Source organism: Amycolatopsis sp. NPDC114478, assembly GCF_055633805.1.
In genome coordinates, this window is the sequence record NZ_JBVKDO010000017.1 from 57,672 (window position 1) to 169,504 (window position 111,833).

General features: G+C 71.1%; 102 protein-coding genes, 2 tRNA genes and 1 pseudogene (2 of these 105 cut by a window edge). 62 read left to right on the plus strand and 43 right to left on the minus strand.

All coding sequences use genetic code 11. The features are described from left to right. Nucleotides 1-190: the start of an SET domain-containing protein-lysine N-methyltransferase gene (locus ACZ7OH_RS36680; RefSeq protein WP_470285061.1), read on the minus strand. Its footprint begins 317 nt before the window's first position; the window shows 190 of its 507 coding nt (coding positions 1-190); the start codon lies at nucleotides 188-190; the stop codon falls past the left edge of the window. Between the two features lie 175 nt (nucleotides 191-365). Then, complete coding sequence (locus ACZ7OH_RS36685) at nucleotides 366-1,151, minus strand: SDR family NAD(P)-dependent oxidoreductase (protein ID WP_470285062.1); 786 nt, start codon at nucleotides 1,149-1,151, stop codon at nucleotides 366-368. Nucleotides 1,152-1,311: 160 nt separating this feature from the next. Here ACZ7OH_RS36685 and ACZ7OH_RS36690 point away from each other — a divergent pair, with 160 nt between their 5' ends. The 3 genes from ACZ7OH_RS36690 to ACZ7OH_RS36700 all read left to right on the plus strand — a co-directional run bounded on the left by ACZ7OH_RS36690 (nucleotide 1,312) and on the right by ACZ7OH_RS36700 (nucleotide 3,818). Next, the gene (locus ACZ7OH_RS36690; protein ID WP_470285063.1) at nucleotides 1,312-2,517 is read left to right on the plus strand and encodes a PucR family transcriptional regulator; all 1,206 of its coding nucleotides are present in this window, start codon (nucleotides 1,312-1,314) and stop codon (nucleotides 2,515-2,517) included. A 146-nt stretch (nucleotides 2,518-2,663) separates the two neighbouring features. After that, nucleotides 2,664-3,494 (plus strand): alpha/beta fold hydrolase, encoded by an 831-nt coding sequence (locus ACZ7OH_RS36695; protein WP_470285064.1) that lies wholly within the window; start codon nucleotides 2,664-2,666, stop codon nucleotides 3,492-3,494. 24 nt (nucleotides 3,495-3,518) lie between these two features. Beyond that, entirely contained in the window at nucleotides 3,519-3,818 is a 300-nt protein-coding gene (locus ACZ7OH_RS36700; RefSeq protein WP_470285065.1) for a hypothetical protein, read from the plus strand. Between the two features lie 168 nt (nucleotides 3,819-3,986). On the opposite strand, the gene ACZ7OH_RS36705 is transcribed toward ACZ7OH_RS36700, so the two are convergent. Beyond that, a complete protein-coding gene (locus tag ACZ7OH_RS36705; protein ID WP_470285066.1) occupies nucleotides 3,987-4,739 on the minus strand; it encodes a TetR/AcrR family transcriptional regulator in 753 nt (250 codons plus the stop codon). A 119-nt stretch (nucleotides 4,740-4,858) separates the two neighbouring features. Here ACZ7OH_RS36705 and ACZ7OH_RS36710 point away from each other — a divergent pair, with 119 nt between their 5' ends. Together ACZ7OH_RS36710 and ACZ7OH_RS36715 are read left to right on the plus strand one after the other, a co-directional pair. Then, nucleotides 4,859-6,070 (plus strand): DUF418 domain-containing protein, encoded by a 1,212-nt coding sequence (locus ACZ7OH_RS36710; RefSeq protein WP_470285067.1) that lies wholly within the window; start codon nucleotides 4,859-4,861, stop codon nucleotides 6,068-6,070. A 115-nt stretch (nucleotides 6,071-6,185) separates the two neighbouring features. Beyond that, nucleotides 6,186-7,388: a L,D-transpeptidase gene (locus ACZ7OH_RS36715; RefSeq protein WP_470285217.1), complete on the plus strand. Its 1,203-nt coding sequence runs from the start codon at nucleotides 6,186-6,188 to the stop codon at nucleotides 7,386-7,388. 63 nt (nucleotides 7,389-7,451) lie between these two features. Here ACZ7OH_RS36715 and ACZ7OH_RS36720 read toward each other — a convergent pair whose 3' ends face one another. Then, a complete protein-coding gene (locus tag ACZ7OH_RS36720) occupies nucleotides 7,452-8,342 on the minus strand; it encodes an aldo/keto reductase family oxidoreductase (protein WP_470285068.1) in 891 nt (296 codons plus the stop codon). A gap of 94 nt (nucleotides 8,343-8,436) precedes the next feature. Between ACZ7OH_RS36720 and ACZ7OH_RS36725 the strand changes: the two genes are divergently transcribed. After that, nucleotides 8,437-9,291 carry a LysR family transcriptional regulator gene (locus tag ACZ7OH_RS36725; protein WP_470285069.1) on the plus strand — a complete coding sequence of 285 codons (855 nt, stop codon included), beginning with the start codon at nucleotides 8,437-8,439 and terminating at the stop codon, nucleotides 9,289-9,291. A 521-nt stretch (nucleotides 9,292-9,812) separates the two neighbouring features. Here ACZ7OH_RS36725 and ACZ7OH_RS36730 read toward each other — a convergent pair. Further along, a tRNA-Pro gene (locus ACZ7OH_RS36730) sits at nucleotides 9,813-9,886 on the minus strand. 78 nt (nucleotides 9,887-9,964) lie between these two features. On the opposite strand from ACZ7OH_RS36730, the gene ACZ7OH_RS36735 reads away from it, so the two are divergent. After that, nucleotides 9,965-10,038, plus strand: a tRNA-Gly gene (locus ACZ7OH_RS36735). Here ACZ7OH_RS36735 and ACZ7OH_RS36740 read toward each other — a convergent pair. Continuing rightward, nucleotides 9,990-14,654 carry a HAMP domain-containing protein gene (locus tag ACZ7OH_RS36740; RefSeq protein WP_470285218.1) on the minus strand — a complete coding sequence of 1,555 codons (4,665 nt, stop codon included), beginning with the start codon at nucleotides 14,652-14,654 and terminating at the stop codon, nucleotides 9,990-9,992. The genes ACZ7OH_RS36735 and ACZ7OH_RS36740 overlap by 49 nt on opposite strands. 139 nt (nucleotides 14,655-14,793) lie before the next feature. Between ACZ7OH_RS36740 and ACZ7OH_RS36745 the strand changes: the two genes are divergently transcribed. From ACZ7OH_RS36745 to ACZ7OH_RS36755, 3 genes are all read left to right on the plus strand, one after another. Next, complete coding sequence (locus ACZ7OH_RS36745; protein ID WP_470285070.1) at nucleotides 14,794-16,410, plus strand: SpoIIE family protein phosphatase; 1,617 nt, start codon at nucleotides 14,794-14,796, stop codon at nucleotides 16,408-16,410. Between the two features lie 75 nt (nucleotides 16,411-16,485). After that, nucleotides 16,486-17,028: a type 1 glutamine amidotransferase domain-containing protein gene (locus ACZ7OH_RS36750; RefSeq protein ID WP_470285071.1), complete on the plus strand. Its 543-nt coding sequence runs from the start codon at nucleotides 16,486-16,488 to the stop codon at nucleotides 17,026-17,028. A gap of 123 nt (nucleotides 17,029-17,151) precedes the next feature. After that, on the plus strand, nucleotides 17,152-17,316 hold the full coding sequence (locus ACZ7OH_RS36755; RefSeq protein WP_470285072.1) for a hypothetical protein: 165 nt from the start codon (nucleotides 17,152-17,154) through the stop codon (nucleotides 17,314-17,316). A 59-nt stretch (nucleotides 17,317-17,375) separates the two neighbouring features. On the opposite strand, the gene ACZ7OH_RS36760 is transcribed toward ACZ7OH_RS36755, so the two are convergent. Continuing rightward, a complete protein-coding gene (locus tag ACZ7OH_RS36760) occupies nucleotides 17,376-17,792 on the minus strand; it encodes a hypothetical protein (RefSeq protein WP_470285073.1) in 417 nt (138 codons plus the stop codon). A gap of 159 nt (nucleotides 17,793-17,951) precedes the next feature. Between ACZ7OH_RS36760 and ACZ7OH_RS36765 the strand changes: the two genes are divergently transcribed. From ACZ7OH_RS36765 to ACZ7OH_RS36775, 3 genes are all read left to right on the plus strand, one after another. Continuing rightward, nucleotides 17,952-18,374, plus strand: a complete 423-nt coding sequence (locus ACZ7OH_RS36765; protein ID WP_470285074.1) for a helix-turn-helix domain-containing protein — start codon at nucleotides 17,952-17,954, stop codon at nucleotides 18,372-18,374. A gap of 63 nt (nucleotides 18,375-18,437) precedes the next feature. After that, nucleotides 18,438-19,532, plus strand: coding sequence for a beta propeller repeat protein (locus tag ACZ7OH_RS36770; RefSeq protein WP_470285219.1), 1,095 nt, complete (start codon nucleotides 18,438-18,440; stop codon nucleotides 19,530-19,532). Nucleotides 19,533-19,670: 138 nt separating this feature from the next. Further along, complete coding sequence (locus ACZ7OH_RS36775; protein WP_400904299.1) at nucleotides 19,671-20,510, plus strand: SAM-dependent methyltransferase; 840 nt, start codon at nucleotides 19,671-19,673, stop codon at nucleotides 20,508-20,510. 54 nt (nucleotides 20,511-20,564) lie between these two features. On the opposite strand, the gene ACZ7OH_RS36780 is transcribed toward ACZ7OH_RS36775, so the two are convergent. Together ACZ7OH_RS36780 and ACZ7OH_RS36785 are read right to left on the minus strand one after the other, a co-directional pair. Beyond that, entirely contained in the window at nucleotides 20,565-21,398 is an 834-nt protein-coding gene (locus ACZ7OH_RS36780) for an aldo/keto reductase (protein WP_470285075.1), read from the minus strand. Between the two features lie 23 nt (nucleotides 21,399-21,421). Continuing rightward, nucleotides 21,422-22,606 carry an MFS transporter gene (locus ACZ7OH_RS36785; protein WP_470285076.1) on the minus strand — a complete coding sequence of 395 codons (1,185 nt, stop codon included), beginning with the start codon at nucleotides 22,604-22,606 and terminating at the stop codon, nucleotides 21,422-21,424. A 136-nt stretch (nucleotides 22,607-22,742) separates the two neighbouring features. Here ACZ7OH_RS36785 and ACZ7OH_RS36790 point away from each other — a divergent pair, with 136 nt between their 5' ends. The 11 genes from ACZ7OH_RS36790 (at nucleotide 22,743) to ACZ7OH_RS36840 (ending at nucleotide 36,579) form a co-directional block, all read left to right on the plus strand. After that, nucleotides 22,743-23,204: a MarR family winged helix-turn-helix transcriptional regulator gene (locus ACZ7OH_RS36790; RefSeq protein ID WP_470285077.1), complete on the plus strand. Its 462-nt coding sequence runs from the start codon at nucleotides 22,743-22,745 to the stop codon at nucleotides 23,202-23,204. A 244-nt stretch (nucleotides 23,205-23,448) separates the two neighbouring features. Beyond that, nucleotides 23,449-24,720 (plus strand): ROK family transcriptional regulator, encoded by a 1,272-nt coding sequence (locus ACZ7OH_RS36795; protein WP_470285078.1) that lies wholly within the window; start codon nucleotides 23,449-23,451, stop codon nucleotides 24,718-24,720. 219 nt (nucleotides 24,721-24,939) lie between these two features. Next, nucleotides 24,940-26,061: an inositol-3-phosphate synthase gene (locus ACZ7OH_RS36800; protein ID WP_470285079.1), complete on the plus strand. Its 1,122-nt coding sequence runs from the start codon at nucleotides 24,940-24,942 to the stop codon at nucleotides 26,059-26,061. Then, nucleotides 26,058-26,885 (plus strand): SCO3242 family prenyltransferase, encoded by an 828-nt coding sequence (locus ACZ7OH_RS36805; protein WP_470285220.1) that lies wholly within the window; start codon nucleotides 26,058-26,060, stop codon nucleotides 26,883-26,885. The genes ACZ7OH_RS36800 and ACZ7OH_RS36805 overlap by 4 nt, the downstream gene beginning before the upstream one ends. Beyond that, the gene (locus ACZ7OH_RS36810) at nucleotides 26,882-27,703 is read left to right on the plus strand and encodes a sugar phosphate isomerase/epimerase family protein (protein ID WP_470285080.1); all 822 of its coding nucleotides are present in this window, start codon (nucleotides 26,882-26,884) and stop codon (nucleotides 27,701-27,703) included. The genes ACZ7OH_RS36805 and ACZ7OH_RS36810 overlap by 4 nt, the downstream gene beginning before the upstream one ends. Further along, nucleotides 27,700-28,245, plus strand: a complete 546-nt coding sequence (locus ACZ7OH_RS36815) for an EboA domain-containing protein (RefSeq protein ID WP_470285081.1) — start codon at nucleotides 27,700-27,702, stop codon at nucleotides 28,243-28,245. Before ACZ7OH_RS36810 ends, ACZ7OH_RS36815 begins: the two co-directional genes overlap by 4 nt. Then, nucleotides 28,245-29,096, plus strand: a complete 852-nt coding sequence (locus tag ACZ7OH_RS36820; RefSeq protein ID WP_470285082.1) for a TatD family hydrolase — start codon at nucleotides 28,245-28,247, stop codon at nucleotides 29,094-29,096. The genes ACZ7OH_RS36815 and ACZ7OH_RS36820 overlap by 1 nt, the downstream gene beginning before the upstream one ends. After that, entirely contained in the window at nucleotides 29,093-30,220 is a 1,128-nt protein-coding gene (gene eboE / locus ACZ7OH_RS36825) for a metabolite traffic protein EboE (RefSeq protein WP_470285083.1), read from the plus strand. The genes ACZ7OH_RS36820 and eboE overlap by 4 nt, the downstream gene beginning before the upstream one ends. Next, the gene (locus ACZ7OH_RS36830; protein ID WP_470285084.1) at nucleotides 30,217-31,584 is read left to right on the plus strand and encodes a nucleotide pyrophosphatase/phosphodiesterase family protein; all 1,368 of its coding nucleotides are present in this window, start codon (nucleotides 30,217-30,219) and stop codon (nucleotides 31,582-31,584) included. The genes eboE and ACZ7OH_RS36830 overlap by 4 nt, the downstream gene beginning before the upstream one ends. Nucleotides 31,585-31,604: 20 nt before the next feature. Further along, nucleotides 31,605-32,606 carry a sugar phosphate isomerase/epimerase family protein gene (locus tag ACZ7OH_RS36835; protein ID WP_470285085.1) on the plus strand — a complete coding sequence of 334 codons (1,002 nt, stop codon included), beginning with the start codon at nucleotides 31,605-31,607 and terminating at the stop codon, nucleotides 32,604-32,606. A 103-nt stretch (nucleotides 32,607-32,709) separates the two neighbouring features. After that, a complete protein-coding gene (locus ACZ7OH_RS36840; RefSeq protein WP_470285086.1) occupies nucleotides 32,710-36,579 on the plus strand; it encodes a carbohydrate-binding protein in 3,870 nt (1,289 codons plus the stop codon). Between the two features lie 41 nt (nucleotides 36,580-36,620). Here ACZ7OH_RS36840 and ACZ7OH_RS36845 read toward each other — a convergent pair whose 3' ends face one another. After that, nucleotides 36,621-37,010, minus strand: a complete 390-nt coding sequence (locus tag ACZ7OH_RS36845; protein ID WP_470285087.1) for a VOC family protein — start codon at nucleotides 37,008-37,010, stop codon at nucleotides 36,621-36,623. Between the two features lie 16 nt (nucleotides 37,011-37,026). Then, nucleotides 37,027-38,175 (minus strand): xylose isomerase, encoded by a 1,149-nt coding sequence (gene xylA / locus ACZ7OH_RS36850; RefSeq protein WP_400904326.1) that lies wholly within the window; start codon nucleotides 38,173-38,175, stop codon nucleotides 37,027-37,029. 97 nt (nucleotides 38,176-38,272) lie between these two features. Between xylA and ACZ7OH_RS36855 the strand changes: the two genes are divergently transcribed. Continuing rightward, nucleotides 38,273-39,442 (plus strand): ROK family protein, encoded by a 1,170-nt coding sequence (locus ACZ7OH_RS36855; protein ID WP_470285088.1) that lies wholly within the window; start codon nucleotides 38,273-38,275, stop codon nucleotides 39,440-39,442. Here the strand turns inward: ACZ7OH_RS36855 and ACZ7OH_RS36860 are convergent. The 3 genes from ACZ7OH_RS36860 to ACZ7OH_RS36870 form a co-directional block, all read right to left on the minus strand. Next, nucleotides 39,430-39,567: a hypothetical protein gene (locus ACZ7OH_RS36860; RefSeq protein WP_470285089.1), complete on the minus strand. Its 138-nt coding sequence runs from the start codon at nucleotides 39,565-39,567 to the stop codon at nucleotides 39,430-39,432. The genes ACZ7OH_RS36855 and ACZ7OH_RS36860 overlap by 13 nt on opposite strands. A gap of 54 nt (nucleotides 39,568-39,621) precedes the next feature. Continuing rightward, nucleotides 39,622-40,428 (minus strand): discoidin domain-containing protein, encoded by an 807-nt coding sequence (locus ACZ7OH_RS36865; protein ID WP_470285090.1) that lies wholly within the window; start codon nucleotides 40,426-40,428, stop codon nucleotides 39,622-39,624. Between the two features lie 172 nt (nucleotides 40,429-40,600). Next, entirely contained in the window at nucleotides 40,601-43,834 is a 3,234-nt protein-coding gene (locus ACZ7OH_RS36870; protein WP_470285091.1) for a S8 family serine peptidase, read from the minus strand. Nucleotides 43,835-44,070: 236 nt separating this feature from the next. Here ACZ7OH_RS36870 and ACZ7OH_RS36875 point away from each other — a divergent pair, with 236 nt between their 5' ends. From ACZ7OH_RS36875 to ACZ7OH_RS36895, 5 genes are all read left to right on the plus strand, one after another. Further along, on the plus strand, nucleotides 44,071-44,685 hold the full coding sequence (locus ACZ7OH_RS36875; RefSeq protein WP_470285092.1) for a TetR/AcrR family transcriptional regulator: 615 nt from the start codon (nucleotides 44,071-44,073) through the stop codon (nucleotides 44,683-44,685). 2 nt (nucleotides 44,686-44,687) lie between these two features. Next, a complete protein-coding gene (locus tag ACZ7OH_RS36880) occupies nucleotides 44,688-45,596 on the plus strand; it encodes an ABC transporter ATP-binding protein (protein WP_470285093.1) in 909 nt (302 codons plus the stop codon). Further along, nucleotides 45,593-47,146, plus strand: coding sequence for an ABC transporter permease (locus ACZ7OH_RS36885; RefSeq protein WP_470285094.1), 1,554 nt, complete (start codon nucleotides 45,593-45,595; stop codon nucleotides 47,144-47,146). The genes ACZ7OH_RS36880 and ACZ7OH_RS36885 overlap by 4 nt, the downstream gene beginning before the upstream one ends. A 222-nt stretch (nucleotides 47,147-47,368) precedes the next feature. Further along, entirely contained in the window at nucleotides 47,369-48,817 is a 1,449-nt protein-coding gene (locus tag ACZ7OH_RS36890; protein ID WP_470285095.1) for an amidohydrolase, read from the plus strand. Between the two features lie 97 nt (nucleotides 48,818-48,914). Then, complete coding sequence (locus tag ACZ7OH_RS36895) at nucleotides 48,915-51,248, plus strand: GH92 family glycosyl hydrolase (RefSeq protein ID WP_470285096.1); 2,334 nt, start codon at nucleotides 48,915-48,917, stop codon at nucleotides 51,246-51,248. A 63-nt stretch (nucleotides 51,249-51,311) separates the two neighbouring features. Here ACZ7OH_RS36895 and ACZ7OH_RS36900 read toward each other — a convergent pair whose 3' ends face one another. Together ACZ7OH_RS36900 and ACZ7OH_RS36905 are read right to left on the minus strand one after the other, a co-directional pair. Continuing rightward, on the minus strand, nucleotides 51,312-51,470 hold the full coding sequence (locus ACZ7OH_RS36900) for a DUF397 domain-containing protein (protein WP_470285097.1): 159 nt from the start codon (nucleotides 51,468-51,470) through the stop codon (nucleotides 51,312-51,314). A gap of 11 nt (nucleotides 51,471-51,481) precedes the next feature. Then, nucleotides 51,482-52,315, minus strand: coding sequence for a helix-turn-helix domain-containing protein (locus ACZ7OH_RS36905; protein WP_470285098.1), 834 nt, complete (start codon nucleotides 52,313-52,315; stop codon nucleotides 51,482-51,484). Between the two features lie 81 nt (nucleotides 52,316-52,396). On the opposite strand from ACZ7OH_RS36905, the gene ACZ7OH_RS36910 reads away from it, so the two are divergent. Genes ACZ7OH_RS36910 through ACZ7OH_RS36920 form a run of 3 tightly spaced genes read left to right on the plus strand, consistent with a single transcriptional unit; the run spans nucleotide 52,397 to nucleotide 53,507 of the window. After that, nucleotides 52,397-52,591, plus strand: a complete 195-nt coding sequence (locus ACZ7OH_RS36910; protein ID WP_470285099.1) for an HC3 family zinc finger protein — start codon at nucleotides 52,397-52,399, stop codon at nucleotides 52,589-52,591. Then, entirely contained in the window at nucleotides 52,585-53,001 is a 417-nt protein-coding gene (locus tag ACZ7OH_RS36915) for a hypothetical protein (RefSeq protein ID WP_470285100.1), read from the plus strand. The genes ACZ7OH_RS36910 and ACZ7OH_RS36915 overlap by 7 nt, the downstream gene beginning before the upstream one ends. A 26-nt stretch (nucleotides 53,002-53,027) precedes the next feature. Continuing rightward, nucleotides 53,028-53,507: a DUF2127 domain-containing protein gene (locus tag ACZ7OH_RS36920; RefSeq protein WP_470285101.1), complete on the plus strand. Its 480-nt coding sequence runs from the start codon at nucleotides 53,028-53,030 to the stop codon at nucleotides 53,505-53,507. Here the strand turns inward: ACZ7OH_RS36920 and ACZ7OH_RS36925 are convergent. After that, complete coding sequence (locus tag ACZ7OH_RS36925; RefSeq protein ID WP_470285102.1) at nucleotides 53,504-54,214, minus strand: PP2C family protein-serine/threonine phosphatase; 711 nt, start codon at nucleotides 54,212-54,214, stop codon at nucleotides 53,504-53,506. The genes ACZ7OH_RS36920 and ACZ7OH_RS36925 overlap by 4 nt on opposite strands. Nucleotides 54,215-54,328: 114 nt before the next feature. Between ACZ7OH_RS36925 and ACZ7OH_RS36930 the strand changes: the two genes are divergently transcribed. Continuing rightward, nucleotides 54,329-55,054: an AfsR/SARP family transcriptional regulator gene (locus ACZ7OH_RS36930; protein WP_470285103.1), complete on the plus strand. Its 726-nt coding sequence runs from the start codon at nucleotides 54,329-54,331 to the stop codon at nucleotides 55,052-55,054. Here ACZ7OH_RS36930 and ACZ7OH_RS36935 read toward each other — a convergent pair. Further along, nucleotides 55,033-55,797 (minus strand): hypothetical protein, encoded by a 765-nt coding sequence (locus ACZ7OH_RS36935; protein WP_470285104.1) that lies wholly within the window; start codon nucleotides 55,795-55,797, stop codon nucleotides 55,033-55,035. The genes ACZ7OH_RS36930 and ACZ7OH_RS36935 overlap by 22 nt on opposite strands. A 458-nt stretch (nucleotides 55,798-56,255) precedes the next feature. Between ACZ7OH_RS36935 and ACZ7OH_RS36940 the strand changes: the two genes are divergently transcribed. Further along, nucleotides 56,256-56,813, plus strand: coding sequence for a hypothetical protein (locus ACZ7OH_RS36940; protein WP_470285105.1), 558 nt, complete (start codon nucleotides 56,256-56,258; stop codon nucleotides 56,811-56,813). Nucleotides 56,814-56,849: 36 nt separating this feature from the next. On the opposite strand, the gene ACZ7OH_RS36945 is transcribed toward ACZ7OH_RS36940, so the two are convergent. From ACZ7OH_RS36945 to ACZ7OH_RS36955, 3 genes are all read right to left on the minus strand, one after another. Continuing rightward, nucleotides 56,850-58,688, minus strand: coding sequence for an ArnT family glycosyltransferase (locus ACZ7OH_RS36945; RefSeq protein WP_470285106.1), 1,839 nt, complete (start codon nucleotides 58,686-58,688; stop codon nucleotides 56,850-56,852). Next, on the minus strand, nucleotides 58,688-59,944 hold the full coding sequence (locus ACZ7OH_RS36950; RefSeq protein WP_470285107.1) for a bifunctional glycosyltransferase family 2/GtrA family protein: 1,257 nt from the start codon (nucleotides 59,942-59,944) through the stop codon (nucleotides 58,688-58,690). The genes ACZ7OH_RS36945 and ACZ7OH_RS36950 overlap by 1 nt, the downstream gene beginning before the upstream one ends. A 102-nt stretch (nucleotides 59,945-60,046) precedes the next feature. Further along, nucleotides 60,047-60,613 (minus strand): hypothetical protein, encoded by a 567-nt coding sequence (locus ACZ7OH_RS36955; RefSeq protein ID WP_470285108.1) that lies wholly within the window; start codon nucleotides 60,611-60,613, stop codon nucleotides 60,047-60,049. A gap of 600 nt (nucleotides 60,614-61,213) precedes the next feature. On the opposite strand from ACZ7OH_RS36955, the gene ACZ7OH_RS36960 reads away from it, so the two are divergent. Genes ACZ7OH_RS36960 through ACZ7OH_RS36975 form a run of 4 tightly spaced genes read left to right on the plus strand, consistent with a single transcriptional unit; the run spans nucleotide 61,214 to nucleotide 64,863 of the window. Further along, on the plus strand, nucleotides 61,214-62,491 hold the full coding sequence (locus ACZ7OH_RS36960) for a helix-turn-helix transcriptional regulator (RefSeq protein WP_470285109.1): 1,278 nt from the start codon (nucleotides 61,214-61,216) through the stop codon (nucleotides 62,489-62,491). Between the two features lie 11 nt (nucleotides 62,492-62,502). After that, nucleotides 62,503-63,252, plus strand: a complete 750-nt coding sequence (locus ACZ7OH_RS36965; RefSeq protein WP_470285110.1) for a hypothetical protein — start codon at nucleotides 62,503-62,505, stop codon at nucleotides 63,250-63,252. Further along, nucleotides 63,249-63,842: a dCTP deaminase gene (dcd, locus tag ACZ7OH_RS36970; protein ID WP_470285111.1), complete on the plus strand. Its 594-nt coding sequence runs from the start codon at nucleotides 63,249-63,251 to the stop codon at nucleotides 63,840-63,842. The genes ACZ7OH_RS36965 and dcd overlap by 4 nt, the downstream gene beginning before the upstream one ends. Further along, on the plus strand, nucleotides 63,826-64,863 hold the full coding sequence (locus ACZ7OH_RS36975) for a thiamine-phosphate kinase (protein ID WP_470285112.1): 1,038 nt from the start codon (nucleotides 63,826-63,828) through the stop codon (nucleotides 64,861-64,863). Before dcd ends, ACZ7OH_RS36975 begins: the two co-directional genes overlap by 17 nt. On the opposite strand, the gene ACZ7OH_RS36980 is transcribed toward ACZ7OH_RS36975, so the two are convergent. From ACZ7OH_RS36980 to ACZ7OH_RS36995, 4 genes are all read right to left on the minus strand, one after another. Further along, entirely contained in the window at nucleotides 64,860-65,477 is a 618-nt protein-coding gene (locus tag ACZ7OH_RS36980) for a hypothetical protein (RefSeq protein WP_470285113.1), read from the minus strand. The genes ACZ7OH_RS36975 and ACZ7OH_RS36980 overlap by 4 nt on opposite strands. Then, entirely contained in the window at nucleotides 65,474-65,746 is a 273-nt protein-coding gene (locus tag ACZ7OH_RS36985) for a hypothetical protein (RefSeq protein WP_470285114.1), read from the minus strand. Before ACZ7OH_RS36985 ends, ACZ7OH_RS36980 begins: the two co-directional genes overlap by 4 nt. An 82-nt stretch (nucleotides 65,747-65,828) precedes the next feature. Then, nucleotides 65,829-66,491: a Crp/Fnr family transcriptional regulator gene (locus tag ACZ7OH_RS36990; protein WP_470285115.1), complete on the minus strand. Its 663-nt coding sequence runs from the start codon at nucleotides 66,489-66,491 to the stop codon at nucleotides 65,829-65,831. Between the two features lie 20 nt (nucleotides 66,492-66,511). Beyond that, nucleotides 66,512-67,123 (minus strand): nucleotidyl cyclase domain-containing protein, encoded by a 612-nt coding sequence (locus ACZ7OH_RS36995; protein ID WP_470285116.1) that lies wholly within the window; start codon nucleotides 67,121-67,123, stop codon nucleotides 66,512-66,514. 236 nt (nucleotides 67,124-67,359) lie between these two features. Between ACZ7OH_RS36995 and ACZ7OH_RS37000 the strand changes: the two genes are divergently transcribed. Then, complete coding sequence (locus ACZ7OH_RS37000) at nucleotides 67,360-68,403, plus strand: helix-turn-helix domain-containing protein (RefSeq protein WP_470285117.1); 1,044 nt, start codon at nucleotides 67,360-67,362, stop codon at nucleotides 68,401-68,403. Next, a complete protein-coding gene (locus ACZ7OH_RS37005) occupies nucleotides 68,400-69,521 on the plus strand; it encodes a hypothetical protein (RefSeq protein WP_470285118.1) in 1,122 nt (373 codons plus the stop codon). Before ACZ7OH_RS37000 ends, ACZ7OH_RS37005 begins: the two co-directional genes overlap by 4 nt. Here ACZ7OH_RS37005 and ACZ7OH_RS37010 read toward each other — a convergent pair. From ACZ7OH_RS37010 to ACZ7OH_RS37020, 3 genes are all read right to left on the minus strand, one after another. Continuing rightward, nucleotides 69,507-70,061, minus strand: a complete 555-nt coding sequence (locus tag ACZ7OH_RS37010) for a GNAT family N-acetyltransferase (protein WP_470285119.1) — start codon at nucleotides 70,059-70,061, stop codon at nucleotides 69,507-69,509. The two genes, ACZ7OH_RS37005 and ACZ7OH_RS37010, sit on opposite strands and share 15 nt — an antisense overlap. Nucleotides 70,062-70,160: 99 nt before the next feature. Further along, nucleotides 70,161-72,038, minus strand: coding sequence for an ArnT family glycosyltransferase (locus ACZ7OH_RS37015; protein WP_470285120.1), 1,878 nt, complete (start codon nucleotides 72,036-72,038; stop codon nucleotides 70,161-70,163). Between the two features lie 4 nt (nucleotides 72,039-72,042). Next, nucleotides 72,043-73,578 (minus strand): sensor histidine kinase, encoded by a 1,536-nt coding sequence (locus tag ACZ7OH_RS37020; protein WP_470285121.1) that lies wholly within the window; start codon nucleotides 73,576-73,578, stop codon nucleotides 72,043-72,045. Between the two features lie 181 nt (nucleotides 73,579-73,759). On the opposite strand from ACZ7OH_RS37020, the gene ACZ7OH_RS37025 reads away from it, so the two are divergent. Beyond that, nucleotides 73,760-74,308, plus strand: a complete 549-nt coding sequence (locus tag ACZ7OH_RS37025; RefSeq protein WP_470285122.1) for a hypothetical protein — start codon at nucleotides 73,760-73,762, stop codon at nucleotides 74,306-74,308. Between the two features lie 21 nt (nucleotides 74,309-74,329). Here ACZ7OH_RS37025 and ACZ7OH_RS37030 read toward each other — a convergent pair whose 3' ends face one another. Then, entirely contained in the window at nucleotides 74,330-76,420 is a 2,091-nt protein-coding gene (locus ACZ7OH_RS37030; protein WP_470285123.1) for a fatty acid desaturase, read from the minus strand. A 138-nt stretch (nucleotides 76,421-76,558) separates the two neighbouring features. On the opposite strand from ACZ7OH_RS37030, the gene ACZ7OH_RS37035 reads away from it, so the two are divergent. The 7 genes from ACZ7OH_RS37035 to ACZ7OH_RS37065 all read left to right on the plus strand — a co-directional run bounded on the left by ACZ7OH_RS37035 (nucleotide 76,559) and on the right by ACZ7OH_RS37065 (nucleotide 83,229). Then, the gene (locus ACZ7OH_RS37035; RefSeq protein WP_470285124.1) at nucleotides 76,559-77,149 is read left to right on the plus strand and encodes a TetR/AcrR family transcriptional regulator; all 591 of its coding nucleotides are present in this window, start codon (nucleotides 76,559-76,561) and stop codon (nucleotides 77,147-77,149) included. A 309-nt stretch (nucleotides 77,150-77,458) separates the two neighbouring features. After that, nucleotides 77,459-78,850 (plus strand): trigger factor, encoded by a 1,392-nt coding sequence (gene tig / locus ACZ7OH_RS37040; protein WP_470285125.1) that lies wholly within the window; start codon nucleotides 77,459-77,461, stop codon nucleotides 78,848-78,850. 138 nt (nucleotides 78,851-78,988) lie between these two features. Then, a complete protein-coding gene (locus ACZ7OH_RS37045; RefSeq protein WP_400904400.1) occupies nucleotides 78,989-79,594 on the plus strand; it encodes a ClpP family protease in 606 nt (201 codons plus the stop codon). A gap of 26 nt (nucleotides 79,595-79,620) precedes the next feature. Beyond that, nucleotides 79,621-80,274, plus strand: coding sequence for an ATP-dependent Clp protease proteolytic subunit (locus tag ACZ7OH_RS37050; protein WP_400904401.1), 654 nt, complete (start codon nucleotides 79,621-79,623; stop codon nucleotides 80,272-80,274). A gap of 228 nt (nucleotides 80,275-80,502) precedes the next feature. Beyond that, complete coding sequence (gene clpX, locus ACZ7OH_RS37055) at nucleotides 80,503-81,798, plus strand: ATP-dependent Clp protease ATP-binding subunit ClpX (RefSeq protein WP_125314793.1); 1,296 nt, start codon at nucleotides 80,503-80,505, stop codon at nucleotides 81,796-81,798. Between the two features lie 50 nt (nucleotides 81,799-81,848). Then, nucleotides 81,849-82,256 (plus strand): hypothetical protein, encoded by a 408-nt coding sequence (locus ACZ7OH_RS37060; protein ID WP_470285126.1) that lies wholly within the window; start codon nucleotides 81,849-81,851, stop codon nucleotides 82,254-82,256. A gap of 52 nt (nucleotides 82,257-82,308) precedes the next feature. After that, nucleotides 82,309-83,229: an anti-sigma factor RsbA family regulatory protein gene (locus tag ACZ7OH_RS37065; protein ID WP_470285127.1), complete on the plus strand. Its 921-nt coding sequence runs from the start codon at nucleotides 82,309-82,311 to the stop codon at nucleotides 83,227-83,229. 6 nt (nucleotides 83,230-83,235) lie between these two features. On the opposite strand, the gene ACZ7OH_RS37070 is transcribed toward ACZ7OH_RS37065, so the two are convergent. Together ACZ7OH_RS37070 and ACZ7OH_RS37075 are read right to left on the minus strand one after the other, a co-directional pair. Further along, a complete protein-coding gene (locus tag ACZ7OH_RS37070) occupies nucleotides 83,236-84,168 on the minus strand; it encodes an alpha/beta hydrolase (RefSeq protein WP_470285221.1) in 933 nt (310 codons plus the stop codon). A 136-nt stretch (nucleotides 84,169-84,304) separates the two neighbouring features. Then, a complete protein-coding gene (locus ACZ7OH_RS37075; protein WP_470285128.1) occupies nucleotides 84,305-85,012 on the minus strand; it encodes a TetR/AcrR family transcriptional regulator in 708 nt (235 codons plus the stop codon). A gap of 72 nt (nucleotides 85,013-85,084) precedes the next feature. On the opposite strand from ACZ7OH_RS37075, the gene ACZ7OH_RS37080 reads away from it, so the two are divergent. Further along, nucleotides 85,085-86,524, plus strand: coding sequence for a carotenoid oxygenase family protein (locus ACZ7OH_RS37080; protein ID WP_470285129.1), 1,440 nt, complete (start codon nucleotides 85,085-85,087; stop codon nucleotides 86,522-86,524). A gap of 18 nt (nucleotides 86,525-86,542) precedes the next feature. On the opposite strand, the gene ACZ7OH_RS37085 is transcribed toward ACZ7OH_RS37080, so the two are convergent. Further along, the gene (locus tag ACZ7OH_RS37085) at nucleotides 86,543-86,719 is read right to left on the minus strand and encodes a hypothetical protein (protein WP_470285130.1); all 177 of its coding nucleotides are present in this window, start codon (nucleotides 86,717-86,719) and stop codon (nucleotides 86,543-86,545) included. A gap of 44 nt (nucleotides 86,720-86,763) precedes the next feature. Further along, entirely contained in the window at nucleotides 86,764-87,588 is an 825-nt protein-coding gene (gene fdhD, locus ACZ7OH_RS37090; RefSeq protein WP_470285131.1) for a formate dehydrogenase accessory sulfurtransferase FdhD, read from the minus strand. 102 nt (nucleotides 87,589-87,690) lie between these two features. Between fdhD and ACZ7OH_RS37095 the strand changes: the two genes are divergently transcribed. From ACZ7OH_RS37095 to ACZ7OH_RS37115, 5 genes and pseudogenes are all read left to right on the plus strand, one after another. After that, nucleotides 87,691-89,046: an L-lactate MFS transporter gene (locus ACZ7OH_RS37095; RefSeq protein ID WP_470285132.1), complete on the plus strand. Its 1,356-nt coding sequence runs from the start codon at nucleotides 87,691-87,693 to the stop codon at nucleotides 89,044-89,046. Then, nucleotides 89,046-89,171, plus strand: coding sequence for an MFS transporter small subunit (locus ACZ7OH_RS37100; RefSeq protein ID WP_284742082.1), 126 nt, complete (start codon nucleotides 89,046-89,048; stop codon nucleotides 89,169-89,171). The genes ACZ7OH_RS37095 and ACZ7OH_RS37100 overlap by 1 nt, the downstream gene beginning before the upstream one ends. 57 nt (nucleotides 89,172-89,228) lie before the next feature. After that, entirely contained in the window at nucleotides 89,229-90,632 is a 1,404-nt protein-coding gene (locus ACZ7OH_RS37105; RefSeq protein ID WP_470285133.1) for an LCP family protein, read from the plus strand. A 281-nt stretch (nucleotides 90,633-90,913) separates the two neighbouring features. Further along, nucleotides 90,914-91,489, plus strand: a complete 576-nt coding sequence (locus tag ACZ7OH_RS37110) for a hypothetical protein (protein ID WP_470285134.1) — start codon at nucleotides 90,914-90,916, stop codon at nucleotides 91,487-91,489. 246 nt (nucleotides 91,490-91,735) lie between these two features. Further along, nucleotides 91,736-92,446, plus strand: a pseudogene (locus tag ACZ7OH_RS37115) (MFS transporter); the annotation flags it as partial. A 346-nt stretch (nucleotides 92,447-92,792) separates the two neighbouring features. On the opposite strand, the gene ACZ7OH_RS37120 reads toward ACZ7OH_RS37115, so the two are convergent. From ACZ7OH_RS37120 to ACZ7OH_RS37140, 5 genes are all read right to left on the minus strand, one after another. Beyond that, complete coding sequence (locus tag ACZ7OH_RS37120) at nucleotides 92,793-95,099, minus strand: FdhF/YdeP family oxidoreductase (protein WP_470285135.1); 2,307 nt, start codon at nucleotides 95,097-95,099, stop codon at nucleotides 92,793-92,795. 42 nt (nucleotides 95,100-95,141) lie between these two features. Beyond that, nucleotides 95,142-96,443 (minus strand): MFS transporter, encoded by a 1,302-nt coding sequence (locus ACZ7OH_RS37125; protein ID WP_470285136.1) that lies wholly within the window; start codon nucleotides 96,441-96,443, stop codon nucleotides 95,142-95,144. Between the two features lie 64 nt (nucleotides 96,444-96,507). After that, a complete protein-coding gene (locus ACZ7OH_RS37130; RefSeq protein WP_470285137.1) occupies nucleotides 96,508-96,945 on the minus strand; it encodes a MarR family winged helix-turn-helix transcriptional regulator in 438 nt (145 codons plus the stop codon). 70 nt (nucleotides 96,946-97,015) lie between these two features. Then, the gene (locus ACZ7OH_RS37135; protein ID WP_470285138.1) at nucleotides 97,016-98,008 is read right to left on the minus strand and encodes a hypothetical protein; all 993 of its coding nucleotides are present in this window, start codon (nucleotides 98,006-98,008) and stop codon (nucleotides 97,016-97,018) included. Between the two features lie 51 nt (nucleotides 98,009-98,059). Then, nucleotides 98,060-98,362 carry a hypothetical protein gene (locus ACZ7OH_RS37140; protein ID WP_470285139.1) on the minus strand — a complete coding sequence of 101 codons (303 nt, stop codon included), beginning with the start codon at nucleotides 98,360-98,362 and terminating at the stop codon, nucleotides 98,060-98,062. 57 nt (nucleotides 98,363-98,419) lie between these two features. On the opposite strand from ACZ7OH_RS37140, the gene ACZ7OH_RS37145 reads away from it, so the two are divergent. Beyond that, the gene (locus tag ACZ7OH_RS37145; protein WP_470285140.1) at nucleotides 98,420-101,041 is read left to right on the plus strand and encodes a valine--tRNA ligase; all 2,622 of its coding nucleotides are present in this window, start codon (nucleotides 98,420-98,422) and stop codon (nucleotides 101,039-101,041) included. Between the two features lie 81 nt (nucleotides 101,042-101,122). On the opposite strand, the gene ACZ7OH_RS37150 is transcribed toward ACZ7OH_RS37145, so the two are convergent. Next, nucleotides 101,123-102,025, minus strand: coding sequence for a LysR family transcriptional regulator (locus tag ACZ7OH_RS37150; protein WP_470285141.1), 903 nt, complete (start codon nucleotides 102,023-102,025; stop codon nucleotides 101,123-101,125). Nucleotides 102,026-102,095: 70 nt separating this feature from the next. Here ACZ7OH_RS37150 and ACZ7OH_RS37155 point away from each other — a divergent pair, with 70 nt between their 5' ends. Further along, a complete protein-coding gene (locus ACZ7OH_RS37155; protein ID WP_470285142.1) occupies nucleotides 102,096-102,857 on the plus strand; it encodes an alpha/beta fold hydrolase in 762 nt (253 codons plus the stop codon). A 3-nt stretch (nucleotides 102,858-102,860) separates the two neighbouring features. Further along, nucleotides 102,861-103,637 (plus strand): alpha/beta fold hydrolase, encoded by a 777-nt coding sequence (locus ACZ7OH_RS37160; protein WP_470285143.1) that lies wholly within the window; start codon nucleotides 102,861-102,863, stop codon nucleotides 103,635-103,637. Here ACZ7OH_RS37160 and ACZ7OH_RS37165 read toward each other — a convergent pair. Beyond that, entirely contained in the window at nucleotides 103,621-104,481 is an 861-nt protein-coding gene (locus ACZ7OH_RS37165; RefSeq protein WP_470285144.1) for an SGNH/GDSL hydrolase family protein, read from the minus strand. The genes ACZ7OH_RS37160 and ACZ7OH_RS37165 overlap by 17 nt on opposite strands. Nucleotides 104,482-104,558: 77 nt before the next feature. Further along, a complete protein-coding gene (locus ACZ7OH_RS37170; RefSeq protein WP_470285145.1) occupies nucleotides 104,559-105,194 on the minus strand; it encodes a class I SAM-dependent methyltransferase in 636 nt (211 codons plus the stop codon). Between the two features lie 73 nt (nucleotides 105,195-105,267). Between ACZ7OH_RS37170 and folC the strand changes: the two genes are divergently transcribed. Both folC and ACZ7OH_RS37180 read left to right on the plus strand, forming a co-directional pair. Beyond that, nucleotides 105,268-106,923, plus strand: a complete 1,656-nt coding sequence (gene folC, locus ACZ7OH_RS37175; protein ID WP_470285146.1) for a bifunctional tetrahydrofolate synthase/dihydrofolate synthase — start codon at nucleotides 105,268-105,270, stop codon at nucleotides 106,921-106,923. Nucleotides 106,924-106,961: 38 nt separating this feature from the next. Next, the gene (locus ACZ7OH_RS37180; protein WP_400905867.1) at nucleotides 106,962-107,321 is read left to right on the plus strand and encodes a DUF4233 domain-containing protein; all 360 of its coding nucleotides are present in this window, start codon (nucleotides 106,962-106,964) and stop codon (nucleotides 107,319-107,321) included. Nucleotides 107,322-107,325: 4 nt separating this feature from the next. On the opposite strand, the gene ACZ7OH_RS37185 is transcribed toward ACZ7OH_RS37180, so the two are convergent. Next, nucleotides 107,326-108,222: an SDR family oxidoreductase gene (locus ACZ7OH_RS37185; protein WP_470285147.1), complete on the minus strand. Its 897-nt coding sequence runs from the start codon at nucleotides 108,220-108,222 to the stop codon at nucleotides 107,326-107,328. Between the two features lie 86 nt (nucleotides 108,223-108,308). Between ACZ7OH_RS37185 and ACZ7OH_RS37190 the strand changes: the two genes are divergently transcribed. After that, complete coding sequence (locus tag ACZ7OH_RS37190) at nucleotides 108,309-108,878, plus strand: TetR family transcriptional regulator (RefSeq protein ID WP_470285148.1); 570 nt, start codon at nucleotides 108,309-108,311, stop codon at nucleotides 108,876-108,878. Between the two features lie 22 nt (nucleotides 108,879-108,900). Here ACZ7OH_RS37190 and ACZ7OH_RS37195 read toward each other — a convergent pair whose 3' ends face one another. Beyond that, nucleotides 108,901-111,258, minus strand: coding sequence for a penicillin acylase family protein (locus tag ACZ7OH_RS37195; RefSeq protein ID WP_470285149.1), 2,358 nt, complete (start codon nucleotides 111,256-111,258; stop codon nucleotides 108,901-108,903). Between the two features lie 123 nt (nucleotides 111,259-111,381). Here ACZ7OH_RS37195 and ACZ7OH_RS37200 point away from each other — a divergent pair, with 123 nt between their 5' ends. Next, nucleotides 111,382-111,833: the 5' portion of an alkaline phosphatase D family protein gene (locus ACZ7OH_RS37200; RefSeq protein ID WP_470285150.1), read on the plus strand. It continues 286 nt past the right edge of the window; 452 of the gene's 738 nt are visible here — the first part of the coding sequence; its start codon is at nucleotides 111,382-111,384; its stop codon lies beyond the right edge, outside the window.

Below are 111,833 nucleotides of genomic sequence, written 5' to 3' on the forward strand. Positions count from 1 at the left end.
GCGACCCCGCGGGCATGTCGATGTGGCGGTCGGCGTCCAGCTGGACGGTGTAGCGGGTCGGCGTCGCCGTCAGCTCCCCCTCCAGGGTGAACAGCAGCGTGCCGGCCGGGACCGCCTCGTTCGTCACGAGCCGGTACTCGCCGTCGCTGCGGACGACGGCCGCGCGCCGGACCTCGATCGTTTCGGTCATGCGTGACCTCCTGGGGTTGATCGTCTACCCGGGGTCACGTGAACCGGCCGCCGAGAGTTCACGCCCCCGGGTCGCCGCACTCTCAGGAAGATCTCAACGACCTTCTGCTATCGACCGGGTCGTTGCCGACCAGCGCGTCACCTGCCGCCGCGCGAGCAGCATGGTGACAAGCGGGTCAGCTGCAGCGGCTCGACAGTCCGCCGTCGACCGGCAGGCAGACGCCGTTGATGTAGGCGGCGCGGTCGGAGGCGAGGAACACGGCGGCGTTGGCGACGTCTCGCGGGGTTCCCATGCGGCCGGTGGGGCTCAGCTCATGGCGCGCGGCGAGTTCGGCGGGGTCCGAGGTGAGCTGCCGGGAGACCATGGGTGTTTCGATGACGCCGGGCAGGACGGCGTTGGCTCGGATGCCGTTGCGGGCGTAGGTGAGGGCGAGGGACACGGTGAGCTGGTTGAGGCCGGCTTTCGCGGCGCTGTAGACGGGGTAGACGTAGCCGGTGTCGCGGATCGCCGACAGGGAGGACACGTTGACGATCGCTCCTCGGCCGGCCTGCTTCATCAAGGGGATCGTGTGCCGGCACGTCAGGTAGGCGCTGGTGAGGTTGAGGGCCACGCCGCGGTTCCAGGCGTCGAGGTCGAGCTCGGTGATTTCTCCGACGATCGAGGCGCCGACGTTGTTGTGCAGCACGTGCGGAACGCCGAGAGCGGCGACTACCTGGGCGATGGCGTTGCGGACGTCGGCCTCGGCCGTGACGTCGGCGGTCACCGGCAGGGCTGTTCCTCCGGCGGTGATGATTTCCTTCGCGACCCGATCGGCTTCGGTCGGGTCGCGGTCGACGGCAGCGACCGTGGCGCCGGCTTCGGCGTAGGCGAGTGCGGCTGCTTCGCCGTTGCTGATGCCGGTTCCGGAGGATCCCGCGCCGAACACGACGACGATCCGCCCGGCCAGCTCTCGTTCGTTCACCGGCTGACCTCCGTGACGAGAAAAGTTCGGCCGTGACCGCGACGTCGGGCGTGGCGCCGTCCCGGGTGTCTCACCACTGTGCCGCTCCGAGGTGACTGCGCCTACCGTCCGTAGACGAGAGATCCGGGGAGTGCATTGCTCCGTTTGTAGAATCCCCGGCATGACCTCCGGTGTGGTGTCCACGGTCATCGACCAGCTGGCGGAAGAGCTCACCCGGTCGGTGGTCATCAACGACCCGGCGATGCAGATGCTGTACGCCAGCGCGCACTACGGCGACGAAGACCCCGTCCGGGTGAAAGCACTGCTCAACCACGGCGCCGAACCCCGAGCCCGCGGGCACGTCCTGGCCCAGGGCGTCTCGACGTGGACCCGCGCCGGGCTCATCCCGCCCAACGACGAGCTCGGCATGCACCCGCGGGTCTGCGTCCCGGTGCGGTTCGAGGGCGAGCTGCTCGCGCTGCTGATGGTGATGGACGCCGACGGCAGCATCACGACCGCCGAACTCGGACGCGTCAACGAGGTCGCCACCGAGCTTGCTTTCGCGCTGCACAACGACCTCCGGCGGACCGGCCGCGGCGAGGACGACGACCAGGCCGTTCTCGACCTCGTGAGCGCCGACCCGGCCACGCGGCGCAACGCCGTCGCCGCCTTGCGGGCCGGTGGCCGCGCCGACCGGTTCCCGACCGTCACCGCGGTCGAGATCGCGATCGCCGGTAGGGCATCCACCACCCGGCCGCACATCGAGATCGCGCTCCGCAACGCCCTGTCCGGCAGACCCAGAGCCGATAGAACGGACGTGCTTCACGCAGTCACGGGCGAGTCCGCGGTCGTCCTGATCGGCACCCGGCCGGCGATGCCCGATCCGGTCGAGCGTCGCGCCCAGGAGATCCTCGACCGCGCCCACGAGCTGGCGGTGGGCCGCTTCCGGTGCGTCGCCGGGATCGGCAGCATCGGTGACGGGCTCGACCACGCCGCAGAGTCGCTCGCCCAGGCCCGGCTCGCCCGGCGCGCGGCCGCACTGGGACTGCGCGGTCCGGTCGCGTCGTGGGATTCGCTCGGCGTCTACGGGCCGGTGCTGTCGATCCCGCCGCGAGAGCTGACCGAAGCGGCCCTGCCGCACGAGCTGCGGCAGCTGCGCGCGGTCGACCCGGACGGACAGCTCACCGCGACCCTGCGCGCGTACCTCGACGCGGCCGGAAACGGCCCGGCCGCGGCGCAGGAGCTGCACATCCACCGCACGTCGCTCTACTACCGCCTCGGCCGCATCCGTGAACTGACCGGGATCGACATCACGAACGGCCAGGTCCGGCTCGCCGCGCACGTCGGGTTCGCCATGCTCGACGTCATCACGGCGCAATCGGAGTAGCCCGGACCACGCGCGTTCGACAATCGGAGCAACGGACGCGGCCAACTTCCGTCAGGTGAAGGTAGTGACCTGGGCAACACCCGGCTGAAACTGTTCGGCAACGACGGCGTGTGACGGCTCAGCCGCGACCAACGAGGAGTGCTCTCATGCCCACCTTCACCACCAACGACGGGGTGACCCTCACCTACGAGGACACCGGTGGCCACGGCACGCCACTGGTGCTGGTGCACGGCTGGGGCCAGACGCAGGCGATGTTCCGCAACCAGCTCACCGGCCTCGGTGAGCACCGCCGTGTCATCACCTACGACCAGCGCGGGCACGGGGTGTCCGAAAAGCCGCACCACGGCTACCGCATCGCGCGCCTGGCGCAGGACTTCGAGCAGCTGCTCGACCACCTCGGCCTCGACCAGGTCGACGGTCTCGGCTGGTCGATGGGCGCCTCGGTCCTGTGGAGCTACCTCGACAACCACGGCACCGGCCGCTTGCGCAGGCTCGTCGTCGTCGACCAGCCCGCCGCGGTCGCCGCCGTGCCGTGGATGTCCGAAGCCGAGCAGACCGACTCCGGCGCCATCTTCGACGTCGCCGGCCTGCTCGATCTCGGTGCCGCGATGAACGGCCCGGACGGGTTCGCCGCCGTGGAAGCATTCGAGAAGTCGATGTTCTCCGGCGACACCGACCCCGCCGTGTGGGACTTCGTCGTCAACGAGATCAAGTCCACCCCGGCCCACGCCGGCGTGCCCCTCCTGTTCGACCACTGCGCCCAAGACTGGCGCGACGTGCTCCCGCGCATCGACATCCCCACCCTCGTGCTCGGCTGCGACGGCAGCCACGTCAGCCCGGCCTCGCAGAGCTACATCGCCGAACGCGTCCCGGACGCGCAACTGCACATCTTCCCGACCATCGAGGCCAGTTCGCACTTCGTGTTCCTCGAGAACCCGGTGGCCTTCGACGCGGTCGTCGACAAGTTCCTGGGCTAGGTCGCCGGCTTCCGGAGGCTCGGAATGCCCGAAAAGTTCCGCTTCCCTTCGCGTGGCGAGCCCCACCAGGTCGACGTGGAGGCTGCCGGCGTGCGGATCGGGTTCAGCTCGGCCCGCGTGGGCAGCGAGTTCTTCGGCATCGCCACGAGCCCCGGGGAGAACGCGGGTGAGCTGCACGTCCGCGGCCGCGCCCGCTGGTCAACGGGGCGGTTCGGTGGCGAGGAACTCGTCGAACGTGCGTGGTCGCCGGCCCGTGAGGCGGGTCGTCCCGGTGCGGTCAGCAGCTCGGCAGCGCAGGCGGCGGTGTCTCGGGTGTCCACGTAGGACACGCGTCCGGTGCCGTAAGCGCCGATGGGGTTGCCGTCGACGGTGAAGGAACCCGCGCCGGTGCGGAAGTTCTGCATGAATCCGCGGGTTGCAGCGCCGCCCAGTCGAGGCCGGATTCCGCTTCGCCACCGCTCGCACCCCGGCGGCGTCGGTGCTGCGATGGGGCTACTCGGCCGGGCGCGCGATGATCGCGGCAACGCCGTCGAGGATGAGTTCCAGGCCGAAGGCGAATTCGTGGTCCGACGGCTCGGTCCCGTCCTCGCGCGTGTCGAAGGTGGGTGAGGCGAAGAGTTTCGCCGCGTCGGGGAAGCGGGTGGGATCGACGAGGCTCGCCAAGGTCCGGCCGTAGTTCCGTTCGATCTGCGCTTGGTCGATGCCGGCGTCGCGTCGGCCGTCCGTGAGTTGCTGGGTCAGCAAGGTGGCCTGGCGCACGTACCCGCCGAGCAGGTTGAGCAGGCTCACTTTGGTGGTCCAGTCGAGTCCGCTGTCGCGTAGCACGCGCAGTAGCGCGTCCATCCAGGCGATCGCGTTCGGGCCGCCGGGAGGTCCGGACACCGGCAGGTGCACCATCCATGGGCGCCGCAGGAAGATCTCCCGGTGGGCGTAAGCCCACGCTCGCAGGCCGTCGCGCCAGCCGGTGCCGGGCTCGATTCCGGGAGCGGGCCCGGCGGCGAGGTCGCCCATCAGCACGAACAGTTCGCTCTTCGAGCCGACGTGGCGGTAGAGCGACATCTTCGTCACGTCGAGTTCTTGCGCGACCTTGGAGAGAGTCACGCCGTCCAGGCCGTCGCGGTCGGCGAGCTGGACCGCGGCGTGCACCACCTGGTCGACGTCGAGCCCGGCCGGCCGGCCCAGCCGTGACCCACTCGGCAGCCGCCACAGCCTGGCGAGTTCGGCAGGCACTTTCTCCTCGGTCATGACATGCAGTTTCCTCCTGGTCGTGGTGTCTCGAGGGTCCGCCCCGGTGGACTTAGTGTCCCATGGATAGTATCTATAGGACACTAACTCTTCGGACAGAGGACAACAGGGGGCCGGGCATGACCACGGAAATCGGACCGCATCCAGCACGAGGGCCCGTACGAGCGGGTGAACGAGCGCTCGCACCCGACCTGGCCCGCGGGGCCATGCTGCTGATCATCGCGCTGGCCAACAGCGCGAACGTTTTCTTCGCCACCGCGCCGGGGATCGACAAGACCCCGCACGGGTTTGAACGCGGCTACAACGTGTTCCTGTTCTTGTTCGTCCACGCCCGCGGGATCCCGCTGTTCGCGATCATGTTCGGCTACGGCCTGGTCCAACTCGCCCGGCGGCAGCAGACAGCGGGTGCCTCACCGGCCGCGGTGCGCCGGGTGCTGGTGCGGCGCAACGGATGGCTTTTCGCATTCGGGTCGGTCCACGGCATCCTGCTTTTCGCGGGAGACATTCTCGGCGCCTACGGCCTGGTCGGGATCGTGTTCACCCTGGTTCTGCTGCAGCGTGGCGAGCGCCTGTACCGTGTTCCGCTCGGATATCTGGGCTTCGCGGCGCTGGCCGTCGTGGCCCTCGCCGTCGTGGTGGTGGCCGGGCTCGTGTCCGGCCCAGCCGGCCCTTCGGTCATCCCGACCGGCGACTCCGCGTCCATGGCGGCAGGCAGTTTCACCGCCGCGGTGGCGGCCAGGCTGACCGAGTGGCCGATGACCGTGCTCACGATGCTGCCGTTCATCCTGTTCGTGTGGGTGGGCGCGTGGGCGGCGCGGCGGCGTGTGCTCGAAGAACCGCGGAACCACCGGCGGCTGCTGCGATGGGGCGCGGCGACAGGGCTCGGCGTCGCCGTCGCCGGTGGCCTGCCGATGGGTCTGCTCGCCGGCGGGTTCCTCGAGGTCGACGCCGAGACCGGCCCGGCCGTCAAGCTGCTCTACGAAGCGTCGGGTTTCTTCGGCGGAATCGGCTACCTCTGCCTGTTCGGCCTGCTCGCGCTCGCCCTCACGAGATCCTCCCGCACCAACGCCGTCGTCGGAGCCCTCGCCGCCCTCGGGCAGCGCTCGCTGAGCGGGTACCTGTTCCAGACCCTCGCTTGGACGGTCCTGGCCTCGCCGTTCCTGCTCTCGCTCGGTACTGGAAGCGCAAGCCCCACGTTCACGGCGGCGATCGCCGCGGTGGCCGTCTGGCTGATCACGGTCCTCGCCGCGTATGCAATGCAACGGCACGCCTACCGAGGACCGGCCGAGAAACTGCTACGTCGCCTCACCTACGGCCGAGGCGACCGATGACCCCGCCGGCACGAGCGTGGACGAGACCGAGGAGGCGTGCGTCGGCGAGCGGTGCATCGAAGTTCGGATGGTCATGCAACGCCCGGGGCGGTGAGACGTCCTGGTGATCGTGAGAGTGATCCGTATCGCCGGGCTCGGCTTGGGTGTCCTGGTCCTGGCTGCGTGCAGCGGGCAGACCATCGGAACTTCGTATCCGGCCGGAGCTGCCGGAGCAACCGCGACGACGACATCGCCCGGAGCACCGGCCGCGACGGTGGCGTTCGCTCCCGCGGACCAGCTGAACCCGAAGGACCCGATCGTCGTCAAAGCCTCGGGCGGCACACTGCAGGCGGTCACGGTCACGAACCCGCAGACCGGCAACGCCGTCCAGGGTGGTCTCTCACCGGACAAGACGACCTGGACCAGCACGGACCACCTCCGGTACGCGGCCACCTACCAGGTGGTCGCCACCGCGGTGAACCAGGCGGGTGCGGCGACCGAGCAGCGCGGGGAAGTGCACACGCTCAAGCCGGCCGGGGTCGCCACGCCGGCGCTCTTCCAACCGGCGTCGGGTGATGTCGGCGTCGGCCTGATCATCGGCCTGAAGTTCGACCACGACATCACCGACAAGGCTGCAGCCGAGAAGTCGTTCAAGGTGACCTCCTCACCCGCCCAGGAGGGCGGCTGGTACTGGGTGAGCAAGCGCGAGGTGCACTTCCGGCCCCAGGACTACTGGAAGGCCGGCTCGACGGTGAAGCTCGAGACCACGACCTTCGGTACGCCGATCGGCGGCGGGGTGTACGGCGGCCAGGACGTCACGGCCACCTACAAAGTGCATGACTCCTGGGTCGCCAAGGCGGACGGCAATACGCACCAGATCAAGGCGTTCCACAACGGGCAGCTGGTGAAGACCGCGCCGATCAGCATGGGCAAGACCGTCGACACCCCGCCGCGGGGCCCGACGCCGACCTTCAACGGCACGCACACGGTGCTGGCGAAGGTCGACCACACGATCATGGACTCCTGCACCTACGGCGTGTGCGAGGGCGACCCCGGCTACTACAAGGCACCGGAGAACTGGGACGTCCGGATCTCCAACGACGGCGAGTTCCTGCACGAGAACCTGAAGACGGTCGGCGTGCAGGGCAGCGACAACGTCTCCAACGGCTGCCTCAACATGAACACCGAGAACGCCAAGTGGTTCTTCGACAACTTCAACGTCGGGGACGTCGTCGAGATCACCAATTCGGGCGGCCCGCAGCTGTCCATCGACAACGGTCACGGCGACTGGGCGATCAGCTGGGCCGCATGGCAGGCCGGCAGCGCCTTGCACGGCTGAGTTCGGCCGGTAGCGCGTTTTCCCGGTCTGTCGAACGCAGTACTCAGAGCTGTGCGCGCCGGATCACCCGGCAGTCCCTTGCGTTGCGCCGATCTTGCCCAGCTCGGCCACGTCGTCCTCCGAGAGGCGGACTCCGGCGCCCGCGATGTTCTGGGTCAGGTGCGCCACCGACGAGGTGCCGGGGATGAGCAGGATGTTCGGCGATCGCCGCAGCAGCCAGGCCAGTGCGACCGACATCGGTGTCGTGCCCAGCCGGGTGGCTACGGCCGACAGCGCCGAAGACTGCAGCGGGCTGAACCCGCCGAGGGGGAAGAAGGGTACGTAGGCGATGCCCTGGCCGGCGAGTTCGTCGATCAGCCGGTCGTCGTGCCGGTGGGCGAGGTTGTACATGTTCTGCACGCACACGATCGGCGCGATCGCCTGGGCTTCGGCGACCTGTTCGGTGGTGGCGTTGGAGACGCCGAGGTGCCGGATCAGGCCCTGCTGCTGGAGCTCGACCAGGGTGCCGAACGCCTCGGCGAGGGAGCCGGGCTGCGGTCCCGTAGCGTCGCCGAGGCGGAGGTTGACCAGGTCGAGCCGTTCGAGGCGGAGGGTTTCCAGGTTGTCGTGGACCGCCCGGCGCAGGTCCGCGGGCCGCCGGGCCGGGGGCCAGCCTCCGTGCTCGTCGCGGTGCGCGCCGACCTTGGTCACGATGTGCAGCGATGCGGGGTAGGGGTGCAGTGCCTCGCGGATCAGTTCGTTGGTGACGCGCGGGCCGTAGGCGTCCGCGGTGTCGATGTGGGTGATGCCGAGGTCGACGGCCTTGCGCAGGACGGCGAGCGCGCCGTCGCGGTCGGCGGGCGGCCCCATGACCCCGGGGCCGGCCAGCTGCATGGCGCCGTAGCCGAACCGGGTGACGGTCAGCTCGCCCAGCGACCACGTGCCGCCGGGCAGGAAAACGGTGTTCGTGCTCATGCCGTCGATCTTCGTGCGCGGCCGGGGGCGGCGGCCAACACCGATCCGGTGGACTGTGATACCGGGGAGGTATCACAACAAGGTAGGCTGTGGTGTGGACACCTTGGAAACCCGGGAGCTGCGGTACTTCATCGCCGTCGCCGAAGAACTGCATTTCGGCAGGGCCGCCGAGCGGCTCGGCATGGCCCAGCCGCCGTTGTCCCGGGCCATCCAGCAGCTCGAGCGCCGACTCGGCGTCACCCTGCTGGAGCGCAACCGCCGCGGCGTGTCCCTGACCGGAGCCGGGGAAATCCTGCTGCGGGAAGGCCGCGCGGCTCTCGACGCGACCACCGCCGCCGTCCGCCGCACCCGCCGGGGCGGCGGACCGGGTGGCTCCCACGATCGGCTGGTGCTGGCGGTGAAGGCCGGCGCGTTCCACGAGCTGCTGAACAAGCTGCTCGACGCCTACGCGGCCGAGCCCGGCGCCGCCGGGATCGAGGTCCTGCCGAGCGGCATGTGCGAGCAGGAAGGGATGCTGCGCGACGGCCGCGCCGACGTGGCGCTGATGCACACGCCGTTCAACTCCCTGGCCGGGTTCGACAGCGTCGAACTGAAGACGGAGACACAGGTGGCGATCCTGCCTGCGAGGCACCCACTGGCCGCGCGCAAGACGTTGTCCCTGGCCGAGATCTCCGACGTTCCCGACCTGCCGCTCGCCCGCTGGCCACGCCACGACACCTACCCGCCCGGCCCGGGGCCCGAGGTCCACGACCAGACGCAGCTGGCCCAGCTGATCGCCCTCGGCCGCACCATGACGGTCTTCCCCGAGTCCGCCCGCACGTGGCTGTGGGAAGAGCATGCCGCCGTCCCTCTCAGCGACGCACCACCGGTCACCACGCACATCGTGTGGCCCGCGCACAGCCGCTCACGCGCCCTGGCCGGGCTGGTCCGGACGGCCTCGCGGCTCTGACCCGCCACGGTGATACCGCTCTGGTGTCACGCTGTATCCCGGCGGTCTGGGGCGAGATAGCCTGTTTCGGCGCACTTTCGGCCCGGTTTCTGCCGGTGGAGGCCCGGTCGGCTGGCTCACAAAACGCTAGCCCGCATGACCTGTGGTCCGGTGTGAGGTTTGTGGGGGTGACTACAGAAGTTCGCCGACGCGAATACGGTGCGCGGCTTCGTGCGCCCTGTCTGTTGCAGCACTCTTCCCGTATCGGCGAGCCATCTGCGGAGTGGTCCAGTCGTTCAGCAGCATGAGGTCTCCTTCGCTGCCGCCGGCTTTCAGAAAGTGATGCGATTGGAAGTGGCGACCAAGGTGTGCGTGCAGATCACGGCCGAGTCTTCGAGCGCGCCAGCGCCCTCGGCGCCGAAGCATGATCTTGATGCCGTTGTCCGACAACGGCGTGCGACGTCGATGCTCGCCATCGGCGTAGCACCGGATCGTCTTGGGGCTCTTGTTCTCGGACTGAACCGCAAGTCCAGCCCCTTGTGTCGGGATGACAGGATTTGAACCTGCGACCCTTCGCTCCCAAAGCGAATGCGCTACCAAGCTGCGCCACATCCCGTGACACCCCCAGGGGGGTGTGTGGTCAGCCTAGCGGGTCACGCTAAGCTGACCTCGCACCCGGGTACCTTGGGGGCACGCGGGTGTAGCTCAATGGTAGAGCCCTAGTCTTCCAAACTAGCTACGCGGGTTCGATTCCCGTCACCCGCTCCACCGTAGGACGCGGCGTCCGCCTCCAGGGACGCCGCGATCACGTCCAGTAGCTTGTCCGTGTCCACCGGCTTCGTGATGTAGTCGTCCGCGCCGCTGGCCAGGGTTCGGGCTCGGTCCTCCTGGGTGGCCTTGGCTGTGACCGCGATCACCGGCAGGTCCGCGTTGGTCGCTTCCGCCCTGATGGCCGCGATCGTCGCGTTGCCGTCCAGTTCGGGCATCATCACGTCCATCAGGACCAGCGCTGTGTCTTCGTGGCGCTCCAAGGCCCGGATTCCGTCCACGCCCGTCTCCGCGTAGACGACTTCCAAGCCCGCCTGCTCCAGGACCGCGGCCAGCGCGAACACGTTGCGCAGGTCGTCGTCGACGATCAGGACCTTCTCGCCGTGGAAGCGCTTCGGTGTGACGTCGGGTGCGGCCACCAGGACCGTGCTCGGGACCGCCGGCAGCCGCGGGGATGACAGGGCCGTCACCGCCGGGTCCACCAGGTTGGCCGCCGCCACCGGGAGGTACAGCGTGAACGTCGAGCCCACGCCCGGTTCGCTGACCACGCGAAGCTCGCCCCCGAGCAGCTCCGTCAGCTGCTGGCTGATGTTCAACCCCAGGCCCGTGCCGCCGTACTTGCGGCTCGTCGTGCCGTCCGCCTGGCGGAACGCCTCGAAGATGACCGCCAGCTTCTCCTCCGGGATCCCGATCCCGGTGTCCTCGACCGCGAACGCGATGATGCCCGGCGCGTTCCGCAGCGCCTCCTGCTCGACCTCCGCCGGGTCCGCCGAGCGGATGTGGAGGCGGACGCCGCCCTCGTCGGTGAACTTCGCCGCGTTCGACAGCAGGTTGCGCAGGATCTGCTGGAGGCGGTGCTCGTCCGTGTGGACGCTCCCCGGCACCGGCGGGTCGATGTGGACCGCGAACTCGAGCCCCTTGTCCGCGGTCAGCGGCCGGCACAGGGACTCGACGTAGTCCACCAGCTCCGGCAGCGTGATGTCGGACATCTGCATGTCCAGCCGGCCCGCCTCGACCTTGGCCAGGTCCAGTATGTCGTTGATCAGCTGCTGCAGGTCCGACCCGGCCGCGTAGATCGTCTTCGCGAACTGGATCTGCTTCTCCGTCAGGTTCCCTTCCGGGTTCTCCGACAGCAGCTTCGCCAGGATCAACGCGCTGTTCAACGGCGTCCGCAGCTCGTGCGACATGTTCGCCATGAACTCGGTCTTGTACTGCGACGCCACCGTCAGCTGCCCGGCGCGCTCCTCCAGCTCCTGGCGCGCCTGCTCGATCTCGCTGTTCTTGACCTCGATGTCGCGGTTCTGCTGGGCCAGCAGCGCGGCCTTCTCGGCCAGCTCGGTGTTGGACCGCCGCAGCTCGCCCTGCTGGGCCTGCAGCTGCTCCGACCGCGCCCGCAGCTCCTGCGCCAGCCGCTGCGACTCCGTCAGCAGCGCTTCCGTCCGCGAGTTCGACAGGATCGTGTTCACGTTGACGCCGATGGTGTGCCGCAGCTGCTCCAGCAGGTCCTGGTGGACCGTGCTGAACTCGTTGACCGAGGCCAGCTCCAGCACGCCGAGCACCTCGCCCTGGAACAGGACCGGCAGCACGATCAGGTTGACCGGCGACGCCGAGCCGAGCCCGGACGACACCAGCGCGTACTCCGGCGGCGCGTCCTGGACGAGGATCGTGCGGTGGTCGACGGCGGCCTGCCCGATCAGCGACTCGCCGATCGCGAACCGCAGGCCGGCGCGGGACTGGGCGAGGCCGTAGGCGGCGATGCACTCGAGCACCGTGCCGTCGCGGTCGTCGTCGCGGGCCAGGAAGAACGCGCCCTGCTGCGCCCGGACCAGCGGCGCCAGCTCGGACAGGATCAGCGCCGCGACCGACGCCAGGTCGCGGTGGCCCTGCATCCGGCCCGACAGCTGCGCGAGGTTCGTCTTCAGCCAGTCCTGCTCGCGGTTGGTCCTCGTCGTCTCCTTGAGGTTCGCGATCATCTGGTTGATGTTGTCCTTGAGGTCGGCGACCTCGCCGGACGCGTCGACCGTGATGTGCCGGGTCAGGTCGCCCGCCGTCACCGCCGTCGCGACCTGCGCGATCGCGCGGACCTGCGTGGTCAGGTTCCCGGCCAGCTGGTTCACGCTCTCGGTGAGCCGCTGCCAGGTGCCGGACACGCCGTCGACCTCGGCCTGGCCGCCCAGCTTGCCCTCGGTGCCGACCTCGCGCGCCACGCGCGTGACCTCCGAGGCGAACGCCGAGAGCTGGTCGACCATCGTGTTCATCGTGGTCTTGAGCTCGAGGATCTCGCCCCGGGCGTCGACGTCGATCTTCTTCGTCAGGTCGCCCTTCGCGACCGCGGTGGTCACCTGCGAGATGTTGCGCACCTGGCTGGTCAGGTTGTGCGCCATGAAGTTGACGTTCTCGGTCAGGTCCTTCCAGGTCCCGGCGACACCGGGGACGCGGGCCTGGCCGCCGAGGATGCCTTCGGTGCCGACTTCGCGGGCGACCCGGGTGACCTCGTCGGCGAACGCGCGCAGCGTCTCGACCATGCCGTTCAGCGTCTCGGCCAGGGCCGCGACCTCGCCTTGGGCCTCGATCCGGATCTTCTTCGACAGGTCGCCGTTGGCCACGGCGCTCGCCACGGTGGCGATGTTGCGCACCTGGTCGGTCAGGTTGTCGGCCATGACGTTGACGTTGTCGGTGAGGTCCTTCCACGTGCCCGCGACGCCGCGGACGCGGGCCTGGCCGCCGAGGATGCCTTCGGTGCCGACTTCGCGGGCGACTCGGGTCACTTCGTCCGCGAACGCGGACAGCTGGTCCACCATCGTGTTCAGCGTGGTCTTGAGCTCGAGGATCTCGCCGCGCGCGTCGACGGTGATCTTCTGCGTCAGGTCGCCCTGCGCGACCGCCGCCGTCACCTGGGCGATGTTCCGGACCTGGTCGGTCAGGTTGTTCGCCATCGAGTTGACGTTGTCGGTCAGGTCCTTCCAGGTCCCGGCGACGCCGGGCACGGTGGCCTGGCCGCCGAGCTTCCCTTCGGTACCGACTTCGCGCGCCACTCGGGTGACCTCGTCCGCGAACGCGGACAGCTGGTCCACCATCGTGTTGAGGGTGTCCTTCAGCTCCAGGATCTCGCCGCGCGCGTCGACGGCGATCTTCTGCGTCAGGTCGCCGCGCGCGACGGCGGTGGCGACCTGGGCGATGTTGCGGACCTGGGTGGTCAGGTTGTTCGCCATGAAGTTCACGGACCCGGTGAGGTCACGCCAGGTGCCGGCGACGCCGGGGACCTGCGCCTGGCCGCCCAGCTGGCCCTCGGTGCCGACCTCGCGCGCCACTCGGGTGACTTCGTCCGCGAACGCGGACAGCTGATCCACCATCGTGTTCATCGTCGTCTTGAGCTCGAGGATCTCGCCGCGCGCGTCGACGGTGATCTTCTGCGTCAGGTCGCCCTTCGCCACGGCCGTGGTCACGTGCGAGATGTTGCGGACCTGGTCGGTGAGGTTGTCGGCCATCTGGTTGACCGAGTCGGTGAGGCTGCGCCACGTCCCGGCCGCGCCGGCCACCTCGGCCTGGCCGCCCAGCTTGCCCTCGCTGCCGACCTCGCGCGCCACGCGGGTGACCTCGCCGGCGAACGCCGAGAGCTGGTCGACCATCGTGTTCAGCGTGTTCTTCAGCTGCAGGATCTCGCCGCGGGCGTCGACGTCGATCTTCTTCGTCAGGTCGCCGTTGGCCACCGCGGTCGCCACCAGCGAGATGCCGCGGACCTGGTCGGTGAGGTTGTCGGCCATCTGGTTGACCGAGTCGGTGAGGTCGCGCCACGTCCCCGCGACACCGGCCACCTGCGCTTGGCCGCCGAGCTTGCCGTCCGAGCCGACCTCGCGCGAGACGCGGGTGACCTCGTCGGCGAACGACGACAGCTGGTCCACCATGGTGTTGATGGTGTTCTTGAGCTCGAGGATCTCGCCGCGGGCGTCGACGTTGATCTTCTGCGTCAGGTCGCCGCGGGCGACGGCGGTGGTGACCTGGGCGATGTTGCGGACCTGCTCGGTCAGGTTGTCAGCCATGAAGTTGACCGAGTCGGTGAGGTCGCGCCAGGTCCCGGACACGCCCGGAACGACCGCCTGGCCGCCGAGACGTCCCTCACCCGCGATCTCGCGGGAGAGCCTCGTCACTTCGGCGGCGAAGCGCGACAGCTGCGCGATGAGACCGTTGACCGTCTTGGCGAGCGTGGCGTACGCGCCCTGCAGCGGACGGCCGTCCAGCGTCATGGTCATCGGCTGGGAGAGGTCGCCGTCGGCCACCGCGCCGAGCACCCGGTCGAGCTCGATCGTGGGCCGCGTGAGGTCTTCGACCAGGCCGTTGACGCTTTCGACGGCCGTGGTCCAGCCGCCCGGGCCGACCTCGGCCTCGAGCCGCTCGCTGAGCCGGCCGTCCTGGCCGACCGCCGCGCGCACCCGCAGCAGCTCGCTGACCAGCCGCTGGTTGCGTTCGGCGATGTCGTTGAACGCGACCGCGAGCTGCGCCGAGATGCCGTCGCCGTGCGGGACGAGCCGCCGGCGGAAGTTGCCGTCCCCGAGATCCCGCACCGCCACGAGCAGCCGCTCCAGCGCCGCCGCCTCGCTCTGGGATTCCGTTGTCATGTGTGCCGACCCTCTCCACCACGCATGCGCCAGCCATGGTCCACGACCCAGCGTGTCATGATTCGCCCTACACTTCGAGCCAGTCCGCCCGCTCACGCGGTAGCCGTGCGATAGCAGTCCGGAGGCAGGAGGTCCGTGCATGGTGTCACGTCCGGCCCCGGCGTCGGCGGCCCTGCCACCGATGACCGGTGAGGACGCGCCGCCGGGCTTCGACGCCTTCGGGCGGGCCGTCCTCGAGGACGTGCGCGACGCGGTGTTCCTCCAGGACGCCGAGGGCGTGCTGCGCTGGGCGAACCCGGCCGCGCGGACGCTGACCGGCGGCGGCGAGCCGCTGCTGAACCCCCTCGCGGAAACTGCGACATCCGGGGCTTCGCCCCAAGCCGGGGGCTCCGCCACCCGGACCCCCGGAAAGACTGTGGTGGGCCACGTCGAAGTCGCGGGTAATCGTCGTCCCGCCCGGATCCGCGCCCTGCCCGGCGGCTGGCACGCCTGGACCGTGCCCGCGGAGGACGTCCCGCAGCGGCACGTCGGGGACTTCCTCGCCGAGACCGGGCCGAGGCTCGCCGCCGCTCGCGGGCGTCACGGGACCGCGCGGGTGATCGCCGAGCTGGCCGCGTCCGCGCTGGCCGAAACCGTCTTCGTGCTGCTGCCGACCACCCGCGGCCGGTGGGAGTGGTGGAGCTGCGAGCGCCCGTCGGCGCACGGCCACGGCCGGATCCGGCGCGTCCCGGCGCAGGTCGCCCCGGTGCTGGCGGCGACGTTCGCGGCCACCGGGAAGCCGGAGCCCGCCCCGGTCCCCGCGCCCGAGATGGCGACCCTGCCCCCGGTCGTCGCCGACCGGTTCGCCGGGCACGCCGAGGTCGCGGTGGTGTCGCTGGGCCCGAGCGCCGGCGCCGGCGTCACCGGCGCGCTGCTGCTGGGCCGCCGCGCCGACCCGGAGTTCGGCGCCGAGCAGGCCCGCGCGGTGGTGGAGTTCGCCAAGGCGGCCGGGACGGCGCTGGCCAACGCGCAGCGCTACGCCCGCCAGGAGGAGGCCACGCGCGGCCTGGAGACCACGCTGCGCCCGGTCGACCCACCGGAGCTGGACGGCGCCCGGTTCGAGACCTGGTACGAGCCGGCCGGCGGGGTGCTCGCGGTCGGCGGCGACTTCTTCGACGTCCTCGCGCACGACGACGGCAGCGCGTTCCTCGTGCTCGGCGACATCTGCGGCAAGGGCGCCGAAGCCGCGGCGCTGACCGGGCGCGTCCGGCACGCGCTGACCGCGCTCGCGATGGTCGAGCGCGACGGCCGGACGCTGCTGCGGCTGCTCAACGAACTGCTCATCGCCGGCGGCAGCAGTCGGTTCGCGACGCTGGTGCTGGGCTCGGCCCGGCCGTCCGATGGCGGCGTCGAGCTGACGCTGGCCTCCGGCGGCCACCCGGCGCCGCTGATCGTCCGCCGGGGCGGCGTCGTCGAAGAGGTCACGGTCCCGGGGACGCTGGTCGGCATTTCGCCGCAGGCCCGGTTCGCCGAGGCGCGGGCGCGGCTCGAACGCGGCGACGTCTGCCTCCTCTACACCGACGGCATCACCGAGGCCCGCAACCGCCACGACCCGACGGAGCTGTTCGGCGACGACCGGCTGCGCGCGGTGCTGGCGACCGCGGCGGGGCAGCCGGCCCGCGAGGTGGTGCGGCGGCTGCGCCAGGCCGTGCGGGACTGGCTGGGGAGCTCGGCCCACGACGACATCGCCGTCCTGGCCGTGGAGTGCTCCGACTGAGTCCACTGTGGACCGGGTTTGGCCGGTTTTCGAGCGGGTAGTTCTTCCGTGCATTGATCCTGACGGAGGAGTCTGATGGCGAACTCACTGCAAGGTCGCCGCGTCGCGATCCTGGCCGCGGACGGCGTCGAACAGGTCGAACTGGAGAAGCCGCGCCAGGCCGTCCTCGACGAGGGCGCCACGGTGGAGCTGGTGTCCCTCGACACCGGCGAGATCCAGGCGATGAACGGCGACATCGACAAAGGCGACCGGTTCCCGGTCGACCGGAAGGTGGCCGACGTCGAGGTCGGCGACTTCGACGCGCTGCTGCTGCCGGGCGGCACGATGAACCCCGACAACCTGCGCACGGACGGTTCGGCGGTCAAGTTCGTCGGCGACTTCGTCCGCGCGGGCAAGCCGGTCGGGGTGATCTGCCACGGTCCGTGGACGCTCGTCGAAGCGGATGTCGTGCGCGGCCGCACGCTGACGTCGTACCCCAGCGTCCGGACCGACCTGCGTAACGCCGGCGCCACCGTCGTCGACGAAGAGGTAGTGGTCGACAACGGCTTGGTCTCGAGCCGGAACCCCGACGACCTGCCGGCGTTCTGCCGGACGGTCGTGCGGGAGTTCGCGGGCTGAAGTCCTTTGTAGACATTCACTCGACCGTGTGTTAAGTCCCGCTTAAATCTGTTGGCTTTCGGCGCCTCGGCGGAGGACGCTGAGGGTGTGACCAGGACCGCCCGTGGAGAGGAGGTGGACGCGATGACAGTGCAGGCCCGCCGCTACGGCCGCTGGTGCCGGGAGCACTTCGACGTGGTCGCCGCCGCCCGGGGCGTTCCCGCACCCCGCGGTACTGACGCCGTCGAGGCGCAGCCGGAGCCCGAGTCGCAGCCCGAGCAACCGGTCGTGGAACAGCCGCAGGGCTAGTTTCCCGAGCGTGAAGAAGGCCTCCCCGGGATTTCCGGGGAGGCCTTCTTCGCGTCCGGTCAGTGGTAGCGGTAGCCGCGGCGGTACCAGACCCGCCGGGGCCCCGGCACGCCGATCCGCGCGATCACGTCGGTCAGGATCGCGCCGATGACCAGCCAGATCACCGCCGCGAGGCCGTCGTTCAAGAACGTCGCCAGCTTCTCCGAATCCGGCGTGAACAGGTTGCGCAAGCCGAGGGAGACGCCCGCGGACCACTCGTTGATCATGTGCGCGAAGCCGTTCGCCATGTTCGCCTCGCCCAGCACCAGCACGATGTGGACGGCGAGCACCAGCGCGAACACCGCGCACACGAGGTGGATCAGGGCGTTGACCGTCCGCACGATCCGGATGCGCGGATGGGTGCGCTCCACGACTTCTTCGGTTTCGGCGGCTTCGTACCGCGGTTCGTACGGCTCCTGGGGCGGGGGATACGGCATCGTCGGCGCCGTCCTTTCGACTGTCCGATGTGGACGTATCTGGGCGAGCGGAAGCAACACCGGTGAATACCCCTCACTCGCGTGAGCAAACCGTGGGTTCCGTAAACTTCCCTGACAAGCAGCGTGATACGGTAGTTTGCGTGACGCGCTAGGAGGGTCATGGAGGTCTTCTCCGTCGAACAGGTCGCCGCGAAGCTCGGGCTGCACGTCCGGACGGTCCGGAACTACGTGCGCGACGGGCGGCTCAAGGCGGTCCGGATCGGCAAGCAGTACCGCATCGCCGCCGACGACCTCGAGGCCTTCACCGGGTTGCCGGTGGCGGAACCGCGGCCGGACCGGCCGATCGCCGAACTTTCGAGCGTCACCGAGGTCGCCGGCGTCGACCGGGCGACCGCCGACCGGATCGCCACCGTGGTCGTCGCGTCGGTGAACGGCCCGCGGGACGCCGGCGAGCGGCCCCTGCGCGTCGAGACCATCTACGACCAGGAGCGCGCCACGATGAAGATCATCGTGCTCGGCGACCTCGCCGCCGGCGCCGACCTGCTGCGGTTCGTCGCCTCGTTCACCGAAGGCCTGGCCTGAGGGATCGGCCACGCGGCGGAACCTCGCGACGACGCGCAACCCCCTCCCGTGCGACGCGTCCAGGTGATCATGAGAATCCCGGCGCTGCTGGCGTCCGTCCTCACCCTCCTGGCCGTGTCCGTCTCGCCCGCGACGGCGGAAACCGCCGTCCCGCAAGGGTTCCGGCCCGCTTCCGCGAGCTGGACCGGCTCCGCCACCGGGTACGTCCTGGGCTACTCGCCGTGCGGGAAGTCCTGGTGCCCGGCGCTGGTGGGCACGACCGACGGCGGGACGCACTGGCGACGTCTCGGCGCGCCGCCGATGTCGTTGCCCGACAACCACAACCACGTCGCGCTGACGGTCACGAGCCAGCACGTCGCCTACGTCAGCGACGGCGTCCACGTCCTCACGACGCGCGACGGCGGGGCGAGCTGGCACCCGGTCGGCCTGATCGGCGCGCGGGCGCCGTACTACCTCTCGAAGATCACCGAAACCGGCGGCCGCGTCTTCGCCGTGCTCACCACCTACGGCGAGGGCCGCGGTTCGACGCGGCTGTACTCCGGCGCCGCCGGCTCGCCGGTGCTGGTCCCGGTGCCCGGGTTCGCGGTCACCGGCGGGCTCACCTACGGCGACCTGGCCGTCGGCGGCGGCCTGCAGGTCGCGCTCGGCGCGGACTACGGCACCGAGCGGTACTGGACCTCGCGCGACGGCGTCCGCTTCACCCCGGCCGCGCCGCCGTGCCCGGCCGGGACGGTCGCCTCGCTCGCCGGCGTGCGCGACCGGCAGGTCGTGGCCTTGTGCAGCGGCAGCCCCGGCTCGCCGCAGCCCGGTTCGACCGAACGGCGGCTGCGGCACGCGCCCCGGCTCGGCGGGCCGTTCGCCGGCGAGGACGCGGTGCCGTACGCCGGGATCAACCAGGGGTTCGCCGCGGCGTCGCCGACGTCCGCGACCGTCGCGGCCGAGGGCGGCGGCACCGGGTTCCTGCACAGCACGACCGACGGCGGCCGCACCTGGACCACGACCGAGCTGCCGGACCGCGGGTTCAGCCTGACCGACTTGGACTTCCCGGGCGGGGGCACCGGAGTGGTCGTCGACGGCCAGCCGGACGCCGACGGTGGGTCCGCCCTGTACCGCACCACGGACGGCGGACACTTGTGGCGCGAGCTGCTGATCGAGTAGTTGTGCCTGGCAGGTAAGGCCCTTCGGCCCGGTTCACTTGGTGAACGGCATGTCGTAGTCTGAGCACTGTCCGTTGCCGGACACTGGTGGCCGGGCCCCGGGCAGGGACCGGCGCCACACGACGAGGGAGAACAGCCGATGACGCCTGGCGACCTGCGGTCCGGAACCGAGGGAGGCTCCGCGTCCCTCGATTTCTCCAAGGCGAGCCTGGCCCGGCTGTCGGACGCGTTGCTCGGCGGCCACGACCACTACGAGGTCGACCGCGAAGCGATGCGGCGCCTGCTGGCGATCGCGCCCGGCGCGCGCACGATGGCGAAGGAACACCGCGACTGGCTGGTGCGCGCGGTCCGGTTCCTGGCCGGGAAACGCGGCATCGACCAGTTCCTCGACCTCGGTTCCGGCATGCCCACCGCCGAAAACACCCACGAGGTGGCGCAGCGGTACAACCCGGACGCGCAGGTGGTGTACGTCGACAACGACCCGGTCGTGCAGGTGCACGGCCGGGCGCTGCTGGAGGAGAACTACCTGACCCACGTCACGGGCGCCGACCTCACCAAGCCGGCCGAGACGCTGAACGACGACGTCGTGAAGGAGTACCTCGACTTCAAGCGGCCGGTGGCGCTGATCCTGACGTCGATCATCCATCACATCGACGACTACGAGCGCGCGAAGTCGATCGTCGCGGAGTACGTGGCAGCGCTCGCGCCCGGCTCGTTCCTGCTGCTCACGCACCACTTCGACCCGGAAGAGGACTCCCCGCGCCAGGAGCTGGCGCGGCTGCTGGAGACGAGCTTCCAGGGCACCGGGCTGGGCAGCGTGCACCGCACGCGCGAGCAGATCACGGCGTTCTTCGACGGCACGGAGCTGCTGCGGCCCGGGCTGGTCTACCTGCACGAGTGGTGGCCGGACGGCCCGCGCCTGCACCCGCTGAGTGAGCTGAACTTCCTGACGCTGGGCGGGGTCGCCCGCAAGCAATGACGTGGATGACCCGTTCCTGTCGCCGGCGGACAGGACAGGAACGGGTCATCCGGGTCAGCCGGCGTTGAAGGTGTCCGGGTCCGGGCCGGTGCGCTCGCCGCGGTCCAGCGGGGCCAGCGACTCGATCTCGTCCTCCGACAGGGTGAATCCGAACACGTCGAAGTTCTCCTCGATCCGCGACGGCGTCACGGACTTCGGGATCACCACGTTGCCCAGCTCCAGGTGCCAGCGCAACACGATCTGCGCGGGCGTCCGCCCGTGCTTCACCGCGAGGTCCGCGATCACCGGGTCGCCCAGCAGCGAGCCGCCCTTGGCCAGCGGGCTCCAGGCCTCCGTCGCGATGCCGTGCTTCGCGTCGAACTCGCGGACCTCCTGCTGCTGCAGGTACGGGTGCAGCTCGATCTGGTTGACCGCCGGGACGACGTCGGAGGCGTCCATCAGCCGTTCGAGGTGCGCGGGCTGGAAGTTGGACACGCCGATCGCGCGGACGCGGCCGTCGGCGTAGAGCTTCTCGAACGCCTTCCAGGTGTCGAGGTACTTGTCGCGCTTGGGCGTCGGCCAGTGGATCAGGTACAGGTCCAGCTGCTCGAGGCCCAGCTTCTTCATGCTTTCGTCGAACGCCTTGAGCGTCGAGTCGTAGCCCTGGGCCGAGTTCCACAGCTTGGTGGTGATGAACAGCTCGTCGCGGGGGATGCCGGACTCGGCGATCGCCTGGCCGACACCCTTCTCGTTGCCGTAGACGGCGGCGGTGTCGATGCTGCGGTAGCCCGTTTCGAGGGCGGTCTTCACGGCGGCGGTGGTCTCGTCGTCCGGGACCTGGAACACGCCGTAGCCGAGTTGCGGCATCCGCACGCCGTTGTTGAGTTCGATCACGGGCACGCTGGTCACGAGGGGTCCTTTCGGTGGGTGGTTCATGGGGCGGGTACCCGTTCCCCGGCGTCGAAACTAGCCGGGGCCGTGCGGTCGAGCAGGCCGGAGACGAACGCCACGGCGAGGCCCGCCGCGGCGAGCGCGGCGCCGATCCAGTTGGGGGCGGTGTAGCCCAGGCCGGCCTCGATGGCCTGGCCGCCGAGCCACGCGCCGCCCGCGTTGCCGAGGTTGAACGCGGCGATGTTCGCCGCCGAGGCCAGCGCCGGGGCGCCCTCGGCCTTGGCCAGCACGCGGGCCTGTAGCGGCGGTACCGTTGCGAAGCCCGCCGCGCCGAACAGCGCGATGGTGATCGCGGCCGGGACTTTCGCGTGCGCGGTGAAGACGAACGCGACCAGCACGATCGCGAGCGCGGCGAGGATGACGTAGAGGCTCGGCATGAGCTTGCGGTCCGCGGCCCGCCCGCCGAGCAGGTTGCCGGCGAACAGGCCGGCGCCGAACAGCACGAGCAGCCAGGTGACGGCGCCGCTCGAGAAGCCGGCGACCTCCGTCATCATCGGCGCGATGTAGGTGAAGGACGCGAACACGCCGGCGAAGCCGAGCGCCGTCATGACCAGCGCGAGCCACACCTGCGGGCGGCGGAACACGGCCAGTTCGCCGCGCAGGCCCGCGCCCGGCTCGGGTTCCTGGTGCGGCACGAGCGCGAGGATGCCGATCGCGCCGACCACGCCGAGGGCGCTGACCACCCAGAACGTCGAGCGCCAGCCGAAGGCCTGGCCGAGCGCGGTGCCGGCCGGGACGCCGAGGACGTTCGCGACAGTCAGCCCGGTGAACATCAGCGCGATCGCGCCGGCTTGCTTGGCCGGGGCGACCAGCGACGCGGCGACGACGGAGCCGACGCCGAAGAACGCGCCGTGCGACAGCGCCGCGACGACCCGGCCGGTCATCAGCAGGCCGTAGCTCGGGGCCAGCGCCGAGAGCACGTTGCCCGCGATGAACAGGCCCATCAGCGAGACGAGCACGGTCTTGCGCGGCACCCGCGAAGCGAGCGCGGTGAGCAGGGGAGCGCCGACGACGACGCCGAGCGCGTAGCCCGAGATGAGCAGGCCTGCGGATGGGATCGAGGCACCGAAGTCGGCCGCGACCTCGGGCAGCAGGCCCATGATCACGAACTCGGTGGTGCCGATCCCGAAAGCGCTGATCGCCAGTGCGAGCAGAGCGGCGGGCATGGGCTTCCTTCTTCCGGAGGTAGACTGAGGGCGTTGGCAACTACAAGCGTCCGAGATAGTTGCAGACGCCGTATATTGCACAGGCTTGATAGTGCAGCGTGCAAGGGAGCACGCGCAAGCCGGGGAGAGGTGAACCGTGTCACTGGACGACGACGCCGTCGAAGCGCGCGCGCAGGGCTGGCGGACGCTGGCCGCGCTGCACGCGCGGATCGAGGACAGGCTGCAACGCGCGCTGGAGCGCGACCACGAGCTTTCGGTGAGCGAGTACAGCGTGCTCGACGCGCTGGCCCGCCAGGACGGCTTCCACCTCCGGATGAACCAGCTGGCCAACGCGGTGGTGCTCAGCCAGTCGGCGACGACGAGGCTGGTCACCCGGCTGGAGGGCCGCGGGCTGCTGGCCCGCTACCTCTGCGCCGACGACCGCCGCGGCATCTACACCGAGGTGACGCCGGCGGGCCAGGCGTTACTGACGGCGGCGCGTCCCACGCACGACGCGGCGCTGGCGGAGGCCCTTGCGGACGCTGAGGGCTTGCCGGAACTTTCGCCGCTGGTCGCCGCGCTGGGCAAGCTTTCTTTCCCGGCGGTGCCCGCGTCCTGACGCAAACTTGCGCAAATCCCGCCGACACTCCCGCCGGGCGGCACCGGCCCGATCGGCGGGGGGATTACGGCGGGCGGGCTCCTTAACTCCTGCTCCATCCGTGGGACACTTTCGCTTGCCGCGTGCGATAGTTTCGCTGGTCAGCACCGTTTGTCCGGCTTTCGTCCGCTGTCCGGTCTCGTTGACCCGACCGTTTCGCCCGTCTTAATTTGTTGGTCCAGCAGACGAACCGGGCGGTGTCGGCGTGGACTCCTCCTTCTCCCTCAAACCGGTGCGCCCGGCCGACCAGGCCGCCGTCCGCCGGAGCAACCTGGCGCTGGTGCTGCGGCACCTGCGGGACGTGGGCCCGCGGTCGCGCGCGGCGATCGCCGCGGAGACCGGGCTGAACAAGGGGACCGTGTCGAGCCTCGTCTCGGAGCTCGTCGGCCGGGGGCTGGCGCGGGAAGGCGAGCGGGAACGCGCCGGTGCCGTCGGGCGGCCGGGCACGATCGTCGAGCTGGACGGCCGCGGCGTCGGCGGCGTCGGCGTCGAGATCAACGTCGACTACCTGACCGCGCTCGCCCTCGACCTCACCGGCACCGTCCTGTTCGACCAGCGCGTGGCGCTGGACGTCCAAGCGCTCCCCGTCGCGAAAGTCCTCGACGCCGGCGCGGAACTGACCGCGCGGGCCCTGCGGGAGTGCCGTCGCCTGGGCGTCACGCCGGCCGGGGTGACCGTCGGCATCCCGGCGTTGGTCGACGTCGCGAGCGGCACGGTCGCCTTCGCGCCCAACCTGCACTGGACCGACGTCCCGGTGGTCCGCGGCATCACCGACCGGCTGACCCGGCGGCTCGGCCCGCCGTCGTTCCCGATCCGCACGGCCAACGACGCCAACCTCGGCGCGCTCGGCGAGTACGCGATGGGCAGCGTCGCCGGCACCGCCGACCTGGTCTACCTGACCGGCGAGATCGGCGTCGGCGGCGGGGTGATCTCCGGCGGCCGGCTGCTCGGCGGCGCCGAGGGGTTCGCCGGTGAGATCGGGCACATCCAGGTCGACCCGGCCGGCCGCCTCTGCGGGTGCGGGCGCCGGGGGTGCTGGGAGACGCTCGTCGGGCTGGCCGGGATGCTGCGCCTGGCCGCGTCGCCCGCCGACCCGGTGCACGACCCGTCGCTCGACCTCGAACAGCGGCTCGACATCATCCGCCGCCGCGCCGAGCGGAAGGACCGGCGGACGCTCGACGCGCTCGCGCAGGTGGGCACCGGGCTCGGCGTCGGCGCGGCCGCGCTGGTCAACGTCTTCAACCCGCGGGTGGTGCTGCTCGGCGGCTACTTCGCCCAGCTCGGGCCGTACCTGCTCGGCCCGATGCTGGCCGAGCTGGAAGCCCGGGTGATCGCCCCCGGCATCGGGGGCTGCCGCGTCGAGCTGTCGTGGCTCGGGTTCTCCGCGGCTTCGCGCGGCGGGGCGCACGTCGCGCTCCAGGCGGTGTTCGACGACCCGGCGCTGGTGCCGGTGCGAGCGGAAAGGGACAGCGGATGAGGCCCCATCGACCGGTCCGCAAGATGGGACGTGTCAGGGCCGGATCCAGCAGGCAGACTGGGCCGCGTTCACGACTGGGTGGAAACACGTGATCGACTCCGGCGATGTAGCTCTGGCGGGCACCCGCACGCGCGGCGACACGAGCGCCGCGTGCGGTGCCCCGCCCCGCGGCACCGGAGGAGCTTTCGGCGCGGGCTGAACCGAACAGGTGGAGGAAACATGGGGAAGATCGGTGTCTGGCTGATCGGGGCCCGCGGATCGGTGGCCACGACGGCCATCGCCGGGGCGGCCGCGATGCGCGCGGGACTGGCCGCGCGCACGGGCTGCGTGACCGAGCTGCCGGACTTCGCCGGGGCCGCGCTGCCCGGGCTGGGGGACCTGGTCTTCGGGGGCCACGACGTCGTCGATACGCCGCTGGTCAAGCGGGCCGAGCACCTGGTGGCGGCGGGCGTGCTGCCGGCGACGCTGCCCGGCCCGGTCGCGGCGGACCTGGAGGCCGCCGAGGCGCGGCTGCGGCCCGCACCGGACGGCGGTGGCCGCGCGGCGATCGACCGGGCCGTCGCCGACCTGACGGCGTTCCGCGAGGGGCTCGACCACGTGGTCGTCGTCAACGTCTCCTCCACCGAGCCGCCCTGCGCGCCGCACCCGGCGCACGCGTCGCTCACCGCGCTCGAAGCTGCGCTGGACGCGGGTGAGGACGTGCTCCCCGCGAGCGCGCTGTACGCCTACGCCGCGTTCCGCGCCGAGTGTGGGTTTGTCGACTTCACCCCCTCGACGGGCGCGCGGCTGCCCGCGCTCGACGAGCTCGCCCGCGCGACCGGACAGCCCTACGCGGGCCGGGACGGCAAGACCGGCGAGACGCTGCTGCGGGCGGTGCTCGCGCCGATGTTCGCCCAGCGCGCGTTGAACGTCCTGTCCTGGTCGGGGACCAACCTGCTCGGCGGCGGCGACGGCGCCACGCTCGCCGACCCCGGCGCCGCGTCCAGCAAGAACGCCTCGAAGCAGCAGGTGCTCGAGCAGAATCTCGGCCACCCGGTCGACGGCGAGGTCCACATCGACTACGTCCCGGCCCTCGGCGACTGGAAGACCGCCTGGGACCACGTGCTGTTCGAAGGCTTCCTCGGCACGCGCATGACGCTGCAGCTCACCTGGCAGGGCTGCGACTCGGCGCTCGCCGCGCCGCTGGTGCTCGACCTCGCCCGGCTGACCGGCAAGGCGTGCCGCGACGGCGTCGCCGGGCCGGTGGCGGAGTTCGGGTTCTTCTTCAAGGATCCCGTCGGGGACGGCCCGCACGACCTCGCGTCGCAGTTCGCCGCGCTGCGTGAGTGGGCGAACCGGTGAAGGCCCTCGTCGAACTCGTCCGCGCGCCCGCCGCGCTGACCGTGCCCGGGGACGCCGTCGCCGGAGCCGCCGCTTCGGGCTGGCCGTTCGGCCGCCGCACGCTGGCCCTGACCGGCGCGTCCGTCTGCATCTACTGGGCGGGGATGGCGCTCAACGACTACGCCGACCGCCACCTCGACGCGATGGAACGGCCCGAGCGGCCGATCCCGTCGGGCCGCGTTTCGCCGGGCACCGCGCTCGGCGTCGCGACCGGGCTGACCGCGGGTGGGCTCGGCATCGCCGCGGTCGCCGGCGGGAAGCGGGCCCTGCGCGTCGCGCTGCCGCTGGCCGCGACCGTCTGGGCGTACGACATCGTGCTGAAGGAGACCGTGTTCGGGCCGGCCGCAATGGCCGCGGCCCGGACGCTCGACGTGCTGCTCGGCGGCGGTGGGGCCCGCGCGGCCGTGCCGGCGGCGCTGACCGTCGGGGCGCACACCTACGCCGTGACGGCGCTGTCCCGGTCCGAAGTGGACGGTGCGAAACCCGCGCTGCCGGCGGCCACCCTCGCCGCCACGGCCGGGGTGCGCGTCGCCGCCGGGCGCGTCGGGCCGCTGGCGTCGGCACTGCTCGGGACGTACCTGGCGACGACCGGGCGGGCGCAGTTCGACGCCGTCCGCGACCCGGCCGCGCCGAAGATCCGCCGCGCGGTCGGCGCCGGGATCCACGGCATGATCCCGCTGCAGGCCGGGCTGATCGCGCGGACCGGGGCGTGGCGCTCGGCGCTGGCCGTCGCCGCCGCGTTCCCGGTCGCGCGGGCGCTGAGCCGGAAGGTGTCGCCGACATGAGGTTCGGGTACGGCACCAACGGCTTCGCCAACCACCGCCTCGGCGACGCCCTGCGCGTCCTCGCGGACCTGGGCTACGACGGCGTCGCGTTGACGCTCGACCACCAGCACCTCGACCCGTTCGGGCCGGACCTCGCGAGCCGCGTCGCGTCGCTGGCCGCCGAGCTGGACCGGCTCGGGCTGGCCGTCGTGCTCGAGACCGGGGCCCGGTTCCTGCTGGACCCGTGGCGCAAGCACTCGCCGACGTTCCTCGACCCCGACCGCGCGCGCCGCGTCGAGTTCCTGACCCGGGCCGTCGAGATCGCCGCCGACCTCGGTGCGGAGGCGGTGTCGTTCTGGAGCGGGAACAAGCCCGCCGACCTGCCCGCCGACGAGGCGTGGGCGCACCTGGCCGACGGGTGCGCCGAGGTGCTCAAGGCGGCCGACGAACACGACGTCAAGCTCGGCTTCGAGCCGGAGCCGGGCATGCTCGTCGAGGACCTGGACGGCTACTTCGAGCTCGCGCGCAGGCTGGGCGACCCGGAGCGGTTCGGGCTGACGCTGGACATCGGGCACTGCCGGTGCAACGAGTCCGCGTCCGTGCCCGATTGCGTCCGGCGGGCCCTGCCGCGGCTGGTGAACGTCCAGATCGACGACATGCGCCGCGGCACCCACGAGCACCTCGAGTTCGGCCGGGGCGAGATCGACTTCCCGCCGGTGCTGGAAGCGCTGTCGCCGTACGCCGGGCTGGTGGCCGTCGAACTGCCGCGGGACAGCCACGCGGCCCCGCGGATCGCCCGCGAGTCCCTGGAGTTCCTGCGGAAGGCGGTGGCCGCGTGAACGCCTGGCTCGACGAAGCTCTGCAGAAGGTCGCGACCGACGCCACGGCGCTGCGCACGGTGTTCCCGGGGGTCGGCCGCCGGGTCGGCCGGGGTCCGTCGGACACCCCGGGGTGGACGGTCGACGACGTGGCCCGCGTCGAGCTGCTCAAGGCGGCTCCCGGGGCCGCGGCGGAAATGCCGGACCTCTACCGCTACGGCGACGCCGCCGAGAAGCGGGCCGTCCTCCGTGGACTGTCCGTTGTGGACATCGGGGACGCCGGACTCGACCTGGTCGCGGACGCCCTCCGCACCAACGACACCCGGCTCGTCACCGCCGCGATGGGGGAGTACGCGGCGACGCACCTCGACGACGCCGCCTACCGCCACGGCGTCCTCAAGTGCGTCTTCATGGGCATCCCCCTTGCCGAAGTCGCCGGGCTCGACCGCCGGACCGACGACGAACTGCTGCGCATGATGCGGTCCTTCGCCGCCGAGCGCACCGCCGCGGGCCGCGACGTCCCCGCCGACCTCCGCCCGCTGTTGAACGAACAGGACGCCTGATGCGCATCTTCGACCCGCACATCCACATGAGCTCCCGGACCACCGACGACTACGCGGCCATGCACGCCGCCGGCGTCCGCGCGCTCGTCGAACCGGCGTTCTGGCTGGGCCAGCCCCGCACGAACGTCGGCAGCTTCACCGACTACTTCGACGCGCTCGTCGGCTGGGAGCCGTTCCGCGCGAGCCAGTACGGCATCGCCCACCACTGCACGATCGCGCTGAACCCCAAGGAGGCCAACGACCCGCGGTGCGCGCCGGTGCTCGACCTCCTGCCGCGGTACCTGGAGAAGGACGGCGTCGTGGCGGTCGGCGAGATCGGCTACGACTCGATGACCGCCGAGGAGGACAAGGCGTTCGCGGCGCAGCTGGCGCTGGCGATCGACCACGACCTGCCGGCGATGGTCCACACCCCGCACCGCGACAAGGCCGCCGGCACCGAACGGAGCATCGCCGTCGTCCGCGAGTCCGGCATCGCGCCCGGGCGCGTGGTGCTCGACCACCTCAACGAGATGACCGTCGCGATGGTCAAGGACTCCGGCTGCTGGATGGGTTTCTCGATCTACCCGGACACCAAAATGGACGAAGAGCGGATGGTCGCGATCCTGAAGGAGTACGGCATCGAGCGCGTGCTGGTGAACTCGGCCGCGGACTGGGGCAAGAGCGACCCGCTCAAGACCCGCAAGACCGGCGACGCGATGCTGGCCGCCGGGTTCACCGAGGACGACGTCGACCGGGTGCTGTGGCGCAACCCGGTCGAGTTCTACGGCCGGAGCGGGCGGCTGTCGCTGGAATCCGACACCGTGGCCGCCGAGTTCGCGGGCAACTCCATCCTGCGGGGGGCGCGCAAGTGAGGTTCCGGCACCGCGACGGCACGCTCGTCCACCTCGCCTACTGCACCAACGTGCACCAGGCCGAGGACCTCGGCGGTGTGCTCGCCCAGCTGGTCCGCTTCGGCGAGCCGGTGCGGGAACGCCTGGGCGTCGACCGGCTCGGGCTGGGCCTGTGGCTGGCCCGGCCGGTGGCCGCCGAGCTGACCGCCGACCCGGGGGCCGTCCGCAAGCTGCGCGCCGAGCTGGCCGCGCGCGGCCTCGAGGTCGTCACGCTCAACGGGTTCCCGTACCAGGGGTTCCACGACCCGGTCGTCAAGCACAAGGTGTACCGGCCGGACTGGTCGACGCCGGAGCGGACCGCCTACACCCTCGACCTGGCCCGGCTGCTCGCCGAGCTGATGCCGGACGACGCCGTGCGCGGCAGCGTCTCGACGTTGCCGCTCGGCTGGCGCACCGAGTGGCGGGACGACCGCGGGCAGCTCGGCTTGCTCGCCGAGGGACTGGCGAAGGTCGGCCGTCCGGTCCGGGTGGCGTTCGAACCCGAACCCGGGTGCGTCATCGAGACGACCGCGCAGGCGGCGGCCCTGTTGTCCGATGTGGACAAGGACTGGCTGGGCGTCTGCCTCGACACCTGTCACCTCGCGGTCGGGTTCGAGGACCCGGCGGCCGCGCTCGGGCGGCTCGCCGCGGCCGGGCTCGACGTCGTCAAGCTGCAGGCGTCCGCGGCTCTGGAGGCCGCCGCGCCGAACGACCCGGCGACGCGGAAGGCGCTGGAGTCCTTTGTGGAACCCCGGTTCCTGCACCAGAGCAACGAAGGCGCTCCGCCGGGCGCCGACGACCTCGACGAAGCGCTGGCCGGTGGCCTCCCGGGTGAGGCGCCGTGGCGCGTGCACTTCCACGTGCCGCTGCACGCCGACCCGGCGCCGCCGCTGACGTCGACCCGGCCGGTGCTGGCCGGGACGCTGGCCGAGCTGTTCGGCGGCGCGACCGCGCGCACCGACCACGTCGAGGTCGAGACCTACACCTGGCAGGTGCTCCCGGACGCACCCGCCGACGACGCCGGGCTGGTCGCGGGCATCGCGGCCGAGCTGGACTGGACCCGGCGTTCCCTGATCGAACTAGGCTTGGAAGAGGTTTCGGAATGAGCTTGCTGGTTCTCGACGTCGTCGGGCTGACGCCGCGGCTGCTCCCGCACATGCCCAACCTGCGCAAGATGGCCGAGCCCGGCTTCACCGCGCAGCTGGACACCGTGTTCCCGGCGGTGACGTGCTCGGTGCAGTCGACGTTCCTCACCGGCCTGCAGCCGGCCGAGCACGGCATCGTCGGCAACGGCTGGTACTTCCGCGACCTCGGCGAGATCTTCCTCTGGCGCCAGCACAACAAGCTGGTCCAGGGGGACAAGTTCTGGGACGCGGCCCGCCGCGCGCAGGCCGGGCACCGCGTCGCGAACGTGTGCTGGTGGTACGCGATGGGCATGGACGTCGACCTGACCGTCACCCCGCGGCCGATCTACCACGCCGACGGCAAGAAGTCCCCGGACGCCTACACCCACCCGCCGCAGCTGCACGACCGCTTGGTCGGGGAGCTCGGCGAGTTCCCGCTTTTCACCTACTGGGGCCCGACGGCCGCGATCACGTCGTCGAAGTGGATCATCGCCGCGGCGCGGAAGATCATGGCCGAGGACAAGCCCGACACCACGCTGGTGTACATCCCGCACCTCGACTACGACCTGCAGCGCTTCGGCCCGGACGCGCCGCAGGCCGCGGCCGCCGCGCGCGAGATCGACACGGCGTTGAAGCCGCTGCTGGACTTCGCGGCCGCGGGCGGGCACACCGTCGTCGCGCTCTCGGAGTACGGCATCACCAATGCGAGCCGGCCGGTCGATATCAACCGCGCGCTGCGCCGCGAGGGCCTGCTCAACGTGTACGTCCAGGCGGGCATGGAGTACCTCGACCCGTGGACGTCCCGCGCGTTCGCGGTGGCCGACCACCAGGTCGCGCATGTCTACGTCGCCGACCCCGCCGATATCCCGCGGGTGCGGGACATCGTCGCCGGACTGTCCGGAGTGGACGTCGTACTGGATCGCGAAGGCCAGGCGGGCATCGGGATCAACCACGAGCGGGCCGGCGAGCTGGTCGCGATCGCCGAGCCGGACGCCTGGTTCACGTACTACTACTGGCTGAGCGACGACCGCGCGCCGGACTTCGCGAAGACCGTCGAGATCCACCGCAAGCCCGGCTACGACCCGGCCGAGCTGTTCTTCGACCCGAACGACCCCGCGGTGAAGCTGAAGGCGGCGTCGGCCTTGGCGCGCAAGAAGCTCGGCCTGCGGTACTCGATGCAGGTCGTCCCGCTCGACCCGGCGCCGGTCCGCGGGAGCCACGGGCGGCTGCCGGACTCGCCCGAGGACGGACCCGTGCTGCTGTGCTCGGATCCGTCGCTGGCGCGCGAAAAGATCCACGCGACCGAAGTCAAGGAGCTGCTGCTAGCGGCTGTCCGCACCGAGTAGGACGCACCAGGAGGTCAGACATGGCTCGACCGTTGACGTTGTTCACCGGGCAGTGGGCGGATCTGCCGTTCGAGGAGGTGTGCGAGCTGGCGAGCGGCTGGGGCTACGAGGGCCTCGAGATCGCTTGCTGGGGTGACCACTTCGAAGTGGATCGCGCGCTGGCCGAAGACTCCTACGTCCCGGCGAAACTGGAGACGCTGGCCAAGTACGACCTCAAGGTGTGGGCCATTTCGAACCACCTGGTGGGCCAGGCCGTCTGCGACCACCCGATCGACGAGCGGCACGAAGCCATCCTGCCCGCGCGGATCTGGGGCGACGGCGAACCCGAAGGCGTCCGGCAGCGGGCGGCGGCCGAAATGCAGGCCACCGCCCGCGCCGCGGCGAAGCTCGGGGTGTCCACTGTGGTCGGTTTCACCGGCTCGTCGATCTGGCACACGGTGGCGATGTTCCCGCCGGTGCCGCCGTCGATGATCGAGCGCGGGTACGCCGACTTCGCGACGCGCTGGAACCCGATCCTGGACGTGTTCGACGAGGTCGGCGTCCGCTTCGCCCACGAGGTGCACCCGAGCGAGATCGCCTACGACTACTGGAGCACCGTCCGGACGCTGGAGGCGATCGGCCACCGCGAGGCGTTCGGGCTCAACTTCGACCCGTCGCACTTCGTCTGGCAGGACCTCGACCCGGCGGGGTTCCTGTGGGACTTCAAGGACCGCGTGTACCACGTCGACTGCAAGGAGGCCCGCAAACAGCTCAACGGCCGCAACGGGCGGATGGGTTCGCACCTGCCGTGGGCGGATCCCCGCCGCGGCTGGGACTTCGTCTCGACCGGCCACGGCGACGTCCCCTGGGAGGACGTCTTCCGCATGCTCAACGCCATCGGCTACGACGGCCCGATCTCCATCGAGTGGGAGGACGCGGGCATGGACCGCCTGATCGGCGCGCCCGAAGCGCTCGAGTTCGTCCGCAAGCTCAACTTCACCCCACCCACGGCGGCGTTCGACGCCGCTTTCTCGTCGAAGTAACGCTTCTGTTCAACGGGTGACCGCCAGCCCCGTCGGAAGGTGATCGAAACCGGCTTCGCGCCACACCGGGGCGAAGCACGCGCAAAATCAGGAAGGATCCCGCATGTCTCCGTCCCCACCGAAGTGGGCGAGGCTGTTCGGCACCGCGCTGTTGGGCGCCGGCCTCCTGCTCACCGTCGGCACCCCGGCCCGCGCGGACATCCCGCCTGCGGACTACCAGCAGGTCGCGCTGGCCACCGGCGCGGCCGAGCTCGGTGAGGCGATGTCGCTCGCCGTGCTCCCGGACCGGTCGGTCGTGCACACCTCCCGCGACGGCACGGTCCGCGTGACGACCGCGGCCGGTGCGACGTCGGTCGCCGCCAAGCTGAACGTCTACACCCATGACGAGGAGGGCCTCCAGGGCGTTGCCGCCGACCCCGGTTTCGCGACGAACCGGTACGTCTGGCTGTACTTCTCGCCGCGTCTGTCCACTCCGGACGGTGATGCGCCGGCCGACGGCACCGAGGCGGACTTCGCGCTGTTCAAGGGCGAGCTGCACCTGTCGAGGTTCGTCCTGAAGACCGACAACACCCTGGATCCGGCCAGCGAGAAGGTCGTCCTGAAGGTCGCCAACGACCGCGGCCAGTGCTGCCACGTCGGCGGTGACATCGACTTCGACGCCGCCGGCAACCTGTACCTCACCACCGGCGACGACACCAATCCGTTCTCCTCCGACAGCTACTCGCCGATCGACGAGCGGACCACCCGCAACCCGCAGTTCGACGCACAGCGCTCGTCAGGCAACACGAACGACCTGCGCGGCAAGCTGCTGCGCATCCACCCGCAGGCGGACGGGACGTACACGATCCCGTCGGGCAACCTCTTCGCGCCGGGCACCGCGAACACGCGGGCGGAGATCTACGCGATGGGCTTCCGCAACCCGTTCCGGATGAGTGTCGACAAACCGACCGGCGTCGTCTACCTCGGCGACTACGGCCCGGACGCCGGCACAACCGACCCGAACCGCGGGCCGCAGGGCCAGGTCGAGTTCGACCGGATCACCGGGCCGGGCAACTTCGGCTGGCCGTACTGCACCGGCTCGAACACGACGACCGAGACGTACAACCACTACACGTTCCCGAGTGGTCCGTCCGGCGCGAAGTACGACTGCGCCAGCGGGCCGACGAACTCCTCGTTCCGCAACACCGGGCTCGCCAAGCTCCCGGTGCCGAAGCCGGCGTGGATCAAGTACGCCGGTGACGAGGGGTCGCCGCCGGAGTTCGGCAGCGGCTCGGAGTCGCCGATGGGCGGGCCGGTGTACCGGTACGACGCCGCTTCGACGTCGGCGGTCAAGTTCCCGCAGTCGCTGGACGGCAAGTTCTTCGCGGGGGAGTACGGGCGCAAGTGGATCAAGGCCGTGACGGTCAACGCCGACGGCAGCCGCGGGCCGATCGACAACTTCCCGTGGACCGGCACCCAGGTGATGGACATGGCGTTCGGCCCGGACGGCGCCCTGTACGTCCTCAACTACGGCACCGGCGACGACAACCAGGCGCTCTACCGGATCGAGTACCTCGCGGGCACCAACCGCAACCCGGTCGCGAAGGCCGCGTCCGACAAGACGTCCGGACCGAATCCCCTGACGGTCACCTTCTCGTCCGCGGGCAGCGCCGATCCCGAAGGCGGGGCGCTGAGCTACCGCTGGGACTTCGGCGACGGCGCCACCTCGACCTCGGCGAACCCGGCGCACACCTACACGACCAACGGCACGTACTCGCCGACGTTGACGGTCTCGGATCCGGAGGGGCTGACCGGCACGGCGAGCCTGGTCGTCACGGTCGGGAACACGGCGCCGTCCGTCACGCTGGGGTCCCCGAGCGACGGGCAGCTGTTCTCCTTCGGTGACACCGTGCCCCTCCAGGTGACGGGCAGCGATCCGGAGGACGGGCCGCTGGACTGCTCGAAGGTCAAGGTCACCTACTTCCTCGGCCACGACAGTCACGAGCACCAGATCACGCAGGCGACCGGGTGTTCCGGCTCGATCGCGGTCCCGGTCGACGGTGAGCACGACGCCGCGGCGAACATCTACGGCGTCTTCGACGCGCAGTACACCGACCAGGGCGGGCTGACCTCGCACAGCGTGCGCAAGCTGCAGCCGCGGCACCGCCAGGGTGAGCACTTCTCGGCGCAGTCCGGCATCCAGCTCGCCGACCACGGCGCGGCCGAGGGTGGCCGGACGGTCGGGTACACCGACGACGGCGACTGGATCTCGTTCACGCCGTACGCGCTGGGCAACGCCACGGCGATCATCGCGCGGGTGTCGTCCGGTGGCCCGGGCGGGACTCTCGAGGTGCGGGCGGGCTCGCCGACCGGCACGGTGCTCGGTTCGGCGGCGGTGGCCAACACCGGGGACTGGGACACGTTCGTCGACGTGACGGCGAACCTTGCGAACCGGCCGGCCGGGACGACGTCGCTGTACCTGGTGTTCAAGGGCGTCACCGGGCAGGGGAACCTGTTCGACCTGGACGCCTTCACGTTCACGACCGCGTCGCCGGCGGTCGAGGGCGAGTCGTTCACGTCCGGCTCCGGCGTGCAGATCGCGCCGCACGCCGCGGCGAGCGGCGGCAACACCCTCGGCTACATCGAAAACGGCGACTGGGCCGGGTACGCGTCGGTGAGCACCGCGGGCGCGCGGTCCTTCACGGCGCGGATTTCCTCGGCCGGCACCGGCGGGACGATCGAGATCCGGTCCGGTTCGGCGACCGGGACGCTGCTGGGGTCGGTGGCCGTGCCGCCGACCGGGGGCTGGGAGACCTTCCAGAACGTGACGACGTCGGTGTCGAGTGGTTCGGGTCCGCTGTTCCTGGTGTTCCGCGGCGGTTCCGGTTCCCTGTTCGACGTCGATTCCTTTACGCTGAGTGGTATGCCGACGCAGGTGGACCCGTCGTACGACGTGCTGGTGTTCTCCAAGACGGCGGGTTTCCGCCACGACTCGATCCCGGCGGGCATCCAAGCTCTTCGCGAACTGGGTGCGGCGAACGGCTTCACCGTGACGGCGACCGAGGACGCGTCGGTGTTCACGGCCGCTTCGCTGGCGTCTTATGAGGCGGTGGTGTTCCTCTCGACCACGGGCGACGTCCTGGACGCGACGCAGCAGGCGGCGTTCGAGTCCTATGTGGAGGGAGGCGGCGGCTACCTCGGCATCCACGCGGCGGCCGACACCGAGTACGACTGGCCGTGGTACGGGCAGCTCGTCGGGGCGTACTTCAAGAGCCACCCGGCGATCCAGCAGGCCCGGTTCGTGACGGAGGACAGCAGTCACCCGGCCACGGCCGGCTTGCCGGCGGTGTGGACCCGCACGGACGAGCTGTACAACTACCGGACCAACCCGCGCGGCAGCGTCCACGTGCTGCAGACGCTGGACGAGTCCAGTTACACCGGTGGTGAGATGGGCACCGACCACCCGATCACGTGGTGCCACCCGCAAGGCAGCGGCCGGGCGTTCTACACCGGCCTGGGCCACACGATCGAGTCGTACTCCGACGCGGTGTTCCGCACCTCGCTCCTGGGCGCGGTCCGGTACGCCGCGGGGGTGGCCCCGGCGTCGTGCGGGTCGTCATCGTCCACTGTGGAGGGTGAGTCGTTCACATCGGGGTCGGGCGTGCAGGTCGCACCGCACGCCCCGGCGAGCGGCGGCAACACCCTGGGCTACATCGAGAACGGCGACTGGGCCGGGTATGCGTCGGTGAGCACGGCGGGGATTTCCCGGTTCAGCGCGGTGGTGTCCTCGGCGGGAGCGGGCGGCACGATCGAGATCCGCGACGGCTCGGCGTCGGGTGCCTTGCTGGGCACGGTGCCGGTGCCGGTCACGGGCAGCTGGGAGACGTTCCAGACGGTCTCGACGTCCGTCACATCGGGTTCGGGCCCGCTCCACCTGGTCTTCCGGGGCGGCGCGGGTTCCCTGTTCGACGTCGACACCCTGACGGTGTCGTAGGCGGAGAAGGGCCGCCGTGTGGACACGGCGGCCCTTCTCCGTCAGGGGGTCACTTCGGCGATCCCGAGCATGTTGCCCTCGCTGTCGCGGAACCACGCGGCCCGTTCGCCGCGGCCCTTGCTCGGGTAGTTGCCGCGGATGTCCATGATCCCGTTCACGCAGCCTTCGTACTCCTCGAACACCACACCGCGGGCCCGCAGCTCGGCGACCGCGGCTTCGATGTCGTCGACGTAGAAGCCCAGCTGCGTGAAGGAACCATCGGACGCGCCGGCGGAGGCGAACAGGCAGAAGACGCCCGACGCGCCCTCGTAACGCAGGCCGCCTTCGCGCTCTTCGGCCGCTTCGAGGCCGAGCTTCTCCGCGTACCACCGGCGCGCTCGGGCCAGGTCCTGCGTCGGGATGCGGGCTTCGAACCGCGCGTTGCTCAGCATCGCCCGAGGGTAACGGTCAGCGGACGCCGAGGAGGTGCTCCAAGGCCAGCTGGTTCAGTCGCGTGAAGTGGTACCCGCGCTGGGCCGCTGCCTCCACGTCGAAGTCGTCCTTCAGGACGTCGTCGAACGTTTCGCCCGGGGCCAGCGTCGGGGTCGACAGGTCCGGGACCCGGGATGCCGCCAGCGCCTCCACCACCTCCGGGTCCGCGCGGAACGCCGCCGACTTCTCCTTCAGGATCAGGTAGGTCCGCATGTTCGCCGCCGCGGAGACCCACACGTCCGCCGGGTCCTCCGTGCGCAGCGGCTTGTAGTCGAAGTGGCGCGGGCCCTCGTAGCCGCCGTTCTCCAGCAGGTCGACCAGGAAGAACGCGCTCTTCGTGTCGCCGTGGCCGAAGATCAGGTCCTGGTCGTACTTCGGGCCGTGCTGGCCGTTGAGGTCGATGTGGAACAGCTTGCCCTGCCACAGCGCCTGCGAAATGCCGTGCACGAAGTTCAGGCCGGCCATCTGCTCGTGCCCGACCTCCGGGTTGAGCCCGAACATCTCGGACCGCGCGAGCTGCGAGATGAAGCCCAGCGCGTGCCCGATCGTCGGCAGCAGGATGTCGCCGCGCGGCTCGTTCGGCTTCGGCTCGAGCGCGAAGCGCAGCGAGTAGCCCTTCTCGACGACGTAGTCCGCGAGGAGGTCGAGGCCCTCCTTGTAGCGGTCCAGCGCCGCCCGGACGTCCTTCGCCGCGTCGGACTCGGCGCCCTCGCGGCCGCCCCACACGACGTACGTCTCGGCGCCCAGCTCGGCCGCGAGGTCGAGGTTCCGGCGGACCTTCCGCAGCGCGTACCGCCGGACGTCGCGGTCGTTGCTGGTCAGGCCGCCGTCCTTGAACACCGGGTGGGTGAACAGGTTGGTCGTCGCCATCGGGACCTTCAGGCCGGTCTCCGCGAGCGCCTTGCGGAACCGCTCGATCGCCTTGTCGCGGTCGGGCTCGGTGGCCAGCAGGTCGTCGTCGTGGAACGTCACGCCGTAGGCGCCCAGCTCCGCGAGCCGGTGCACGCTCTCCACCGGGTCCAGCGGCGGCCGCGTCGCGACCCCGAACGGGTCGTTCGCGGGCCAGCCCACGGTCCAGAGGCCGAAGGTGAACTTGTCGGCCGGCTGGGGAGCGTAGTCGCTCATGACTGTCCCTTCATTTAGTTCACGTTGTAGACTAAATATGCGCCGCGGGGGTCCCGGGCGTCAAGAGGCCGGTTAGAGTGCTTCGCAGGAGGACGCGATGACCCAGGCCGTGCGGCACGATTCGATGCGCGCCCGCAACCTCGAGGTCGTGCTGGGCGCCGTCAGCCGCGGCGGCCCGCTGACCCGCGCCGCGCTGGCCGAGCTGACCGGGCTGACGAAGTCGACGGTCTCCAAGCTCGTCGGCGACCTGGTGGACGCGGGCCTGCTGGCCGAGACCGGCCCGGCGCGCGCGGGCGAACGGGGCCGGCCGGGCGTGGAGGTCGTGCTGAGCGGGGCGCGGGTGGCGTCGCTGGGGCTGGAGATCAACGTCGACTACCTCGCGGTGCGCGTGCTCGACCTCACCGGCGGCGTCCGGTTCGCCGCCCGCCGCGAGCGGGACAACCGCGGTTCGCGGCCGAAGAAGGTCCTTTCCGAGCTCCAGGCACTGGCGACCGACGGCCTGACCGAGGCACACCGGCTCGGGCTGGAGGTGGCCGGCGCGGTGCTGGCGGTGTCCGGCCCGGTCGGCGACGGCGTCCTGTTCAGCGCGCCGAACCTCGGCTGGCAGGACGTCCGCCCGGCCGACCTGCTGCGCCTGCCGATCCCGGTGGAGCTGGACAACGAGGCGAACCTGGCCGCGCTGGGCGAGCTTTGGTACGGCGACGGCGACGGCGAGCGCGACTTCCTCTACGTATCGGGCGAAGTGGGTATCGGCGCGGGGTTGGTCGTGAACGGCACGCTGTTCTCCGGCGCCCGCGGGCTGGCGGGCGAGCTGGGGCACGTCGTCGTGGCGCCGGAAGGACCTGCGTGCCGGTGCGGCGGAAGTGGGTGCCTGGAGATGTTCGCGGGCCAGGAGGCGCTGCTGACAGCCGGGGAGGCGTCTTCCGTGCCCGCTCTGCTGACTGCCCTCGAAGACGGCGACCGGGTGGCGTTGGGCGCCTGCGAGTCGGCCGGGCGCGCCCTCGGCGTCGCGCTGACGTCGGCGGTCAACCTGCTGGACCTCGACCGGATCGTGCTGGGCGGGGTGTTCACGCAGCTGTACCCGTGGTTGTCCGGCCCGGTGTCGGAGGTGCTGACAGCCCGGCTCGGCGGCCTCCGCGGCGCACCGCCGGCGCTGTCGGCATCACGCCTGGGCGGCGACGCGGCAACGCTGGGCGCGGCGGGCCGGGTCGTGCACCGGGTGCTCGCGGATCCGGCGCCGTTCGTGAGCCGGGCTCAGGAGGCGTAGGCCTCCACTTCGGACAGCTGGCCGGCGGGCCAGCCGGTGTTGCCGGTGAAGGTCAGGCGCACGTACTGCCGCGCCGCGGCCGGGAGCGGGATCGTCACGGCGTTGCCGTTCGCGGGGTCGAACACGTACCTCGCCGGGCTGCCGCCGTTCGCCGAGATCGTCTGCGTCCGGGCGTCCTACTACGGCGGCAGCTCCAGCACCAGCCGGCCCGCCGTGGCGGCCTCGCCGAGGTCCACCGTGACTGTCTTCGGGAACGCGTTGTTCGTGCTTTCCCAATAGCTCGCGGCGTTCCCGTCGACGGCGTTGCCCGGCGGGTACCCGCCTTGGCTGCCGCTCGCGGTGACCGGTTTCCCTTGCGCCAGATTGACCGAGGCTGGCGGCGGACCACCGAGCTGGGCGGCCCAATACCGCGTCCGGTCCAGATAAGCCGTCTCCGAAGCCGCACCCGACGTCCCATACGCGCCGGTGAACGTGTCGTACGCGGAAGAAAGCGGCGATGACCGTGCCGGCTCGATGATCGACCCCTCGTGCCACTCGTTGAACGACGTCACCGAAACCCAGTCTGCCCCCGAGGAAAGCGCGTTCTTCCATTCCCGGTCGTAGGTCGCGCCGTTCTCGCGGGACAGCGTCGGTGTCGTGTTGCCGTTCGCTTCGCAGTACGCGCCCGCCTCGCGCCAGCCCGGCGCCGTCGCCCCGGCGATCGCGTCGTAGGTGTACATCCCGCCGAAGTGGGCGACCTTGCTCGTGTCCGTCGTCTGCGCCAGCACGATCGCCGACGAACGCACCTGGTCCAGCGGAGTCCAGTCCGCGATCCGCAGGCTTTCGAAGACGTAGAACGCTCCTCGCCCGCCCTCGCGGTAGAACGCGGGACTCGACCCGTACCGACCCAGGAGCCCCGACGTCGGACGGCGGGGTGTGGCCGCGACGCCCGGCAAAGTGTTCGCCAGCAGGAGAAGCGCGGCGAACAACGTCGAAATCCGTCGCATGCGGGAACCCATCGGGTGGGTGCGGGAGTGTTCCAGACCAGACGGACGCGCGGCGAGCGAGGGCAACACTTCACCGGACATGCGCAAACTTGCGTCGGAAACCCACCAGGAACCCCGCCGGGCAAACGAAAACCGCCCCGGGCGCACCCGGGGCGGTTTCCGCTGAACGGGACTAGCTGACGGAGTTGACCAGCACCAGCGAGGAGCCGACCGTGACGCCCGTGTCGGTCTGCACGGTCAGCTGACCGCGCAGGATCCGGCCGGCCGCGGGGGCGGCCGCGGCGGTCACCGTCGCCGGCACCGTCCACGAGCTGCCCGACGCCCGCGCCGCGTTCGCGTCGGTCACCGCGACCGAACCGAACACCGGGTTGGTGAACACGTCGAGGTAGTCGTACTCCGTGGTGCCGCTCGGCACCGCGTAGCCGTCGACCAGCGCGACCCAGGTGCCCGCCGCCGGGTTGGGGATGGTCACCGACTCCTCGGAGTCACCGTCCGCGCTCTGGCCGGCCACGACGCACGACCCGGTCGTGCAGTTGTACAGCACCAGGTCCAGGTCGGCGCCGACGTCGGACGTCCGGCCGATGGTGGCGGTCAGCGACGTCGAGCCCGGCGTCACCGCGATCTGGTACTGCTGCTGCGCGCCCTGGGCGATCGACGGCCGCGAGACCTTCGCGCTGCCCAGCGTGGCGCCGTTCAGCTTGCCGGTGAACGCGCCGAGCGTGTTCTGCACGGTGTAGGACCGCGCGACCGGCTGGCCCAGCGTGGCCGAGGCGATCGTGTCCGGGTTCGGCGTGATCGCCGTGCCCAGCACCGACGCGCTCAGCTTGTACGCCGCATTGTCCACATCGGACGTCCGGCGCGCTTCGACGACGATCTCCCACACACCCGGCAGCGGGTTCGCGAACGTCCGGCTGGTCGGCGTGCCGCCCGGGCAGCCGGCCCCCGCGTCGGGGAGGTAGCAGTACGTCGTCGAGGTGCTCGCCTCGGCTGGCACGCCGGTCGGGTCGTAGCGCAGGAACCGCACCTGGCCCTTGCCGGGCGCGCCGGCGCCGGCGTCCAGGTCCACCTTCAGCGCGCTGGCGCCCGGCGGCACCCGCACGAAGTAGCTGGTCGCCTGGTTGCGGGCGATCTTGCCGGCCACGTCGACCTGGAAGCCCTTGTCGGCGGTGAACTCCTGCGGCGCGAAGACCGTGTTGAGGGTCTGCACGTCGATGCCGATCGTCATCGGGTTGTCCAGGTACAGCAGCGCCGAGTGGACGCCCGCGTTCTTCGGGTTCACCTTGACGTCGAACTTCACCGGCGTGTTCAGCGGCAGCACCACCGTCGGCGCCGAGGAGAACGTCCCGTCGTTCCCGGTCCACCGCGCGAAGTACGGCACCGGCTGGGCCGACCCCGTCGTGCGGGTGATCGTGTACGTGCGGGTGTAGGCCTTGCCCGTGGTCACGCCCTCGCGGTCGTGGATGCCCACGCCGGTGTTCGGCTTGGCCAGCAGGCCCGACAGCGCGGTGTGCACCTCGACCGACGTCGTGACGGCGTCCGGCTTCGGGTTGAGCGACAGCGCGACGAACGCGGCGGGGACGTTGAACAGGCCCGCGCCCTGGGCGTACGCGCCGATGCCCGGCACGAACCGCGCGGTCGACTTGATCGCCGAACGCAGCTGCGCCACCGGCGGCCGCTGCCCGTTGTGCGTCGCCTTGTACGCGCTCACCAGCAGCGCCGCCGCGCCGGTCGCCTGCGGCGCCGCCATCGACGTGCCCTGCAGCATCGAGTAACCGGCCGGCAGGGTGTACGTGCCGGGCACCGGGCTCGGCTGCTCCCACCGCGGCACTGTCGAGATCGCCGCGCCGGGCGCGATGATGTCCGGCTTGAAGCCGCCGTCCTCACGCGGGCCGCGCGAGGAGAACGGGTGCATCGACTCGGGCGACGCGGTCTTCGAGCCGTAGTTCGAGAGCCAGGTCTCCTTGGTGATGTACGAGCCGACCGAGATCGCGTCCGTGGCCACCGACGGGTCGCCGACGGTGTTCGCCCCGGCGCCGCTGTTGCCCGCCGAGATGAAGATCTGGACGTTGTACTCGGCGATCGTGCGGTTGTAGAGCTCCGCGCGGGCGTTGTTGCCGTCGTTGAGGGCCGGCAGGCCGCCGATCGAGATGTTGATGACGTCGGCGCCGTGGCTGGCCGCGTAGACGACGCCGTCGATCAGGCCGGACGAGGTGCACGCGCTGCCGGTGAGGCAGACCTTGACCGCCAGGACCTTCGCGCCCGGTGCCGCGCCGTCCATCTTGCCGCCGAACAGGTCGTTGCCGGTGGCGATGCCCGCGACGTGCGAGCCGTGCTCGGCGCCGGCGATGCCGATGCCGACGTAGCCCGGCTTGTCGGTCTGGACGACGAAGGCCATCCGCTCGGCGATGTCGGTCGCCGGGTTGTCGGTGCCGAAGTAGCCGACGTCGTACTTCTTGTTGTAGTCGGTCATCGGCTTCTCGTCGGTGAAGTCGCCGTTGCCGTTGAGGTCGACGCGGACCTCCTTGGTCACGCTGTCGAGCAGCACGCCCCAGGAGTCGGCGCGGTCGCCGTCGCGGTTGACGTCACCGCCGGTTTCGCTGTCGGCGCCACCCAGGTCGCCCGCGGTCTCGCTGAACACGCCGAAGGTGTACGGGCCGCCGGTCGCCGGAGCCGTCCAGCTCTTGCCGTTCGCGGTGAAGGTGCCGGTGTAGGTCTGGGTGGACTGCTTGACCCAGGTGCCGTCGCCGGAGCTGGTGGCGTTGGCGTTGTACCAGTCGACGATCTTGCGCTCGCCGTGGCTGGTGGTCGCCAGCGCGGGCGAGTCGAGGTCGACGCCGGAGTCGAGCACCGCGACCGTGGTGTCCTTGCCGTCCCAGTTGGGCAGGACCTGGCCGAACTGCGCCGCGTAGGTGTCCCCGGTCGGCAGGTACGGGTTGACGCGCGGGGTGTTCTTGCCCGGGGCCGGCTGCGGCAGCGGGGTGGTCGCGCCGTCGGGCTTCGGGTCGTCGCGGTAGACGAGGCCGTCGACGTCGACGGCGTTGACCGCCGTGAGCTTCGCGGCCTTCTCCGCCTTCTCGGGCGGGATGGTGACCTTGACGTAGTCGAGCTTGGTGTCGGTGGACTGGACGACGCCACCGAGCGCCTTGAGCTGGTCGACGGCCGCGCCGGTCTGCCCCTTCTCGGCCGCGATCAGCAGCGTGACCTCGGACTTGCCGGCCTTCTCGGCTTCGGCGACGAGCGCGCGGTCGTGCTCGTCGAGGGTCTTGCCGTCGGCCGCGCCCGAGGTCGGCGGGGCGGTCTGGGCGGCGGCCACCGGAACGGCGACGCCGAGGACGGAGGCGCCGAGGGCGGTGGCGAGGACGGTGATCCCGGCCCGCCGTCTCCAGCGCGATCTGAGCTGTGTCACTGAGAACGACCCTTCGTGAAGAGATGCGTCCGTGAAGTAGACATCGTGAGATCTTCGGCAGCAATCAGACAGTTAGCCCATCGACCGCAATTGGTTGTGGGCCGAACGGCCTAGTGTGATCACCGGTTGGGCGGCCACCGGAAGTGCTGATTTCCGGTGAAAGGGACGCCTTGCTATACGTACGTACAGCAGACTATATTCACGTGTAGTCGACTACACGCACGTATAGGACGCTCATGAGCACCGAAGACCTCACCGCCCGGGCCCGCATCCGCGACGCCGCCATCAAGCTCTTCACCGAGCGCGGCATGGAGAAGACGTCGATCCTCGACATCGCCGAAGAAGCCGGGGTGTCGGGCGGGCTCATCCGCCACCACTTCGGCTCCAAGGACGGGCTGCGCGAGGCGTGCGACACCTACGTCTTCGACGAGCTGGTGAAGTTCAAGGAGGAGGTGCTGGCGAAGGGGGCCGCGAACCCGGGGTTCGTCCCGACGTTCGACACCCGTCAGCTGCTCTACCGCCGGTACCTGGGCCGCGCGATGATCGACGGCTCCGAAGCCGCGGCCGCCCAGTTCGTGGAGATCGTCGACGAGACCGAACGCTACTTCCGCGAGCAGGGCATGGACATGCCGGACCCGCGGGGTGTCGCCGCCGCGCTCGCCGCGATGACCGGCGGGCTGATGATCCTGCAGGACCACGTCGCCCGCGCGCTCGGCGAGGAGCCGGGCACGAACGGGGCGATGCTGCGGATGTCGGCGGCCGCCGGGCACCTGTTCATGAACCCGCTCGCCACCACCGAAGTCCTCGAAAAGGCCCGCGAAGCGCTGGCCGCCTACCAACGGAAGGAATGACGATGGCCGAAGCGATCACCGCGGACGGCCTCACCAAGGCGTTCGGTCCCGCGAAAGCCCTCGACGGGCTCGACCTGACCGTCCACACCGGCGAGGTGCACGGCTTCCTCGGGCCGAACGGCGCCGGCAAGACCACCACGATCCGCGTCCTGCTGGGGCTGATGCGGGCCGACGGCGGCCGCGCCACCCTGCTCGGCGGCGACCCCTGGACCGACGCCACCGAGCTGCACCGCCGGCTCGCGTACGTCCCGGGCGACGTCACCCTTTGGCCCAACCTCACCGGCGGCGAGGTCATCGACCTGCTCGGGCGCCTGCGCGGCGGGCTCGACGTCCAGCGGCGCGCGGAGCTCATCGAGCGCTTCGACCTCGACCCGCGCAAGAAGGGCCGGACGTATTCGAAGGGCAACCGGCAGAAAGTCGCGCTGGTCGCGGCGCTCGCGTCCGATGTGGAACTGCTGGTGTTCGACGAGCCGACGTCCGGGCTCGACCCGCTGATGGAAGAGGTGTTCCGCCAGGTCGTCGAGGAGGAGCGCGAACGCGGCGACCGGACCGTGCTGCTGTCCTCGCACATCCTGTCCGAGGTCGAGGCGCTCTGCGACCGCGTCACGATCATCCGGGCGGGGAAGACCGTCGAGTCCGGGACCCTGGACGAACTGCGGCACCTGGGCCGGATCACGATCGACGCGTCGCTCGCGCACGTCCCCGCGGACCTGGCTTCACTGCCGGGGGTGCACGACCTGAGCTCGTACGGCTCGCACGTCCACCTGTCCGTCGACCAGTCTTCGCTGGACGACGTCATGCGGCACCTGGCCGAGGCGGGCCTGCGGAACCTGGTGAGCCGGCCGCCGACGCTCGAGGAGCTGTTCCTGCGCCACTACCAGCACGACGAGCCGGTCGGAGCGGCGCGATGACCGGGACGTGGTCGCTGCTGCGGCTGGTGCTGCGCCGCGACCGGCTGCTGATGCCGCTGTGGGTCGTCTGCCTGGCGATCGCGCCGCTGGGCTACCTGTCGTCGATCAAGGCGGCCTACCCGGACGCGGCGGCGCGGCAGCACTTCTACGACCTCAACGCGTCCAGTGCGACGTTCGTGGTCCGCAACGGCCCGCTGTACGGCTCGTCGGTGGGGAACCTCCTGGCGTGGCAGTGCGGGTTCGTCCCGGTCGTCGTCGGGCTGATCGCGCTGCTCACGGTGGTCCGGCACACCCGGACCGAAGAGGAGGCCGGACGCCGGGAGCTGACCGGCGCGACGGTCGTCGGGCGGCACGCGGGCCTGGCGGCCGCGGTGCTCTTTTCCGGTGGCGCCAGCCTGGTGTACGGGATCGTGGTCGGGCTCGGCGTCGCCGCGCAGGGTGAGCCGGTCGCCGGGGCGTTCGCGCTGGGGCTCGGGTTTTCCTTGGCGGGCTGGGTGTTCGCCGGGGTCGGCGCGGTCGCGGCGCAGCTGACGTGGAGCGCGAGCGGGGCCCGGGGGATCGGGATCGGCGTGCTGGTGCTGGCGTTCCTGCTGCGGGCCGCGGGGGACAGCGGCTCGGCGGGGTGGCTGGCGTGGCTGTCGCCGATCGGCTGGGCGCACCGGATGCGGCCGTTCGCGGGGGAGCAGTGGTGGGTCTTGCTCTTGGCGCTCTTCGCGACGGGTTCGCTGGTGGTCTTGGCGGTCGCGTTGTCGGCGCGTCGCGACCTCGGCGCGGCGCTGCTCCCGGCCCGGCTGGGGCGTTCCGGCGCGCGAGCGTCGCTGCGGTCGCCGCTGGCGCTGGCGTGGCGGCTGCAGCGGGGGACGCTGCTGGTCTGGACCGTCTGCCTGGCCCTGGTCGGCCTGCTGATGGGCGGGGTCGCGCGGAACGTGGCGGAGATGATGCGGGACAACAAGGCCGTCGCGGACGTGTTCTCGCGCGTCGGCGGTGGCGGCGCGGTGACGGACGCGTACCTCGCCGGGACGATGACGTTGTTCGGCTTGGCGGCGGCGGGGTACGCGGTCCAGGCGACGCTGAAGCTGCGTGCGGAGGAGACGGCGGGCCGGGCGGAACCGGTGCTGGCGACGGCGGTCGGCCGCATCGGCTGGGCCCTCGGGCACCTGGCGTTCGCGTTACTGGGCTCGGCGTTCCTGCTGGCTGTCACGGGCTTGGCGATGGGGTCGGCGTCCCGCACGTCGCTGGTCCCGGCGGCGCTGGCCCAGTTGCCGGCGGTGTGGGTGCTGGCCGGGTTGTCGGCGCTGCTGATCGGTTTCTTCCCGCGTTTCGCGGCGGCGGCGTGGGGCCTGCTGGGCGCGTTCCTGCTGTTGTCGCTGGTGGGCACGGCGTTGCAGTGGAACGGCGTGGTATTGGGGATCTCGCCGTTCCAGCACTTGGCGAGGCTGCCGGGCGGGACGTTCTCGATAGCGCCGGTGCTGTGGCTGGTGGCGATCGCGCTGGTGGCCGGGATCGGCGGCCTGGCAGCGTTGCGACGGCGTGACATGCCGGTGGGCTGAACGCGGTGACGGCCACCTCCGTTTGGAGGTGGCCTTCACCTGCATCGGGCGGCAACCGAGGGAGTCGAACCCTGCGCGGCTTGTGAAGGCGGCGCCCATGGACCGGCCCTGACCCTTCGGCGGGCGACGGCTGCCATCTCTTACAACGGTAGCTAGTACCCATCTCATTCCCATCTCACTCTGTGCTTCACCCGAATGAGTCCGCCTGGCAGGGTGGTCCGCATGGATGATCTACTGCTGCGCCGGGTGCGGCCGGGGCTCGGCGGGGAGCTCGCGGACGTCCGGGTGAACGACGGCCGCGTCACGGCGATCACCGAGCCGGGATCGGCCGGGTTCGCCGCGCGGGTCGTCGACGGGCACGGGGGCACGCTGCTGCCCGGTCTCGTCGACGCGCACGTCCACCTGGTGCAGTGGGCGACCTTCCGCCGCCGGATCCCGCTCGAAGCGGCGCGGTCGGCGGGCGAGGCGATCGAGCTGCTGCTGGCGCACCTGCTGGCGACGCCGGCGCGGCAGTCGGAACTGGTCGTGGGCGCCGGGTTCCGCGACGCGCTCTGGCCGGACCGGCCGCACAAGGACCTGCTCCAGCGGGCGCTGCCCGGCCGGGCGGTGGCGTTGTTCGGCGCGGACCTGCACACGCTGTGGCTGAGCCCGGCGGCGCTGAAGCTGATCGGCCGCGACCACCCGACGGGTGTGCTGCTGGAGAACGACTGCATGAGCGCGACGGCCCAGCTCCCGACGGCCGCGATCGACGTCCAGGACGAGTGGGTGGCCGAAGCGGTGTCCGCGGCGGCCGCGCGCGGGGTGACGCAGATCGTCGACTACGAGTACGCGGACACGGTCGCGGACTGGACGCGCCGCGGCGCCCCGGCGGCCCGGATCTCGTGCGTGATCGCGAGGTACCTGCTGGACCAGACGATCGAACGCGGTCACCGCACGGGTGACGTCCTCCCGGATTCGGACGGGCTGCTGACGGTGGGCCCGTTCAAGCTCTTCGTGGACGGGTCCCTCAACACGCGCACGGCTTATTGCCACGACCCCTATCCCGGTGCGGATTCCCCGGGTCTGCTGGAGCTTCCGCCGGCCGAGCTGGTTCCGTTGCTGGACCGGGCTTTCGCGCACGGGCTGGTCCCGGCGGTCCACGCGATCGGCGACCAGGCGAACAGCATCGCCCTCGACGCGTTCGAGGAGGTCGGCTGCCCCGGGCGGATCGAGCACGCGCAGCTGCTGTCCCCGGCCGACGTCCCGCGGTTCGCCGAGCTGGGCGTGATCGCGGCGGTCCAGCCCGCGCACCAGCCGGACGACCGCGACGTCGCCGATCGCCATTGGCACGGAAGGACTTCCCGGGCCTTCCCCTACCGCTCCCTGCTGGAATCGGGCGCCCGCCTGGAGTTCGGGTCGGACGCCCCGGTGGCCCCGCTGGACCCGTGGGACGGAATCGCCTCGGCGGTGTTCCGGACCGACGACGACCGCCCGGCCTGGCACCCGGAGCAGTCCATCCCCTTCCCCGACGCACTGGCGGCGTCCTCGGGCGGCCGTCGCGGCGTGTCGGTCGGGGACGTGGCGGACCTGATGGTGACGGCGGCGGACCCGTCGGCGCTGTCGGCCGCGGACCTCCGGGCCCTCCCGGTGACGGCGACGATCCTGGCCGGGCGCGTCACCCACCTGAGCTGACCGTTCCAGGCCGATCCGCGCGGGGCTTGATTTGTCCACCGGACAACGGAAAAGATCCCACCGTGTATGTGACAACGTTGTCAGGAGGACACGGACAATGAGAACGCGGACGCGCGTCCTGGCCACCCTGCTCGCCGGGGCCACCACGATGGCCCTCGCGACCCCCGCCCAAGCCGCCGGGCCGAGGTTCGCCGACGACCCCACGACCCTCGTCGACACCTCGATCGGCAACAACGGGGACGGCACCACCTTCCCGGGCGCCACCACCCCCTTCGGGATGGTGCAGCTCAGCCCGGACACCCAGCTCAAGAAGTACGCGTCCTACGACTACGCGCAGGACACCACCCTCGGCTTCAGCCACACCCACCTCTCCGGCGTCGGCTGCCAGACCATGGGCAACTTCCGGTTCATGCCGACGACCGGCGCCGTCACCAGCAGCGATCCCGCGCAGTACGGCGCCAAGTTCAGCCACGCCGACGAAACCCGCCAGCCCGGGTACTACGGCGTCAAGCTCGCCAACGGCATCGACGCCGAGCTGACCGCCACCCAGCGCACCGGCCAGCACCGCTACACGTTCCCCGCCGGTGCCACCAGCGAAAACGTCCTCATCGAGGTCGGCGAGAGCAACGGCTACACCTACGCCGGCGACGTCCACGTCGTCGGCGACGACACCGTCGAAGGCTGGCTGCAGGGCGGGAACTTCTGCTGGGAGACGCAGAAGGAACGCTACAAGGTCTTCTTCTCCGCCAAGTTCGACCGGAAGTTCACCAGTTTCGGCACGTGGACCGACAACAAGCTGACGCCGAACCAGCGTGACGCCAAGCTCGGCACCCAGCGCACCGGCGCCTGGCTCACCTTCGGCAGCGACAAGAGCCAGGTCGGCGCCTCCGTCGGCCTCTCCTACACCTCGATCGACGGCGCCCGCCTCAACCGCGGCGCCGAGCAGCCGAAGTCGTTCGACAAGGCGCGGAAAGCGGCCCACGACACCTGGGCGGACGAGCTGAACCGCATGCGCGTCGCCGGCGGGACGACCGCCGACCAGCGGACGTACTACAGCGCGCTGTACCGGTCGCTGCTGCACCCGTCCGTCGGGTCCGATGTGGACGGTTCCTACCGCGGCTTCGACGACGCCGTCCACCGCAGCCGCGACACGTACTACCAGATGTTCTCGCTGTGGGACACCTACCGCTCGCAGAACCAGCTGGTCGCGCTCCTGCACCCGGACAAGGCCGCGGACATGACCAAGTCGATCCTGAAGATCTACCAGGACGGCGGCTGGGTCCCGCGCTGGGCGCTGGCCGGCGGCGAGACGAACGTGATGAGCGGCGACCCCGTCACGCCGTGGGTCGTCGACAACTACCGTCGCGGCCTCCTCGACGACCAGACCGCGCGTCAGCTGTTCGACGCGTTGTGGCGCAACGCCAACGAAGTCCCGAAGGACCAGTCGATCTTCCGCGGCCGCGACGGCAACCCGACGTACGTGAAGAACGGCTGGATCGGCTACCAGGACCTGCCGGGTTACACCTACGGCGACACCCGCCAGGCCGGCTCGGCGACCCTCGAGTACGCCCTCGCCGACTGCGCGCTGTCCACCATGGCTTCCGGGTTGGGCTACCGGGACAAGGCGGCGACGCTGTCAGCTCGTTGCGGCAACTTCGCGAAACTGTGGGACACCAGCGTCGATTCCCACGGGTTCACCGGGTTCCCGCGCACCCGCGCGGCGGACGGCACCGGTGTGGGCGACCCGGATCCCGCCCAGTCGACCGGCTTCCACGAGGGCACGCCGTGGCAGTACCAGTGGCTCGCCCAGCAGGACACGGCGAAGCTGTTCGGCCTGATGGGCGGCCCGGCGCAGGCCGAGAAGCGGCTCGACACGTTCTTCGACATCCCGTTGCTGCTCACGGACCCGGCGAAGGCCGCCAAGGACTCGTGGGTCCACGGCGCGTACGACTACCACAACAACTTCGCCTTCAACCCGAACAACGAGCCCGACCTGCACGCGCCCTGGATGTACAGCTGGACGGGTGCGCCGTGGAAGACGTCGGCCGTGCTGCGCGCGGCGCGGACGCTCTTCACCGACACGCCGTATGGCATGCCCGGCAACGACGACCTCGGCACCATTTCGTCGTGGCTCGTCTTCGGCATGACGGGTGTGTTCGAAGCCCAGCCCGGCTCCGGGACGTACCTGCTCAGCACGCCGATGTTCGAGAAGGTCGAAATCCACCCAGCCGGCGGCCGCAAGATCGAGATCGAAGCCCCGGGCGCGAGCGCGGCGAAGCTGCAGTACACCAAGGACGTCCAGGTCGGGCACCGGCCGTACGACCGCAGCTGGATCTCGCACGCGGACCTGCTCCGCGCGGGCAAGATCCGGTTTTCCCTGAGTGGCACCCCGACGGCGTGGGGCACGAAGTCCGCCCCGCCCGCCATGTGAGTCAGTCCGTGAATGCCACATCGAGGACTCGATGTGGCATTCACGGCTGTCAGCGGCCGGACGTCAGCGAAGCCGGCGAAGCGCCGCTGACCAGGCCCGACGGGAGAGGGTGAGCTGACCGGCGGCGGGGGCTTTGCTGTCCCGCACGCCGACGGTGCGCGCGATCGCCACCTCGACGCAGTCACCTTCGTTGCCACTGTGCGAGGACTTGCGCCAGGTCATGCGGCCTCCGGCTATCGGGTCGCCTCCGCGATGAGCTCACGGGAGGCTTCTTCGCTGAGGGCAATGCCCGCCACCATCTTAGCGAGCTGGCGGTAGGCGGCGATGTGTTCTCGTTCCGAGAGGAACACGCTCCCGCTGTAGTTCTCGAGGAAGGCGATCGGGGGCAAGTCCTCGTACTCGTAGATGAGGAAGCTCCCCAGCAGGCCGGGGTGGTACCCCTGGCCCGACGGCAGGATCCGCAGCGAGACGTTCGGCAGCCGGGACATCGCCAGCAGGTGGTCGGCCTGGTCGGACATGATGTCCTCGTCGCCCACCGGCTCGCGGAACGCGGTCTCGTAGAGCACCGCGCTCAGCCGGATCGGGTCGGGCCGGGTGAGGATCTTCTGGCGGCCGAGCCGCACCGCCAGCCGCGCGTCGGCCTGCGCCAGGGTGAGGTTCGAATTGCTCAGGAGAGCGCGGGCGTAATCGGCGGTCTGCAGCAACCCCGGAATGATCCCGTGCGCCCAGTTGGTCACCGAAGTGGCGGCCCGCTCGCATTCCAGCAGGCCGCTCAATGGCTCGGGAATTTCGGGGGATCCCGTGCTGACCCAGTCCGGATCGCGTGCGGTCCTGGCCAATTCCAGCAGATGTTTCTGCTTTTCGCCACGAATCTTGAAGAAGCCGAGAATGAGGGCCACGTCCGTCACCGAAGGCAGCCTCAACCCCTTCTCCCACAGTGACAACACCTGCGGCGCGAAGCCGAGTATGCGCGCCAGCTGGCGCAATCCCACTCCGTGCGCTTCGCGTACTTCGCGCAACCCGGCGGCCAACGCGCGAGCGCGCGGCGTGGAAGAAGTCGCTTTCATGGGCCCGATAGTACGAACGCCCGTCCATCACCCCATCAGCGTGTTGGTGTGTCTACCGGATCGGACAGATTGAATGGTCCTATGTTGAGGTGGCAGCAAGCGGAGGGAAAGCGCCACGCGCTCGACGTCGCCTTCCCGCCGCGTCCCGAAGAACAGTTCACGACCCTGTGCGGGGAGGAGGTGACCGTCGCGGTGTGCGATGTGCCGCAGCTCGGCGGGAACTGGTTCGACCCGACCTGCGCCGAGTGCCGGGCCGCGTGGCTGGCGCGGTGCTGACCGACGCCGGCCGGGACGTGCGGCTGCTCGACCGCGTCCGGGACCTGCACACGTCGCTCGCCCTCGACGTCGCGTGGCTGGCTCGCACCCTCGACGAGGAGGCACCCCGGCCCGACATCCTCCGCGACCTCGGCGAACGGCTCGCCGACCTGGGCGCGGACCTGGTCGCCCGCGCCGACGAGCTGGACGCCCGGGTCCGCGCCACCCTCCCGGACCACGGCTGGCTCCCCGAAGCGGGCGCACGGCGGCGCGCACTGGCCGTCGCCCACCAGGTCGGCCCGCACCCCCTCCGGTGCGGGCCGATCTTCCTGGCCGTCTGCGGCGCGGCGTGCTTCCCGTTCTACGGAACCGACCCGACAGGCCGGACAGCGCGGCACGAACGGTGCGAAAGGTGCCTCCACGTGCGCTGACCTGCCGTTCGTGCTGAGCTGGAGGCATGTCCGAGACGAAGACGACCGCGACCGAGAAGTTTTTCCGCGTCGCGATCGCGATCAAGGGCCTCGACGGCGCGCTGCAGGTCGTCGGGGCACTGATCCTCGCGTTCATCCCCGCCTCGACCGTCAGCGGGTTCACCCACGCGGTCATCACGCGCGACCTGCTGGGCGACCCGTCCGGCACCCTCGCCCGCCACCTGCAATCGGCGACCGAGAACTTCCTGCACGGCGACACGAAGACGTTCGCCGTCGCGTACCTGCTCGCGCACGGCCTGATCAAGCTCGGCCTGGTCTGGGCACTCGCGCGCAAGGTCGTACGCGCGTACCCGGTCGCCGCGCTGGTCCTCGCGGCGTTCGTCGTCTACGAGATCTTCCGGGCGATCCACACCCACTCGATCGCGCTGCCGTTCTTCGCCGCGCTCGACGTCGTGATCATCGTCCTGATCCTGCGCGAGTACCGGCAGCTCAGGCGGGACCGCTAAGCGGCGACCGGAAATCGCACCGTCGTGATGTCGGCCTCCCAGGGTTCGACGTAGATGGCGGTCGCGTTGTCCGAGCCGCCGCGGTCCAGCGCCGCGGCGACCAGCTCGGCCGCCCCGGTGCCCGGCTGGGCCAGCACCGCGCGGATGCCGCTGGCGGCCAGGGGCTTGTGGACGCCGTCGCTGGTCAGCAGCAGGCCCGCGCTGGTGGTCTCCGCCGTGCCGATCTCCTCGGGCTTCGCCGTGCGGACGCTCGTGGTGACGACGTGCTCCATCCGCGGGGTCACCGGCTGGTGGCGGGCGCGGAAGTACTCGGCGAGCGTGTGGTCGGTGGTCAGGCGGTCGAGGGTGCTGCCGTCCCAGGCGTACGCGCGGGCGTCGCCGACCCAGGCGATGCGGTACCCGCCGGGCCCGGCCGGCATGGCGACGACGAGCACGGCGTCCCCGAGCGTCTGTTCGCGCACCGCCTGCTGCGCCGCGAGAACCGCCTCGACGGGTCCTTTGTGGACCGGCGTGCGGGCGGCGGCCGCGGCGGCAATCCGGGCGGCCCGCGCGGCGGCGGGATCATCCCCGACACCGTCGGCGAGGGCGAACACGACGCCGGGTCGCCCGGCGGCGGCGTAGGCGCCGACGGCATCGGCGTTGAGTGAGCGCGGCCCCTGGGCGCTCGCGGTGTGCCAGCGCGGGTAACCCGGACGTGTCGTGATCATCGCGGCCTCCTCATCCCCTCTGCCATCCATGATCCGCGCCGAAGCTGTGGGCCGTCTGAGACTTTCCTGTGCCGGTGGTGTCGATCCGCGTACCGTGGGAACGGGGTGGGGGACATGGAGTTCCGGATTCTCGGGCCGCTGTCGGTGAGTCGCGCGGACGGCCGTCCGGCCGCGCTCGGCGGCCGCAAACCGCGGACACTGCTGGCCGCGCTGCTGCTGGCGCGCGGGCGGGTCGTGCCCGACGAGCGGCTGATTTCGCTGCTGTGGGAGGACAACCGGCCCTCGACGGTCGACGCGCAGCTGTGCACGTACGTCTCCCGTCTGCGCAAGGGCCTCGGCCGGCCCGCGGGGCTCGTCCGAAGCGGTGGCGGGTACCTGCTGGCGCCCGGCGGGGTGGTCGACGCCGACGAGTTCGAGCGGCTCGCTGCCGTGGGGCACTACGAACTGCGCGCGGGCCGCGCCACCCGGGCGGCGCGCTTGTTCGGCGTCGCGCTGGACCTGTGGCGCGGCCCGGTGCTCGCCGACGTCGCCGAACCGCTCCGCGCGGGGGAGTCGGCGCGGTTCGAGGAGCTGCGGCTGGCCGTGCTGGAGGGCCGCATCGAGGCGGAAGTGGCGGCGGGTGACCACGTGCGCGCGGTGTCGGACGCCACCGGCCTCGTCCTGGAACACCCGCTGCGGGAACACGCGCGGGCGCTGCTGATGGCGGCGCTGTGCGCGAGCGGACGGCAGGCGGACGCGGTGGCGGAGTACCACCGGGGCCGGCGGATCCTCGCCGAGCGGCTGGGGATCGCGCCGGGCCCGGTGCTGCGGGCGGCGTATCAGCGGGTGCTGTCCGGGTAGGGCGTCGCGCGGAAGTCGCGGTCGAGCTCGGCGGGCGACCGCGGCAGCCAGTACCGCGCGAGCGCGCGCACCTGTTCGCGCGGCAGGCCCGGGTTGACGTGCCGGTGGTCGGGCCGCGCGATCGACTGCAGCGCCCACGCGAACCCGAGCACCGGGTCGATCCGCGCCCACCGGTGCCGGTCGATGCCCAGCAGCATCTGCGCGCGCTGGATGCAGTGCCAGAAGTGGTAGCCCGACGGCGGATTCCCGTCCATGGTGTGCACTTCGGACTCGACGGCGGCGCGCCGCGGGTCGAACAGGATCCCTTGCCCGAAAGCGCTGAACGCTCTGATGAGGCCCTCTTCGTCGCCGCGGTAGAAGCGGTCGAAGTTGCCGAGCTGCAGTGTCGAGAGCGTTCTCAGCTGCGGCTCGAGGGGCTTGACGAACTCGGCGTAGTTCGTCGGGTAGCCCGGTTCCAGGCCGAGGGCCCGCCACTTCGCGGGCAGGCCGCCCGGGGCGTTCTGCTGGATGAACGGGAAGAGGACGGCGTAGGCGTCCCGGACCTCCTGGGCCGGGTGGTACAGCGCGATTTCGTCGAGCTGGTACCAGAGTTCGTTGGCCTTCCGGTCGCCGAGCATGCCGGGCACGGGCGGCAGGCTTGTGGCTTCGGCTGCGTCGGCGGTACCGCTGAGCAGGCCGGTACCCGCGACCGCGACGGCCGCCCCCGCACCGAGTTTGAGCAGGCCGCGTCGATCGAGCGTCATGGATTCACCCCCGTCGGCGGCCCCCTGCCACCGTCGCCGCCACGGTACGGAACGTTTCTATACTTTCTCTGTACGCTCGTCCCCGTGGACGATCACCGCGCGGTGATGTGTTCGTTCGCTGCGGCGGAGACTTCCGAGGCGCCGAGGTCACGCGATGCTCCGCGACTCGGTGATCGCGTACTCGGCCGGAACTCCGCCGAATGCGGCAGGACGACATCGCGCTCGAGGTGAGCCGTCGCAAAGCATCTCGGGGGGGTGCGGAACCGCGGCACCGAGGTCGTTCCCGCGTCGCCACCCACGCATGCGGACCGCTTCACACGCACCGCCGGTGGGTGGCGATTCACCGAGCGCCGGGCCGCGGTCGACCTCGTCGGCAACGTCGGCCACCACCTGCGGCCCCGGCCGTAACGTGCCGCTGACCTGCGACGATTTCGGTTAAACGACCGAAGGAGCCGACCATGGTCGCAGCGTCGTACGACTCCCGTCCGCTGATGGTGTTCGGCCTGCGCTTCCCCGCCGGCATGGTGGACGAAGGCGACCTGCTCGCCGCCGTCGAACTGCAAGCTCAGCTCGGCGCCGCCGTGCGGCTCGTCGAAGCCGGCGCGGTCACCGACAACCAGCTCTGCGACGACCTCATCCTCATCGGCGGCAATTCCCTCACCGGAAAGGTTCTCGAGCGCCTGGACGGCGTGCTCTCGCTCGGGTTCGCCGAGGACGGCTCCTCCGTCTACGACCGCAAGTCCGGCTTCGCGGCTTCACCCCGCTTCGACGACGCCGGAGAGCCGCGCGTCGACTACGGTCTGGTCATCCGCGCCGCGAACCCCTTCGCGCCGGAAACCTCGGAGGTCGTGGTCGTCGCCGGGTGCGGCGGCTACGGCACCGCCGCCGCGGCCGAGGCGTTCGACGAGGCCGAAGCCCTCGGCGGGTACCGGCACTTCGAGGCACTCGTCGAGACGACCGTCTTCCGCGGCTCCCACCGCGACACGTTCGTCCGCGAAGCCCGCGGGATCGCGTGAAACGCCCGGGCTCCCGCTGGGAAGCCCGGGCGTTCGTCACTTCTGCAGGTCGTAGACCGTCTGGCCGTCGACCGTGGTGGCGGTGAAGTTCGCCGTCACCCACGCGGTGATCTCCGACGAGCCGCCACCCGGGCCGCCGCCACGGCCGCCCTCGATGTAGTACTTGATCTGACCGGCCGCGACGTACGCCTTGAACTCGTCCAGCGTCGGGGCCGGATCGGAGCCGCTCCAGCCGCCGATGCCGATCACCGCCTTGCCGCTGGCCAGTTCCAGCGACGCCGCGCTCTGCGAACCGGTCGCCGCCGCGGCCCACTTCGTCGTCGTCTTCGCCAGCAGTTCGCCGACCGCGCTCGAGGACGATTCGTCGCCGAAGCCGCCACCCATCGCGCTCGACGTCGGTCCCGAGGTCGGGATCGAGCCGCTGTGCGCGATCGACGCCGTCTCGACGCCGTAGGCCGCCGTCGACACGCCCAGGGTCAGGACCACCGCCGTCGCCACGACCGCGGCCGCCTTCCGGACGGTCGGCACGCCCATCACCAGCACCGTCCCGGCGAGGACGCCGAGCACCGCGACGACCCAGCGCAGCGCCGGAAACCAGTCCGGCGTCCGGTCGAGCAGGATGAACGACCACACCGCCGTCGCGACGACCATCCCGGCCAGCGTCGCCCGCGGGCCCAGGTTGGCCCGGCCCTGCCACAGCGCGCGGCCCGAAATCGCGACCAGTGCGGCGATCGCCGGGGCGAGCGCGACCGAGTAGTACGGGTGCACGATGCCGCTCATGTAGCTGAACACCAGCGCCGTGACGACCAGCCAGCCGCCCCACAGCACCAGGCCCAGGCGCGTCCGGTCGGTGCGCGGCGCGCGACGGGTGAACCACAGCCCGGCGACCAGCCCGATCAGCGCGGCCGGCAGCAGCCACGAGATCTCCGTGCCGAAGCTCGACCCGAACATCCGGAACAGCCCGGAAGCGCCGCCGAAGCCGGTGTTCCCGCCCATGCCGCCCCCACCGCCCGGGCCACCGCCGTCGCCGCCGCCGAAGATGCGCGACAACCCGTTGTAGCCCAACGCGAGTTCGAGCAGACTGTCCCCTTCGGACCCGCCGATGTACGGCCGCGACGCCGTCGGCCAGAGGTCGACCAGCGCGATGTACCAGCCCGCGGAGACGACCAGTGCGACGACCGCGCCGCCGAGGTGCAGCAGCCGCTTGCCGAGCGACGTCGGCGCCGCGATCAGGTAGACCAGCCCGAACGCCGGCAGCACGAGGAACGCCTGCATCATCTTCGTCAGGAAGCCGAACCCGATCGCGACACCGGCCAGCGCGAGCCACTTGGGGCTGGCTTTTTCCGTTGCGCGCACGACGAAGTAGGCGCCGGCGACCATCAGCAGCACGAGCAGCGCGTCCGGGTTGTTGAACCGGAACATCAGCGCCGCGACCGGCGTCAAGGCCAGCATCGCACCGGCCATGAGCCCGGCGATCGGGCCGGAAGTCCGTTTCACCGTCAGGTACAGGATCCCGACGGACGCGACGCCCATCAGCGCCTGCGGGGCGAGCACGGTGAAGCTGGAGAAGCCGAAGATCCGCGCGAAGGCCGTGGCGACCCACAGCGCCGCGGGCGGCTTGTCGACGGTCAGGACGTTGCCCGAGTCGAGCGACCCGAACAGCCACGCCTTCCAGTCCTGCGTCCCGGACTGCACGGCGGCGGCGTAGAAGCTGTTGCCGTAGCCGGAGGCGGTGAGGTTCCAGAAGTAGAGCACGGCGGTCGCGGCCAGCAGCCCGAACACCGACGGGCGGACCCAGCGCGGCGGCGCGTGCGCCCCGGATTCCTTGCGGTGACGCGGTTCCTGCGTCACGGCGTCGGACAGGACGGCGGTCATCAGAACTCCTTCTGGGTAGCGGCCTGGCGGCGCGGGTTGAAGACCCAGCCGCGCAGGAGCAGGAACCGGAGCACCGTCGCGGCGAGGTTCGCCAGCACGAGCACGGTGATCTCCAGGACCAGGCCGGGGGTGGTGGAACCGTTGAGCAGGGCCAGCGACCCGCTCGTCAAGGCGAGGCCGAGACCGAAGACGATCAGCCCTTCGAACTGGTGGCGCCCGGCGCCGGAGCGACCGCGGATGCCGAACGTGAGCCGCCGGTTCAGCGCGGTGTTGCCGATCGCGGTCACCAGCAGCGAGATGAAGTTCGCCGCCTGCGCGCCGACGGCCGTCCGCAGCAGCAGGAACAGGACGAGGTAGGCGAGCGTGCTGCTGACGCCGATGGCGGCGAACCGCACGAGCTGCGTCACCAGCCGCGGCGGCACGCCGGGGGCCTCGACGCCGATGGGCTGCCGGCCGAGCTGCTCGCGCAGCCTGCTGATCGGGATCTCGCCGGTGAAGGTGGCCTTCGTGACGCGGGCGATGCCCTTGAGGTCGGCGGTGGCGGTCTTCACGATGTTGACCGACGAGTTGGGGTCGTCGACCCAGTCGACGGGCACCTCGTGGATCCGCAGCCCGGCGCGTTGCGCGAGGACGAGCAGCTCGGTGTCGAAGAACCAGCCGGTGTCCTCGACGTGGGGGAGCAGCTCGCGCGCGACGTCGGCGCGGATGGCCTTGAAGCCGCACTGCGCGTCGCTGAACTTCGCGGCGAGTGTCGACTTGAGGATGAGGTTGTAGGCGCGGGAGATGAACTCGCGCTTCGGCCCCCGCACGACTCGCGCCCCCCGGGCGAGCCTGCTGCCGATGGCGAGATCGGAGTGCCCGGAAAGAAGCGGAGCGACGAGCGGCCCGAGCGCGGCGAGATCGGTCGAGAGGTCGACGTCCATGTAGGCGAGAACGGCGGCGTCCGAGGCGCGCCAGACGGCGTTGAGCGCGCGGCCGCGGCCCTTCTCGTCGAGGTGGTGGACGGCGACCTCGGGGAACTCCCGGGACAGTCTTTCCGCCACCCGCAGCGTGGAGTCGGTGCTCGCGTTGTCGGCGATGGTGATCCGGTAGGGGTAGGAGACGTGGTCGGCCAGGTGCGCGTGCAGCCGGCGGATGCACGGTTCGAGGTCGGTCTCTTCGTTGTAGACCGGGATGACGACGTCGAGGACGGGCTGCGGACCGGCCAGATCGACCGGGACGGTCCCGGGCCTTGCTGCGGAGGCGGTGGCTGTCATGGGTACTACGGTCGCGGGCCCCGCTTTGGTGATCGTGTGATCGCCCTGTGCGGTTGCTGTGCGCCGCGCCCGGCGTCCACGTCCTGGACGCCGGGCGCCGGCTCAGCTGTGCGCCCGCAGCGGGACGACCTCGCCCGGCGGCACCGTGCGGCCGGGCTCGCGCCGGGCCGCCTTCGCGCAGATCGTCAACGTCACCAGCGCTCCGTACTTCGGATGCCGGTCCACGTAGATCTCCGTCGCGAAGCACGCGTCCGCCAGGACCTCGCGCCGCGAGTGGATCTGGTCGAAGCCGATGCCCGCCGGGCAGAACAGCGACACCGCGACGTCGCCGTCGACCGGGCGGGTCCACAGGATCGCCGGGCGGCGGCCGTCGACCGTGCAGATCCGCGCGCTCGCGAACGCCGTGCGCAGGCGGTGCTGGACCACGATCGCGCGCAGCCGGCCTCGCAGGTGCCGGCGGGCCGCGCGCCAGTAGAAGACCCAGTTGAACGCCGCCACCAGGGCGACCAGCGACCAGACCGGGCCCAGCCACAAGACCAGGTTGACCAGCGCGTACGGCAGGACCGTGACGGCGAGGAGCTCGTAACGCCAGTGGTAGAGCCACAGCAGCGGGTTGGGCCGCTTGACGGGGGCCAGCTGCCGGGCCAGTTCGGGAAGTTCGTGGTTCATGACCGTGCTCCTTCGCAGCCGTCGGCGACCGGGACGGCGGTCGCGGGTGCCCGGCGGACGACTCCGGTTCCGGCGCAACCCGGGCAAGCCGTGCCGTCGGAGGGGCTGAGTCCGTGGCCGCCGCACGAAGCGCAGGCGTGCACGGTGTCCCAGCGGGGATCGCGGTAGACGCGGGTGCCTCGGGCGCCGCGCCGGACCTCCCAGCCACGCGCGGTCGCGCGGGCGTCTTCGTCGGCGGCGAACAGCCACTCGCCGAGGCGGAGCAGCAGCCGATCGAACCAACCACGTTGGCGGGACGTAGGTAGGTTGTGGTCTTGCATGGTGACACCCCCGGGAAATACGCACGGACGCGGACAGGCAGCCCGGTAAGGGCGCCCACGGGCGGCTCGGGGAGGCCGCCGGGCACTTTCCGTAGTGCCCCAGCTGCGCGTGGTCGCGTTGCACTACGACAACTAGGGGGTCCGCGAGCTGGGGTTCCAACCCGTTCGGGCGAGTCGACCCCAGTCCGCACCAACAAAGAGTTCCCGATGGGATAAGGTGCGCTCTGTGTCCACATATTGTCACCTCCCCTACGTTTGCCTACCTGGGTAGGTAAGGTAGATGTCGAGTGCTTACCTACATTCTACGGCCGCGCGGCGGCCGTTAGGTAGTGATGATGTGGTAACAACCGAGCACGTCGGCGCCGAGCTGCGCCGGCTGCGCAAGGCGGCGCGGCAGACCCAGGCGGACGTGGCCCGGATCGTGGGCGTGGCCCGCCCGAACCTGACCCAGTGGGAGGCGGGGCGGTACCTGCCCTCGGCGGAGAACGCCCGGCTGCTCGACGATCACTTCCGGGCGGGAAATTCCCTGGTCGACCTGGTCGAAGCGGCCCGCTCACCGGCCCCGGCGGCCGCCGGGGCGCTGACCACGGCTGGCTCCCTTCTCGAGGTCTTCCGCCGCGCCGGCACCAGCCTCGCCGACGAGCTGATCCGCGACGCGAACGGCCGCGCCGTCGGCTGGCGGCACAACCTCCAGAAGCGGGGCGCGCACACGACGCTCGCCACCGCCTACGGGATCTCGGCGATGGTCGTGGTAGGCGAGCCCTACATCGACCTACATGCGGTCGTCGAGGACCTCTACGCGAAACGTTCCGACTTCGGCTGGCAGGGCCGGTCGGAAGGCCGCCGGCCCGAGGTCACGGCCGCGGTCGTGGGCGCCCTGTTTCAGGCCAGCACCATCCTCACCGCCGAGGACGGGCTGACCTACCTCGAACGCTCACTCGACGACCGCACCCGGACGCGGCCGTTCCTGCTCTCTTCCGCGTTGCGCACTTCGGTCCGGCTCGGGCCGGACGCCCCGCTCACCCGCCGCCTGACCGACGACCTCCTCGCGGCTCGCCTCGACTTCGACGGCGTCCCGCTGTGGGGCGAGAAGAAGGAGGAGGGGCTGGTCTCGCCGGAACCGTCCACCGCGCACACGGCACGGGCGGTGGTGGCGCTGCGCGAACTGCTGCGCTCCGGACAGGGCAGCGACGAAGTCTCCGACGCCGTCGAAACCGGCACCCGCTGGCTCGTCGAGCGGGTCCACCCCGACGACGGCGTCTCCGAAGACCTCGCTCTGCCGCAGCCGCAAGGCCGGCCGGACGTGCGAGTCACGATCAAGCACTTCACTTCCGCCTGGGTTCTCCAGGCTCTGGCCGAGGCGCCACAAGTGCCGGTGGCCAGGCTGAGCCGCGCGTTGAACTCGTTGTGGGAACGCTACGAACCGTCGCGCGGTCTGTGGGCTTGGGGCAGTGGCGATCTCCCGATCTGGATGACGCTCGACGCCGTGACGGCTCTGCGCGCCGTCGCACTGGCGTTCCCGGCTCCGCAGTTCCTACCTCCGCCAGCCGCAGAATAGAGACCCGCACCATGAGCACGACCCCCCTGGTGGTCAACGGCGACCACCCGTTCCCGCGGCAGCTCGCGGAAGCGTTGCACGGCAACGGTTCCCGCCCCGGCCTCGCTCAGCTCGAAGCGGCGGCCGAGTACGTCCGCGCCCACCGCACCGCCTTCGCGGCCTGGCTGCGCGACCTCGCCGGCGATCCCACCGCCGCGGCCGACGTCGCGAAACGCTCCTACTGGCATCCCAACGGGTTCGCGAAGATCGTCCTGCACACCGGCGTCGAGCCGGAGTTCCGCGTCCGCCTGCACGTCTGGCCGAGCAGCGACACGGTCTCCCGCGGCGAGTCCAACCCGCACAGCCACCGCTGGGAGTTCGCCTCCCACGTGCTGACCGGCACCGGGATGCACATGGTCGAGTTCGCCGAGACCGCCGACGGCGGCAAGCCGTTCCGCCGCTACCGCTACGGCGCCGACCCCGCGGACCCGGCCGCCCTGGTCGCCGACGGCGACGTCCGGCTCCGGCGCCGCGCCTCGCCGCACGTCCAAAGCGGCGACGTCTACACCTGCGACACCTCGATCGTCCACACGGTACGGCCGGTCGACGCCGGGCTCACCGCGACCGTCGTGGTCCAGGGCCCCCGCCGGACGTCCACCACCGTCGTCTACTGCGAACCCGGGGAAAGCGACGACCAGCCGAACTTCGACCTCACCCGAGCGGACTTCGAGGAGCTCGTGACCGCCGTACTGGCGAAGCTGGACAGCGAGGTCGCACCATGAGGTCCGTGCAGACCGACCAGCCCGGCATCCTCACCGACCGGGCGATCCGGCGCGCGTACGAGTCCGGACAGCTCTGGGTCGACCCGTTCGACGCGGCACTGATCCGGCCGGCCGCACTCAGCCTCCGGCTCGGGCACGAGGCGTTCTCCCTCGTGACGCGCGGGCCGGTCGACGTCGCCGACCGCTCGACCCACCCCGAGCTGGTCCCGAAGCCACTGGACGCGAGCGGGCGGCTGGCCGTCGAACCCGGCGAGGTCGTGCTCGCGCCGACCCTGGAGAAGATCGGCCTTTCGGAACACTTGGCCGGTCTCATCGACGGCACCAGCGACTACGCGCGGCTCGGGATCAGCGTCGTGCTGTGCGGCCAGGTCAGCCCCGGGTTCGGCCGCGACACCGGCGCCGTGCTCACCCTGGAGATCGTCAACCACCTGCGGCACCCGGTGCTCGTGTATCCCTGCGCCCGGATCTGCAACTTGATGCTGTTCGCTTCGACCGGGAGCGAGCGGCCGTACGGCGCCATGCCGCACAATTACTCCAGCGACCACGCGGTCGTGGCGTCCCGATTGGCGGATCATGTCCGGCATCATTGAATCCTGTCTCGGCGACCTCGGTGAGCAGCTGATCCAGCGCAAGATCCTGCAGCCGAGGTACGGCGGCACGGAAGGCTTCGGCGACGACAGTGCCCTGCTCGGCACGGTGACGACGCCGAGCGAACTCGTCGCGACCACCGACAGCTGCCCGAGCCCCGTGGTCGACCTGCTCGCCGAACCCGACTTTTTCCACGCGGGCTGGCTGCTGGCCACGATCAACCTCTCCGATCTGGCCGCTGCCGGGGCGGACCCGCTGGGGCTCGTCGTGAACTACACGTTGCCCAAGTCGACCACCGTCCGCGAGTTCGAACGGCTGCTCGACGGTGTGGACGCCTGCTGCGCCGAGCACCGCACGAAAGTCGTCGGCGGCGATATCCGCGACGGCGCCGCGAGGCAGTTGACGGCGACAGCGATCGGCCGGTGCGCACCGGGCCGCCGGCTCCGGCGGTCCGGAGCCGAGGCCGGGGACCGCTTGCTGCTGGTCGGTTCCCCGGGCTACCTCTGGGCCGCGGTCCTGCTGGAAACCGGGCGGGCGACCCTGCCCGAGCCGATGCGGTCCGAGGTGTGGCGCCGGGCGTGCCGCCCGATGGCCCAGCTGGAGGCGGGGCGGCTCTTGGCGGCCACCGGGCACGCGCGCGCGGCGATGGACGTTTCCGATGGCCTGTTCGCCACCGTCCGCACCCTGTGCGAGGCGAACGGGCTCGGCGCGAGGATCACCGGCGACTTCGAGCTCGACGAGCCGGTGGCGGAGGTCGCCGCCCAGTGCGGGCTCCGGCCGTTCGACCTCGCCCAGACCTGGGGCGACTGGGGGCTGGTGGTCGCGGTCCGGGACGCCGGTCAGGTCAAGAAGACGTTGGCCGAAGAAGGCATCCCGGCTCAGGAGCTCGGAGTGCTCACCGTGGACCCCGCCATCACGCGGGGAACCGCTCCCTGGCGGGGGATCGCCCAGGAGCGGTTCTCGACGAACTCGTGGCACGGCGGCGAACTGTCCACTTTGCTCACCGAGGTGCTCGGCGGCTAGCTGTGCGCCCGCAAGGGAACGACGTTGCTCGGCAGGACCGTCCGCTCGCGCGGGGCCTCGGTCGGGCTGATCGTCAGCGTCACCAGGCTCGCGTACTTCGGGTGGCGGTCGACGTACACCTGCGGGACCGCGCACGCCGCCGCGAGGACCGTGCGGTGGCGGTGCAGGTGCTCGAACGCTTCGCGGCCGTACAACGACACCACGATGTCGCCCCCGCGGGGACGGGACCACAGGATCGCCGGACGGCGGCCGCCGGGCAGGCGCAACAACGGGAACGCCGCCCGCAGGCGGTGCTGCACGCGGATCGCGCTGATCCGGGCCAGCACCCGGCGGCGGCGCAGCAGGGCCAGGCCGGACGTGCCGGCGAGGACCGCCGACGTCCACAGCGCCCCGGCCCAGAGCGCGAACGTCACCAGGGCGTAGGGCAGCAGCGTCACCGCCAGGACCTCCCACCGCCAGTGGTAGAGCCGGGCGGGGAACGACGCTCGCCTGCTGGTCATTTCCGTGCTCCTTCCGGTGAACCGGCGACGCAGGAGGCCGCCGAGGTGGCGCGAGAGGCGGCCGGCGGCGATGCCGAGCACGAGGGCCGCGACGATCACCGTCCCGGACGTCATGTCGGGATCCGGGTCTTCGGGGTGGGCTCGGGCCGGCGGTCGCGATCCCGGCCGAGCTGCCAGGTCCAGCGCCACGCCACCCAGATCGCGACGACGGAACCCAGCAGGATCAGCACGAACGCCTGGCCGACGAGCCCGTCGAGCGGCGCGAGCCGCAGCAGCACCAGCAGCGCCCAAAGCTGGGACGCGGTGAACGGGATGACGAGCCCGGCCGCGTAGACGCCCCGGCGCCAGCGGCTGCGGCCCGGTGCGGTGGTGTAGGGGTCCATGGAAGTGCCCTCCTCTGCCCGTGGATCCAGGAAACCTCCGGCTCGCCGCGTCCTGTGTGTCAGCTGACACAGAAGGCGGGATTCAGCTCGCCAGACGTCGAAGTTCGCCCAGGCGGTGGATCGTCACCTGTCTTCTGCCGGTGCTGATGACGCCTTGGCGGCGCAGGTCGCGCGTCGCCCGCGCCCAGGACTCGCGGGAGATCGCCGCGGTCATCGCCAATTCCGCCTGCGTGGCCGGGACGGCGATCTCGATGTCGGTGCCGCGCGGCACCCCGTGCTGGACGGCCAGCTGCATCAGCTGCGCGGCCACCCGCCGCGCCGCGGCGCCGCCCCCGAGTTCCAGCCACTGCCGCCCGACCGACCGCAACCGCGTCGACAGCACCTGCAGCAGCGCCCACGAGATCCGCGACCGCGTCCGGCACAGCGAAGCGAACCGGTCGCCGGGGACCTCCAGGACGTCCACGTCGTCGAGCGCCTCGACGGTCGCCGACCGCGGCTGCGCGTCGATCGCGGCCAGTTCGCCGATGACGTCCCCGGTGCCGCGCACCCCCACGACGACCTCGCGCCCGTCCGGCGTCCCGTGCACGATCCGCACGTGCCCGGCCAGCAGCACCAGCACGACGCTGGACCGGTCGCCTTCCCGGCAGAGCGTTCCGCCGCGCGGGTAGGAGCGCCGCGTGGCGGACGCCGTCAGCGCCCGGCGATCGGCCGTGGCCAGACCGGCCCAGAATCCCGTCGGTTCCACATCCCACCTCGTTTTCCGTCTTAAGCGGTCAGCCCCTCCTCGCCGGCTTCGGGCGTGTAGAGCCAGCCGCGAAGCCGCTCTTCGCCGAGCTTGATGTGGATGCCCTGGGTGAACGCGGTGTGGTCGATGCCGGGGTAGCCGTGCCGCACGACCGCGCGGTGGATCTCCTGCGAGATGGCGAGCGCGAGCGGCGCGGTCGTGTCGCGCAGCCGCCGCTTCAGCTCGGGGGCGTCGACCAGCCGGCAGGTGATGTCGACGTCCTCGCCGTACAGCCCGCGCCGGTCCCGGTGCACTTCGCCGGCGTGGATGGCGACGCGGAGCCGGAAGGCGAGGTCCGGGAGGTCGCGGGCGTGCTTGTCCAGCAGATCGGCGAGCATCGGGACGAAGGTGGCGAGCAGCAGCGTCTTGGGCACCTGGTCGAAGGGCCGCACGAGGCACAGCGCGCCGTCCCCGCGGTCGACGAAGGGTTCCCGGTGCTTGCGTCCGATCCCGGCGATCGTGAAGGCCTCTTCGAGCAGCTGGTAGAGGACATTCCGGAGCAGGGCTCGCACCGAGTTCGTGTGTTTGGTCGATCCCTCGATGTCGACCGCCACGATGGCCCGGTGCCGGGGTATGTCAGCTGGAGTACTCATTGGCCCGCTCCTGCCTTCAGGTGTGAAGCTGAAGTTCAGTCAAGTTCACTGTAAGGGGTGAAGTACCCTGGAACAACCGAGTTGAATCGGTGTTACCCGTTTGCTGCGAGGAAGTTTGCCCGCTAGCCACGTTTCAGCCCCTGCTTCCGCGGGTCGCCGACCTTGACTTTAGCTACGCGGAGTACTATCACAACACTCTCGGCACTACTGAAATTTACTGAAGGGTGGCGGAGACTGTGTCGCCAGTCGCGCCGCGGGCGCTCGCCCGCCGCCTCAGAGGGCTGCGCGAGGAGCGGTGGCCGGACGCCGGGCTCACCCAGGCTCAGCTCGCGCAGGCATTCGGCGGGGTCAGCATCTCCCTCATCTCCTCGTGGGAGAACACGGACAAGCCGGTCCGCCTGCCGGTCAGGCGGCTCGAGGCCTACGCGACGTTGTTCGCCACCCGGCGATCGCTGGACGGCGAACTGCACCTGGTCCCCCTCGAGGAACTGACGGACGAAGAGCAGGACGAGCGCAAGGACCTGCTCGACGAGCTGCTGTTGCTGCGTGAGGGCAAGGAGGCGCCCGGGGCGGCGGACCTGTGGACCTTCGACGATCCGCTGCAGCGGATCACGATCGTCTGCGCCCAGCTCCCGGAGAAGTACCGCCAGCACCTCAGCTACGCGGATCCCGAAAGCCCAGACTTCGTGTCGCTGTACACGTACGCCGACCCGGACGCGCTGATCGAGCTGTACGGCCACATCCGGGCGCGCAACCCCGAGAACCCGGTCACGTTCCGCACCAGCGACGCGCTCGAGCCGGACGACTACACGAGCCACCTGGTCCTGCTCGGGGGAGTCGACTTCAACAGCGTCACGCGCGACGTGATCGAACGGGTGGACCTCCCGGTGGAGCAGGTCGCTCGTGAGGCGGACGCCGAGCACGGCGGGTTCCGGGTTCAGGAGCGCGGCGGGTCGAAGCTGATCGAGCCGCTCCTCGACGCCGACGAGCACCTGCTGGAAGACGTCGCGCACTTCTACCGGGGCGTATCTCCGTTCAACCGGAAGCGCACTGTGACCGTATGCAATGGTATGTACGGTCGAGGAACGCTGGGCGCGGTGCGCGCGCTGACGGACGCCCGGTTCCTGGACCGGAACACCGCCTACCTCCGCGAGCGGTTCGGCGACGCGAAGTCCTTCAGCATCATCAGCCGGGTCCTGGTGGTCGACGGCAACGGCCTGACGCCCGACTGGACGCTCGAAGAGAACCGGCTCCACGAGTGGCCCGAGGCGGCCAAGTGAACGCGCGGCACCACCAGTCACACCAGCATCTGCTGGCCCACGTCGACTCGGCCAAGGCGCCGTCCGCGACCCTGGACGCGATCATCGTGCCCAACGGCCGTCCGGCGGCCTACCTCAAAGAGGCCATCAGCGCGGCCAAGCTGCTCGACGCCCACCTCGTCCTCCTGTGCAGCATGCGGGCGAACGCCGGGAGCGCGGCGCTGGCCGCCAAGCGCGCGGGTGTCCGGGTGACCGCGATCGACATCGACCTGCTGCCCGACGGGGTCGTGCCGGACTTCGCCACCGACGACATCCTCCGGCGCAGCCGGTTCCACCGGCCCGTCGACACCAGCCTCAAACGGAACCTCGGCTTGCTCATGGCGAGTCTCGCCGGGTGGAAGCGGATCCTGTTCCTCGACGACGACATCAAGCTGCCCGACCCCGGCGACCTCCGGGCCGCCGCCGGGCTGCTCGACGCCCACTCGGTCGTCGGGCTGGCGAACTCCGGGATGCCGGACAACTCGGTCGTCTGCCACGCGTTGCGGGACGTCGGCGTCCGCCAAGACGTGTTCATCGGCGGGGGCGCGCTCGTGGTCGGCGAAGCGGCCTTCTCGTCGTTCTTCCCCAACATCTACAACGAGGACTGGTTCTTCCTCCTCGACGGGCTGCGGCTGCGGCCGTCGGCCGTGACGGGGACCGCGTGGCAGTACGACTACGACCCCTACAACGACCCGCGGCGGGCTCGCGGCGAAGAGCTGGGGGACACCCTCGCCGAAGGCGTGTTCGGCCTGCTGGACAACGGGTTGGGGCTGGCGCACGCCGACGAGCGGTACTGGACCGAGTTCCTGCCCGAGCGGCGCCGGATCATCAGCACGACGATCGAGCGCGTGCTGGCCTCGAACATCGAACCGGCGCAGCGGGCCCGGATGGTGGCCGCCCTCAAAGCGTCGATCGGGCGCAGCCACCTGATCACGCCGGACTTGTGCGTCCGCTACCTGCGTGCCTGGCAGGACGACTGCGTGCGCTGGCGCAAGCACCTGCGCGACCTGCGGCGCGACCACCGCGGCAGGCTGGGGATCGACGGCGCGCTGACCACCCTGGAATCGGTCGCCGGCTCCCGCCGGTCAGTACCGGCTTGACGCGCCGATCCTGGGCTCCCCGCGCGGTTCCGGCGTGACCACGGTGAGGTCCTTCACCAGCACGTAGCAGCGTTCCGGCACCTGGAGGACGTTGCCGTTCGGCAGGGTCAGCTGCGCGTAGCACGTGACCGCGCCGTGGCCCCAGTCCCGGTAGCCGAGGCGGTCGTACAGCCGGGCCGCCGCCGGGTTGTCCGTGCGGACCGCCAGCGCGACCCGCTCGTGGCCGCGCCCGATGAGGTGTTCCTCCACCGCGCCGACCATGGCCGCGCCGACGCCTCGGTTGCGCAGCTCGGGGTGGACCTGCAGGTGGGTCAGCAGTGCGACGCCCGGCAGGTGCCGGCGGATCGGTGGCTCTTCGGCCTCTTCCAGCCACAGGTACACCGCGCCGGCCGGGCGGGAACCCAGCCACGCGAAGAACAGCACGCCCTGGTCGTTCCGCTGGCGGATCCAGCGATCGATGAGGAATCCGCCGTCGCCGAGGGCCGCGGCGAACGGAAACAGGTCTGCGGAGCGGGCCCGCCCTACGTTGGGCTCGGTCATCTGCAGAAGCCTCCGTCCTCCCGGTACTTCCATAGTGCAGGAGGCGGCACGGAGTTGACCAGGTCGTGCGGTACTGACCCTGCTTTCGTCGGTTCCCGTTCAGCCGGCGGCAGTGAGGTCGTACACCGTCACGCCGTCCACCGTGGACGACTGGTACGTCGACGCCACCCAGTCGGCGATCTGCTGGGCCGCGTCCGAACCGGTGGAGCCCCGCATCGTCATGCCGTCGCCGAGGAAGTAGTGGATCTGTCCGTTGGCGACGTACTGCCGGAACTGGTCCAGCGTCGGGTACGGGTCCGTGCCGTTGAAGCCGCCGACCGCCATGACCGGGGCGCCGCCGGCCAGCTGGTAGCCTGCCGCCGCGTTCGAGAGGACCGTGGCCGCCGTCCACGTGTACTTCGACGCGTCCCGCTGGAGCAACGCCGTCAGCTGCGCACCCGGGAGCGTCGTCGAGAGCAGGGACCCCGGGCCGCCGCCGCGACCGCCGCCGAAGCCGCCGCCGGGACCACCCCGGAAGCCGCCGATGCCCGACGACGGACCCGCCGAGGGGATCGCCCCGTCGTGCGTCGTCGCCGCGGTCGCCACCGTGTACGCGCCGGTGCCGGACAGCAGTACGACCAAGGCGAGCGCGGCCACGAGCGAGGCCGCCCAGCGGGTCAGGTGGGCCGCGAAGAACAGCGCCACCGCCGCCAGCAGGCCGCCGACCAGCACCGCCGGGGCCAGCCACGGCTGCCACGACGACCCCGACAGCAGCAGGTACGTCGTCACGGCGGTCAGTGCCACCCCGCCGCTGAGCAGGCCGGACGCCGCCGGACTGGCGCGCAGCAGCCACAGCTGGACCGCCGCCGTGCCGACCAGCGCCGCGATCGCCGGGGCCAGCGCGACCGTGTAGTACGGGTGGATGATCCCGCCCATGTAGCTGAACACCAGCGCCGTCACCAGCAGCCAGCCGCCCCAGAGCAGCAGCGCCGCCCGCGAACGGTCGGTGCGCGGGGCGCGGCGGGTGAACCACAGACCGGCGCCCAGGGCGAGCACGGCCGCGGGGATCAGCCACGCGATGCCGCCCGCCATCTCACTGCCGAAGAGCCGCGTCAGGCCGGTCGAGCCCCAGCCGCGGCCGGCGCCACCGCCGACGCTGCCGACCTCGTCGCCGGTGATGCGGCCGAAGCCGTTGTAGCCGAAGACCAGTTCCCACAAGGAGTTCGTCTGCGAGCCGCCGATGTACGGCCGGTCGGCCGCCGGCCACAGCGCGACGACGACGAGGTACCAGCCCGCCGCGACCACGGTCGCCGCGAAGGCGCCGAGCAGGTGCAGCAGCCGCTTGCCGAGCGACACCGGCGCCGCGACGAGGTACGCCACCGCGAACGCGGGCAGCACGAGGAACGCCTGCAGCATCTTCGCCAGGAACCCGAACCCGACCGCGACCCCGGCCAGCGCGAGCCACTTCGGGCCGGCCTTCTCGAGCGCGCGGACCACGCAGTACGCGCCGGCGACCAGGAGCAGCACGAGCAGCGCGTCCGGGTTGTTGAACCGGAACATCAGCGCCGCCGCGGGGGTCAGCGCGAGCACGAGGCCCGCGACGAGCCCGGCGGCCGGGCCGGAGGTGCGCTTGACCGTCGCGTGCAGCAGCCACACCGAGCCGACGCCCATCAGCGCCTGCGGTACGAGGACGCTCCACGCGTTGACGCCGAACAGCCGCGCCGACAAGCCCATCACCCACAGTGCCGCCGGGGTCTTGTCCACGGTGATCGCGTTCGCCGCGTCGCTCGACCCGAAGAACAGCGCCTTCCAGCTCTGCGAACCGGCTTGCGCGGCGGCGGAGTAGAAGGCGTTGGCCCAGCCGGAGGCGCCGAGGCCCCACAGGTAGAGCACGGCGGTGCCGAGCAGCAGCGCGGCGAGCGCCGGCCGGTGCCAGGTCCGGCGGATGGGCGGCGAAGGGGCCACGGTCGTCGTTTCGCGTGACGCGAGAGCGGTCATGTGATCAGCTTCCGGTTTCCAGCTGGGGCCGGGTTGTGCCGATGCTGTGCACCCGCTGTGCGGGCACGGCCACGGGCAGGCGCACCGCGAACTCCGTCCGGCCGGGGCGGCTGTGCACCTCGATCGTGCCGTGGTGGGCGACCACGACGGCGCACGCGATCGCCAGCCCGAGCCCGGTGCTGCCGGCCGTGCGCGACCGCGACGAGTCGCCGCGGGCGAAGCGCTCGAAGACGTCCGGCAGCAGGTCCGGCGCGATGCCGGGACCGTTGTCGGTCACGGTGATCACCGCGCTGCCGTCGGCCGAGCGGGCGAGCGACGTCGCGACCGTGGTGCCGGGCGGGGTGTGCGTGCGCGCGTTGGCCAGCAGGTTCGCCAGGACCTGGTGCAGCCGCTGGACGTCGCCGAGCGCGAGCACCGGGTCGGCGGGGAGGTCCAGCAGCCACTGGTGGTCGCGCCCGGCGACCTGGGCGTCGCCGACGGCGTCGGCGACCAGCCGGGTGAGGTCGACGTCGCGCACGTCCAGCGGGCGCCCCGCGTCGAGCCGGGCGAGCAGCAGGAGGTCTTCGACGAGCGCGCTCATCCGGACGGCCTCGCTCTGGATCCGGCCCATCGAGTGCGCGACGTCGGGGGGCACGAGCGCGCTGCCGCGGGCGGCCAGCTCGGCGTACCCGCGGATCGCGGCCAGCGGCGTCCGCAGCTCGTGGCTGGCGTCCGCGACGAACTGGCGGACGCGCAGCTCGCTGCCGTGCCGCGCTTCGAGCGCCTGGGCGACGTGGCCGAGCATCAGGTTCAGCGCCGAGCCGACCTGGCCGACCTCGGTGCGCGGGTCGGTGTCGGCCTCCGGCACGCGGATCGACAGCGCCACCTGGCCGCGGTCGAGCGGCAGCTCGGTGACGCGCCCGGCGGTGGCCGCGACGCGGTCGAGCGGCCGCAGCGTCCGGCGGACCGCGAACGCGCCGAGGAAGGCGGCGCCGAGCACGCCCGCGGCCGCGACGCCGAAGAGGATGAGCCCGACGGTGAGCAGCGTGTCGGTGACCGGTTTCATCGGCAGGCCGGTGACCACGACCTCGGACGTCCCGGGCACGGGCAGGGCCATCAGCCGGTAGTCGCCGAGGTCGCTGAAGGACACCGCGTGCGGCTTGCCGTCGGCGGGCACCGAGAGCATGACGGCCTGCTGCGCCGCGGTGAGGCTCATGCCCTCCCCGTGCTCGGAGATGCTGTCGTCGTGGACTTTCACCGGCCCGTCGAAGGTCGCGCTCACCGTGCCGACGTTCTGCCCGAGGGGGTGCTCGCCCCGCTGGTCGTCCGGCGGCGCGCCGCCCTGACGGCCGGGGTTGCTCGCGAAAACCAGTGAGCGCGTCGCCGCGGCGGTGAGCTGCTGGTCGATCTGGCGGGTGAGGAACACGTCGAGCGCGAGCTCGCTGACCACGCCGACGATCAGGCACACCACGGTGAGCAGCACGACCATCGAACCGGTCAGCTTCGCGCGCAGCGAAAGGCGCCCCCGGCGGGGGTGCGGTGCAACGGTTCGCGCGGCCATGGGTAGAGCGTCCGTCCGCGCCGTGTGTGCGGGTTGTGTGCTGCCTGTGAGGCGGCTGTGCGGTGACCGGCCTGTCGCGGAAGTCCGGTTCCTCCGGTCACAGGAACGGCTGACGGCAGGCACAGTCCGCACACAGCCGGCGGCCCCACCGTGGATCGCACACCTCGTTAAGGAGCACCGCATGACGACACCGCAGGCACCGTCCACTCCGGACCAGACGTGGGGCGCGGCCCCCGCGCCGGGCACCCCGCCGCGGCCGGCTTGGTCGCCGGGCAAGAAGATCGCGGCGGGCGCCGTCGCGGTGGCGATCGTGGCCGGCGGGGGAGCGGCGATCTGGGCCACTTCGTCGTCCTCCGCGTCGACGGACTCCGCCACCGGCCCGGGCGGGATGACCGGCGGCCCCGGCGGTGCGGGCGGCCTGGCTTCGGCCCTGCACGGCGAATACGTGTCGTCGGACGGAAACGGCGGCTACGTCACGAAGATCACCCAGACCGGCGAGGTGACGGCGCTGAGCGCGACGTCGTTGACCGCGAAGAGCGAGGACGGGTTCTCGAAGACGTACACGATCACGTCGGACCAGGCGACGGGCCTGGCGACGGGCGACACGGTGACGGTGGTGGCCACGGAATCGGGCACGACGGCGACGGCGACATCGGTGACGGACGGCGCTTCCGGTCCCGGCCGGCTGCCGGGTGGCGGCCAGGGAACCCCGCCCACGCAGACCGGCTGACCGGCGCGGTCGCCCCGGGGGTCAGCGGCGGTCGTAGTCGACCGCGACCTCCGGGGTCGTCGCCCGCGCGCGGCACGTCAGGATCCGGTTCGCCGCCACGTCGTCCTCCGTCAGCGCGTAGCGGACGTCCATGTCGACCTGCCCGTGCCGCAACGTCGCCAGGCACGTCCCGCACGCGCCGCCCGTGCACGAGTACGGCACCTCGAACCCGGCGCGCATCGCCGCGTCCAGCACCGTTTCGCCGGCTTCCGTGGGCACGCACGTCGTCGTCCCGCCCAGCGTCACCGCCACCGTCGCCGGCGTGCCCGCCGGGTCGCGCAGGGGCGCCGCGCCGCGGAACAGTTCGAAGTGGACGTTCTCCTCCGGGACGTCCGCGTCGGCCAGCGTGCGGCGGACCAGGTCCATCAGACCCCGCGGGCCGCACAGGAACCACTCGTCGACCTTCGCCGGGTGCAGGCGGTTCTGCAGCAGCGCGCGCAGGCGCGTCCCGTCGAGGCGGCCGCGCTGGTAGCGCTCGTGGGAGATCGCCAGCGCCTCGCCGAGCGTGTCGAACTGGCGGGGCCGGTGCGCATGCAGGTCCGGGTCGCGTTCGTCGGTCCGGTAGTGGACGACGTGCAGGCGCCCGCCGAACCCTTCGGCGAGTGCGCTCAGCTCCTTTGCGAACATCGTCGTCGCGCCCGAAGTGTTCACGTACAACAACGTCGCGCGGCTGTGCGGCTCCGCGGACAGCGCGCTGACCACGATGGACAGCACCGGCGTGATGCCGCTGCCGGCGGCCAGCGCGACGTAGTGCGCGGTCCGGGACGGGTCCGGTGTGAGCGTGAACCCGCCGGACGGCGGCAGGACGTCGAGGAAGTCGCCCACGGCCAGCGTCGTGCTCGCGAAGCCGGAGAACGCGCCGCCCGGCCGCCGCTTCACCGCGATCCGCAGCTCGCCCGCGCCCGCCGACGCGCAGATCGAGTACGTCCGGCGCACCGGCTGCCCGTCGAGCACCGTGCGGACCGCGACGTGCTGCCCCGGCGTGAACCGGAACTCCTCGGCCAGCTGCGGCGGGACGTAGAAGGTGATCGCGACGGCGTCCGCGGTCAGCTGCCGGATCTCGCGCACCCGCAGCCGGTGGAACCGGTTCGGCCCGAGCGGCGGCGCGGCGGGCGCGGGCACGGACACCTCGGGGGAGCAGTCGAGGCCGGCCGTCATCCGGTACTCCTCCGCGGTCAGGTCCCGGCCCCCGGCGGTGCGGATCGGGACGTCGCGGGCCAGGTACACCTCGCGGTTCTCCAGCCAGACCCGGCGGTACCGGTGGAACGGGACGGCGGGGTGCAGGTGGTGCACCAGGTGCAGGTTCTGGGCCAGCAGCACCGGGGTGAGCAGCCAGTCGAGGCCGACGCGCACGCGGGTCGTGCCGAACCGGCCCTCCGGCCCCGCGGCGGGCAGGCCGTGGTGCGGCAGCCAGGCGAACGACCACGCGAGCAGGCCCATGCCGAGCCGCTGGGGCAGCAGGTAGACGAGCAGAAGCTCGACGCCGTGGCCGGCCGCGACCAGCGCCACCACTGCCGACAGCGCCGCGGTGAGCACCACCAGCGTCTCGGTCAGCTCGTGGGTCGGGCGGGACCGCAGCCGGGAGAAGTAGCAGCGCGCGTACGCGAAGTCGAGGGTCAGCCAGCGCAACGGCAGCTGCCAGCGCGGGCCCCGCGAGGTCCAGGCGTCCGGGTCGGCGGGCACCGACGCGTTCGTGTGGCGGTGGTGCTCGCCGTGGGCGAACCGCAGCGAGGGGAACGACGCGTACGCGGCGACGAAGGGGACGGCCAGCCGCCCGAGGAGCTCGTTGACCCAGGTCAGCTTCCCCGCCGAGTGGTGGGCGGACTCGTGCACCACCGTGTACATGGCGAAGGTGACGAGGGTGTTGAGCGCCACCGTGACCACCGGCGACACGAGGTCCGCGAGCAGCAGCCAGGTCGAGACGATCCCCAGCGCCAGGCCGCCGGCGAAGAGCAGGAGCGTCGGCACCGAGACGGCGGGCAGGCTGATCCGCGGCGCGGGCACGCCCCGGGCGGTCGTCTCACCGGTCGCCACGACGGCAGGGCCGTGCTGCTGGGTGAGGGCGACGGGCATCGAGCGGTCTCCTCGGTCGAGAAGCTCCTGGCCAGGCGGGAGTCACCGTAGACAACTCATCGGGGTTTGTAAACGCCGCGGCAGGACTCGAAAAAAGGTGTCGGCCAGCGGGACGCAACCGGCGGGTAAGCTCGCCGTGTGAAGGCGGTCACCCACCCTGCGCCGGCGCGGACCCGGGAGAAGCTGCTGGCCGCGGCGGCTGACGTCATCGAGGCCGACGGCTGGGCCGCCGTCACCATGGGCAAACTGGCCGCGCGGGTCGGCGTGAGCAGGCAGACCGTCTACAACGAACTGGGCTCCAAGGCCGAGCTCGCCAAGGCGCTGATGCTGAGCGAAACCGACCGCTTCGTCGCCCGCGTGACCGACGACGTGGCCGCGCACCCGGACGACCCGGTCGAAGGCGTGACGGCCGCGTTCCGCCACACGCTCGAGGCCGCCCGCGCCAACCCGCTGCTGGAGATCGCCCTCGGCGGCCAGCAGGGCGGCCGCGACGACTTCCTCCCGCTGCTGACGTCCCAGCCCGAAGCCGTCATCGACCGGGCCGTCGACACGGTCGCGGCGGTCTTCGCCCGCAGCTACCCGGGGGTCCGGCTGACGGCATCGGAGTGGGCGGTGGCGGTCGAGGCGTGGATGCGCCTGCTGCTGTCCCACCTGGTGCAGCCCAGCGGTTCGGCCGAGCACGCGGTGGGTCAGATGCGCTGGGTGATCGGCCGGATGCTCGCGCCCTGACACCGGCGGCTCGCGGTCCGAGGCGGCTCGCCCGGTCGCCGCGGCGGTTCCGAGCGTCGGGCCACGGCTCGCGGCGCACCTGGCGGGAGCCGCGCCGCGGCGGGGCTCGCGGCGCGCCCGGTTCGCGGGTGACCACGGCCTCGCGCACCCCCGTGACGCCGGTCCGTGCATCGGCCGTGACGCCGCAGGTGGCCCCCGGCCCGGGGGCGATGGCCACTGGCCTAGACTCGGACGTCCCGGTCTGCAGGTGACCTGGGGCCATTTCCGCAGGATTGTCCTACACAATCGTTACCGCTCGAGGAGAAGACCTTGAAGAGCACCGTCGAGCAGCTGAGCCCGACGCGAGTCAAGATCAATGTCGAGGTGCCGTTCGACGAGTTGAAGCCGAACTTCGACCGCGCCTACCGCAAGATCGCCCAGCAGGTGCGCATCCCGGGCTTCCGGCCCGGCAAGGCGCCCGCTCGCGTCCTGGAAAGCCGGATCGGGCGCGGCCCGGTGCTCGACGAGGTCGTCAACGAGGCCATCCCGGCCAAGTACATCGAGGCCGTTCGCGAGAACGAGGTCCGCACGCTCGGCAACCCCGAGTTCGACGTGACCAAGCTCGAGGACCGCGACGTCCTGGAGTTCACCGCCGAGGTCGACGTGCGCCCGGAGATCGAGCTGCCCGACCTGGACGGCTTCGCGGTCACCGTCGACGACGTCGAGCTGACCGACGCCGAGGTCGACGAGCAGCTCGACGAGCTGCGCGCCCGCTTCGGCACGCTGACCGGCGTCGAGCGCCCGGCCGAGACCGGCGACTTCGTCTCGATCGACCTGGCCGCGACCGTCGACGGCGAGGCCGTCGAGGAGGCGAGCACCACCGGGCTGTCCTACGAGATCGGCTCCGGCCAGCTCGTCGACGGCATCGACGAGGCGATCGTCGGCGCGACCGCCGGCGAGACGAAGACGTTCACCACCCAGCTCGTCGCCGGTGAGCACGCCGGCAAGGACGCCGAGGTGACCGTGACCGTCCAGTCGGTCAAGCAGCGCGAGCTGCCCGAGGCCGACGACGAGTTCGCCCAGATGGCCAGCGAGTTCGACACGATCGACGAGCTCAAGGGCGACCTGCGCGAGCGCCTCGGCCGCGTCAAGAAGATGCAGCAGGGCGTCCAGGCCCGCGACAAGGTGCTCGACGAGCTCCTGGAGCGCACCGAGGTGCCGATCCCGGAGAAGGTCCTCGACGCCGAGATCGAGAACCGCAAGCACGACGCGATCCACCCGTTCGACCACGACGAGGCCCAGTTCGCGCAGGCCCTCGAGGCCGAAGGCCGCACGCTCGAGGAGTTCGACGCCGAGACCCGCACCGAGTCGGAGAAGGCCGTCCGCACGCAGCTGCTGCTGGACACCATCGCCGACAAGGAGGAGGTGTCGGTCAACGACGGCGAGCTGACCGAGCGGATCATCTACCAGGCCCAGCGCTTCGGGATCAGCCCGGACGAGTACGTCCAGCGCGCCCAGCAGTCCGGCCAGCTGACCGCGATCTACGCCGACGTCCGCCGCGGCAAGGCCCTGGCCTCCGTGGTCCGGAAGGCGACCGTCACCGACGGCTCCGGCGCCGAGGTCGACCTCTCGGAGCTGTTCGGCTCCGACGAGCCGGCCGCCGACGAGGCAACCCAGGAGACGCAGGTCACCGACGAGGCGGCGAAGACTCCGGCGGAGTGAAGCTGTGAGCGAACTTGGGCGGTGTCAGGCATTCTGCACCGCCCGAGTTCGTTAGGGTCGGATACAAGATCTCAAGCATCTGAAACGACAGCGGCGGCCGTCAGCACCGGGCCGCCGCCGGCGAAAAGGCAGGCAGACGTGACGCAGCACACGCCCGAGGCGCGGACCGGCACCGCAGGGCTCAACCTCACCGACTCGGTGTTCGAGCGGTTGCTCCAGGAGCGCATCGTCGTCCTCGGTTCCGAGGTCAACGACGAGGTCGCCAACCGGATCACCGCGCAGCTGTTGCTGCTCGACGCCGACGACGCCGAGTCCGACATCCGCTTCTACATCAACTCGCCGGGCGGTTCGGTCACCGCCGGGTTCGCCATCTACGACACCATGCAGCTCATCCGCCCGGACGTCGCGACCTACGCGATGGGCATGGCGGCCTCGATGGGGCAGTTCCTGCTCTCCTCGGGCAAGCCGGGCAAGCGCTACGCGCTGCCGCACGCGCGCATCCTGATGCACCAGCCGTCGGCGGGTGTCGGCGGCACGGCGTCGGACATCGCGATCCAGGCCGACCTGTTCAACAAGTGGAAGCAGGAGCTGGCCCGGATCACCGCGGACCAGACCGGCCAGACGGTCGAGCAGATCATCAAGGACGGGGACCGCGACCGCTGGTTCACCGCGCAGGAGGCGAAGGAGTACGGGTTCGTCGACCACGTCCTCACCGCCGACATCGCCCGTCCGGGCTCGAACTGAGCGCGAAGCACACAGGAGACTCGATCATGAGCAACTTCCGGCTCCCGGGTGACTTCCAGGCCCCGAGCACGCCCCAGTCGCGGTACATCCTGCCGTCGTACGTGGAGCGGACCAGCTACGGCGTCAAGGAGTCGAACCCGTACAACAAGCTCTACGAAGAGCGGGTCATCTTCCTCGGCGTGCAGGTGGACGACGCGTCGGCCAACGACGTGATGGCCCAGCTGCTGCACCTCGAGCACGAGGACCCGGACCGCGACATCCTGGTCTACATCAACTCGCCGGGTGGCTCCTTCACCTCGCTGATGGCGATCTACGACACCATGCAGTTCGTCCGCCCGGACATCCAGACGTACTGCCTCGGCCAGGCCGCCTCGGCCGCCGCGGTGCTGCTGGCGGCCGGCACGCCGGGCAAGCGCTACGCGCTGCCGAACTCGCGCGTGCTGATCCACCAGCCCGCCACCGAGGGCACGTACGGCCAGGTCTCCGACCTGGAGATCCAGGCGAACGAGATCCAGCGGGTGCGGCGCCAGATGGAGGTCATCCTGGCCAAGCACACGAACAAGGACCCGGACCAGATCCGGACCGACATCGAGCGCGACAAGATCCTGACGGCCGAGGAGGCCAAGGCGTACGGCATCATCGACGAGGTGCTGCCGTACCGGAAGGCGTCGGCTCTGTAGATCCGCCAGGCCGGTGTGTGTCGAGGAGACGACATACACCGGCACTCTGGTTTAGGGTCGTCCTCTGACGTGCTCCCGGCGCCTGTGGGTGTTCCCGCCCACGGCATCGGACGGGTACCGTCAGTGGCAATGCGTGAGGCTCCGCTCGGTCGTCCGTGACCGGGGTCGCACCGTCGCAACACACGTCAGGCGCGCCACCGCGCGCCGGAGGGGACGAGGTCAACGGCCATGGCACGGATCGGTGACGGCGGAGACCTGCTGAAGTGTTCTTTCTGCGGGAAGAGCCAGAAGCAGGTGAAGAAGCTCATTGCCGGCCCCGGGGTCTACATCTGCGATGAGTGCATCGACCTCTGCAATGAGATCATCGAGGAGGAGCTGGCCGAGGCCGGCGACGTCAAGCTCGACGAGCTGCCCAAGCCCGCCGACATCCACGAGTTCCTCGAGCAGTACATCATCGGCCAGGACGACGCCAAGCGGACCCTCGCGGTAGCGGTCTACAACCACTACAAGCGGATCCAGGCGGACGACAAGGCCGGGCCGAAGGACTCCAAGGAGGAGTCGGTCGAGCTCGCCAAGTCGAACATCCTGATGCTCGGCCCCACCGGGTGCGGCAAGACCTACCTCGCGCAGACGCTGGCGAAGCTGCTCAACGTGCCGTTCGCCATCGCGGACGCCACGGCGCTCACCGAGGCCGGGTACGTCGGCGAGGACGTCGAGAACATCCTGCTCAAGCTCATCCAGGCGGCGGACTACGACGTCAAGCGGGCCGAGACCGGGATCATCTACATCGACGAGGTAGACAAGATCGCCCGGAAGAGCGAAAACCCGTCGATCACGCGGGACGTCTCCGGCGAGGGCGTGCAGCAGGCGCTGCTGAAGATCCTCGAGGGCACCACCGCTTCGGTGCCGCCGCAGGGCGGCCGCAAGCACCCGCACCAGGAGTTCATCCAGATCGACACGACGAACGTGCTGTTCATCGTGGCCGGCGCGTTCGCCGGGCTGGAGAAGATCATCAACGAGCGGGTCGGCAAGCGCGGCCTCGGTTTCGGCGCGGAGATCCGCACCAAGTCCGAGATCGAGGAGAGCGACGTCTTCTCCGACACCATGCCCGAGGACCTGATCAAGTTCGGGCTGATCCCGGAGTTCATCGGCCGGCTCCCGGTCGTGGCGACGGTCAACCACCTGGACAAGGACTCGCTGGTCAACATCCTGACCCAGCCGCGCAACGCCCTGGTGAAGCAGTACAAGAAGCTCTTCGAGATGGACAACGTCGAGCTCGAGTTCACCAAGACCGCGCTCGAGGCCATCGCCGACCAGGCGGTCCTGCGTGGGACCGGTGCCCGTGGGCTGCGCGCCATCATGGAAGAAGTGCTCCAGCCGGTGATGTACGACATCCCGAGCCGCGACGACGTGGCGAAGGTCGTCATCACCGAGCAGACCGTCCGGGAGAACGTGAACCCGACGATCGTCGCCCGGCAGCCGACGCGGCGCGCGCGCAGCGAGCGCGGCGAGAAGTCGGCCTGAGGCCGGGCGTCTCCGGGCCACCCGGCCCGGAGACCCGACAGGAAAGCTGAATGACTGCAGACTCTGTGCCGGTCACCGGTGGGGGCGCCGCCCCCGCCGGTGGCGTGCAGGCACCGCCGCCCCCGGAACCGGCGACGGTCGATGCCGGGCCGGTTCTCGGGTTCCGTGAGCTGAGCGAGCGCGTCATCGCGTCCGTGGCCGAGCGGTACCCGTGGCTGAACCGGGTGCTGATGGGCGTGCTGGCCGTGTGCACGGGCACTTGCGTGGTGGCCGTGGTGTCCCGGCTGTCGCCGTTGCCGCTGATCCCGGTGCCGCTCTTCCTCGTGGCCGGCTACGGCCTCTGGCGAGCTCGTGGCGTCACCGACCGGCGGGCGCTGGGCAACTGGGTGCTGCTGTTCGCCATCGCGGCTGTGGTCGGCTTCTGGCTGATTTCCGTCGTCGGCCGCTGGGTCGAGTGAAGCCCGCCGTTCAGGTCGTTTGAACCCGCGGGGCCCTGGGTAAGTCAATCCCGTGGTGGATGCCCTCGGACCGTTCCGGCATCCCGCACTCTTCTACCGCGGTGACTCAGCGTACCTCGATGGCGTCGTTCCGTTCGTGCTCGACGGCCTCGACCGGGGTGAACCCGTGGCCGTCGCGGTGCCCGGCCGGAACCTCCTGCTGCTCGAGAAAGCCCTGGAAGACCGCGTTCACGAGGTCCGGCTGACCGACATGTGCCGCGTGGGCCGCAACCCCGGGGCGATCCTGCCGTCGGTGCTGCTCGCGTTCGCCGGCGAGCACGCGGGCCCGGTGCGGGTCGTGGCGGAGCCGATGTGGGGCGACCGGACCGGCGCCGAGTACCCGGCGTGCGTGCTGCACGAGGCACTCATCAACAACGCGCTGGTCGGGCGCGACCTGGCGGTGCTCTGCCCGTACGACACCGCGGCGCTGCCGCCGCCGGTCCTGGCCGACGCCGAGCGCACCCACCCCGAGGTGTGGGGGCCGGCGGGGCCGTTCACCAGCTCGCGGTTCGACCCCGAAGGCGTGCGCGCGGAGTTCATGCGGCCGCTGGTACCGCCGCCGGCCGCCGTCGAGCGGAAGTTCGACATCGCGCAGCTGGCGTCGCTGCGCGGGTTCGCCGAGATCTGGGCCGCCCGCCACGGCCTGCGCCGTCCCCGCCGCGACGACTTCACGCTGGCGATCGCGGAGCTGATGACGAACAGCGTCCTGTACGCCGGCGGCGCGGGCGTGCTGCGGCTGTGGGCGGAGGAGCACCAGGTGATCGGCGAGGTGACGGACGCGGGCACGATCACCGAGCCGCTGGCCGGCCGCATCCCGCCGACGGCGACCACGCTGGGCGGCCGCGGGCTGCTGCTGGTGAACCGGCTGGCGGACCTGGTCCGCACGTACTGGGTCCCGGGCCGCACGACGACCCGGGTCCACTTCAGCTGCTGAGGCCGGTCAGTCCTTGCGGGGCACGTGCTTGCCCAGGAAGCTGATCAAGCTGGGCACCACCGTCCGGTTGAACGAGTCGCCGTGCTTGCCGTGGGCCGTGTGGGCCACCGCCGGGTGGACCGCGTCGATGTAGCGGCGGACTCCCGTGATGAACGGGTCCTCCGTGCCGCACCAGATGCCGTTGGCCACGCTCTTCGTCTCGTCGACGTGGCGCAGCGGGTCCAGCGCCGTCCAGTCGTTCAGGCCGGTGAAGATGTGCCGCTTGGCCATCTCCTGCCAGGACAGGATCAGCGCCGGGGCCAGCGTCGCGACCGCGGCCGGCGGCTGGCGCCGCTCCACGCGACGGCGGGTGTACACGAGCGCGCCGAACCCGCCCATCGAGATGCCCGTGCAGGCGAACGGCTGCCCGGTGTCCCCGCCGAAACCGCGGGCCTTCAGCCACTGCGGGACCTCTTCGAGGATCATCGCCATCGGGTCGTCGCCCGGGTGCACCTCGTGCCAGTAGTTGTCGCCGCCGTCGACGGCCACGAAGCCGAACGCCGGGACCGCCTTGCGGGCGACGTCGCTGGCCAGCTGCTTGAGCGTGCCGGTCGGGGCCGCGCTGCGGGCGTTGCCGTGCAGGCCGTGCAGCATCAGCGACATCGGCAGCCCCTTCGGCGGGGTCTTCGACGGCAGGATGAACACCAGGTCGACCATCCGGCCGCGCGCGGCGGAGTAGACGCGCTCGACGCGGGTGCTGCCCAGCTGGGTCGTCGGGTTCGACGACGTCACGCCCAGCGTGCGCTGCAGGGCCTGGCTAAACGGCAGCTTGCCGGTGGCGGTGCCGGCGGCCAGGCCGGCCACGGCCAGCCCGGACGCGCCCGCGACCAGCACGGACCGGCGCGACAGCCAGCGCCGCGCGTCCCGGACGGCGGCCGCCCCGACCGTCTCCGGGATCAAGGGCTCGCCGGGTCCGGCCGGCCGGACCTCGTCGCGCTCCTCGTTTTCCTCGTTCACCTGTCTCCGTCCCCCGCCTGCTGCTCTTTAGGACGCCGCGCACCCGCTCCGCGTTCCCCTCACGTCCCTGTTCGCCGGGTTAGTCGTTCCCACCCTGCCCGGCGTTTCGGTTTCTCGCGCGCCAAGTCGCCTTCGCGGCCTCGGTCGAACGTTCCGCCTGCTCCACAGTGTCCCCGAGACCCACCGCGAGGGTGATCCCCAGGGGTATCAAAATGTGGTCGATGCCCTGCTCGGCGCCCCCGAAGTGGCCGGAGGCCTCGAGTGTGACGAAGCCGTGCAGCGCGCTCCACAGCTGCGCGGCGGCCTGGTACTTGTCGGCAGGCCGGAACCGGCCGGCCTCGATGGCCCGCTCGGTCGCCCGGACGATGTGCTCGAACGCCTCCAGGCCCTCCTGCGCGGCTTCGCGGCCCTCCTCGGTGGTCAGGTCGGACAGCGTCGCGCGCTTGCCGCCTGGCGCGGACTGGCCGAACGTCACCGCGAACAGCTGCGGCTGCTCGGCGACCGCCTGCCGGTAGGTGCGGGCGAGGCTGAAGATGTCGGCCACCGGGTCGTCGGTCTCGCCCACCTCGGCCAGCGACGCGCTGAGCCGGACGAACCCCGTCCGCGCGACCTCGTCGACCAGCGCCGCCATGCCCCCGAAGTGCGTGTAGACGGCCATCGTCGAGACGCCGACCTCCGCCGCCAGCTTGCGGGCCTGCAGGGCTTCGGGGCCGCCCTCGTCGAGCAGCCGGATGGCGGCTTGGACGAGCCGCTCCTTGACGTCGTTCGCGCGCGGTTTGGGGCTCATGCTTGCCAGTATCTCATAACCCTGTTATAAATGGAGCTATAACCGAGTTATGGCAACTCTGGAGGGGTCGGCATGGGCAACAAGTTCCTCGAAGGCAACTTCGCCCCGGTGAGCCGGGAGCACACGATCACCGAGCTGGCCGTCACGGGTGCGATCCCGGACTTCCTCGACGGCCGCTACCTGCGCAACGGGCCCAACCCGCTGTCCGAAGTGGACCCGGCGGCCTACCACTGGTTCATGGGCGACGGCATGGTCCACGGCGTGCGCCTGCGCGACGGCAAGGCCGAGTGGTACCGCAACCGCTGGGTCCGCAACCCGGCCGTCGCGGCGACGCTGAACGGCGAGGACCCGAGCCGCTTCTGCGGGCTCGACGCGCTGGGCACCAACACCAACGTGATCGGCCACGCCGGCAAGACCCTCGCCCTGGTCGAGGCGGGCGCGCCGATCTACGAGCTGACCGACGAGCTCGACACCGTCGGCCGCTGCGACTTCGACGGCACGCTGCCCGGCGGCTACACCGCCCACCCCAAGCGCGACCCGCGCACCGGTGAGCTGCACGCCGTCTCGTACTTCTTCGGGATGGGCAACAAGGTCCAGTACTCGGTGATCGACACGGAAGGCCGCGCGCGGCGCACGGTCGACGTCGAGGTCACCGGGTCGCCGATGATGCACGACTTCTCCCTGACCGAGAAGCACGTCGTGTTCTACGACCTGCCGGTGACGTTCAACGCCGAGATGGCGGTGGCCGCCAGCGTGCCGAGCGCGCTGCGGACGCCGGCGAAGCTGGTCGTCTCGGCGATAGTCGGCAAGGTCCGCGTGCCGGACCCGGTGACGGCGATGATGACGCGCAAGATCGGCGCGAACGGCGGCCTGCCCTACCGCTGGAACCCGAAGTACCCGGCGCGCGTCGGGGTCATGCCGCGCGAGGGCGGCAACGGCGACGTCCGCTGGTTCGAGGTCGAGCCGTGCTACGTCTTCCACCCGCTCAACGCCTACGACGACGGCGACTCGATCGTGCTGGACGTCGTGCGCCACCCGCGGATGTTCGACCGCGAGCTGCACGGACCGGACGAGGGCGGCCCGACGCTGGACCGCTGGACGGTCGACTTGACGGCGGGCAAGGTCATCGAGGAGCGGCTGGACGACCGCGGCCAGGAGTTCCCGCGGGTGGACGAGCGGCTGGTCGGCCGCCGCCACCGCTACGGCTACGCGATGTCGGCCGACGGCGGCGCGGACCCGGGCGGCTCACTGTTCAAGCACGACTTCCACACGGGGTCCCGCCAGGAGCGCGCGTTCGGCGAGGGCCGCCAGCCGGGCGAGTTCGTATTCGTGCCGTCCCACGAAGACGCGGCGGAGGACGACGGAGTGTTGATGGGCTTCGTCTTCGACCCGTCGACGCAGCGAAGCGACTTGACGCTGTTGGACGCGGGCTCACTGGAGACGGTCGCGGCGATCCACCTCCCGGACCGGGTCCCCAACGGCTTCCACGGCAACTGGGTCGAGTCGGCTTGACCCGGTTGCCGGGTCCGGTCAACGACGCCTCGGAGGGAAGACGCGGAACAACTCCGCCAAAGCTTTGATGATCGCCGGTCGGTCCCGCGGATCGGTGCCGCGCAAGGCAACGGCGAGCGCGATGACCCGGACGACCGGACCGAGCACGGCCAACCCGGCGACGAGCAACGGGTCCAGGCCGGACAAGACACTCATGAGACCCCTTCCAGCCAGGCCGGCTGGGAGGGGAGGCTCACTGCTTAAGTGAGCACCCGGTGGTCGCCGGTGTAGAGGTTCATCGAGTCGCCGCGGAGGAAGCCGATCAGGGTCATGCCGTTCTCCTCCGCCAGCTCGACCGCCAGGGACGACGGTGCCGACACCGCGGCCAGCAACCCGATCCCCGCCATCGCGGCCTTCTGCACCAGTTCGAACGACGCGCGCCCGGACACCAGCAGGCCGTGGCCGGGCGCCGGTACGCGACCCTCCAGGACCGCCCAGCCCAGCACCTTGTCCACCGCGTTGTGCCGGCCGACGTCCTCGCGGACGACGGCCAGCGAACCGTCCGGGCTGAACAGCGCCGCCGCGTGGAGGCCGCCCGTGCTGGCGAACACCTTCTGGCGGGCACGCAACGCGTCGGGCAGTGCGGACAGCGTTTCGCTCTTCACCGCGAAGGCCGCCGAGGCGGGGGAGAACCTCGTACGCAGCTTGACCGCGTCGAGCGCCGCCTTGCCGCAGACCCCGCACGACGACGTCGTGTAGAAGTTGCGCTCGACGCCGGTGTCCGGCGGCGGCACACCGTCGGCCAGCGCGATGTCCAGGACGTTGTAGGTGTTGCGGCCCTGGTCGTCGACGCCGTCGCAGTAGCGGGCGACCGCGATGTCCTCGCGGCCGCCGATCACGCCTTCGGACAGCAGGAAGCCGTGGGCCAGCTCGACGTCGTGCCCCGGCGTGCGCATCGTGACCGCCAGCGCCTTGCCGCCGACCCGCAGCTCCAGGGGTTCTTCGGCCGCGAGCGCGTCGGGACGCCGCCGGTCCCCGGTCGCGGAGATCCGCCGCACCGGCCTGCGCACGGTCACCCTGCCCATCCGCCCACCTTTCCCTACCCGAAAGTTTGACACTCACATGGTGCAACACCGGGTATTTAGTAATACATTCCCTCCATCATCCCCACTCTACGGAGGGATCCGATGGCTCTCGGCTTCCTGGACCGTTCCCGGATCGTGGCACCCCCAGGCTGGACGCGCTGGCTGGTGCCGCCGGCGGCCCTTTCGGTACACCTGTCGATCGGGCAGGCCTACGCGTGGAGCGTCTTCAAGACGCCGCTCGAAAAGACGATGCACCTCAACGGGACGCAGAGCTCGCTGCCGTTCCAGCTGGGCATCGTCATGCTCGGGCTGTCCGCCGCGTTCGGCGGGACCCTCGTCGAGAAGAACGGCCCGCGCTGGGCGATGTTCGTGTCGATGTGCTGCTTCGCCAGCGGGTTCCTCGTCTCCGCCCTCGGCGTCGCGACCGGCCAGTTCTGGCTGGTCGTCGTCGGCTACGGCGGGATCGGCGGCGTCGGGCTCGGCATCGGCTACATCTCGCCGGTGTCCACGCTCATCAAGTGGTTCCCGGACCGGCCGGGCATGGCGACCGGCATCGCGATCATGGGCTTCGGCGGCGGCGCGCTGATCGCCTCGCCGTGGTCGTCGTCGATGCTCGGCACCGCGCCCACCACCGGCACCATCGCCACGGCGTTCCTGGTCCACGGCATCGTCTACGCGGTGTTCATGTCGATGGGCTGGCTGCTCGTGCGGGTGCCGGCCGACGACTGGAAGCCGGCCGGCTGGGAACCGAAGACCGACCACGGCAAGGCGATGATCAGCACGGCGAACGTCTCGGCGGCCAACGCCATCAAGACGCCGCAGTTCTGGTGCCTGTGGGTCGTTCTCTGCTTCAACGTCACCGCGGGCATCGGCATCCTGGAGAAGGCGTCGCCGATGATCGTGGACTTCTTCAAGAACACGTCCACCCCGGTCGGCACGGCCGCGGCGGCCGGGTTCGTCGCGCTGCTGTCGCTGTGCAACATGCTCGGCCGGTTCGTCTGGTCGTCCACTTCGGACCTGGTGGGGCGCAAGAACATCTACCGCACCTACCTCGGCGTCGGCGCGGTGCTGTACCTGGTGATCGCGCTGACGCAGAACTCGTCGAAGCTCGTGTTCATCCTCTGCGCGATGGTGATCCTTTCCTTCTACGGCGGCGGGTTCGCGACCGTCCCGGCGTACCTGAAGGACCTCTTCGGCACCTTCCAGGTCGGCGCGATCCACGGCCGGCTGCTCACGGCGTGGTCGGTGGCCGGCGTGCTCGGCCCGCTGATCGTCAACCGGATCGCCGACAGCGAGAAGTCGGCGGGCAAGTCCGGCCCGGACCTGTACACGACGTCGTTCTACATCATGATCGGCCTGCTCGTGGTCGGCTTCGTGGCCAACGAGCTGGTCCGCCCGGTCAAGGAGAAGTACCACGAGCCGGTCGCCGCGAGCGCGGCCGCGAGGAGTGAGGCGTGATGACCGAGCCGGCGACGAAACCCAACCGGGTGCCGCTGATCGTGCTGGCGTGGGCGTGGGTGGTCCTGCCCTTCGCCTACGGCGTGTACCAGCTCTTCCTGAAGCTGGTGCAGCTCTTCGGCTGAGCGGTGTGACCTGCCTCACCCGTGCAGCGGGGGCCGGTCCGGCGGCGTCGGTAGGACGTGCACCTACTGGGGAAGATCGCCGTCGCCGGGCTGGCCTTCGCCGTCCTGTGCGGGACCGCGTACGGCTACACGAACCTCCACGCCCTCGACGACGTCACGCGCGACAGCGTGATCGGCGGCGACGGCACGGCGCCCGGCGAGCAGCCCGCCGACGGGTCGCTCGACATCCTGCTCGTCGGCCGCGACTCCCGGACCGACCAGCAGGAGCACCCGCTTCCCGCGGACGTCCTGCGCGAGCTGCGGGCCGGTCCCAACGGTGACGACCTCACCGACACCCTGATCGTGCTGCGGATCCCGAACGGGACCCACGACGTGAAAGCGTTCTCCATCCCGCGCGACAGCTACGTGTCGATGCCCGGCGGGGAGGGCAAGATCAACGCCGCGTTCGGCCGCGCGAAGGCCGCCGAAGCGAAGCGGCAGCGCGACGCGGGGGAGACCGACAAGGCCAAGATCACCAAGGCCGCGCTCACCGCCGGCCGGCGCGGGACGCGGCAGGCGGTCGAAGACCTCACCGGCGTCAAGATCGACCACTACGCCGAGGTCAACCTGTTCAGCTTCTACGAGATCAGCAAGGCGGTCGGCGGCGTCGACGTCTGCCTCAAGGAAGCCACGAAGGACAAGAACTCCGGCGCGGACTTCCCGGCCGGGCCGCAGCGGGTCCAGGGCGCCGAGGCGCTGGCCTTCGTCCGCCAGCGCGACGGCCTCCCGGGCACCGACTTCGCTCGCGTCCGCCGGCAGCAGGTGTTCCTCGCCGGGCTGGCCCGGCAGGTGCTGTCGGCGGGGACGCTGACCAGCCCCGGAAAGCTGTCCGACCTGATCGACGCCGTCAAGCGGTCGGTCGTGCTCGACGACTCGTGGAACCTGCTCGACTTCGTCGCCCAGATGCGCGGGGTCAGCGGTGGCGGGATCCGGTTCGAGACGATCCCGGTCGTCAACCCCGACTACCGGTACGACCAGGACCACCCGGGTGCCACGGCGGTGCAGGTCGACCCGGCCGCGGTGAAGTCCTTCGCGGCGAACCTCATCGGCGCGCCGCCGCGGCCGTCGGCGCCGGGCGCCCCGGTCACCGTCGACGTCACCAACGCCAGCCCCAACGGCGGCCTCGCGGCCCGCGTGTCCGGCTTCCTGGGCGAGCACGGCTTCGCCAAGGGCACGACCGGGAACTCCGGCTCGCGCCGGACGTCCCTGGTCCGCTTCGGCGCCGATCTCGCGCAGCGCGGCGCGGAGGTCGCGCGGCTGCTGGGCGGGCTGGCGACGCAGGAGTCGGCGACGGTGCCGCCGGGCCACATCGAGGTGGTGCTCGGGACGGTCTACTCCGGACCCGGGACGACCGGCGGCGGTGGTGCCCCGGCCGGCGGCGACGAGCCGATCACGTCCGACGGCGTCGTCTGCGTGAATTGAGGCGGAGCTTTTCCCCGGAATCGACGAAACCGCGGGAAGAATTTGCGTGAACCCCCGCGAGGGTGTTTTCCGCCGACCGGACCACGGCGGACCACGCGGGTGACTGGTCTTGACGCTGCCTTCCTGGTGAGGCAGGGTGCGATGACCGTCGGCGGCAGCCCCGCCGGGCGGACCGGAAAAGATCACCGGACCGGTGATCACCCGGAAAGTCAATTTCGAGAAATACGGAAAGTCCGGGTCCTATGCGTAGCAGCGTTGCCCGCGGAGGGTGGCTCCTTCCGGTGCTCGCTTCCGCCGTTCTGTGCGCCGGGTGCCAATCGGCGTCCGCGGCGGCGCACTACCCCGAATCGATCGACGCCTGCAAGCTGCCCGGGCCGAACGCGCACAACCAGCTCGCCCCCGGGACCGTCGAAGTCCCGGCCGGCTCGGTGAAGACCGCCGACGCGAAGGTCATCCCCCAGGACCGCTCGAGCGAGGGCAACGACCTCACCAGCTGCAAGCGCCTGTTCGCCCGCGACCTCGGCGGCGGCAAGCCCGACATGCAGGACTACCGGCTGGTGACGATCGCCGTGGTCCGGTTCACCGACTCCGACGTGAACGAAGGCGCGACCAAGGCGACCCAGCTGCTGACCGACGCGCTGGGCGACCACTCGGGCGTCCGGCTGCTCACCGGCGTCGGCGACGAGGCCGGGGTCTCCGAGCAGTGGGCGGCGGTCCGCACGGGCAACGTCGTGCTGGGCATGGGGATCGCCGACGGCGGCACGGAAGCGGCCCTGATCCCGCCCGCGACCCTCGACAACGTCCAGGCGGTGGTCACCGACATGACCAACACCCTGCAGCGCGACTACAAGGGCTGACACCCGCGCCGGCGTTGCGCCCACCGCGAAAACCGCTGACGGCGGCGCGCGGTGCGAGGCATCCTCCCGGAAGATCGGGAGGGGGCCGGGTGGCCGGACGACGTGGTGGCCTGTGGCGGCACCGGGACTTCCGCCTGCTGTGGGCGGGCGAGACGACCAGCAAGCTCGGCAGCTGTGACATCCGTGGCTTCGCCCCGTGCCGGGGGCTTCGCCACCCGGAACCCCTGAAAAACGTGGAATGTCACGACCGTCGCCTTGCCATTGGTGGCGGTGCTCCTGGCGCACGCCGGTCCGTTCACCGTGGGCGTGATCGCGGCTGCGTCCTGGGTGCCGTGGCTGCTGATCGGCCTGCCGGCCGGGGCGTGGATCGACCGGCGGCCGCGCCGGCCCGCGCTGCTGGGCTGCGACGTCGTTTCGGCCGCGGCGCTCGTCAGCGTCCCGGTCGCGGCCTGGCTCGGCGTCCTGACCGTGGCTCAGCTGATCCTGGTCGCGGTGCTCGCCGGGGCGAGCAGTGTCCTGTTCAGCACCGCCTGCCGCGTCTACCTCCCGGTCCTCGTCGCCCCGGCGGACCTGCCGGAGGGGAACGCGAAGCTGCAGGGCAGCGAGGCATCCGCGCAGCTCGCCGGCCGGAGCCTGGCGGGCGTGCTCGCCCAGCGGGCGGGCGCGGTGGCCGGCCTGTTCGTCGACGCAGTGGCGTTCCTGGTCTCCGCGGGGTGCCTGGCGGCGATCTCCGCGCGGGAACCACCCCGGCCGGCGGTCCGGCGGCCTCGCACCCTGCGCCGGGAGATCGCCGACGGGCTGCGGTGGGTGGCCCACGACCGGTACTTGCGTTCGCTCGCGGTGTTCAGCGCGGTCGCCAACGTCGCGCTGACCGGTTACCAGGCGATCCAGGTCGTCTTCTTCGTCCAGGACGTGGGTGTCGCCCCGGGCGCCGTGGGCGTGCTGGTGGCGGCGCCGGGGCAACGCGCGGAGCCTGCTGGTCTGCCTGCTCACCCTGACCCCGCTCGGATTCCTGATCCCCTTGACCACGGCCGGTCCCGGGCTGCTCCTCGCCGCGGGCGGCGGGGTGGCCGTCGGCGCGGCCGTGGTGGCGGCGAACGTGCTCGCCGCCCGCTTCCGGCAGACCTGCCCGCCGCCGGGCGTGCGCGGCCGGGTCGTCGCGACGAGCAGCCTGCTGGCGAACGGGTCGAGCGCCGCCGGTGTGGGCGGTCATGGCCGTGCTCGTCGCGGCGACGGGGATCGTCGCCGCCGGCCCGATCCGGACCGGCCGGGACCTCCCCGCCGCCGCGACGCGGCCGGCTCGTCAGGCCTGAGGTTCGAGGCGCACGACGATCGCCTTCGACACCGGTGTGTTCGACTTCTCGGCCACCGAGTCCAGCGGCACGAGCGCGTTGGCCTCCGGGAAGTACGCCGCCGCGCAGCCGGGGGCGGTCGGGTAGGACACCACGCGGAACGCCGGCGCCCGGCGGTCGCCGTCGCGCCACTCCGAGACCAGGTCGACCAGCGCGCCGTCGGTCAGGCCGAGCGCCGTGATGTCGGCCGGGTTCACCAGCACCACGCGGCGGGCGTTCTCGATGCCGCGGTAGCGGTCCGAGAGGCCGTAGATCGTGGTGTTGTACTGGTCGTGGCTGCGCATGGTCTGCAGCAGCAGCCGGCCCTCGGGCACGGCCGGGTACTCCAGCTCCGACACCGTGAAGTTGCCCTTGCCGTTGGCCGTCCCGGTGAACTCCCGCGAATCGCGGGGCGCGTGCGGCAGCACGAACCCGTCCGGCTCGCGGACGCGGCGGTTGTAGTCCTGGCAGCCCGGCACGACCCGGGAGATGCGGTCGCGGATCAGGTCGTAGTCGGTCTCGAACGTCCGCCACGGCACCGCGTGCCCGGCCCCGAACAGCGTTTCGGCCAGCCGGCAGACGATGGCGATCTCCGACAGCAGGTGCTCGCTCGCCGGCTTCAGGCGCCCGCGCGAGGCGTGCACCTGCGACATCGAGTCCTCGACCGTGACGAACTGCTCGCCGCTCGCCTGGACGTCCCGCTCGGTGCGGCCGAGCGTCGGCAGGACCAGCGCCGTGCGGCCGTGCACGACGTGCGACCGGTTCAGCTTCGTCGAGACGTGCACGGTCAGCGAGCACGACTCGAGCGCCTTCTCGGTCGCCTTCGTGTCCGGCGTCGCGGACGCGAAGTTGCCGCCCACGGCGAAGAACACCTTGCCGCGGCCGTCGCGCATCGCCCGGATCGCGTCGACGGTGTCGAAACCGTGCTCGCGCGGGACGTCGATGCCGAACTCGCCGGCGAGGGCGTCCATGAAGGACTGCGGCATCTTCTCCCAGATGCCCATGGTCCGGTCGCCCTGGACGTTCGAGTGCCCGCGCACCGGGCACAGGCCCGCGCCGGGCTTGCCGATCATCCCGCGCATCAGCGCGAGGTTCGCGATCTCCGAGATCGTCGGGACGGCGTGCTTGTGCTGCGTCAGGCCCATCGCCCAGCAGTAGATCGTCCGCTCCGACGACGCGATCATCCGCGCGACGCGCTCGATCTGCTCGCGCGGCAGCCCGGTGGCGCGCTCGACCTCGGTCCAGTCGATCTCACGCAGGTGCTTCGCGTAGTCGTCGAAGCCTTCGGTGACGCGCTCGACGAAGTCGCGGTCGACGATCGCGCCCGGCGCTTCCTCGTCCCAGGCCAGCAGCAGATGCCCGACGGCCTGGAACAGCGCGAGGTCGCCGCCGAGGCGGATCTGCGCGAACTCGTCGGCCAGCGGCGTGCCCTTGCCGACGACGCCCCGGACGTTCTGCGGGTTCTTGAACCGCATCAGCCCGGCTTCGGGCAGCGGGTTGACGGCGATGATCTTCGCGCCGTTCCCCTTGGCCTCTTCCAGCGCCGAGAGCATCCGCGGGTGGTTGGTGCCCGGGTTCTGACCCACGACGACGATCAGGTCGGCCTTGTGGATGTCGGCGAGGCTGACCGACCCCTTGCCGATGCCGGTCGTCGCGGAGAGGGCCGCGCCGGAGGACTCGTGGCACATGTTGGAGCAGTCCGGCAGGTTGTTGGTGCCGAAGGAGCGCACGAGGAGCTGGTAGAGGAACGCGGCTTCGTTGCTGGTGCGGCCCGAGGTGTAGAAGATCGCCTCGTTGGGGTCGGTCAGCGCCTTCAGCTCGCCGGCGACCAGCTCGAACGCGTCGTCCCAGGAGATCGGTTCATAGTGCGTCGCGCCTTCGCGCAGCACGAACGGTTCGGTGATCCGGCCTTGCTGGCCGAGCCAGTAGTCCGTCTTGCCGCGGAGGTCCTCGATCGGGTGCTTCGCGAAGAAGCCGCGGTCCACCCGCCGTTTCGTGGCTTCCTCGGCGACGGCCTTGGCGCCGTTTTCGCAGAACTCCGCCAGCTTCCGCTTTTCGCCGTCGACCGCACGGGGTTCCGGCCACGCGCAGCCCGGGCAGTCGAAGCCCTCGCGCTGGTTCAGCAGCCGCAGTGCTTTGACCGTCCGGCCGGTGCCCATCTGCTCGACGCTGCGCGCGAGCGACACGGCCACGCCCGGTATCCCGGCCGCCCAGCCCTTCGGCTTGCCCACCTCGAGGCGGTTCTCGTCCACGTCCTGCAGCGGCGCTTCACGGGTCATGTGTTCATCGTGCGCCTCGATGATCGCGCACGCGAACACGGGTCACGCTTCGGCCGCGCGCAACCCGCGGTCGGCGATGGTGACGACGAGCAGCAGGACGCTGACGGCGATCAGCGCGAAAGCCAGCCGGTGCAGGCCGGCCGAGTCCGCGTGCGGCCCGTAGCAAAGGGCGATGAGCGTCGAGGCGACGATCGCGCCGAAGTACTGCGCCGTGCGGAACAATCCGCTCGCCGTGCCCATCTGCTCGGCCGGCGCCTCCCGGTAGAGCGTCGTCTGGTTCGCGACGCTCGTCAGGCCCTGGGCGAGGCCGAACAACGCCGCCAGCGCCAGCAGCGCGCCGACCCACGTGCCGTCGTGGACGAGCAGCAGCAGCGCCGACCCGCCGACCAGGGCCACCGCCACCGTGATCAGCCGCGCGCGGATCCCGGACGCGCGGCCGGATAACGCGGCCGCGCAGACCGCCGTGCCCGACATCGGCAGCAGCATCAGCCCGGCGGCCTCCTCGGACAGCTGCCGCGTCGTCTCCAGCCACTGGACGTAGCCGAACATGATCGCGTAGATCGCCATGAAGCTCAGGGCCTGCCGCAGGTAGGTGCGCAGGATGGCCCGGTTGGCCGCGAGCATCCGCAGGTCGAGGAACGGGTCGCCGCGGCGCAGCTCGACCAGCGTGAACGCCGTGCCGAACGCGGCCACGAGGGCGAGCACCCAGACGTCGGCGCCCGGGTCCATCAGGAAGAACAGCAGCGCCAGCAGGGTCGCCGAGAACAGTGCGATGCCGACGACGTCGATCCGCTTCGCCGTGCGCTCGCCGCGGTCGTTCTTCGGCACCCACAGCAGCGCGAGCACCAGCGACAGGCCGGCGAGGGGGATGTTCACCGCGAAGATCGCGGGCCAGCCGAACAGGGCGATCAGCACGCCGCCGAGCGTCGGGCCGATCACCATCACCGTCTGCGCGGACATCGACAGCAGCGACAGCACGCGGGCGGGCACGCCCTGGCCGGTGGCTTCGGCGTGGTGGCGCAGCACGGCCATCGCGGCCGGGAACCCGGCGCACGTGCCGAGGCCGAGCACGACCCGCACGCCGGTCAGCCAGCCGACGGAGATCGGGATCATGCCGGCGATCCCGGCGATGATCACCAGCGTCGCGCCGCCGAGCAGGACCCGGCGGGCGCCGTAGCGGTCGACGAGCAGGCCGACCACCGGCTGCCCGACCGCGGTGGCCAGGTAGAGCGCCGAGATCAGCCACGCGGTCTGGCCCGGGCCGGCGCCGAAGCTCTGCCCGATCGGCACGAGGGCGACCGCGATGAGCGTGGAGTTGATCGGGTTGAGCACCGCGCCTGCCACCAGCGGGGTGACCAGGCGCGCGCCGAACTTCGCGGGGGCGGTGACGGTAGTCGTGGCGGCTCCTTCAGTGTTCGGCGACGCGTTGCAGCAACGGCAGCGCGCGGGTGACGGCCTCGAGCTCGCCGGGGGACAGGGCGTCCGCCAGCGCCTGGGCCAGCCACTCCTCGCGGTGCTGGAGGATGCCGCGCACGGTGTCGCTGCCGGACTCGGACAGGCTGATCACCACGCGGCGCCGGTCGGCCGGGTCGGGGGTGCGGGCGAGGTAGCCGAGCTCGTCGAGGACCCCGAGGGTGGCGGCCATCGACTGCTGCCGCACGTGCTCGGCGGCGGCCAGTTCACCCTGCGTCGCGGGACCTTCGCGGTGCAGCCGGTTGAGCACGGCGGACTGCGACGGCGTCAGGATCCCGGCGTTGTCGATGTGCCGCAGCCGCCGGTGCAGCTGCGCGACGACGCCGCGGAGCCAGCCGGCGGTCTCGGCCACGTGTGCGGGTACTTCGCCCATGCACACAGTCTAACTGTACAGTCCAGGCTGTGCATCTGGGTGTGACGCACCCGACCGGGGTGCGGGTCGCTCAGTGGCAGCTGTCGAGAGTCGGCACGGGGTACTTCGGGTCGTAGTAGCCGGGTGCGTCCTGGTCGCCGGTCGACGGCCCGGTCGGCGGGTTGGCGTAGCCGGGGGCGAGGAAACCTTCGCGGGCGGCGGCGCAGCCGACCGAGGAGGTCGCGCTCTGGCCGCCGTCGAGCCACAGCCCGCGGCCGGTCTTCGCGAGCCCGGAGCCGGTGGCCACGACGTACGTCTCGTCCACGCGCAGGAAGCTGACGATCTCGTTCGGGCTGGTCAGCGCATCGGGATGGACGTTGTCGAAGGCGAAGGCGACGACGTACTTGGCGTCCACGGCCAGCTCGCCGGGCTTGTCGCCGGCGCGCGCGGTGAGCGTGCCGAACGTGCGGGGTCCCGCGTCGAGCAGGTGGTACCCGTCGGCGATCTCGGTCAGGTAGGAGTCGAAGCCGGCCTTGTCCTTCGCCGGCTTCTCGGCCAGCCGCGGCACCAGCTGCTCGCGCTGGTCAGGGGCGAAGAGCGCGAGGAAGGCCTTCGGGTCGTGCGCGACCAGCACCGCGGGGTCGAGGTGGGCGGCGGTGATCGCCTGCCGGGCTTGCGCGTAGGCGTTCGCGACCGCTTCGGCCTTGAAGGCGCCGACCGGCGCGGCGGCGGGCGAGGTGATGCCGTCCAGGCCCTTCGGCCACGCGTCGGCGGGGGTGTTCGCGTACGGGCGGGCCAGGTCGAGGTGGGCGAACCGCGCCACCTGCGTCGGGTTCGGCGGGGCGGCCACCGGGGCCGGCCGGCGGCCGACGTACACGATCGCCGCGGTGGTCACGCCGAGGATCAGTACGAACACAGCGAAGATCCACCAGCGGCGCCGAGGCCGGCGCGCGGCGCGTTTCTGCTGCTTGCGGAACTGCTTGCGGTCCTTCTTGGCGCCCAGCCAGGCGTCGGTCCGCGCGTGCTTGCGCCACTCCGGGTCCATCAGGTCCGGGTGGGAATCGAGCAGGTTGTCGTCGTCCACGTTGCTTTCCCCCAGGGTCGATGCCTGATCATCGACGACGGGGGCCGGGCGTTACGAGCCGAAGAACAGGAACGGGTTCTCGTTGACGCCGACGCCCTGGATCTGGTGCACGACGATGGCCGCCGCGACCAGGACCACGACCAGCAGCAGGGCGAGCACACCCGGCCACCGGCTGCTCCCGGGCTGCTGGTGGCCGCCCGTGCGGCGCTCGCGTTTGCGGCGCTTCTTCAGGTCCTTCTTCGCGCCCAGCCAGGCGTCCCGCTCGGCGAACTTCTGCCAGTCCGGGTTCAACAGGTCGGGGTGCGTCTCCAGCCGCCGGTCGTCCGGATCCTGCGGCTGCTGAGGCTGTGCCATCGGAGAGTGCCTTCCCCCTGGGTGACCCGCCGTGACGGGTTCGTAGACTTGTCCATTGTGACCGAGAACGCTCCGCAGCAGACCACCGACCTTCCGGGTGCCTGGGACCCGGCCGCCGAGGAAGCACCGATGTACGACCGCTGGGTAGCGGCCGGGTACTTCACGGCCGACGCCTCGTCGGGTAAGCCGCCGTTCTCGATCGTACTGCCGCCGCCGAACGTCACCGGTTCGCTGCACATGGGCCACGCGCTCAACCACACCCTGATGGACGCGATGAGCCGCCGCCGGCGCATGCAGGGCTACGAGGTGCTGTGGCTGCCGGGCATGGACCACGCCGGCATCGCGACGCAGAACGTCGTCGAGCGCCAGCTGGCCGGCGAGGGCCTTTCGCGCCACGACCTGGGCCGCGAGAAGTTCGTCGAGCGCGTCTGGGAGTGGAAGGCCGAGTACGGCGGCAAGATCCTCGGCCAGATGAAGCGCCTCGGCGACGGCGTCGACTGGTCGCGCGAGCGCTTCACCATGGACGAGAACCTCTCGAAGGCCGTCCAGACGGTGTTCAAGAACTTCTTCGACGAGGGCCTGATCTACCGCGCCGAGCGGATCATCAACTGGTGCCCGCGCTGCCAGACGGCGCTGTCGGACATCGAGGTCGACCACAACGACGACGACGGCGAGCTCGTGTCGATCCGCTACGGCGACGGTGACAACGCGATCGTGGTCGCCACCACCCGCGCGGAGACGATGCTGGGCGACACCGCGGTCGCCGTCCACCCGGACGACGAGCGGTACGCGCACCTGGTCGGCACCGAGGTCGAGCTGCCGCTGACCGGGCGTCGCATCCCGATCGTGGCCGACAAGCACGTCGACCCGGCGTTCGGCACCGGCGCCGTCAAGGTGACCCCGGCGCACGACCCGAACGACTTCGAGATCGGCCGCCGCCACGACCTGCCGATGCTCACGGTGATGAACGAGCGCGCTGAGATCACGGTGTCCGGCCCGTTCCAGGGGCTCGACCGGTTCGAGGCGCGGCCCGCGGTGGTCGCGGCGCTGCGCGAGCTCGGCCGGATCGTCGCGGAGAAGCGGCCGTACGTCCACGCGGTCGGGCACTGCTCGCGCTGCGACACGGTCGTCGAGCCGCGGCTGTCGCTGCAGTGGTGGGTCAAGGTCGAGGAGCTGGCTCGCCTCGCGGGTGACGCGGTCCGCGACGGCCGCACCAAGATCCACCCTCCGGAGCTGGGCAAGCGGTACTTCGACTGGGTCGACAACATGCACGACTGGACGATTTCGCGCCAGCTGTGGTGGGGCCACCGCATCCCGGTGTACTACGGCCCGGACGGCGAAGTGGTGTGCGTCGGCCCGGACGAGCAGCCGCCGTCGGGCGAGGGCTGGACGCAGGACCCGGACGTGCTGGACACGTGGTTCTCGTCGGGCCTGTGGCCGATGTCGACGCTGGGGTGGCCGTCGTCTTCGGAAGATCTGGCGAAGTTCTATCCGACCAGTGTGTTGTCGACCGGCTACGACATCCTGTTCTTCTGGGTCGTCCGGATGATGATGTTCGGCGTGCACCAGATGGACGGCAAGCAGCCGTTCGACCACGTGTACCTGCACGGCCTGATCCGCGACGCGCAGGGCAAGAAGATGTCGAAGTCGCGCGGCAACGTGATCGACCCGCTGGAGTGGATGGACGCGTACGGCGCGGACGCGACGCGGTTCACCCTGGCCCGCGGCGCGAACCCGGGCGCGGACATGGCCCTGGCCGACGAGTGGGCGGCGGGCTCCCGCAACTTCTGCACGAAGCTGTGGAACGCGACGAAGTTCGCGATGATGAACGGGGCTTCGGTCGCCGCGCCGCTGCCTACCGCGTCTTCGTTGACGGAAGCGGACCGCTGGATCCTGGGCCGCCTGAGCGCGCTGGTGTCCGAAGTGGACGGCCTGTTCGAGGACTTCCAGTTCGCCAAGGTGGCGGGCGCGCTCTACCAGTTCACGTGGAACGAGCTGTGCGACTGGTACCTGGAGCTGGCGAAGGTCCAGCTGTACCAAGGGGACTCTTCCCGGGTTTCGTCGACCCGCGCGGTCTTGGGGCACGTGCTGGACACGGTGCTCAGGTTGCTGCACCCGTTCATCCCGTTCATCACGGAGAAGCTGTGGACGGCGTTGACCGGTGGTGAGTCCCTGGTGATCGCGTCGTGGCCGGTGCCGTTCGAGGGTTACGCGGATTCTTCGGCCGACGCCCGGATCGCGGACGTCCAGAAGCTGGTGACGGAGATCCGCCGCTTCCGAGCGGACCAGGGCCTGAAGCCGGGCCAGAAGGTGGCGGCCCGCTTGGCGGGCTACACGGGCGGCCACGAGGAGGCGGTCCGCTCACTGGTCCGCCTGACGGCGCCTACTCCCGAGTTCGCGGCGAGCGCGTCGCTGGAGGTGGCCCTGGCCGACGGCGTGGTGACGGTGGAGCTGGACCTGTCGGGAACGGTCGACGTGGCAGCGGAGCGCAAGCGTCTCCAGAAGGACCTCGCGGCGGCGGAGAAGGAGCTGTCGCAGACGGAGGCGAAGCTGGGCAACGAGGCGTTCATCGCCAAGGCCCCGGAGCACGTGGTGGACAAGATCAAGCTCCGCAAGGAAACGGCGGTGGCGGACATCGACCGCATCACGGCCCGGTTGGCAGCTCTGCCGGCTTCCTGAGGTTGTTGACGAAGCCCGGTGCTCCCTCGCGGAGTACCGGGCTTTGTCGTACCCCTCCGGTAGCGTGAAAAACGGGGCTGCTCAGACCGCCTCGATGGTTCGGGCCGCTTCGATCAACGCCACTACCTCCGGGGTTACCCGGCGATCCGCCGGGGTCGCCAGATACGTCTGCATCCGCGGCGTCGGATCCACCAACGGCCGGAACACCACCCCCGGCACCGGCAGCAGATTGGCGTGCGCCCGGTAGAACACCGTCCACTGTGGACGCCCGAACCCCAACGTCCCCAACGTGTCCTGAGCCGTCGTGAAATCGGGACCCAGCACCGGCTCGAATCCCGCCTCGCGGCAACACGACACCACCAGCTCGTACAACGGACGGTTCCGCGAAGGCGGGCTCAACCGCACGGGAAGCGAAGCCAGCGAAGCAAAAGAAACCTCGGCAGAAGCAGCCAACGGATGAGAAGCAGGCAACGCCGCCGCGACCTCGTCCATCCACAAGGGAGTCAGATCGAGCCCGGACGACGGCCACGACCCGCGCACGATCGTCGCGTCCAGTGAGCCGGCCCGGACCTGCTCCAAACGCTGCGAAGTCGGCGCATGCACCAGCTCCAAAGAAGCCGAAGGCGCCAACCGAGCGAACGCCCCCAGCAGGAGATCCAGCCGATCACCCAGCCCCTCGCTGGTCCCGAGCCGGACCGACGAACCGGACGGACGGAACTCCGCCACCGAATCCGAAGCCCGGTCGGCCGCCGACAGCACCGCCCGCGCGTGCGGCAGGAACCGCTGACCGGCCTCCGACAAAACCACCGATCGCGTCGTCCGAACGAACAGCGCCACCCCCAGGGCACGCTCCAGCCGGCGCACCTGCTGGCTCACCGCCGGCTGGACGATGTGCAGCCGCTCCGCCGCGCGGCCGAAGTGCAGCTCCTCGGCCACCGCCACGAAGTACCTCAGCTGGCGCAGCTCCACACCGACCCCATTCATCAGCTTCCGTGATGAGTGTACGAGCGGACTGGCCATCGATGACCGCGAAAAAGAGCACCAAGCTCGAGCCATGCCTTACCTGGACGTCAACAACACCCGCCTCTACTACGAAGACGCCGGCACCGGACCGGCACTGCTGCTCCTGCACGGCTGGGGCGCCAGCGGCCGCGTCTGGCAGGCCTGCCTGCCCGATCTCGTGCGCGACCACCGCGTCATCACCCTCGACTGGCGCGGTTGCGGCCGCTCGGACCGCCCGCTCGACGGCAACTCCATCGCCGGGGTCGTCGAAGACCTCGCCGCGGTGATCGAAACGCTCGATATAGCACCGACCGTCGTCGGCTCCAGCATCGGCGGCGTCTTCGCCACCGAACTGGCCCTCGCCCGGCCCGAACTCGTGCACCGGACAGTCGCCGTCGACAGCCCCGGGTACTGGCCCAGCACCGGCATGCGCGAAACCGTGCAGGACCTCCTGACGAAGCTCGTCGACGACCGCTTCGGCACCGTCGCCGGTTGGGTGCCCGGCTGGTTCGGCCCGAAGGCGTCGCCCGCGCTCGTCGACTGGACCGTCCGCCAGCTGCTCGACTCCGGCGTCTACATCGACGCCCACTTCACCGAGCTCACCACCTACGACCCGCGGCCCCGGCTGAAGGACCTGAAGGTGCCGATCACCTACCTGCACGGCGAGCTGGACACCCAGATCCCGCTCGAAGTCCCGCGCGAGTGCGCGGCGGAGACGCCCGGCGCGAAAGTGCGCGTCCTCGAGGGCTGCGGCCACATCCCGCACCAGGAAGACCCGCGCGCGTTCACCGCCGCACTCCGAGAGATCGCCTGAACCATGCCGGAAGTGACGCTCGAAGACGCCGTCGTCCACTACGACCGGACCGGCGACGGCCCCGCGCTGCTCCTGCTGCACGGCACCGCCGCCTCCCGCGACCAATGGGGACCGCTGACCGCGCAAGCACGAGACCGAACCGTCCTCGCCCCCGACTTTCCCGGCTCCGGCCTCACCGTCGACGACGGCGGCCCGATCACCGTCGAGGCCCTCGCCGCCCAGGCCGAAGCGGTGCTGGACCACGCGGGCGTGATCGAAGCCGACGTCGTCGGCCACTCGCTCGGCGCGGTAGTGGCGGCCCACCTGGCCGGCACCCGCCCGGACCGCGTCCGCAAAGCGGTCCTGCACGCCGCGTGGCCCGTCACCGACACCCGGCAGGACGCCGAGTTCCGCTACTGGCAAGACCTCCTCGAAACCGGGATCTTCGCCCGCATGCTCCCGCTGATGGCGTTCGGCCCGCGCTACTGGGAGCAGGCCACCGCCGAGAGCAACGAACAGCTCGTCAAGACGCTCGAGTCGGCGAGCCAGCCCGGGACCGCCCGCCAGATCGAAGCCGACCGCACGGTCGACGTCCGAAGCGTCCTGCCGGGAATCACCGCGGCTGTCCTGGTCCTCGGCAGCGCGCACGACCGGCTGATCACGGCCGGGCAGCAGCGGGAGCTGGTCGCCGCGATCCCGGACGCGCGCGCCGCCGAGATCGACGCGGGGCACGGTGCCCCGGCCGAGCTGCCGGACGAGTTCGCCCGGCTGGTACTGGACTTCCTCAGCGCAGGGACTTGAGCACCACCGCCGCCACGCCCGCCATCCCCGCCTTGAGCGGGTGGTAGGCGGCCGCCTCGAAGACGTTCTGGTCCTTCCCGTTGATCCACGCCGCGCCGCCGCGCGCGCACGCGTCGTGGCCGCGGGACGGCCCGAACGTGTCGACGAACTCCGTCCCGCCGTCCGCGTCCGCGGCGTCGGCCAGCGTCCGGTTCAGCTTCTCCTCGACGCTGTTCAGCCACGCGTAGTCGCCGTCGGCGAACGGCAGCACGTCCGGGCAGTAGCCCTTGTCCGGCGCGATCCGCGGGTAGCCGACCAGCAGGACCCGCGCCTTCGGCGAGCGCTCGTGGATGGCGGCGAGCACCGCCTCGACCCGCGGGCCGACGTTGTCGATCGCCGAGTTCACCGAGCCGTTGAAGTGCTCTTCACAGGGGTTGCCCGTCGGGTCGCTCGCCCGCAGGCCGGGGCACGTCGAGGTCAAGCTGCCGAAGATGCCGTAGTCGTTGCCGCCGATGCCGAGGGTGACCAGGCCGGTGTCGATCCGCAGCGCGCCCAGCTGGGGCGGGTTGGTCCCGTTGAACGGCACGCCCTGCGGCCGGGTCATGTTCGTGGTGTCCGCGCCGGCGCAGCTGACGTCGGTGAACCGGTCCGCGTGCAGCGCTTCGGCCACCACCGACGGGTAGTTCGCGGTGGACCGCCCGCAGCCCAGCGGGTCGAGCCGCTGGACCGGGATGAACGGCCCGGAGGTGTAGGAGTCGCCGAGGGCGACGTAGCTGCCGATGGCCGCCGCGGACGCGGCGGTGGCCGACGCCGGCAGCAGGATGGCTGCCGAGACGACGGCGGTGAGCAGCCGGGTGATGCGCATGGATGAAGGCCCCGTTCTCGCTGGTGGAAACGCTGCCTCCACATCTAGCGAGCACCGGACGGCGACGGGGATGAACTTCACCCGGCAGTCGGGTCACCGTCGCCGTGCTCACGGTAAGTGATCAACGTGCGCCAGAACAGCAACGGCCGGACCGTGCTCCCGGGCAGCAGCCAGGCCGCCTCGCGCCGCACCTCGGCCAACGTCGGGTAGTCGTCGACGACCGGCGCCTGGGGGCCGTCCTCGGCGCCGCCGTTCAGCCGCTCCCCGGCGTAGACGACGAGCCGCGCGAGCGCGTTGACCGGGAACGCCGCGAGCACCCGCGCCCAGTCCGCCGGCGTGCTGGGTTTGGCCAGGCCGAGCACCACGAGGACGCCGCCCGGCACCAGCGCGCGGCGCAGCTTGGCGAGCGTCTCGATCGGCATGTGGTGCAGCGAGGCCAGGCACGAGATGAAGTCGTAGTGGGCCTCGGGCAGGGGATCGGTGGTGATGTCGGCCTGCCGGTAGACGATCTCGCCCGGGCCCGGTGACCCGAGGCCCGTGGCCGCTTCGACCATCGCCGCGGAGACGTCGACCGCCTCCACCGCCATGCCGGTCGCGGCCAGCCGCCGCGCGAACCGGCCGGTGCCGCACCCGACGTCCAGCGCGATCCCCGGCCCCGGCGGCAGGTGGTCCAGCAGCAGCGGGTGGTAGTGGTCGTTGTGGTTGAACGGCATGCGTCGAGAGTGCCACCGCGCCCGCACGTAGACTCGCAAGGCAAGCCGAAAACCCCAGGCCGGAGGAGATTCAGTGCCGCAGGATGAGACAGGTCGCAAGCCGGACCTGTCGGATCTCGACAGCTTCGCGGGCGTCGACGAACTGGGGACGTCGGGGTACGAGGAGTCCGACGACCACGACCCGGAGCTGGACGTCCGCGACACCGCCTTCGAAGCCGGCGGCGGCGCGCGCGGCGGCATCGGCGGCGTCGGCCAGCTGGGCGACAACCTCGCCACCGGCCCGGTGCCCGACCTGACCGTGCCCGAGGACGCCGAGCTGCACGAGCTCGACGACCAGGGCGAAGCCGCGGTTTACGGCGACCCGAACGGCCCGGAAGCGCGGCGTGAGCTGCTGGCCGTCGAAGCCGAGCTGAACCAGCGCTGGCCCGAGACGAAGATCGAGCCGTCGCTGACCCGGATCTCCGCGCTGACGCAGCTGCTGGGCGAGCCGAACCGCGGCTACCCGGTGCTGCACGTCGCCGGCACGAACGGCAAGGGCTCCACGGCCCGGATGATCGACGCGCTGCTGACCCGGATGGGCCTGCGCGTCGGCCGCTACACGAGCCCGCACCTGCAGCTGGTCACCGAGCGGATCGCGCTCGACGGGCAGCCGATCTCCGCCGCGCGCTACGCCGAGCTGTGGCACGACCTCGCGCCGTACGTGGCCATGGTGGACGGTGCCGCCGCGGACGGCGTCGAGATGAGCAAGTTCGAGATCCTCACCGGGATGGCGTTCGCCGCGTTCGCCGACGCGCCGGTCGAGGCCGCCGTGCTCGAAGCGGGCCTGGGCGGCGCCTGGGACGCCACGAACGTCGCGGACGCCGACGTCGCGGTCATCACGCCGATCGGCATCGACCACGTCGAGTACCTGGGGCCCGACGCGGTCAGCGCGGCGCGCGAGAAGGCGGGCATCATCAAGCCCGGCTCGGTCGCGGTCATCGCCGAGCAGGACCCCGAGGTGCTGAAGGTGCTGCTGGCCCGTGCTGTCGAGGTCGACGCCGCGGTCGCCCGCGCGGGCAGCGAGTTCGGCGTGCTGGAGCGCGAGATCGCCGTCGGCGGGCAGCTGCTCAAGCTGCAGGGCCTCGGCGGGGTCTACGACGAGATCTTCCTGCCGCTGCACGGCGCCCACCAGGCCGCGAACGCCGCGCTGGCGCTGGCCGCGGTCGAGGCGTTCTTCGGCGCGGGCAAGGACAAGCAGCTGGTCGTCGAGGCCGTCCGCGAGGCGTTCGCGGAGGTCGAGACGCCGGGCCGGCTCGAGCGGGTCCGGGCCGCGCCGGCGGTCATGATCGACGCCGCGCACAACCCGCACGGCGCCCGCGCGCTGGCCGCCACCGTGGCCGAGGAGTTCGCCTTCCGCCGCCTGGTCGCGGTGGTCGGCGTGATGGCCGACAAGGACGCGCACGGCATCCTCGACGCCCTGGAGCCGGTGGTGTCCGACATCGTCGTGACGCGCAACTCGTCGCCGCGCTCGATGCCCCTGGAGGAGCTGAACCAGCTGGCGATCTCGATCTTCGGCGAGGAGCGCGTGGTCGCCGAGACCGACCTGGAGACGGCGATCGAGACGGCGATCGCGCTGGTGGAGACCAGCGACGACCCCGAAGAGCCGCTGTCCGGCGGCGGTGTCCTGGTCACCGGCTCGGTCGTCACCGCGGGCGAGGCGCGCACCCTGTTCGGGAAGGAGCCGGCGTGACCGCGAACGAGCCCGGGACGCCCAAGCCGAAGGACCCGATGAAGGGCTTCCGCGGCGTGATGTCGGGAACCCTGATCATGGAGGCGATCACGGTCGCGCTGGCGCTGCCGGTGGTCAACAAGCTCGGCGGCGGGATCAGCACGGGCACCGGCTGGACGGTCATCGCGGTGGCCGTCCTGCTCATCGTGACCTGCGGGTTCGTCAAGCGCCCGTGGGCGGTGCCGGTCATCCTCGGCCTGCAGGTGGTGCTGATCGCGCTGGTGTTCTGGCTGCCCGCGATCGCCGTGCTGGGCGTGCTCTTCCTGGCGGTCTGGCTGTGGCTGCTGTGGCTGCGCAAGGACGTCGCCCGCCGCATGGCGGCCGGCACCCTGGCGAGCCAGCAGCAGCCCCAGCCCTGACCTCCTACGCCAGGTAGTCGCCGTTCGCCACGTCGTCGAGCAGCGTCGGGTGGCGGGGTGACCAGCCGAGCAGTTCCCGCGTGAGCCGGCTGGACACGGGTGCGTCGAGCCCGTACGCCGCGGCGATGAACGGGCTGACGAAGTGCCCTGCGGCCTCCTCCGGGGTCAGCGAGACCACGGGCAGGCCGAGCCCGCGCCCGACCGTCTCCGCGATGCTCCGGAACGGCACGTTCTCGGCGGTCGCGTGCAGGACGCTGCCCGCCGGAGCACCCTCCAGGGCCAAGCGGAACACGACCGCCGCGTCGAGCCGGTGCACCGCGGGCCAGCGGTTGGTGCCGTCGCCGACGTAGGCCGACTGCCCGCTCTTGCGCGCGGTGTCCACGAGCCAGGCGATGAAGCCGTGGTCGCCGGGGCCGTGGACGGTCGGGGCGAGCCGGACGACACTCGACCGCACCTCTTGCCCGGCGAAGTCCAGGCAGGCCCGTTCGCCGGCGATCCGGAAGGCGGCGAGCCCGGCCGTGTCCGGCTCGTCCCGCTCGGTGCTCTCGCGGCCGGCGGGCATGACCAGCGTGCCGGACGTGCTCACGAACGGCTTGCCGGAACCCACCAGGACCTGGCCGAGCGCTTCGATCGCCGTCCGGTCGCGGCGGGTCATGTCGGCCAGGTCGCTGAAGTCGCCGCCGAAGGCCATGTGCAGGACGCCGTCGGCGGCTTCGGCGCCGGTGCGCAGGCTGTCGAGGTCGTCGAGCGAGCCGGGGTGCGGGGTGGCGCCGAGCGCCTCGAGCCGGGCGGCGGCCGCGTCCGAACGCGCCAGGCCGGTGACGGTGTGCCCGGCCGCGAGCAGCTCGGTGACGACGGCGGGGCCGGTCAGGCCGGATCCGCCGGTGATGAAGACGTGCATGGAACTCTCCCACGTTGTGACAGTGACTGACGCTACGAACGCTACCCCGTAGCGTCAGTGACTGTCGCAACGGGTAGGCTGACGGGGTGCCACGCAGTGGAGAGGAAGCGCGCCGCCGCCTTCAGCAGGCGGCGCTGGAGCTGTACGCCGAGCGGGGCTTCGACCGGACCACCACCGCCGAGATCGCGGCGCGGGCCGGCGTCACCGAACGCACGTTCTTCCGGCACTTCCCGGACAAGCGCGAAGTGCTCTTCGACGGCGAAGCCACCCTTCGCGCGGACCTGACCGAGTCGGTGGCCGACGCGCCCGAAGGTCTGCCACCGCTCGAAGTACTGCTCCGCGCGTTCCGGAAGTCCGCGCGGATCCTCGAGGGCAACCGGTCGTTCGCCGAACCGCGGCTGGCGGTCATCGCCGCGACCCCGGCGCTGCGCGAACGCGACCTCGCCAAGGCCGCCACGATGATCGACGCGCTGGCGGCGGCGCTGCGCGCCCGTGGCGTCGCCGGCCGGCTCGCCGCGCTGGCTGCCCACATCGGCTGGGTGACCTTCCACCACGCGGCCGGAGCCTGGATCGAGGAAGCCGGCCGCGGTTTCGACGAGCACCTCGACGAGGCCTTCGCCGATCTGCGCACGCTGGCGGCGGAGACGGGCGGCTGAGTGCCCGCCTCCGCCGGGGACGTCAGCGCAGGACGACCACCCGCAGCGCGGGGGAGTGCAGGATGTCGGCTTCGCAGAAGCGTTCCTTCACCCATTCACCGCGGCTGTAGAGCTTCGTCTGGTCGCTGAAGTACGGCGACTTCGGGTTCGCCGACTGCGAATACGTCAGCAACGTCGAGGAGTCCGGGCACGCGTTGCCGCGGAACCCGACCACCTGGATGTAGCTCGACCCGTGCGCCACCTCGACGTTCCCGCGCGCCGGGTCCCACACCGGCGTCATCACGTTGAGCACGCCGAGGAAGCCCTGGGCGCCGTGGATCGGGATGCGCTCGCCGTTGCGCGTCACCGCTTGCCCGTCCCGGAGCCGTGCGTCGGGAGCCAGCCCGGCCGTGCGCAGCTCCACGAGCGCGTCCCCGAACGCCTTCTGCACGTCCACGTTACCGACGTTCAGCGTGTTCGGCGTGGTCAGCGGCGCCTTCGGGTCGAACGGCACGGTGAACCGGTCCACGTTCCCGAGCCGCGCCGCGAACCGCTGGAACAGCAGCGAACCCCGGCTGTCGAGCGAGTACGTGTGGTCCCACTTCGCCAGCGCGGCGCAGGCCGGCCCGACCGGCACCGGGCCGGCCGACGACGGTGCCTGCCCGCCCGGGAAGGACGCGCACAGCTTCGCCAGGTCCGCCGCCGTCAGGTCGGCGAACAGGCTGTGGTCGGTGAAGAGCATCTTCTTCATCGAGTCCGTCGTGAAGCCGCCCTTTTCGGCCGTCAGCAACGCTTCCCGCGTGCGTGGCGAGCGTTCGGTGCCGATGTCGCCGACGATGTGCGGGTATCCCGTGATCGGCGCCTTCGCGTTCGCCAGCCAGGCGCTGTCGTTGGTGTTCAGTTCGTAGTCACGGCTTTGCTGCTGTGGCAGCCGCGACGGCGCGAAGATGCCCGGTTCGACGGCGCCCGGGTCGGAACCCCACTGGCACGACGACTTCGAACCGTCCAAAATGGCCAGTCCGACCTGCGCGAACGTCCCCTTTCCCAACGGGGTGCCGCACACCTTCGCCTGCTCGTCGGTGACGTGCGGGACGACCTGGATGTCGGCGTAGAGCGCGTTGCCGGCCCGGTCGGTGGCGATCGTGTTGACCCACGGGACGCCCTGCGTGCGGCTCAGCGTGCGCACGATGTCACCCGTGCTGCGGGCCTGGTCCAGCTCGAACCACGTGTTGAGGCCGCGCAGGTTCGTCGCGTTGGCGTCACGCACCGCGTACGCCGACTTCGTCGTCCACGGCAGCGGAATGCCCTGGAAGTCGGCCATCACCGGCCCGTACCGCGTCGACCAGAACGTTCGGCTGACCGGCTTGAGTGAGCCGTCGGCCTGGCGCACCTGGACGGTCACGTCGCGGGACGTCATCTTCTCGGCCTTGCCGTCGACCACGTACGTCGTCGGGTCGCCCGGCTTCAGCGGCACTTCGAAGAGGCCGAAGGTGACCGGCGTGGACACCGTGTGCGTCCAGGCCGCGTCGGCGGTGTGCCCGATCTGGACGAACGGCATGCCCAGCAGGCTCGCGCCGGCGACGTCGAACCGGCCGGGGATGGTCAGCTGGCTCTGCCAGAACCGGCGCCCGGCCTGCCACGGGTAGTGCGGGTTGCCGAGCAGGACGCTGCCCTGGCCCGCCGCGGTCGAGTCAGCGCCGATCGCGATGCCGTTGCTGCCCAGCCCGCTGCCGCTCAGCGCCTTCTTCACCTGCGCGGAAAGCTGCCCGGCCGTGCCCGGCGCCGGTGTCGCGCCGGAAGGCGGTGCGGTGAACAGGCTTTCGGTGACCACGCCCTGGCCGCCGGTGATCGCGATGGCGTAGAAGTGCCGGTAGAAGTCCTGCTCGGTGATCGGCCGGACCCAGGCCGCGCCGCGGCAGGCCGGGTCGGAGATGCCGGCCCGGCCGGTGCGCGCGAGGTAGGCGTTGAACCCGTTGACGTACCCCGAAACGATCTGCCGGACCTCGGGCCGCGGCCCCTGCGGCGCGGGCTGCGCGGCCAGCCGGTCGACGACGCCGGAGTCGTTGATCCGCTGGAAGAACAGGTCGCTGTGCAGGTTGTTCGCCGCCTCGGACAGCGACGGGTAGCCGTCGCCGTCCGGGCCGAGGTACTTCGACCGCTGCGCGCTCACCGTGAGGTAGATGTTCGCGAGTTCGCAGATGTTGTCGGTCGCCGCCGCGTACCCGTACCCGTAGCCGAGGCCGGCGAAGTCCTTCGCGACGATGTGCGGGATGCCGTGTTCGGTGTAGCGGAGGACGGCTTTCCCGCTGCTTTCTTCCCCCGCCGCCGCGATGCCGGTCCCCAGTGTGGTGATGGTGAGTGCCGCTGTCAGAACCGCCAGGGTTTTCCTGAATGGTTTCATCTGACCCCCTTGTCGTGATCGCCACGCTACCGATGGCGACGGCGCGCGGGCATGGGGGAAAACCCGGGGATTCGTTCATCCGCGCGCAAACCGGCGTTGGGCGGGGCGGGATGGAAACCGCGCATGACCCACTCTCGCCGTTCACTGCTCAAGGCCGGTCTCACCGGCGTCGCCGCCGGTCTGGTGCTGCCTTCGACGGCGTTCGCCGCGACGCCGCTGGTGCGCGCCGGCCGGCCCGTGCTGACCCACGGCGTCCAGTCCGGCGACGTCACGCCCGGCTCGGCGATCGTCTGGTCGCGCGCCGACCGGCCGTCGCGGCTGGTCGTCGAGATCGCCCGCGACCCGTCGTTCCGGCACGCCGGGTGCCGGGGCCGCTCGCCGGGCCGGCCACCGGCGGGACCGGGCAGGTCCGCGGCACCGGGTACCACTACCGCGTCACGGCGGAGTCCCTCGACGAGCGAGCCGCTGACCGCCCGGTTCGCCACGGCGCCGGTGGGCCGCCGAGACACCCGGATCGTGTGGTCGGGCGACGTCGCCGGCCAGAACTGGGGCATCAACCCGGCCCTGGGCGGCAT

Excerpts from the sequence above, each read along its gene's own strand:
- ACZ7OH_RS36895 (WP_470285096.1), top strand. The coding sequence starts at position 48,915 with ATGAGAACGCGGACGCGCGTCCTGGCCACCCTGCTCGCCGGGGCCACC.
- ACZ7OH_RS36875 (WP_470285092.1), top strand. The coding sequence starts at position 44,071 with ATGAGCACCGAAGACCTCACCGCCCGGGCCCGCATCCGCGACGCCGCC.
- ACZ7OH_RS37130 (WP_470285137.1), bottom strand. The coding sequence starts at position 96,945 with ATGGGCGAAGTACCCGCACACGTGGCCGAGACCGCCGGCTGGCTCCGC.
- ACZ7OH_RS36945 (WP_470285106.1), bottom strand. The coding sequence starts at position 58,688 with ATGACCGCCGTCCTGTCCGACGCCGTGACGCAGGAACCGCGTCACCGC.
- ACZ7OH_RS36690 (WP_470285063.1), top strand. The coding sequence starts at position 1,312 with ATGACCTCCGGTGTGGTGTCCACGGTCATCGACCAGCTGGCGGAAGAG.
- ACZ7OH_RS37060 (WP_470285126.1), top strand. The coding sequence starts at position 81,849 with ATGACTGCAGACTCTGTGCCGGTCACCGGTGGGGGCGCCGCCCCCGCC.
- ACZ7OH_RS36740 (WP_470285218.1), bottom strand. The coding sequence starts at position 14,654 with ATGACAACGGAATCCCAGAGCGAGGCGGCGGCGCTGGAGCGGCTGCTC.
- ACZ7OH_RS36885 (WP_470285094.1), top strand. The coding sequence starts at position 45,593 with ATGACCGGGACGTGGTCGCTGCTGCGGCTGGTGCTGCGCCGCGACCGG.
- xylA (WP_400904326.1), bottom strand. The coding sequence starts at position 38,175 with ATGAGCGACTACGCTCCCCAGCCGGCCGACAAGTTCACCTTCGGCCTC.
- ACZ7OH_RS36965 (WP_470285110.1), top strand. The coding sequence starts at position 62,503 with ATGAGCACGACCCCCCTGGTGGTCAACGGCGACCACCCGTTCCCGCGG.
- dcd (WP_470285111.1), top strand. The coding sequence starts at position 63,249 with ATGAGGTCCGTGCAGACCGACCAGCCCGGCATCCTCACCGACCGGGCG.
- ACZ7OH_RS36905 (WP_470285098.1), bottom strand. The coding sequence starts at position 52,315 with ATGAAAGCGACTTCTTCCACGCCGCGCGCTCGCGCGTTGGCCGCCGGG.
- ACZ7OH_RS37170 (WP_470285145.1), bottom strand. The coding sequence starts at position 105,194 with ATGCCGTTCAACCACAACGACCACTACCACCCGCTGCTGCTGGACCAC.
- ACZ7OH_RS36820 (WP_470285082.1), top strand. The coding sequence starts at position 28,245 with ATGCGCATCTTCGACCCGCACATCCACATGAGCTCCCGGACCACCGAC.
- ACZ7OH_RS36705 (WP_470285066.1), bottom strand. The coding sequence starts at position 4,739 with ATGACCGAGGAGAAAGTGCCTGCCGAACTCGCCAGGCTGTGGCGGCTG.
- ACZ7OH_RS37160 (WP_470285143.1), top strand. The coding sequence starts at position 102,861 with ATGCCGGAAGTGACGCTCGAAGACGCCGTCGTCCACTACGACCGGACC.
- ACZ7OH_RS36935 (WP_470285104.1), bottom strand. The coding sequence starts at position 55,797 with ATGACGCTCGATCGACGCGGCCTGCTCAAACTCGGTGCGGGGGCGGCC.
- ACZ7OH_RS36775 (WP_400904299.1), top strand. The coding sequence starts at position 19,671 with ATGACGCCTGGCGACCTGCGGTCCGGAACCGAGGGAGGCTCCGCGTCC.
- ACZ7OH_RS36695 (WP_470285064.1), top strand. The coding sequence starts at position 2,664 with ATGCCCACCTTCACCACCAACGACGGGGTGACCCTCACCTACGAGGAC.
- ACZ7OH_RS36835 (WP_470285085.1), top strand. The coding sequence starts at position 31,605 with ATGGCTCGACCGTTGACGTTGTTCACCGGGCAGTGGGCGGATCTGCCG.
- ACZ7OH_RS37095 (WP_470285132.1), top strand. The coding sequence starts at position 87,691 with ATGGCTCTCGGCTTCCTGGACCGTTCCCGGATCGTGGCACCCCCAGGC.
- ACZ7OH_RS36840 (WP_470285086.1), top strand. The coding sequence starts at position 32,710 with ATGTCTCCGTCCCCACCGAAGTGGGCGAGGCTGTTCGGCACCGCGCTG.
- ACZ7OH_RS36710 (WP_470285067.1), top strand. The coding sequence starts at position 4,859 with ATGACCACGGAAATCGGACCGCATCCAGCACGAGGGCCCGTACGAGCG.
- ACZ7OH_RS36975 (WP_470285112.1), top strand. The coding sequence starts at position 63,826 with ATGTCCGGCATCATTGAATCCTGTCTCGGCGACCTCGGTGAGCAGCTG.
- ACZ7OH_RS37010 (WP_470285119.1), bottom strand. The coding sequence starts at position 70,061 with ATGACCGAGCCCAACGTAGGGCGGGCCCGCTCCGCAGACCTGTTTCCG.
- ACZ7OH_RS36760 (WP_470285073.1), bottom strand. The coding sequence starts at position 17,792 with ATGCCGTATCCCCCGCCCCAGGAGCCGTACGAACCGCGGTACGAAGCC.
- ACZ7OH_RS37185 (WP_470285147.1), bottom strand. The coding sequence starts at position 108,222 with ATGCACGTCTTCATCACCGGCGGATCCGGCCTGACCGGCCCCGCCGTC.
- ACZ7OH_RS37050 (WP_400904401.1), top strand. The coding sequence starts at position 79,621 with ATGAGCAACTTCCGGCTCCCGGGTGACTTCCAGGCCCCGAGCACGCCC.
- ACZ7OH_RS36800 (WP_470285079.1), top strand. The coding sequence starts at position 24,940 with ATGGGGAAGATCGGTGTCTGGCTGATCGGGGCCCGCGGATCGGTGGCC.
- ACZ7OH_RS36755 (WP_470285072.1), top strand. The coding sequence starts at position 17,152 with ATGACAGTGCAGGCCCGCCGCTACGGCCGCTGGTGCCGGGAGCACTTC.
- ACZ7OH_RS36900 (WP_470285097.1), bottom strand. The coding sequence starts at position 51,470 with ATGACCTGGCGCAAGTCCTCGCACAGTGGCAACGAAGGTGACTGCGTC.
- ACZ7OH_RS37150 (WP_470285141.1), bottom strand. The coding sequence starts at position 102,025 with ATGAATGGGGTCGGTGTGGAGCTGCGCCAGCTGAGGTACTTCGTGGCG.
- ACZ7OH_RS36940 (WP_470285105.1), top strand. The coding sequence starts at position 56,256 with ATGGTCGCAGCGTCGTACGACTCCCGTCCGCTGATGGTGTTCGGCCTG.
- ACZ7OH_RS36980 (WP_470285113.1), bottom strand. The coding sequence starts at position 65,477 with ATGACGTCCGGGACGGTGATCGTCGCGGCCCTCGTGCTCGGCATCGCC.
- ACZ7OH_RS36950 (WP_470285107.1), bottom strand. The coding sequence starts at position 59,944 with ATGACAGCCACCGCCTCCGCAGCAAGGCCCGGGACCGTCCCGGTCGAT.
- ACZ7OH_RS37080 (WP_470285129.1), top strand. The coding sequence starts at position 85,085 with ATGGGCAACAAGTTCCTCGAAGGCAACTTCGCCCCGGTGAGCCGGGAG.
- ACZ7OH_RS36890 (WP_470285095.1), top strand. The coding sequence starts at position 47,369 with ATGGATGATCTACTGCTGCGCCGGGTGCGGCCGGGGCTCGGCGGGGAG.
- clpX (WP_125314793.1), top strand. The coding sequence starts at position 80,503 with ATGGCACGGATCGGTGACGGCGGAGACCTGCTGAAGTGTTCTTTCTGC.
- ACZ7OH_RS36985 (WP_470285114.1), bottom strand. The coding sequence starts at position 65,746 with ATGGACCCCTACACCACCGCACCGGGCCGCAGCCGCTGGCGCCGGGGC.
- ACZ7OH_RS36930 (WP_470285103.1), top strand. The coding sequence starts at position 54,329 with ATGGAGTTCCGGATTCTCGGGCCGCTGTCGGTGAGTCGCGCGGACGGC.
- ACZ7OH_RS37165 (WP_470285144.1), bottom strand. The coding sequence starts at position 104,481 with ATGCGCATCACCCGGCTGCTCACCGCCGTCGTCTCGGCAGCCATCCTG.
- ACZ7OH_RS37180 (WP_400905867.1), top strand. The coding sequence starts at position 106,962 with ATGAAGGGCTTCCGCGGCGTGATGTCGGGAACCCTGATCATGGAGGCG.
- ACZ7OH_RS36845 (WP_470285087.1), bottom strand. The coding sequence starts at position 37,010 with ATGCTGAGCAACGCGCGGTTCGAAGCCCGCATCCCGACGCAGGACCTG.
- ACZ7OH_RS36830 (WP_470285084.1), top strand. The coding sequence starts at position 30,217 with ATGAGCTTGCTGGTTCTCGACGTCGTCGGGCTGACGCCGCGGCTGCTC.
- ACZ7OH_RS36910 (WP_470285099.1), top strand. The coding sequence starts at position 52,397 with ATGTTGAGGTGGCAGCAAGCGGAGGGAAAGCGCCACGCGCTCGACGTC.
- ACZ7OH_RS37155 (WP_470285142.1), top strand. The coding sequence starts at position 102,096 with ATGCCTTACCTGGACGTCAACAACACCCGCCTCTACTACGAAGACGCC.
- ACZ7OH_RS36855 (WP_470285088.1), top strand. The coding sequence starts at position 38,273 with ATGACCCAGGCCGTGCGGCACGATTCGATGCGCGCCCGCAACCTCGAG.
- fdhD (WP_470285131.1), bottom strand. The coding sequence starts at position 87,588 with ATGGGCAGGGTGACCGTGCGCAGGCCGGTGCGGCGGATCTCCGCGACC.
- ACZ7OH_RS36745 (WP_470285070.1), top strand. The coding sequence starts at position 14,794 with ATGGTGTCACGTCCGGCCCCGGCGTCGGCGGCCCTGCCACCGATGACC.
- ACZ7OH_RS36865 (WP_470285090.1), bottom strand. The coding sequence starts at position 40,428 with ATGCGACGGATTTCGACGTTGTTCGCCGCGCTTCTCCTGCTGGCGAAC.
- ACZ7OH_RS37100 (WP_284742082.1), top strand. The coding sequence starts at position 89,046 with ATGACCGAGCCGGCGACGAAACCCAACCGGGTGCCGCTGATCGTGCTG.
- ACZ7OH_RS37120 (WP_470285135.1), bottom strand. The coding sequence starts at position 95,099 with ATGACCCGTGAAGCGCCGCTGCAGGACGTGGACGAGAACCGCCTCGAG.
- ACZ7OH_RS36920 (WP_470285101.1), top strand. The coding sequence starts at position 53,028 with ATGTCCGAGACGAAGACGACCGCGACCGAGAAGTTTTTCCGCGTCGCG.
- ACZ7OH_RS37030 (WP_470285123.1), bottom strand. The coding sequence starts at position 76,420 with ATGCCCGTCGCCCTCACCCAGCAGCACGGCCCTGCCGTCGTGGCGACC.
- ACZ7OH_RS37075 (WP_470285128.1), bottom strand. The coding sequence starts at position 85,012 with ATGAGCCCCAAACCGCGCGCGAACGACGTCAAGGAGCGGCTCGTCCAA.
- ACZ7OH_RS36720 (WP_470285068.1), bottom strand. The coding sequence starts at position 8,342 with ATGAGCACGAACACCGTTTTCCTGCCCGGCGGCACGTGGTCGCTGGGC.
- ACZ7OH_RS37140 (WP_470285139.1), bottom strand. The coding sequence starts at position 98,362 with ATGGCACAGCCTCAGCAGCCGCAGGATCCGGACGACCGGCGGCTGGAG.
- ACZ7OH_RS36765 (WP_470285074.1), top strand. The coding sequence starts at position 17,952 with ATGGAGGTCTTCTCCGTCGAACAGGTCGCCGCGAAGCTCGGGCTGCAC.
- ACZ7OH_RS36955 (WP_470285108.1), bottom strand. The coding sequence starts at position 60,613 with ATGAACCACGAACTTCCCGAACTGGCCCGGCAGCTGGCCCCCGTCAAG.
- ACZ7OH_RS36810 (WP_470285080.1), top strand. The coding sequence starts at position 26,882 with ATGAGGTTCGGGTACGGCACCAACGGCTTCGCCAACCACCGCCTCGGC.
- ACZ7OH_RS37015 (WP_470285120.1), bottom strand. The coding sequence starts at position 72,038 with ATGACCGCTCTCGCGTCACGCGAAACGACGACCGTGGCCCCTTCGCCG.
- ACZ7OH_RS37025 (WP_470285122.1), top strand. The coding sequence starts at position 73,760 with ATGACGACACCGCAGGCACCGTCCACTCCGGACCAGACGTGGGGCGCG.
- ACZ7OH_RS36925 (WP_470285102.1), bottom strand. The coding sequence starts at position 54,214 with ATGATCACGACACGTCCGGGTTACCCGCGCTGGCACACCGCGAGCGCC.
- ACZ7OH_RS37020 (WP_470285121.1), bottom strand. The coding sequence starts at position 73,578 with ATGGCCGCGCGAACCGTTGCACCGCACCCCCGCCGGGGGCGCCTTTCG.
- ACZ7OH_RS36960 (WP_470285109.1), top strand. The coding sequence starts at position 61,214 with ATGTCGAGTGCTTACCTACATTCTACGGCCGCGCGGCGGCCGTTAGGT.
- ACZ7OH_RS36995 (WP_470285116.1), bottom strand. The coding sequence starts at position 67,123 with ATGAGTACTCCAGCTGACATACCCCGGCACCGGGCCATCGTGGCGGTC.
- ACZ7OH_RS37195 (WP_470285149.1), bottom strand. The coding sequence starts at position 111,258 with ATGAAACCATTCAGGAAAACCCTGGCGGTTCTGACAGCGGCACTCACC.
- ACZ7OH_RS36750 (WP_470285071.1), top strand. The coding sequence starts at position 16,486 with ATGGCGAACTCACTGCAAGGTCGCCGCGTCGCGATCCTGGCCGCGGAC.
- ACZ7OH_RS36785 (WP_470285076.1), bottom strand. The coding sequence starts at position 22,606 with ATGCCCGCCGCTCTGCTCGCACTGGCGATCAGCGCTTTCGGGATCGGC.
- ACZ7OH_RS37085 (WP_470285130.1), bottom strand. The coding sequence starts at position 86,719 with ATGAGTGTCTTGTCCGGCCTGGACCCGTTGCTCGTCGCCGGGTTGGCC.
- ACZ7OH_RS36880 (WP_470285093.1), top strand. The coding sequence starts at position 44,688 with ATGGCCGAAGCGATCACCGCGGACGGCCTCACCAAGGCGTTCGGTCCC.
- ACZ7OH_RS36700 (WP_470285065.1), top strand. The coding sequence starts at position 3,519 with ATGCCCGAAAAGTTCCGCTTCCCTTCGCGTGGCGAGCCCCACCAGGTC.